This window comes from Candidatus Nitrosotenuis chungbukensis, assembly GCF_000685395.1.
GTDB lineage: Archaea > Thermoproteota > Nitrososphaeria > Nitrososphaerales > Nitrosopumilaceae > Nitrosotenuis > Nitrosotenuis chungbukensis.
This window is the reverse complement of record NZ_AVSQ01000017.1, coordinates 1-109,482: the sequence shown is the minus strand read 5'-3', so window position 1 is coordinate 109,482 and position 109,482 is coordinate 1. Positions and strand designations below refer to the sequence as shown.

Genomic DNA, 109,482 nt, shown 5'->3' with positions numbered 1-109,482 from the left:
AACATCAATACCGAAGGAAAGCAGCTGTTCTTGCGATTTGCGGCGTGTTTTGGGCAATTCCTCATGGCAAATGATTTCCAAATATCTTATCGCAACATGCCTCTAAAACTGTACGAGCTTACAAGATACAGCTTTAGGCGAGAGCAGTCAGGCGAGCTTGTTGGTCTGCGACGATTACGGGCATTTACGATGCCTGATTGCCATGCGTTTTGCACCGACATACCGCAGGCAGTAGAAGAGATGACAAAACGATTTGAACTGTCTCGAAATGTCCTCAAACAAGTCGGAATAAACGAATCTGACTATGAGATGGCAATTCGATTTACAGAGGAATTCTACAACGAACACAAGTCGGTAATTCACAATCTCGTCAAAAAGCTTGGCAAGCCAGTACTTGTCGAAATGTGGAAGGAGAGATTCTTTTATTTTGTATTGAAATGGGAATTCAATTATGTTGACAGTCTTGGAAAGGCGTCTGCACTGTCTACTGATCAAATCGATGTTGAAAACGGTATGCGATACGGAATCAAATATTTTGACGAAAACAACGTCCCACACCATCCGATAATCCTGCACAATTCGCCAAGCGGTGCCATTGAGCGAGTAATCTATGTCCTTCTTGAAAAGGCGGCATTAGATCAAAAAGAGGGCAGAAAGGCAAGTCTCCCACTGTGGCTTGCCCCGACACAGGTGCGAATCATTCCACTAAAGGAAGAATTTCTACAACACTGTGAGGCCCTTGCAGACAGGTTGACTAAGCAAGACATTCGAGTAGATATTGACGACCGAAACGAAACCATTGGAAAAAGAGTACGCGAATCAGAAACCGAATGGATAAGGTACAGCCTTGTGATTGGGGAAAAAGAAGTAAATCAGCCAAATCTTTCCGTCCGAGACAGGATTTCGGGTAACGTTACAGAGATACCGTTTGACGATTTTGTTGCAGATATCAGAGAACAAACAAAGGAAAAACCGTTTACAAGACTAAATCTGTCAAGATACATGACAAAACGACCACAGATAATGGTCTAGCCGTGTTTGTTTAAAACAAACAAGTCAAAACAGAATAACAAATCCCACATAAAACATTCGTATGATGATTTTGGTTGCAGAGGACAGTCAGGCATACGCCTTGCTATACCAGAAAATATTTGAATCCAGAGGCCACACGGTGGTAATAACAAATGACGGCCTTGAATGCCTCACTGCATATGCAAATGAGGCAAAGGCAAGAAAAAACAACACGACACACCCGTATGATGCAGTGATACTTGATTATGAGATGCCTAAAAAGAACGGCTTTGAAACTGCAAGAGAAATTCTAAACATCACGCCGAGTCAAAAGATTTTGTTCATTACCGCATTTGGCGACGAAATTCTGACAAAGATGGACTTTAAGGGGTCAAACGTCGGATTGATTCAAAAGCCGTTTAATTCGATAGACCTGATAAACAAAGTTGAGGGGCTCACACAATTAGACGGCGGCATAAAGTACCAACCATCTGCAAAACTATTCTCAGATTCCTGAATTCCTATTAATTTATTTTCTAGTGGTTTTGAGTATTTGTGAGAAGAATTGAGTTACCGTGATCTGTATCTGAGCAAATCCCCCCTGATAATTAGCCCAAGCGAAGACAGTGATCCCGCTGCAATCATCTACGGAATACCGTTTGATTCCACCCACTCGTACAAGCCCGGAACCAGATTCGGGCCTGATGCGATACGCGACGCGTTTAACAATATTGAGATTTTTCATCCCCAGTTTCAAATCGACTTGGCATCTGTAAACATTCAGGATCTTGGAAACATACATCATACTGTAAACGTTGAAGAGATGACTGAGATGGTCAACAAGCTAACTGGCGAGCTGATCAAAAAAGACAAGCTTTTGGTAATTCTGGGCGGCGAGCACTCCCTTACGTACGGCACATACACTGCATTCCCAAAAGACACAGGCTACATTGTATTTGATGCCCATTTTGACCTTAGGTCCGAATATGCAGGAGTGCGACTCAGCCATGCCGCATATCTGAGACGAGTTGTGGAAAAAAATGGTGCGGAGAACATCATTCATGTCGGGGCCCGCTCTTTTGTAGGTGAAGAACTCGCATTTCTAAAAGAACACAAAATCAAAACAATCACAGAAAGAGACATTCGAGATGGAAAAGGCCCAAAACTGGTAAACGATATGCTGTCCACGTTCAAAAAAACATACGTGAGTGTCGACCTTGATGTGCTTGATCCTGCATTTGCGCCAGGAGTTGGAAATCCTGAGGCCGTGGGAATCACATCGCGTGAGCTGTTTGACATGATATATGCCATGGAAGGACACAAAATAGCATGCCTAGACGTGGTAGAGTTAAACCCCACGTATGATACAGGTGCGACTGCATCCCTTGCGGCAAAACTAATCTCGACAATGATTGCTATGAATATTAAATAGAATCATTTGGTATGATCAGGAAACATAAATGCTAAACAATTTCCGAGAGTCGTTAAAACCCCATCTTGAAAAAATCGGCAAAGGCTTTGCCTCTACTGGACTTTCGCCTAATTTTTGGACATCCATCGGGCTTGGGTTTGCATTCTTGGCATCAATCGCATATGGACTGAATTTGCAGTATCCTCACTATGCCGCAATAGCCGGAGGTGTTCTCTTGCTTGTTTCGGGATTTTTTGATGTGGTAGATGGCCAAGTTGCCAGATTCACTAAAAAGACTTCAAAGCGGGGGGGCTTTCTTGATTCGGTATTTGACAAAATAGCTGAGGTTTCAATATTTTTGGGAATTTTAGTTGGAAATTTTACGGAGCCGTATTTGGTATTTTTGGCAATCACTTTGTCCCTTCTTGTAAGCTATTCTCGTTCCAGAGCAGAGTCGTTAGGAGTAAAACTCCAAGGAATAGGAATAGGCGAACGGGCAGAAAGGCTGCTTGTAATTGCGTTAATTGGAATGATTGGCCTTATGCCTTATGCTGTGGTGATAGTGATAATTATTGCGGCAATAACGTTTATTCAAAGAATAATTGTTACTTCAAAAAACATTCAGGATTAACGGAGTCTTCCCGTCTGTCTTCTTGATGATGCTGATCTGATTTTCAATATGCCAAAGTGAATTGCGCATGATATGCAGTACCATTTTAGAACTGATGGTGATGCAATGTATGCCCCCTGGGCTCTTAGCTCTTTTGCAAGCGAGTGTTCAACTAGGCTCAGTCTTGATGTGACTTTCTTTGCTTTGTCTTTTGGCACTGTTGCGCCACAGTTTGTGCACTGGATTCGGTCTGACGAACCTTTTCCGCCCTTTCGTCTTCCTCTACTTGCACGCTTTAGTGGCATGGAAATCCTGTAAACTGCCTCTTTATAATCTTGGTGCGTTTTTGCCACACTCAAATCAGATAAAGTGATTGTTTTGTAAGATCAATCTGTCTTTTGTTTTACCAAATAGACACCGAGCTTGTTTTCCAAGTCGATGTCGTACTCGGTGATTTTTTCAAAACTGTATCCCTTTACGTCCTTTATCTTGTTGTACAACGACTCCCCCATGATCAACGTGTTTGGGCTTGCAAGTGTGTTTATTTTTGCGCACGTGTTAACTGTTGCACCAAATATGTCATCAATTGTAGATGTGGCAACTATGGCTACTCTGACTGGACCAAATGTCGCGCTTATCCTGTAACTTACCTCTGGAAGCCTTTCAAGCGTCATTCTTTCATTTATTTTGACTCTTGATTCTAGCATATCCATGGAGCATTTTAGCATGTTTTCAAACGGTTCCATGTCATCAGTGTCTGTTTTTGGGAAATAATACAATAATGCGTCCCCGATGTTCTTTACTACCACCCCACCGTACTGAGTGACTATTGTTGCCATGGAATTGAGAAATATGGAGTAAAACTTGCTTGTCTCAAGGTCTGACAGCTTGGCAGTAAGTTTGGTGGAGCTTACAATATCGACAAAACACACGCAGTAGTTGGAACTGTATTCTGAGAATTGGAGAAGTATGTTTTTTTGCTGCTTGATTATGTCTTCACGCTCTGTGATTTTAATTAACGAGTCCTGAATCTTTTCAGCCATCTGATCAAATGATTGTGATAGCTCCCCGATTTCGTCCCTAGTTGAAATGTTTGTCCTCACGTCAAAATCCCCACCTGCGATTTTATTTGCCGCGTTTCTAAGCTTGATTATTGGCCTTGAAATCAATTTTGACAAAAAGAACGCAGCTGCGCCTACGACAATGGTCATGACAATTCCAAGAACTATGATCTTTTCTTGCAAGCTTTTGACTGGCTGAAAGACTTCGTTATCGTCGATTTCTACAAGAAGTACAAGGCCCAAATCATACATGCAGTTTGAGCTTCCAAGGATGACTTCCTGCCGGTAATCCAGATACTGTCCGTGAAAGTTTTTCTTGTTGTCAAAACACTCGCTTACTGACGGTGTATCAACGATTTGATGAAATGGTGCACCTTCTATGAATCTCGACTCTGTGATCATCATTTTGTTTTTGTTTACCAAGTATGCTTCACCAGTATTCCCAAGCCCGAACCTGTTTAGCAAAATCTGATCAATTGATTGCGTGTTTGCAGTAACAATGGCAATTCCGATTGGCTCTGTATCTTTTGGCTTGTCAAAAATTGGAGTGACTGTCACCAACTTCCGCTTGCCGTCTTTTCCAAGTATTATCTCTGCATATGGCTCCATTACTCCTTTTACGAATTTTTCATCGGTCAGAAAGTTCTTTTTGTTTTTGACGTTGATCAGTAAGAACAAGTCCTTGCCGTTTTTGCCGATGATTTCCACGTTTTCAAGCTCGTTTAAGCCGCCGATGGTAGTCTCAAATGCTTGAATCTGAATAAGAAAGTCTATTCTTTTCTCAGATATTTTCGCACTCAGCACAGAGTCATCATCAATGGCGTTAAGTTCGTTGATGAGGTTTCTTATCATCGGGTCGGTTCCAATCACCTGTATTTGCTGCAGTCTTGAGTTGAACAGGCTTCTGACCGAGTCTCCCCGGATTGTGGATTCGCTGAGCAGTTGGTCCATTATCCTTTCCTCGAGTATGATGTTTGAATAATGAAATGACAGTACTATCGTTACCCCGATTCCTATAACAGATACAAATATGGCCAAAGTGACCAGTTTTTTATCAAGCGTAAGAGAATTTGAAAACCGCATGACTTTTTCCAAGCGTGTCAGAATATCTCCTTTTCTCAAATTTTCAATCGGGATTTATGCTAGTGGGTGCTACATGATGCTATGCGAGGACTGTGTCATGTCTGCCTTACCTCAAACGTGGAATTGGTAATCGAAAAAGGGAAGATCCTCTGCAAATCCTGTTTAAAAATGCAAAAAACTAAATCCGCAGGATAAAGACTCTATAAAATGAAGCTCGGAATATTTTCTCACTGCACAATAGATCAAATAAAAATCGGCACGGACTCATACGAGCGACCCGGTGGGCCTGCATGCTATTGCGGTCTTGCCGCAAGAAGGCTGGGTTTTGATGTTGAACTGTTTACGAAATTTGGCCCTGATTTTACATTTACAACGGAATTGCAGAAAAATAAAATAAAGTTTGATAATGCCCTATCTAGTAAGCCAACAACAAAATTTACCTTGGAAGTAAAAGACTCTGAAAGAAACCTCTGGCTGGAAAATGTCTGCGAGAAGATTCCTTATTCTGACTCTGATGCAGATGGCGTGCTTGTAAGTCCTGTATTTGATGAGATATCAAAAGAAACTTTGGATAAAATCAAAAAAAATTCCGAGATGACGTTTTTAGATCCGCAGGGATTTCTGAGGCGAGTTGATTCTCAAAAAAAAATATCGCTTGACAGAACAGAACTGGACTTGTCAAAAATCACCGCGATAAAGTCTGACCCAAGCGAAGTCCAGAGCTTGACTGGCATGACAGGGGTAGAGGGAGCACTCGATTTGCAAAAACGCGGCGTCGAGCACGTGCTGTACACGAACAAGCGAGACGTCTCCCTTCTGTCAAAAAACAGGCTTTATTCTATCCAACTGCCAAACATGGAAATTGCTGACACATCTGGAGTCGGTGACATTTTTACTGCCGCATTTTGCTGTACCTTGCTAAAGGAACGAGACATTCTCTGGGCGTTTAGCTTTGCAGGCGGGGCCGCACAGGCGGCGTTAGAATCAAAACAGATTGGCCTTGACAAGGTCCCTACAAAGGGCGAAGTCCAAACAAATGCCTCGTATTACTATAATATAATGAAGTTTACAGATGTCTAAGCTTTTATTGTAATTGGTAGTTGTGTCTTTGTGCATATTGGAATTTCAGGCTCCACTCCGTCTGACCTTGCGGTAAAAACCATCAAAACAGTCCTCGATGATTATGGGATGGATTCAGTGTATGTCGGCAACAAGTCAAGAAAAGACGTCGATTGCATTATTGTCACCGGCGGGGACAAGGGAGTTAGAAATTATTTTCATAAAACGCAGGACCCTCAAATCCCAATTCTAGGTGTGAGTGAATCTGAGACAAGTGGATTTTTGGCACAAGTTGATCTAAAAGAGTTCTCATCTTACGTCAATCGCATAAAAAAACAAGATTATGAGACAAGTGAATTTACAAGACTTGGGGTCAAAATAGATGGAAAGCCCGTATCTTCGGTGCTAAACGATGTAGCTGTATTTCCATCAAAAAGCGCAATGCTGATGGAGCACATACTTCGGGTAAACCGAGAGGAAGTGTGGCATGACAGCAGTGACGGAATAATCATATCTACACCTATTGGCTCCTCGGCATACTCGATGTCAGCTGGAGGGCCAATGATATTTCAGGACTCGCCAGTGTTTGGAATTGTTTCGGTAAACTCGCTTGACATCACAAGAAGACCGCTCATAGTGCCAGACACAAGCGTGGTGGAAATAGACGACATCTCTGCAAGACTGTACTGTGAAGTAATTCTTGACGGCATTGACAGATTCAAAATAGTAAATACCTTAGAATGCACAAAATCTGACCCGCCTGCAAGAATCATAAAAATGAAAAAAGATTCATCGGCAGTATCTGCCCTCACAAAGAAAGTAAGGCTTGCAGAGGATCTGCTCAACATGCCTCCAAGCTCAAAGCTATTGCTAAAGACCCTGGAATACGAAGGAATACTGACACAGAGGGAGCTTGCGGCTAAAACCTTGCTTCCGGACAGAACGGTGCGCCTTGCCCTGAGGCACCTTTTAGACAAGGGTTATGTCAAAAAGAAGATCTCAATTAGGGACGCAAGGCAGAAAATATACGAGATTTCCAATTAGTCATGACGCATATCAAGCTCATTTCTATTGCAACTGTCTTACTTTTACTGTGTGTGACCTTTAGTTCTACTGCGTTTGCAGAGACAAGGGTCCCGTACTGGATAATCCAGAATCTTAGGTGGTGGGCCAACGACAAGATACCTACCGCCCAGATCGAATCATCATTGTTGTGGATTGGCGTAAGAGAAAAAATCAAGATGACCCTAGTTGATGGCCCATCCCAAATCCCAGATGTCATAAAAAGAGATACAAAAAAATGGAATCTTGGGGAACTTTCCGACGCAGAGTTTTTTAACAAAATAAAGTCGGGGCTCAAAGACGGCTCAATTAAGATTTCCTCAAAATCAAAATTCAACATAAATGACTACAAGGAGCATGAATTCTCAGGACATTCGCCGCTTTTTAGGACGTTTGCATACAAAAAAGACTTCATAACTGTGAACGGCGAGAAGACCCCAAGAGACATACAATTTGAACTGCGCTCAAACCAAACCGAGATGTACAAAAGACTAATGGTAAATGAGAAAGACGCAATTGTCATAGTTCCGATTTTTACTAAATCCGCATATGACGAGCCTGGGTTTTACACATACTATCGTGGTGAATGTGACACAAAATGCCTAACAAAACAAATCAAATACACTGCGCCCCATGGCTATTCCAGCTCTTCTAATGCGATAAAGGTCTTGAACTTGCTTGGGTATCACACCAACACCGATGTTGCGGTAGATTCAAACCCAAAAATTCTCTCCAAATACAAAAAAGTAATTGTCTTGCACAACGAATACGTGACGCAGGCCGAGTTTGACGCAATAACCAGCCATCCCCGCGTGTTGTATCTTTATCCAAATGCGCTGTATGCTAAAGTGTCTGCCAACTACCAAACTGATACAATAACACTGGTTCGAGGCCATCACTACCCCACAAGTACGGTTGGAAATGGATTTGACTGGAAATTTGACAACAGCAAGCTGGAATATGACACAACATGCAAAAACTGGAGCTTTACCAAAGTCAAAAACGGAAAAATGCTAAACTGCTATCCTGAGCACATCATATTTTCTGATGCCGAACTGCTAAAAGCAATAAAAGACTACTAGGGATTGCAAAAGATCATTCATCTTAACTGATTCTTTATTGCGAGATAACTTGGTAGAAGTTTGGCGATGGTGCTTTTTTGAGAAAACCAGTCAGCTGCCTGCGGATCTCATCGTGTTCTTTTGTCTGGTGTATCTTTGCGTGTGATTCCTTGTCTGCAAATTCTACTATTAACCCGTGTTTTCCATCGTCTGATTTTATCAGCCTTCGGTTAACGAATCCAGGCAATTTCAATAGCACCTTGTTTGTTTCAGCAATCCATGCCTTGAATTCATCTTCGGCGTTTTCTTTTAGCTCGATATCTATTAGTGCTACATACATGGCTAATCACTTTGACGCGGCACTGATAAATGCTTCAAATGCCTCTTCAGGGTAGCCCGGCCTACTGTTAAATTCAGGATGGAACTGCACTCCAAAATAGAACTTGTGAGACGGAATCTCCAGCATCTCCATTCTTTTGGCGTTGTCGCTTTCCGCTGAGAAAACCATTCCGTTCTTTTCAAAAATGTCTATGTATTTTTTGTTGATTTCATATCTGTGCCTGTGTCGTCGTATCACCTTGTCGGAATTGTATGTCTTGTGTGCAAGTGTGTTGCCTTTTACTAGAATTTCATGTGCCCCCAGCCTCAATGATCCCCCCATGTTTGAGACAGTTTTTTGTTCTGGGAGCAAATCAACTATTGGGTTTGTGGTGTTTTGGTCAAGCTCAGTCGAGTTTGCGTCTTTGAAGTCGCATACGTGTCTTCCAAAGGCAACTGCCGCAAGCTGAAAACCAAAGCAAATGCCAAAGTATGGTATGTTTTTCTCTCTAGTGTAATTTGCAGTTTTGATTATTCCCTCTGCCCCCCTTGAGCCAAATCCCCCTGGCACTATCACCCCGTCATATTTTGATAGATCATCGACATTTCCGTTGATTGTTTCAGAGTCAATCCAGTCGATTGAAACCACCTTGCCAATTTTTGCTCCAGCATGTTTTAGAGCATGGTTTACACTAACATAGCTGTCTGTAAGCGTGACATATTTTCCAACCATTGCGATTTTGACATTGCCTTGTGCTGTCTGGAGCGAGTTCACTATGGAGTTCCATTTGTCCCAATTTGCAGAGGTGTTGACTAGTCCAAATTTGCCAAACTTGGTAAATATTGTATCAACTATTCCCTGATCATACAGAATTTGTGGAACCATGAAAATTGATTCTACATCATGACATGAAAACACATCACGAGTTGTAACGTTTGTAAACATGGATATTTTCTTTTTTGTAGACTCGTGTAAGGGGCTGGAACATCTTGCAGCGATGATGTCTGGCTGGATACCAATTCTCCTTAATTCTTGTACACTGTGCTGTGTCGGTTTTGTCTTTTGTTCCCCTACGACATCAAGTGAGGGCGTAAGTGTCACGTGGACAAATATCACGTTTTGTGAGCCTTCCTCAAGTCTTAGCTGCCTTAGTGCTTCTAAAAATGGAAGACTTTCAATGTCACCTACAGTTCCGCCGCATTCCACAACTAGGATGTCAAGTTTTTCATCTTCTGCGATTTTTCTAATCCTTCGCTTGATTTCGTCTGTGACGTGTGGAATTATTTGGACGCAGGCGCCAAGATACTCCCCGCGTCTTTCTGCCTCGATTACCGTTGAGTAAATCTGGGCAGTTGTGATGTTGTGCGTCTTTGGTATGTTTTGGTTCAAAAATCGTTCATAATTGCCAATGTCCATGTCGCATTCGCCCCCATCCTCTGTGACAAAGACCTCGCCGTGAGCAATTGGGTTCATTGTCCCTGCATCGTAGTTCAGGTAAGGGTCTATTTTTACGCAGGAAACCTTTTGATTTGATAACTGTAATAGTTTGGCAATAGATGACGTCATCACGCCTTTGCCAAGCCCAGACATAACACCGCCAGTAACGAAAATGAACTTTGTCTGCACATTTACAAGTGGAAATCGGTGTTTTTAATTCTTTATACTGGGACAAAATTCTAATACCAATTATTTGGTCTGAAAGAAGTGTTTTTTGAAGGAATCTGGATAATCATCCTTGGAACTATCGCGTCAGTAATGGTTACTGTCGGATGGATTCCTCAAATTATTCGCGGCTATAAAACAAAAAGCCTCTCTGATGTCTCGTACTATCTCATGATTTTGATTTCCACAGGATCTGTTTTGTGGATTTTTTATGGAGTCGAGATCAATGATAAAATAATAGTCGGGGTCAACATAGCAATCTTGATTTTTAATTTGACACTGCTTGGCATGAAGATAAAATATTCAAGAAAGTAAAACTCAGATAATCTTTGTCGTGCTTTTTAGTTTTTTTGTAAACTCAGTGACCGTTTTTTCAAGTTTTGAAGTTGGAGTTTTTTCCACCAGTTTTATTAGTGCACTGCCAATTATGACTGCGTCTGCTCCCTGTTTTATGAAATGCCCGACATCTTCTGGAGTTGAAATGCCAAATCCGATTCCAACTGGAATTTTTCTGTCAACTATTTTTTTTGTGTTCCTGAGAGCGTCAATCGTGTATTGCTGAATTTTGTTTTGAACTCCTGTAGTTCCGTACACTGCCACCAGGTATAGAAAACCCGTTGTCTGCCTGATTATTCTTCCCAGTCTTTTTTTGTCAGTGTTTGGTGAGACTAGAAATATTGTATCAATTGCATTACTTCTGGCTGCTTTTAGGTACTCTTTTGACTCTTCAATCGTCATGTCTGGGGTGATGACCCCGTCAATTCCTGCGTTTTTTATCTCCTTGAAGAACTTTTCATAGTTTTGATGGTACAGGATGTTTGTGTATGTCATCAATACGAGCGGGATGTTGCTTTCCTGCCTAATTTTTCTCACAAGTCTAAAAAATTGCCCAAGATTGGTTCCCTTGTCAAGTGACAGCATACTTGCATTTTGTATTACCAGGCCGTCTGCCAGAGGATCAGAAAACGGAAAACCTAACTCAATTATATCTGCACCTCCCTTTATCAGCCCACGGATTACTGCAAGTGTGTCTTTTTCATTTGGATACCCAACTACGGCATACATTATTAGGGCTTTTTCATTTTTAGAATCAAGTTCTAAAAATTTATCTTGAATTCTTGATGTTCCTGACATATTCCTCAACTACTTCGACGTCTTTGTCACCCCTGCCTGACAGTGTGACAACTATTGACTCTGACTTTGGTTTTGACTTTGCAATTTTGACTGCCTCTGCAATCGCATGTGATGATTCAAGCGCTGGAATTATCCCCTCAGTTCGCGTCAGCAGCAAAAACGCTTCGATTACTTCTTTATCCGTGGCACTGCGGTATTTTACGCGATTTACGTCCTTTAGAAAAGCGTGCTCCGGGCCAACACCTGGATAATCAAGTCCTGCAGATATGCTGTGGGTTTCTTTTATCTGCCCCTCCTTGTCCTGCAACAGGTAGGTCATCATCCCATGCAAGACCCCCTTTGATCCCGCACTCAGTGTGGCAGAATGAAATTCTGTTTTCAGCCCCTTTCCTGCTGCTTCGACTCCAACGATTTCAGTATCGCTGTCAATTAACGGATAAAATGTTCCAATTGCATTTGACCCTCCTCCGACACATGCAACTACAGTGTCGGGGGCTTTCTTGTTTATTTTTTTCATCTGCTGTATTATTTCCGTGCCAATTACTGACTGAAAGTCACGGACCATTACGGGATATGGGTGTGGGCCGACTGCAGAGCCAAGCAGATAGTATGTGTCTTTTACGTTTGTAATCCAGTCTCTTATCGCCTCGTTGATTGCATCCTTTAGTGTCTGTGAACCTGATTTTACGGGATGGACCTTACTTCCCAGGAGATTCATTCTGTATACGTTCAGCTTTTGCCTTATGGTGTCCTTGTATCCCATGTATACCTCAGACGTCAGTCCTAGGCATGCGCATGCCATCGCGGTTGCGACTCCGTGCTGTCCTGCACCAGTTTCTGCAATGATTCGTTTTTTCTTCATTCTTTTGGCAAGCAGCGCCTGGCCTAACGTATTGTTGATCTTGTGTGCCCCGCCATGGAGAAGATCCTCCCTTTTGAGATAAATTTTCGCCCCTCCTATTTTCTCAGTGAGGTTTTTTGCAAAGTAAAGCGGGGTCGGGCGCCCGGCATATTCTGTAAGGTAATAGTTTAGCTCTTTTTTGAAACTTTTATCGTTTTTAATTTTTAGATAATTCTCTTCAAGCTCCTCAATTGCAGGAACAAGCGTTTCTGGAATGTATTTTCCTCCAAATTCCCCAAATCTGCCGTCTTTTGGAAACCTTGATTTCATATTGCGTTTACCAGTCCTCTGACATTTTCTTCAATGTTGTCGCTTTTCATTATGCTTGAGCCAATCAAAAACGCGTCGGCGCCGCACTTTTTTAGGAATTTGATATCGTCGGGAGAATTAATTCCGCTTTCAGACAATGTTATTTTTGATTTTTTCTGGTTCTCTAATAGTTTTTTTGTGGTGTTTATGTCGATTTCAAGCGTGTCTAGATTTCTGTTGTTTATGCCGACGACGTCTGCATCTGTTTTCATCGAATTTACAAATTCTGATTCTGTGTGCGCCTCGACTAGTACCTTCAAGCCGTTTTTATGGCCATAGGATATGAACTCGTCAATTTCTCTTAGGTGGCCCATGTCAAATAGTGATTGTATTAGCAACATATAGTCTGCACCGATTTTTTTTGCAGCGTCAATTTGGATTTTGTCAATAATGATATCTTTCATCAGCATCGGAACTTTGACTTGACGTCTGACCTCCATAAAATACTTTGGCGAGCCGCTAAACAGATAGGGCTGGGTAAGGACAGATAGTCCCACTGCACCTCCTCGTACCATTGCCTTGGCAATCGATACTGGGTCTGAGACTTTTCTGATTTCTCCCAGTGATGGAGATGCGAATTTTATCTCAGTTATGAGAGACGCATGCTGGTTATTTCGGATAGAATCTGCAAGATCCACGCCTGAATTTGGCAGTCGTTCTGAAATTTCATAAATTCCATCGCTTATGGCAGTTTGGGAATTCTTTACGAGTTTTTTTAAAACATCACTCATGATTCTGCCTCTCTTAGTTTTTCAACTTGCCCGCACGATCTCACAAAATCTGTCAGAAGAGAGTATGCCTTTTCATTTTTTATTGTCTGTCTGGCAATTTCTATTGCATCTGTAAAGTTTTCTGCAATATTAGACACCATCAACCCGCCGGCTGCATTGAGAACTGTAATTTCTAGCATTGAACGATTTGCTGTGCCATTTAGCACCGATAAAAACGCTTGAATTGCATGGGCCTTTGACGAAATCTGAATGTCATTAATTGAGGCCTTGTGCAAGCCAAATTTTTCTGGATCAATTATCATTGTTTCAGTCTTGCCATTTTTTAGAAAGCAGACCTTGTTTTTTCCAGTAGTGGATAGCTCGTCTAGTCCGTCGTTTGAGCGAACAGTCATGATGTTTTGCGCTCCTCTTTTTTTCAAAATTCTGATTATTCTTTCAAGGTAGTCTTCTGCAAATACACCAATTAGCTGATTTTTCACCTGCGCTGGATTGCATAATGGCCCAAGCAAGTTAAACGCGGTTCTTGCCCCTATCATTTTTCTTGCATTTGCAACGTTTTTCATTGATGGGTGAAATTTCTGTGCAAACATAAACCCGATTCCAAACTTTTCAATTATTTTTGTAATTTTTTCAGGCGGTGCGTTAAGATCATACCCAAAGTATTCAAAAATATCTGCACTACCCGAGATGCCAGAGACTGATCTGTTGCCGTGCTTTGCGACTATTCCACCAGACGCAGCAATAACAAACGCCGCGGTAGTCGAAATGTTGAAAGTTTGTAATTTATCGCCGCCTGTTCCGCAGACGTCTATTATCGTGCCATTGCATGCTGGATTGATGTGAATTCCGTGCCTATCAATCTCATTTAGCATTGCATAAAGCTCCTCGTCAGTCTCTCCTTTTTTTGACAAGTTTTTTAGAAAATCTGCCTTTTCAGAATCCGAAATTTTGTCGTTTAGAAGATCATCCATCGCAGTTGACATTTCGTCTAACGTCAAGTCTTGGCCCCTCTGGAGAATTTCGGTGTATTTTGTGATCATTTCTTTATCATGTTGATGAAGTTTTGGAATATTTTTTTCCCCTCGGTAGTCAAAATGGATTCTGGGTGGAACTGCACTCCCTCGATTAGGTATTCTTTGTGGCTTACGCCCATCACCTCACCGTCATCCTCCGCCACTGCAGTTATCTTGAGAACATCCGGAATGATTGTCTTGTCGCCCACAAGGGAATGATATCTTGTCGCCCTAAACGGGTTCTTCACCCCATGAAAAATCGACTCGTCTGAATGTTTGATCTGGCTTGTTTTTCCATGCCTTACGTTTCCTGCGTTTACTACCTTGCCGCCAAACTCGTGAATTATTCCCTGGTGCCCAAGACACACGCCGAGAATCGGGGTCGTAGGTCCGAGTTTTCTAATTACGTCGGAGCAAACTCCGAAATACTTTTTGTCTTCCGGGGTACCGGGCCCTGGAGATATGATTATTGCGTCGTAATTGTTTTTTTGTATTTGCTCTATTGTTATTTTGTCATTTCTAATTACGTCTGACTCCACCCCAAGCTCTCCTAAAACCTGAGCTATGTTGTACACAAAAGAATCGTAATTGTCTAGAATTAGGAATTTCATTTTGTTGCCTCCTTTAATGCGGCAAGCATCGCCCCAACTTTGTGCTCTGTTTCCTTGAATTCGTTTTCTGGCGTGGAGTCGGCCACAATTCCGGCGCCACTCTGGGCAAAACCAGATTCGCCATCAATGAATATGCTACGTATGGCTATTGCAAAATCGCAGCAGCCGTTGTTTGAAAAATAGCCTACTGCTCCGGCATACTGGCCCCTGACGTCTTCCTCCAGTTCGTTGATTATTTCCATTGCCCTGACCTTTGGCGCGCCAGTTACTGTTCCAGCTGGAAAAACCGCCTCAAATGCCGTAAACATGTTGTGTTTTGAATCAAGCGTGCCTACAACATGAGATACTATGTGCTGGACGTGTGAGAATCGTTTTACCTGCATCAGTTCAGTTACGCGTACGCTTCCGTATTTGCAGACCCTGCCTATGTCGTTTCTTCCAAGATCAACTAGCATCGTGTGCTCGGCGATCTCTTTTTCGTCGTTTAAGAGTTCTTGTTTTAGCATCTCGTTTTTCCCCTCATCTTCGGTGATTTTTCTTGTACCTGCAATTGGGAATGTTTCCACCTCACTTCCAGTGACTCGGACCAGCATTTCAGGGCTTGAGCCAATGAATGTTTTTTGTCCAAACTTCATGTGATACAGATATGGAGACGGGTTTAGTGAGCGGAGTTCCTTGTAAATTCTCAGATGGTTTCCCTTGATGCCGAAATTGAATCTTCTGGATAGCACTACCTGAAAAATATCTCCGTCATGGATGTATTTTTTTGCCTTGTTGACAATTTCTGAGAATTTTTTCTCATCCATGTTTACAGAAATATCGGAAATTTCCAATTTGCCAAAGTTTGGCTCTGATAATTTTATGTCGTTGATTCTATTCTCATCATAATAAAAGTAGAGCAGTTTTCTTGTTTTGTTGTCATATAGGATTCCGTCTTGGTAAATCCCAAACTCCATCAGTGGAGCACGATTACTTTTAATTGGAATTTTTTCGTATAATTTTACTGCATCATAATTAATTATCCCGACTGCCCCGCCAAGATACCTAAACGAGGTGTCATCTGTATGTCCAATTAGATTTTTTATCTCTGCTATTGGGTCAGTGGTGGTTATTGTCTTAGTTGAACCGTCGCGGTACTGCAAAACTATTCTGTCCTCATATCCTTGCAAAACGACGTCTGGATCAAATCCGATTAGCGATGTTTCTGCAAGCTCCTCAGGACCTGTAAGCGATTCAAACAGAAACGTATGCGAATAATTTTTTTCTATTTTAGAATAAATTTCAAACTGTGAGCCCGATATCTCTAGAGGTATTATTGTAGGACTGGAATTTCCAAAGAAGGCCACCCATGTCAATCAAGGCAGCCGTGGGATATTTATAACTTTTAAACAAGTTTTAGTCTTTGGTTGAAATTAACGCGATATTCTCAAAATGCCTCTTATTTTGAGCATGGTTTGGGCACGGGATTATATGAATTACGGTATGGTACGGTACCTTTATATGCGATCTGGGCGTATTGTACCCATGAGTCAGATCCTTGCAACAAAGCCAAAAACTCAAACTCTGTACTATGACCTACATTTTACAAAACCCGAAATCCACCTGCACAGCACAGTAAGTGAAGCAACATGTCATGTTTGCAAAAAGGAGCTAGGTGAAGGGCTAGGTCTTACGGCAAAAAGAATTGCTGACAAGACAATTCTTGTATGCAGTTTGCACAACTAGTGTTTTTCTAATTATTGCCAGATTGGGCTTGTAATTGCGCCCTGTGCGGCAGATCCTACGAGGGATGCATATTTTGCAAGCGCGCCGGTCTCATAGTTTGGCTTTCTTGGCTTCCATTCTTTTCTTCTTTGGTCTAGTTCTTCTTTTGGAACGTCAAGATCAATTATGTTCGTCTCCGTATTGATTATGATTCGGTCTCCGTTTTTTACAAGTGCAATATTTCCTCCAACGTATGCCTCTGGTGCGACATGCCCAATCATGAATCCACGTGTTGCGCCTGAGAATCTGCCGTCTGTAACAAGTGCGACTTTTTCGCCCAATCCCTGTCCGACTATTGCTGCAGTTACTGCAAGCATCTCTCGCATTCCAGGGCCACCCTTTGGACCCTCATATCTGATTACAACCACGTCGCCTTCTTTGACTTCGTTTTTTGATACTGCGTCAAATGCATCCTCTTCTCTGTCAAATACCTTGGCCTTTCCAGTGAATTTGTCAATCTTGACCCCTGCGATTTTTACAACTGCACCGTCTGGCGCAAGTGAGCCTTTGAGTACAACTGCGGTTCCAACCTTGTGGAGTGGAGTGCCAAGAGGTCTGACAATATCTGCATTTGCTGGAGGCGGAATTGTTATTGCGTCAAGGTTTTGTTTCATCGTCTTTCCGGTAACCGTTATGACGTCTTCATGAAGCAGTTTTCTATCCAATAGTTTTTTGAGCATCAGTGGAACTCCGCCTATCTTGTCTAAATCATTCATGACATACATTCCGCCTGGCTTGAGGTCTGCAATGTGTGGAACCTTTTTCCTAACTCGCTCAAAATCGTCGTACGTAAGCTTTACTCTGGACTCGTTTGAAATTGCCAATAGGTGCAATATTGCGTTTGTAGAGCCGCCAATTGCGTTTAGTATTGTTATGGCGTTCTCAAATGCCTCAAACGTCAAAATATCCCTTGGTTTGATGTTTAGTTCTAAAAGTTTTGTAGCTGCAACTCCTGTATCGTATACCATTTTCTCCCTCCTCTCATCCTCTGCGGGAGGGCTTGCGCTACCAGGTAATGATATTCCCAATGCTTCGGAAATTGATGCCATTGTATTTGCAGTAAACATTCCTCCGCAGGAGCCTGCAGTTGGACAGGCATAGTTTTCAATGTTCTTTAATGCCTCAAGTGATAATTGGCCTGCATCAAATGCCCCTACTGCCTCATACACATCTTGAACAGTTAGCTGTTTGCCGTTATAGTAGCCCGGCATTATTGTCCCGCCATATACGAAAACAGATGGAAGGTTTAGTCTTGCCATTGCCATCATTGTACCAGGTAAGCTTTTGTCGCACCCTGCAATTCCAACAAGACCGTCGTACTGATGAGCCCTGACCATTAATTCAATTGAATCTGCGATAACTTCCCTGCTGACAAGGGATGATTTCATTCCCTCATGCCCCATTGCAATTCCGTCGCTTACTGCAATGGTGCTGAATTCTCTTGGTGTCGCACCTGCATCATAAACTCCTTCCTTTGCTTTTTGTGCCAGCCTTCCAAGGTGAATGTTACACGGCGTGGCCTCATTTCCAGTATGGGACACTCCGATGAATTTGCGACTGAGATCCTCGTCTGTTAGCCCCATTGCCTTGTACATCGCTCTGTGGGGGGATCTTGACGTTCCTTCGACTACATTCCTGCTGGAAATATCGGTGTTATTCATGATATGACGACATGATTGGTTTTGCTATATTAGTATATTTTGGATTCTCAAACTGCGGAGTTATTTTTTGATTAGCTGGCCGTCAAGTTCCAGTAGTTGTGCATCTATTCCGGTTTGGTTTTCATTGCCGTATGAAATCAGTATCCTATCGTCCTCGTTTATGACATAGTCTCTGATGCTGTCTACTTTTTGATGGTTGACAAAGAACTTGAGCGAGTAATCTTCGTTTGTACAGAACGTGTGCTCTGGCTTTTTGTCTGGGAATGTAAAGCACTCATCTGTAACATCGACTTTTATCGTGTCAAACAGATAGCCCAGTTTGATATTTGACGCATGTCTGTGAATAGTGTTGCCATCCTCGCCTTCAAAGTGAATGAACGGGCTTTTTACCTGGTATAGCTGCTGCGAGAAATCGAACTTGTCGCCAAAGATTCTAACTAGTAGTGATGCATGTTCATGCTCATCTCCAAGTTTCCCTGCCCCTTCTGGAGCATTCATCGGGCTTGACTGTGTTTTTGTTATAAAGTGATAACTTGCAAATGCTATAATTCCTACAATTATTGCCAAAACTCCTATTCCGATTAGCATGTTTTTTCGTTTTTGCCTTGACTGTCTATCTACAAAACTTTCACGACGTTCTTCTTTTACTTCTCTGTCTTTTTTGCCCATGAAACACTCACACTCTAAAATTAGGACTAATTAATCAATCGATGCTAGTCCCAGTTTTGTGGGAATGATAAGTTGGTTGGGGCAATTTGCGGAAACGATCGATAATATAATAAATTGTTTGACCGCGTTGTAATCATTGCACTGCATATTTTGTGACATCATATCTGGAAATAGAGAGGGGCACTTTATCTACGAAGATGCAGATCATGTGGCATTTTTGGACAAGTATCCAATCGATAAAGGCCACACCTTGGTTGTGCCAAAAAAACACTATGAAAAAATCACAGATATGGAATCAGGTGACGTTGGGAATCTTTTTTCTAAAATACCTCACATTGCAAGCAAAATACTTGCCGCGACAAAGGCAGACGCATTTAGCATTGCCCAGAACAACGGCAGGGCTGCAAAACAGATCATACCTCACGTCCACGTCCACATCATTCCAAGATACAACGATGCAGGTGCCATATGGACAAAAAGAGTGATTCTTTCACAGGACGAGCTCAAAGTCTTGGCAAAACAAATTCGTGATCATACTTAATTGGAATTCTATACGGCGTCTTTTGATGATGTTTGTTTGAAACAAAAAAACTAGTCTTAAAACACGTATTTTCGTTAGAGATTTTCATGCCACTTGACATACTTATTGCAGAAGATAACGAGTTTACCGCAAAGCAATACAAAATCGCACTTGAGAAGAGAAACCACAAAGTCACAATGGCAAAAGACGGAGTGGAGTGTATCGATTATTACATAAATGAGGCAAAATATGACGAGCTGTTTAGGAAAAGCAGGGCGCCACCGTTTGACTTGGTTCTACTGGACCACGACATGCCAAGAAAAACTGGGGCAGACGCTGCAAGAGAAATACTAGAATACCGACCTAGCCAAAGGCTGATCTTTCTTTCAGCATACGGGCAGGGAATAATGCAAAAACTCCAGGACCTAAAAGACGAAACAATTCAGATAATTCAAAAACCATTCTCGCTGACCTTTTTGATTAAAAAAATTGAGGGGTCAAGCATCAAAAATAGAATAATCAATGCACAAGACGGCAATGTAATGACAGCTACGCAAGACAGTGCGGCAATAAGGTAGTCTATTGATTTGGGTTGTATCTGAGTACGGCTCCAACCTTACCTAGGCTAGACAGCATTGCGCCATACTCTGTGACACCTGAAATAACCTCGACTTTTGTTCCTACCTGAGCTGCAATAAGCGACAGGTAATCAACTAAATCTTGTGATATTGCCTCTTGGTCTGTACTTTTGCAGCTAGGGCACGGCTTGTTTAGAAGTTCGGTTTTTCGAGGAATCAGCTTTAATCTGTCGACGATTTCTTCCTGTAGGTTTTGGCACCTGTTGCACTTTATTTCCAATCGGTACAGGTTTGTGTCATCCGTGATTAGCAGCGTCTCGACAACATTATTTTTCAAATACTGTATTACATCTTTGAGGCCGTACATGCCCTTACCGGAATGGGAATTGACTTCACGAAACAGTTTCTCAACGAGTATTTTTTCTTCAGACAGTCTAAAGTCTGACAATACATCACTTGCCTTTACGAACGCTTCGCGAATTCCCTCTGAACCGGAATACGATGTGTCCAAAACAGCAATCACCATGTTCTGCAGTCGATATTCAAGATAGTTTGATTTTAGAAAGTCTTCCTTTGTTGGACCAGGTCCAGATACAATTAGCCCCTTTATTGGGTAAATGTCGATAAAAAATTCCTTTGTTACCTCTGCAATCCTATTGTAATAATACGTAAGTTCCATTTCTCGAAGCCTTTCAAATCTCCTTGCGGACTGGCCACCCTGTCGGTGTTTTCCGGCAACACCTGAGCTTGTTTCCCTTAGTACCTCGATTTTGTTTCCATAAAGAAGCCCCCATCCGGCATCCTTTGTGTCAATTGCCAAAAATCCAATCAGGTTGTCGTCCTTTAACATGTCCTTTAAAATGTCAACGTGAAAATGATCATCACAGCGGTACAGAAACGTGGTAAGATCCTTTGGCGGCTCTATCTCCCAGACCTTGATTACTTCGCTGCCAATAGGCCCGCCGCCCTCAGGTGGGACTGCGCCACAAAATATCACAAGGCCGTGGTCTGGGGTGTTTTTGTACAGCTTTAGTCTCTGCTGTACCCGTGATAGCGAGTCAACTACGTGAGTTCTTGTGAGATCGGACTTTATGTTGTCTGCAGTTCCCTGCTCCTCTCTTAGCGTGTTTATGACCATGTGGAGCTGCTTACCTTTTGGAACGTATACTGAAATCAGTTCGGTTCCCCTGCCAGATATGCGTGAAAGCTCGTCAAGTGTTTTTTTTATTTTGTAAAGTTTGACAGAATCCTGCTTCTCAATCGTAATTTTGCCCATTATTTGACCTCTATGGATTCAGTATTAAGAAGTTTGGGCAAACATTCCAAAATGGAATCTATTTTTGTCGCAAAGTGCCGAACTGATAATTAATCAAGCCGTGGTTTGCGGTACGTGGAAAAAAATATGCTGCCATATTGCATCGAATTGGAAGACTATCCAAAACTATTCCGGTACCGAGTAACTCCTCAGGGGTTCTGCCACATGGAAGAGATCATATCACAGATTTACCTGGAGGGAAAAGAGATTTCGATGTACAAACTAGTTCAACTCGGCATGTTGTTGCGCGTCAACATGTGTCAAACGATGAAAATGGACAACGAGACATTGTTCCAGGACGTATCAAAAAAGGCAGCAAAATACGGAGGCGTCGAGCCAGAATACGTTGCACACTGCATCAAGAGCATGGTGTTAAGAGGACTGCTCGACTCTAATCCAAAATATGACAATCAAATTGCAAACGACTTGCACAAATTGGAAAAATAATTACATGTCGTCAAGTGTTTTTCTAAACACATCGATTGGCTGATTTCCAGTAATCTTGACAATCTTGTCGCCCTTTATGATAAGAAATGATGGTGTTGCATCGATTCCGATTTTTTGCCCAAAATCATATGTGTCAAGGACCGCTTGTTTGTATTTTGACGAATCAAGGCATGACTTGAACTGATCAGCATCCAACCCTATGTTTTGAGCAAATCTGTTTAGCGAGTCCTTGCTCACCCAGCCGGTGTTTTCGCCATCCCAGTTATCGTACACCTCATCGTGATACTCCCAGAATTTTCCTTGGTCTTTTGCACAATGAGATGCCTCTGCTGCAAGAACTGAGTTCGGGCCGTTTAATGCAAAGTCCCTAAAAACAAAGTTTGCCTTGCCTGACTGGACGTATTCTTCCTTGATTGTTCCAAGGCTTGAGTCATGAAACAAATGGCAAAAAGTACACTGATAATCGCCCCACTCGACAATTGTGATTGGTGCTGACGGGTTTCCTTCGTATGGGGAACCGTTTTCAATTAATTGTTGCACTGTAAAAGTATCGTCGTCTTGTGAACCATCCTGGTTTCCAAAATACGTGACTGCAAATAACCCTCCGATTATTCCAATGACTGCTGGAATTGCAAGAAGGTAATATTTTGCCACAGACTCACACATTATGCACGCTTCAAATAGTTTACTGTCTGCCGTGCGTGGCAAGTGTCCACAGCGCAGAGTTTTTTGCCGCAATCTCTGCAACAAACGGGTCACTTGCAGATGCAATTATTATCATATCTCCGTTTTTTGGATGCAGTTCACCTGTCAACAAGTTCCTGGTTTTTTGATCATTTAGAAGGCAGTCAATATTCTCGTTTGGAAAAACGAACCTGTCCTCCTTGTAAAGAAGAGTTGTTGCCCCAGATGCGCCATACAGTATGGTGTAATCTCGTTGCTCAACCCCCGTCTTTGTCGCAAATGAATAATTTTTCAAAATGACTGCGTGATTGAATCTTCCCTGTGCAATTTGGCATTTTTTAATATCGCACTCTGCAAAGATTATCTCCAGGAGATTTTTTATGAATGCCTTCCCCTTTGCAGTAAGAAAGGTTCCGGATTTTGTCGAATCTACCATGGATTCTTTCTTTAGGTGCATGATCATTGTCTTGACGGCCCCCTCCCCCATGTGTAAGTTCTGGCAAAAACTTGATCTGCTCACGTATTCATTTTCATGCAACAATTGCAATGCCTTGAACACGTGCGGCACTGAGAATGTCAGGACCTTGCTTGATCCTTTTCGCGATACAATGTTTTGCAGTGTTTGCACTTGTTGGGTGGTGTTCATTTAGTTAAATATTGGACGATTCATCCAAGAATTTAAATACATTCATTCAGGCTTAGATTCCATGTCTTTCTCAAAAGAGATTACAATCTCAAAATCAAGTGTTCCAAAGGTTGCACTACTTGTATTAGCTACAATTTTTGCATTTGGAATATTTGAGGTAGGGTTTGATCAGGGACAATTATTCAGCATCGTCTTTGGCGAACAAGCATATGCAGACATGTACATACATGAACTGACCCATGACATGAGACATGCAGCAGGATTTCCCTGCCACTAGTGACAAGTCATGAGGACGTCTCTTTTTATTGCAATCATCTTGCTATCTGGATGCTCAGCTGGAGTCATCCACGGTCTGGTAAATTTGGCACTTGTAGAACCGTATTTGGACAGGGCAATTGGGATTGAAAATCAGCACATGTTTACGTCTGGCGAGGCAAAAGACACTCCGCAGTTTTGGGCAGAGTATTACTCGTATAGGGCGTGGCAGAAGGGAGGACAGTTGCTGGCAGGCGCAATGCTTGGCACTGCGATTGGGGCATTGTTTGGAATCGTTTTCGGGTATGCGAGAAACATTCTTCCTGGAAACAGTTTTGCCAAAAAAGCACTAGTTCTTGCAGCAATCATGTGGATTACATTGTATCTAATACCGTTTGCAAAATATCCTGCAAACCCACCAACAGTTGGAGACCCAGAAACGATTCTCCTAAGGCAGATGTTGTATGTTTCATTTATTGCGATTTCGGGGTTTGGCGCACTTGGGTTTTATCTGATTTTCAGGCGACTCAGGAGCAAGAGATTCGTCGCAGTTTTAGGATATGCGGGGTTCATTGGAATGGTGTTTGCATTGATGCCTCAAAACCCAGATGCAGTAACTGCCCCAACTGACCTAGTAAATGGGTTTAGAGCAATGTCTTTGGTTGGAGTCACGGCATTTTGGCTATCTGTCGGTTTGATCCTCGGGGCACTGTGGCAGAAACTACAACCAGACAGAGTAAAACAGACAAAATTCCAGTAAGTTATTTGGTCATGTGTCATTGTTTTCGAATTCTTATTTTGAATTGTTCTCATTTTATAGAATGAGAAGGATAACATTTTATTTAAATAACAATACAAAGTAGAACAGTGTCTTGGGTCGCAAATTTACACTTCCACAATTAAAGAAATACGACGTAACGCAAAAAGTAATTGAGGCGCTGGCAGATGCAGAGTCCAGGACTATTCTGTTTTCACTAATCAAGCAAGGCAGAACTGCTGCAGAAATTTCAGACAAATACAAGATTCCATTAAGCTCAGTTTACAAAAAACTGTCGGATCTTGAAGACTTGACACTGATTCGCGTAGAGCGCTGGATGATATCTGACAAGGGCAGAAAATTCAAAGTCTATCGAAGCAGAATAAGTAAGGCAGACATAAGTATCAAAAAGCCAGAGCCAACTCTTGTTTTGGCGCCGAATTAAACAGAGGGTATGAATTATGAAAAAAAATACCGTTTTTCAGCTCAGCCAGTATGATGTAACGCAGCAAATCATAGAAACACTGACAAATGTTTACTCTAGATCCGTGCTGTTTTCAATCACGACAAAAGCAAAAGATGCACAAAAAATTGCAGACGAGCAAAAGATGTCGATCTCCACAGTCTACAAGATATTGTCAAATCTTGAGGTACTTGCACTTGTTTATGTGGACAAATTCGAGATCTCAAACGCCGGAAAAAAAATCAAGTATTACAAAAGCAGAATTAAGAAAGCAGAAATCATAGTCGGCGGAATAAATCCGACATTGAACTTGCAATCAAATTAGTTTTTCATATTCTCATTCTAGATTCTTAGAACGTATCTCTGTTTTAAATACCGTTAGCTAGCCCTAACCACACAGTGACCCCCAAACAAATTCTTCTTTCAATTGCAATGGTTTCCATTTTATCGGTCAGTCAGGCATCCTTTGCACAGGCCGAAACTGACCACTCAATCCAGTCTACAGGCGAAATAGTTCAGATTGGGATTGGCCTTGTAAAAACAAGCATAGCAGGCAACGATTACGGACAAGCTGCAAAGTATTCCAAGTTTACTACCGGTGTTTACGGTCACCAAATAAGCCAGCTCCGAGAGGCAAATGTGAAGCAGGCAGACGATCTGCACTTGGTGCTACTTGACATACATTCCAAAATAGAAAGCAATGCGCCATCAGGTGAAATACTGGCAGATGTCGCAGTGGCAGAGCAACTGGTAAGCGAGTTTCCAAAATCACAGCAAGTCCCATTTGTTGTGTCTGATTTGCTGACTGCAGCAGACGAGAGTTATCAAATCGCAATTTCAGAAAACGACATTGAGCACCATTTGATGTCGGTGTCACTTGTCGATAAAGCAGTTCAACTGTTTATGTCAGACTCGTCATTTGACGAAAGACAGACTGGCGAACTTGCGTCATTTTTTGACGAGCTAAAAATAAAGATTGCCCAAAAACAGGATTTTGTCTCCGTCGGAAAACTGATCACGACAATACAGCGCGACCTTACTGGGACTGACTCTGCATCATCAGATCATGAACATTTGTATGCCATGATAAGGCAGCATTATGACCGAACATTGGCTGAAATCAAAGACGGCAATTACGCAAAAGCAGAAGAACATGTCATTGCAGCATATCTTGACAACTTTGAGTATCTCGAAGCGGACATCGGTAAGGCAGATGAGGCACTCTTGCACAAAATGGAATTAAACATGAGGGAAAATTTGCGAGCGATGGTACAAGAAAAAAAATCATATGATGAGATACAGTCCTTTATCAATGATCCAATACTTGTAGACCTTGACAATACGGAAAATCTGATTTCAGAATCATCACTTGCCAGTCAGACAGTGTCCGGAATTGAACTGGAAAAAGTAACAAATGAAATGGGCTCAGCCACAGAAGACCAAAAGTCAGTCGTACGAAGCCAGATTGACTTTATTCGAATGACCCTCCAGACAATGCTAAGCCAGTACAAGGAAGGCAATACCCAGGCTGCATTTGTCTCTGCAAGAACCGCGTATTTGGACAGCTATGAACACGTAGAAATCCCACTGCGAACAATTGATCCTGACTTTACATTACAAGTGGAACTTCAGTTTGCAGAGCTTCGAAGTTTGATAAACCAGAAGGCAGATTATGACAAAATTGAGCAGGCTACAATTTCAGTAAGGCGAAGCCTCGATGAATCAGAAAGGCTAGTCACGGGAACCGGCCAGCTTGCTCCAACAATTGCGTTTACATCATCGTTTGCGGTTATTTTCCGAGAGGGACTAGAGTCAGTTCTGATTCTTGGCGCCATCCTTACTTATCTTGAAGCGTCAAGGAATGTAAAGTTCAAGCGATTCGTATACTATGGAATAGTCTTGGCAATTGGAGCAACTGCCGTAACGTGGTTTATTGCATCATATATCATCAGAATATCTGGTGCAAACAGGGAGCTAATCGAGGCAATTGCGGCACTTTCCGCAACCGCAGTATTGTTTTATGTGAGTTTTTGGATTCTAAATAAAATAGAGCATAAAAAATGGATGGAGTTTGTAAAAGCCAAGGTCTGGCAGGCATCAACCACGGGTGGAACAGCTGTGTTTGTGATGCTTTCATTTTTCACAGTATACCGGGAAGGATTTGAGACAGTGTTGTTCTATGAAGCGATGTTTGGATTTGCAAAATACATGGAAACGTATGTCGGGTTGGGATTTGTCGCAGGAATTGCAACCCTGCTCGGAGTATACTTTGTAACAAGAAAACTGGGGAAAAGACTGCCGCTCAAGATGCTTTTTGGCCTTACGATGGGAGTCGGCGCATATCTTTCAATTGCATTTTTGGGCAATGCCGTAAGGGAGTTACAAACACTTGACATTTTGCCGTTTACCAGCCTTCTTGGAATTGTTCCAAGACTCGATATCAACATGGCAAAGATGACTGGAATTTATCCGACACTTGAGACAATAATTGCACAGGCAATCATGCTTGGAATATATCTGGTAGCGGCATCATATGTGCTTGTTTTGAAGCCAAGAAGGGAAGAGAAAATAGCCACAATGCGCAAATCAAGAAGGGAAATCGATGAGTCAACGACGCATTAGAGTAGGAATTGATGTAGGCGGCACGTTCACAAAGGCAATAGCAATAGACATCAAAACTGGGCAGCTTATCGGCAAGTCAACTACCCCCACCACACACAAGGCGCAAAAAGGCGTCTCGGAAGGAATCGTGCTTGCACTATCCCAGCTAGTTAATGAATCAAAAATAGAGTTATCCGAAATCGAATTAATTGCACACAGTACCACTCAGGCAATTAACGCGCTGCTTGAATCCGACACTGCAAAGGTCGGCATAATTGCAATGGGTGTGACGCCAGAAAAAGGCGACGTCATAAAAAGAACAAATCTACAGGATGCCACATTTAACTCTGATCAAAGCCTAAAGACAGAACATGTCTTTCTTGATACATCTCACCTGATTTCAGAAAAAGAGGTACACCATGCAATCAATTCCCTAAAGGACAGAGGAGTCAAGGTAATTGTCGCAACAGAAGCGTTTGGAGTGGATGATCCGTCAAATGAAATGTTTGTAATGAAAAATGCGATGCAGGGAAACATTCCAGCCACTGCGTCGCATGAAATTTCTGGAATTTACGGCCTTGAAATTAGGACGCTGACTGCGGCAATCAACGCAAGCGTCCTTCCAAAAACAGTCGAGGTCGCAAACTTTGTAGAGGAGGCCATTAGAAACGCAGGAGTCAACGCACCGTTAATGATCATGAAAGGAGACGGCGGAGTTACAAACATGGACACGTTTAGGACAAAGCCAATTCTAACCATTCTTTCAGGACCGGCTGCCAGTGTTGCAGGTGCCTTGCTGTATCTCAAGGTAACAAATGGAATATTTGTCGAAGTTGGCGGAACGAGCACCAACATCTGCATAATAAAAAATGGCAAGCCTGAGATTCGTTATGTTACGATAAAAGACCATCCAACGTGCATCCGTTCAATGGATGTTCGCATTTTAGGCGTGGCTGGAGGCAGTATGATAAAGATAAAGGACGGGCGGGTTTGGAAGGTGGGTCCGCGAAGCGCCCACATTGCAGGTTTAAAGTATGCCTGTTTTGCAGACCCGGACGTTTTGAAAAAAGGAAAAATCATCACAATAAAACCCAAGGAAAACGACGTTGAGCCGTACGTTGCAATAAAATGCGACACTGAAACATTTGCAATCACAAACACGTGTGCCGCAAACGCACTTGGTATGATAGAAAAGGACGATTATTCATTTGCAAACCAAACCTCTGCAAAAATTGCAATGGAGATGCTCGGACGCGAGCTCAAGGTAACTGGTCCTGAGGCGGCAATGTCTGTAATCCAGACAGCATCGTTTGAGATAACAAAGGCAATTTCGAAAATCATAAAAGAGTTCAAGATGGAAAAGGCAAAGACCCAGATAATAGGCGGTGGCGGAGGGGCATCAGTGCTGGTTCCTTTTGTCGCAAAACAGCTCGGAGTGCCGTACAAAAAAGCAGAGCATGCCGAGGTCATATCGTCAATAGGAGTCGCATCCTCGATGATTCAGGAGGAAATAGAGCACACAATATCCAACCCGACACCTGAGCAAATATCTGAGATGCACAAAAAAATTCACGCAATCATGATTGACAAGGGGGCAGTGCCAGAATCAATTCTGATAAACAGCGAGTATATTTCAGAAAAAGCGCTACTCAGAGTGTCTGCAACAGGAAATGTGGAACTTGACAGCGCGGAGAACGCAAAGAACATCTTTACACTTGATGAGGCGCTCATCAGGGCAAGCGAGATGATGGAAGTCGGCAAGGATCTTGTAGAGTTGAGCTTTGAAACTGATCATTACTTTGTATTCACAGGACACGTTTCAGAAAAAAAGCTGTTTTCAAAGAAAAACAGACACCATGTCTTGGTATTAGACAGATTCGGCCGAATGAAATTATCGCACAAAAATGCAAAAATATTCCAGGGTGGAAAGATATCGATTCTAGAAGAATTAGACGACTTTTTAGAGTCCAGAAACAACGACATTGCGCCGCAGGTGTACCTTTTGAACAACCTAAAACTAGTTGACTTTTCAAGCCTGACGTCAGTATCGCACATCCTAAACGCGGTACAACAAGAGCTTGACAACTCTGAAAAAGCAGCAATAATAGTCGAAACAAACTAAAAATACGGAAAAATCTATATTGTTATAGGTTAACAAAAGGTGTTGAAAAATTATCTTTTTGCTATCAGCACGATTGTGATTTTGTCGATGGTTCCGCTCTCCTTTTCAGAGTCTGGAAGTTATGATCTTGAGATAGATGAAGGAACGTTCAATCTGGCTTACAGTTTTGATGGGGAGGTAATTTCTATGGATATCGATAAGGAACTGCCCTCTCTTTTGATTGGAACCGCAAATGTGGACGAATCAACGTTTGAACTATCGTTTCCATCAGAATTAATCGGTGCAGAAAACGACGAATTCATCATACTGCTCGACGGCGCTGAAACTGTTTATTCCATTGCACATACTGAAGACACGACAGAGATATCATTTGTAATTCCTATCGCAACTGAAGAAATTGAAATCATCGGAACGAGTGTAATTCCAGAATTCCCGCTCGGAGTGTTGGCAATAATGGGAATTGTTTCTACCATGGCAATAATGTTCTCTAGAACAAAACTGATGCGCTTTAGGTAGTAATTTTATCCAGTTTCTTTTGTTTTGTTGCTGTTTTTACTTCCCTAGCTATTCTTCTGCCCATGCTCATTGGGACGTCATACAGTAATGTGGAATATGGCGAGCCATCCATGTAGATGTTCGTTCCAGCAACGATACGTGCTGAAAACTCAAATGTCCAAAATTTGCCATCCTGATCATACACGCCCTCTATGCAAAACGGGCCGTTCATCCCAGGTTTGACTAGTCTCTTTGATGCTTTGACGAATCTCTCACCCATACCATATACTGCGTCAAGCAATGATTCTCGCAGCACCATCGGGCTGTTCCCTATGACATTAAACGAGGAAATGTAATCCATTCCCATTTGTTGCTGGGATGGAATTCTTGCCAGCCCTTCAATATCAGATTCGTGCCTTTTGTCAACTCCGAAGAACTCTAGCTCGTCTTTTAGTGGAGAGTAGAAGAATTGTAGATATGCCAAAACCCCCATCACATATTCCTGCAGGTACAGGTCCTTATCGCCTTTGATCAGTCCCGTCTTGATCAGGTAGTTTCTTTTTTTGATATAGTCTTTTTCGCTAGACGTAAGAAAGTAGCCTTTGCCGCCAGCCGCACCATGTCTTTTGGCGATTGTCAGTCGTTTGATGTTTTTTGGATTTGGGATTGATTTTGGGACGTCAAGATTTGCCTCAAGCATCAGTTTTTCTTTTAGATTTCTGTCAGACTCCCACCTTAGAATCCATTTGTTGCCAAATATCGGAGCCTTGATTGACTCAATCTGTTCTGTGCTCATCTGGGCAATCAGCGTGCCATGTGGAATCAAAACAGTATCGTTTTTTTCCAGAATTTTCGAGTATTTTGAATCAAGAATGTCTAAAAACGAGTCCACCAGAACTAACTTGTCGATAAACCCAAATCTTCGGTACAGGCTCTCGCGCTTTTTTTCACAGACAAGAAGCGTTTTGAGGCCCTCGTCTTTTGCCCCCTTTAGAACCTGTAGTGCACAATGGGAGCCAAGCGTTGCAATAGTAGTCATCTTTTAATTTTTGTTAAATTGCTGGCTTTATGAAAGTTCAGTTTTCGTATTGGAGACATATGCAAAAATTTCGTCAATTAGATCCATCGAGATCTCTTTTTTGAGAGGTTCCGGGGTGGATTTTAGAATAAAGTCAATCATTGACATGTTTTTTGGCAGCATGTCGGGATTTTTCGTGTATACCGAATACACTGAAATTGCGTTTGATACTGCAACTATTGCCTTTTCCCTGTTTGTGAGAGCCATGATTTCATGAGGTATCAGTGTAGTTTTTAGTGTTATTTTTTGCGTGCACGAATTATTCGCTCTATGATGAGCCCTACGACAACCACGCTCAGGGTCACAATTATGGACAGGTAGATGTCAGTGGTTGGCTCGCCAGTTGTAGCTTGGTACATTTGAATTCCTGTTTCTTGTGCAGCTTGCGATGCTTCAGGCGCCTGTAATGTTTTCTGTGCCATTTCCGGGGCAGCCTTCATCATCGAGTCAGCACTTGGTGATGATTCGTATACTGCCGTCTGTTGGTGTTGTATGAACTGGGATGAAAACCACGTTGCAAGTGCGGCCCCACCAATTGTCGCAAATCTGTAAATTCGATTAAAAGAATTATGCAGCGACTTGCTTGATTTTGCCTTTTCTGACAGTCCGGATGGTAAAATTACGATTGCAAACTTGTCAACGGTGTAATACTTCATGTTGTGTGATTTCGTATTTTTTCCAGTGGATGATACAGAAACAACACCTGCATCTTGCATTTTCTTTAGATGATACATCACCAATGGCAACGATGTTTCAGTTTTTTGCGCAATTTGGTTTGCAGTCATGTGTTCATTGAACAATAACTGCAGAATTGTTCTGCTAGAATCGGAGCTGAGAAGCTCGCCTACTGCCTTTATTCTTTGATCATCAGTTGAGAGAATTTCGATTTTATCATTAATTCCAACCGGATCTTCTGAATCACCCATAAAACAAGGCTATTTGGATGCTTCTTTAATAGATTTTCTATTAAATTCTATTTTAATCAAAGGTTATAGCACAAAATGCCGATACCATACCATGAACAAAACATTGACAATCGCAGCGGCGACAGGAATCGTTCTTGTTATGGCCTTTGCTCTTGGTGCAATCCCATCGGGAAGCCTAGCAGAAGCACAGACAGAGCCGACCCCATACCCATCACGAGAAAAGACAATCTCAGTGAGCGGAACCGCAACTGCAACGATAAAACCGGATTTGGTGAATGTTCAGTTCGGAGTAGAAGTTCAAAAACCGACTGCCAAAGAAGCACTCGATGCAAACTCTGAAATGATGAATGGAGTAGTAGCAGCAATCAAGGGAGTAGGTATAACCGAATCTGAGATAAGCACTGCCCAGTTTAGCATCTACCCAGTGTATGAGTCATACCAAGAAAAAGAGACGGGGATTTGGAAGCAAAAGCTTACCGGATACAGCGTCTCTAACATAATCAAGGTAAAAACAGCAAAACTTGATTTGGTATCGAGCATCATAGACGCAGCAGTAGATCAAGGCGTCAACAGAGTAGACACAGTGTACTTTTCATTGTCTCCTGACAAACAAAAGAAACTAAGTGATGACTTGTTGTCAAAGGCAATCGAAAACGCAAGAGAGCGAGCAGACAAGGCATTAGTTCCACTAGACTACCAAATAATTGGCGTAAAATCAGTTATTTTGGATAGTTTTTCAACTCCACCACCAATGCCGTACTATTACGCAAAGGCAGAAAGTGCCATGGATTCCAGGGCACCAACACCAGTGTTTTCATCCGACCAGGACGTCAGCACATCAGCAAGCGTAATCTTTTTGATTGGAAGCAAATAACCTTCCAATCTTTTCTTTATTTTTTGGCAATATCTTAGATGAATCCATACGGCACAAAATGAACACCTGCAGTGTTTGTACACCCAATCCACAATATAAGTAAGAAAGTGCATAAAGGAACTATGCAAAAAGACAGAACGTCAGAATGGTTTGTCCCAAAGTTTGGCTCAAAGAGTTTTAGAATAAGCGTTGGAATCTTGTTTTTGCCATACACTGGAATGGTGGTGTCCTTTGCCGCATGGGGCTCGTTTACCACTGATTTTTCCACAGACAGGCTTGTGGCAATCTGCGTCTTGTATTTTCTTGCACTTGGAGTAACAGCACACTGCCTTGATTCCATAGGGAGTAAGACCAAGCCGTGGGGATTTTTATCTAAAAGAAAACTGGTGGCGATATCGCTGCTCTCATTGGGAGGAGCATTTGCAATAGGACTGCATTACGCATTTTTGGATTCGCCGCTATTGATCCCAATTGGAATTTTAGAGTCATTTTTTCTTTTTGCGTATAACTTGGAATTATTCAAAGGACGATTCCACAATAACTTGACGTTTGTTGTATCCTGGGGCATACTGCCAGTGTTTGCAGGCTCGGCAATTCAATCAAATTCAATATCATTTGAAACAGTCATGATGGCAGGAATAGCTGGCGCGCTGAGCTACTTGCTGATAATTACTTCAAGAAGATACAAGGAGCTAAAGCGTAAGTCTTCAGATCATTCAAAGGTACGTAGAAAAGAAATCACATTGCAACTCACAAGCATCGGCGTTATTGTTATTACGGTATGCTATCTAATAGTAAGACATCTTTAATTGATTGATCAGAGTATAATATCATACGAACACTCTAGAGATCTTAGCAGAAACAATTTTGAATACTCCTATTGGTCACATGGAGCAAACAGTAGCAGACATTCTAAAAAGAAATGTCGGTTTTAACGTAATTGAGCAAACTCCAATAGGTAAAACCGAGTACCTAAGAAAAATAATCATTTCAGCAGATCAATTTCCCATAGTTTCTGCCACGGTGCGATTTGACTCAAAGGCAATCCCGCGACACATACTAGCAGAACTCTTGAGGAAAAAAGAAGGAATCGGCACCATATTGCAAAAACACCACGTCGTGGCACATCGGCGCGCTATCGTAATTACAATAAGCACTGATGGGAAAAAAATCACAAGAGATTATGAAATAGTACAAGATAGTTCGGTCTGGTTTCAAGTTTCAGAGGAAATACGGCTAGATCTTCTTTATGCCTGTCAGAATGGCTGAACTGTTCCAAGTCAATGACTGCAAGTGGGTTTCCAAACCGTGTTCTTTCATGACCTGTTCATAATCATCTAGCCATTTTGTAGTCCGTATCAGTTTTGGAAGATCTGCAAACACTTTCTTCCATGATGGAAGAAAATAACCAACCACACTCAATATGACAAAATAAGTATTCCACAAGGACTTGACGATGCTGCTTTTTGGATATGTAAAATCATGCAAAATTATCTTTCCATTAGGTTTTAGGTGATTCAGGCACACTGGAATGAGACTTTTAGGGTCACAATATTTTGGAATGTACGATGATACAATGCAGTCAAACTTTTGTGAAAGATCTAGTTTTTCTGCATCTTGTTTTAGAAAAGAAACACTCTGATACGGATTTTTCTTTTTTGCCACGTTCAGATAACTTTCTGTAATGTCTATGCCAGTTATTTTGGAATTCGGAAACTGTTTTGCCATCTGAAATGTAAGTATGCCTGTCCCGCAAGCAAGGTCAAGTATTGTTTCGCAGTTAGGAATTTGTTTGAGAATCTCCCTTTTCCAGTATCTGTCTTTTCCAAAGGTTGTCCAATTTACCACAGAATCATAGGTTTGTGCAGTATTGTCAAAAAATGCTGGAACCAAATCCTTTGGCGAATCTGCTTTCAATACAGAGTTTGGTATTTTGGTTTAGATAAATACGATCGTGGCGTGTTCCAGAGTGATTAAAAATAAGATTAGAATCCACACGTTTCGTCAAAAGACAACTCGCACATATTCAGATGAGAAGCAATACGTATTCATAATAATGCTGAGATTTCTACGGTAGGGGAGTAGTACTTTCAGATGTCGAAAAAACCAGTTAACGCCTCAAGAAAAATCAGCATAATCATTGCAATTCAAATTGTAATAATACTGTCAAGTTTCCTTTCTTTGCAGACATTAGAATCTGAAAAAATATTTCTAGGAAACGCCGTGAACGTAGCTGGGAAGGACAGGTTTCTTACAGTAAATGTTCTTGTCAAGCTACAAAACTATAACATCGATGGAGAATCACAGGAGAACCTGATTTTGGCTCTCAAAGACTATGAAAACAACTTGATGTTTCTCAAAAACGGAGGGAGCGAATCGGGATTAAAAATAGATCCGCTAGACGCAAAGTTTTATCCTCAATGGGAGGCAATTTACGATTCATTTGCAAAATACGATGAGAAGATAATGGAGTTCATCGGATCAGAGTTTGATATAGATACAACAAAGTCCAAGCTGCTTGAAATTAATCAAATTGCAGAAAAACTGGTAGAGCAAAACGATGCTCTGACTTTGGAGCTAGGGCTGGAAGCAGAGAAAATGTCCACAAATCTGATTCTTCTCCAAATCACACTTGCCATCGTAAACATCGGAATTCATCTTTTCATGATGTGGTTGGTCCTTAGAATTTTGAAAGAAGACACGGAGCGATTAACGAAAATGGAGAGAATGTACACGATTGGCGAAATGACCGCACGTCTTGCACATGATCTGAGGAATCCATTAGGGGTGATTAAGATGGCGTCAGAGATACTCGTGTCAAGATCAGGCAACGTTGATGAAAAAACAAAAGAGCGCTACAAAATGATCGAGATGTCTGCGCAAAGAATGAATCGCCAGATAGAGGACATGATGGATTTTGTTAGAACAAAAGAGCCACAGCTCAGAGAAAACTCGGTAAGAGAAATAATCACATCAGCTGCCAAAACGACAGAAATTCCAGCAAATATTCAACTCACCATACCGGAAAATGACGTAACCTTGAGATGTGATCAAAAACAATTAGTGGTGTTGTTGAGCAATCTCATTTCAAACGCAGTTCAGGCGATTGGGGAAAAAAACGGTGCAATATTCATCAGATGGGATAGTGATTTACATGATGTCATAATCGAAGTTGAGGACTCTGGTCCTGGAATCAAAGACGACATAATGCCCAAAATATTTGATCCGTTATTTACAACAAAGCCTCATGGAACCGGGCTTGGACTGGTGAGCTGTAAAAACATTGTAGATGCACACAAAGGAAAAATCACAATACAGAACAACCCGACAAAATTCATCATTAGAATCCCCAAAATCATAGATCAAGCCTAATCTGTCAAACACGCTCATATGATGAATTTTAAGAAGATTGTAAAGTTCAGGAGGCAAACAAGTTCACATGATGCTGCGATTTTACTCTCAGCAAGAGATCGTCCTGCTTGCCTGAGCACATATTACGTTTTTCCGATTAAAAAGGAATACGCATAATTTTTTACTAAATTGATAAAAGATTTTTTCAGTCCAAGCCGCGCTTTGACAGCTTTTTTTGGCGCTCTTCTTTTGCGTGATGCAGTCGGTCTTTTTCGTGGATGAATTCCTTGCCACATTCGGCACATTTTGGGATGACCTGATGGTGGTCGTGTCGCGCATGACGAATCAGTTCTTCATGAGTCTTGAATTTTTGCTTACACTTATCACACGTGTTGTCGTTACGGCCAAAGAACTTCAACTCGCTATTAATGGCAGTATTGCTTAAAAAGGATTTTTTGGTTCCCAATGGCCATGGTCGGCAGCGCCGTACAAAAACTGCCCGTATCGGTCCAGTTCTTCGATTGTGCGAACCTTGCCTTTTGTGATTTGAGCCAGTTTTTTCTTGTAGGACAGATCAATTCTTGTTCTATGCTCCAATTGCTCAATTACCCTTCTTGTCAGGTACTTGCCTTTTCTGTCAGAATCAAAGAGTAGGATCAGATTCTTATGATCCGATACCGAGTCTGCAAATTTTGTCAATCCCCCAAATCTGTGAAATTCCAAGACTTTTTCAGTGAACCCTAGTTTTTTGAGCGCTGCAGAGTCGCGCTTTCCTTCGACAATTACAGCGCTTTCTTTTTCAGAATTCAACGAATCTATGAACTCCCTAATTCCATAGATTTCGCTTTCTATAACCTGCATTGCTTACGTGCTAGTATGATCACAGTTGCTATTTAAAATTGAACATTGTACTAATGTTCACAAATTCAGAAATATTTTGTTCATAACATGCAGACTAGTCTTCTTATCCACAATAACAGTGATCCAGTACAAAATGACAAAAACGCAACGATTTTTTGATTGTTGTCTTGATATCGACAGGCTTACAACGAGGATCACCACATATTTGCAAGAGCATAGCTTTGAGGTGGCCATATCAAAGGACAAGGGAAACCCCCCATCATGGTGCTTTATTCAGGCAAGAAAGAACGGGATCTTGAGAACCACTACTGGAACCAGGAGAAGCATAAACATTTCAATAAACGGAACTCCCGATAATATCGAAATAGAAATAGGGACGGGTGAATGGGGAAAGAACCTCCTATCTTCAGCACCATTGTTTGTCATCCCGGTGATAGGAATAGCTGCAACACTAACGAAATTTTATACTGCAAAAAGATTCGAGAGCAACCTATGGAGATACATAAAAGAGCAGATAATCCACCTAAAGGACTCGTGCGCAATCAATTCTAAGGAATACTTTACAAAATCAGATTTCAGGAAATACCAATGTGACTATGTCGAAGGGTATCCCGGGTGGGATCTGCCAAACATTGGAGGAATGCTCGTACTTGAGCACAAGAAGAACGAAAAGCATCGAGTTGTTTTCACGTCTAGCGATTCAAGAGAGATCGTATTTTCTGCAGAAGGCATCATCAAGGCAAGCATCATATCGAGGCAAAAGGGCCTAAATGAGCACGATCTCATGATCGAGATTATCTACAAGGACAAGGACGGAAAAACAATTCAGCCAGTCTTTAACCTAAATGACGCAATAATTACGGGAGTCCTAGCCGGAATAAACGAACTTGTGGCAGAAGACGCATATCTAAAGAACCTCTACAAGTCTCACTGAAACTTTCTTCTAACCAGTTCGGATTCTGCCTTTTTGATCCTGGCAAAATGGGTGATATCGTCAGTTGCCTCACGTACCTCTTGCATATTGGCAATTGGGGTTAGTTCGTCTTCTTTTGATTGAACAAAATCGCAGTCCAGGTCGGACAAAATTTCAAGGCTGTCTGCAATAACTTTTTTGAATTCCTTTACAAATTCGCCCAAATCCGAATCTTCATCCATTAATTCAACTAACCAAGCAGTGCTAATTAATTTTTCAAGCGCGCAATAAAGAGAACCACGCATAAATTGCTGAATTCGTCCGTTTTTCCCAAACAGACTAGGCCTTTTGCCACGCCAAAACCCCCAATAATCACAATGCATTATGTAAGACATACCCCAAGCGGGCTTTTTTCATACTGGGTAATCCAAGTTAGAAACGTCCTTAGGATTTTTGGCGTATTGATCACAGAAAAAAGCAGGGTACTGTTTTATCACCAAAGAAAAAATCAAGAGTTTCGCAGCTACTTTGTAATTCAAAAAAGAGGGAGTGCGCTTGGAACCAGATAGCCAAAAAAGGATCCTGATTTTGGGCGGAGGGTTTGCAGGAATTTCAGTGCTGCAGCAGCTGCAAAAAATCTTCAAAAACAACAAAAGTGTGAAAATTCGTCTTGTAAACGAGGATAATTTTTTCCTGTTCACGCCAATGCTGCCTGAAATCGCATCTGGAATAATACACCCAAGCGACATTTCGATTCCGTTGCGAACGTTTTGTAAAAATGAAAAATTCTACCAGGCCAAGGTATCTGCAATCGACATGAAAAACAAGCTTGTCGCAATAACCCGCGCATTTGACGGCAAGGTAAAGGTTCTCGATTATGATTATCTGGTAATCGCACTTGGAAGCACGACAAACTATTTTGGAAACAAGAGAATTGAAAAGAACTCTTTTACGATGAAGACAATCCAAGACGCAATTGCCATAAAGAGCCACATGATCCACATGATGGAGATAGCAGACCAGGAAGACGACATGGCAGTTCAAGAAAGACTCATGACCCTAGTGGTAGTTGGCGGCGGATTTGCGGGGGTGGAGACAATTGGCGAGCTAAACGACTTTGTAAAAGAGTCTGCACGGCATTTTTACCGAAACATTCCTCAATGCAACATCAAGATGGTCCTAGTGTCTGCTGCAAAAGACGGAATATTGCCTGAGCTTGATCCAGACATTGCAAAAAAGGCCACAGAATCCCTGCAGAAAGCAGGAATTAGAATAATTTCAAACACAAAGGCAGTTGATGCCGGAGACAATTTTGTGTTCTTGGGTAACGGCGAGACAATCCCGTGCAGCACGATAATTTGGACTGCAGGCGTTACAATTGATTCTGTCGTGTCAGGCCTTGACTGTGAGCACACTGCAGGCAAGGTAGTAGTTGACAGCCACCTAAGAATTCCAAAATATGAAAATGTGTTTGTACTTGGAGACTGCGCTGCAATAACGGATACAAAAACAGGCAACCTCTATCCCCCAACAGCGCAACATGCGTTGCGAGAAAGCAAGATTGTGTCTCACAATCTAAAGTCGGCAATCACCGGAAAGAATCAGGATAAAGAATTCAACTACGAGAGCAAGGGGATGATGGCAGTGATTGGGAAAAGAAGCGGCATTGCATCTGTTTTTGGATGCAAGATATCTGGCACGGTGGCATGGGTGATTTGGAAGACATACTATCTTACAATGCTTCCAACGTTTGAGAAAAAATGCAGAGTCGCCCTGGACTGGACAGTCAACCTGTTCTTTAAGCGAGACATCACACTTGTCGGCAAAATAAAGAAAAAATCGCTAAACGAATTCAATATCACAACGCTTGACGACGTATTGTTCAAAGACGAAAGACAGGTATCAGAACAAAAGTCGTAATTTGTGAACCGTTCGTAAGCAGTCAAAAAATGCAGAGCGGATTGTGATGAGTCAGATCAATCAACTCAGATTTGACGAGCCAAATAAATACCTCAAAACTGAGCAAAATACATCACATGATAGGAACAGATCTTGAAAAATGGCGCAGGACTCATTATTCTAATCAGTTATCACCGGCATTGGCAGATACAGACGTCACCATAATGGGATGGGTTCTAAGTGTCAGGGGGCACGGCAACATTTCGTTTATGATGCTAAAGGACAAGGAGGGAGAGATCCAGGTTCTTGCAAAGGCTGGAAGCTGCCCTGATGAAATTCGCGAAAAAATATCGCACCTCAAGGCACACTCGTCAATTGGCATAATCGGTACGGTAAAGCCGTCAGAAAAGGCACCACGTGGAATAGAGATAATCCCAAAAGAGCTCAAGGTGTTCTCAGAGGTAGAAAAAATAGCGCCGTTTGAGCCATATGCAAAGACTGTCAAAAACATAGACACCAGGTTAGAGGTCAGGCCAATCGACCTTAAGCGAAAATCACTCCAGCACGTATTCAAGGCAAGAAGCCTTGTCCTAAAATCAATCAGGGATTATTTTTACGATAACGGATTTTTGGAAATCAATACGCCAAAAATGATTGCAACTGCAACGGAGGGAGGAGCTGCACTGTTTCCGATATTTTACTACAACAAGGAGGCGTTCTTGGCCCAGTCACCCCAGTTGTACAAAGAACAGCTGACAATGAGCTTTGAAAAGGTATTTGAAATTGCGCCGATATTTCGAGCAGAACCATCAAGGACAAACAGACACCTCTCTGAGGCAATCTCAATAGACATGGAAGAGGCATACATTGACTATACTGATGTGATGAAAAGAATCGAGCAGATGATAAAAATCGCAATCAAGACAGTTCAAGATTATGCAAAAGAAAATCCCGAGTCAGAGTTTGTGGTTCCGGAGATGCCAAGCGCCATCCCGCAGTACACATATTCAGAACTTGTTGAAAAAATGCAAAAGGCAGGAGCTAAAACAGAGTGGGGTGATGACCTGTACCCCTCAAACCTGAAAAAAATCGGACTGGGCGGATTTTACTTTATCAAGGATTGGCCGACAGGACCAAAACCATTCTATGTAAAAATCAGCAAGCAGGATCCAAAGGTTTCAGAGTCATTTGATCTGATGTTTGGCGACTTGGAGCTATCATCTGGTAGCACAAGGGTTGAAAAACGCTCAGAGCTAGAGGAGAGAATGAAAAACAAGGGACTAAAAACAGACGCCTTTGAGTACCATTTGAGAGCATTTGATTACGGGGTTCCCCCACACGCAGGATGCGGAATCGGCCTTGAGAGGCTGATAATGTCACTCACAGGCACTGAAAACATAAGAGACACTACATTTTATCCAAGAGACGTAGACAGGCTTACACCCTAGGTGATACATTTGGTAACCAAAGAAGACATAGAACACGTTGCAAAATTAATGAGAATAGAAATCGATAGTCCTGATGAATATTTTGAGCGAATCCAAAAGATAATGAATTATTTTGACATCCTAGACAAGGCAGACATCGAGTCGGAGGAAATCCCGGTTCAAGAGGTGACAATAAGCGAACTCCGAGAGGACAAGTTCATTCCGTTTGAATCAAAACTAATTACCAATCTCAAAAACTACAAGGGAACTTTTGTCAGAGCACCAAAGATGAACTAACTTGAGTCTTGCAATTTCCGCCCTAGAGTACATCAGCAGCGTAAAAAACGGAAGCATCACTGCAGAGGAGTTTGTCGCAAAAACACTTGACCAAATATCAAAACACGAGGATAGGGTACACGCGTTTATCTCAATTAACGAAAGAGCGCTTGATCAGGCAAGGGAGATAGATAAGAAAATAAAATCAAAGGAAAAAGTCGGCGCATTCTACGGTATGCCGATATCAATCAAGGACAACATATCAATCAAAGGCGGAAAGACAACATGCGCATCAAAGATGCTATCAGACTATGTTTCACCGTACGATGCAACCGTCGTATCAAAGCTAAAATCGCAAGACGCGATACTGATTGGAAAGGCAAACCTTGACGAGTTTGCAATGGGAGTCGCAACAGAATTTTCCGCATTCGGCCCAAGCAAAAACCCGTGGAACACAGACTATGTCCCGGGGGGATCGTCCGGAGGGAGCGCGGCATCAGTTTCAGCACTTGAATGTATGGCATCTCTTGGCTCAGACACCGGAGGCTCGGTTAGAAATCCGGCAAGTTTTTGCTCAGTTGTCGGGCTCAAGCCGACATACGGCCTAGTTTCCAGATATGGGCTGGTATCATATGCAAACAGCATAGAGCAGATAGGCCCGATTGCAAGAAAGGTCGAAGACGTGGCGTTTTTGCTAAATCACATCGCAGGAAAGGACCAAAACGACAACACCACAGTTGACAACCAAAGCCAGGACTATCTTGCAGGAATAGATTCAGGCATAGAGGGGAAAAAGATAGGCATCATAAAGGAAATGAGTCGTGGCGCAGGGCTTGACAAAAACGTAGAGTCGGCATTCTGGCGCGCAGTGGACTCGTTTGAAAAACTGGGGGCAAAAGTCGAGGAGATGTCACTAGACATGGTAGAGTACACGGTTGCGACATATTACGTTCTGACCACTGCAGAGGCAGGAAGCAACCTCTCAAGATATGACAACATACGATACGGATACCCGATGGATTTGGAGGGATACGAGTTCAAATCATACATATCAAAGGCAAGAAGAAACTTCGGGCCGGAGGTAACAAGAAGAATGATCATAGGAGGGTTTGTACCGTCAGCTGGGTTTGCAGGAAAGTATCTGCTAAAGGCACTCAAGGTAAAGAGCAAACTGAAAAGACAGGTCCTAGAGGCATTCAAAAAATTTGATTTTCTGATTTCCCCGACGGTTCCAATTTTGCCATTTAGGTTTGGAGAAAAAATTGACGACCCGCTGGCAATGTACATGGCAGACATCAACACCGTCACTGCAAACCTGACTGGAATTCCGGCAATATCAGTCCCGTTTGAGATCCACAACGGCCTGCCAATAGGAGTGCAGATTCACGCAAACTCGTTGCAGGAAAAACAGCTCTTGCAGGCAGCACATGCATTGCAGGGAACGACGAGTATTCCGGGAGCGCCGCTATGATAGGACTAGAGATTCACTGCCAGCTGACAAATCTTCAAAGCAAGCTGTTTTGCTCGTGCAAGGCAAACTATAGGGAGTTTGAGCCAAACACAAACATTTGCCCAGTCTGCATGGGGCTGCCAGGCTCCCTGCCAAGACTAAACCAAAAGGCAGTAGAAAAGGCAAGCATGATTGCAATGGCACTAAACTGCAAGACGCCGCAGAGGCTTGGGTTTTTTAGGAAAAATTACTTTTACCCGGACTTGCCGAAAAACTTTCAGATTACCCAGCTTAACATGTATGGTCCAACAAGCATCGGCGAGCAGGGCAAGGTGTCAATCGAGGGAAAAGAAATCAGAATACGAAGAATCCAGCTGGAAGAAGATCCCGGAAGGCTGATTTACGAGGGGGCGTCTGAGCGAACCCAGATCACGCTTGTCGATTACAATCGGGCAGGCACGCCGCTAGTCGAAATCGTGACAGAGCCTGACTTTGACAACCCAAGGCAGGTCAGAATATTTCTAAACATATTGTCGGATTTGCTTGAAAACCTCGGCGTTTCCGACCCGTCACTTGAGGGCGCAATGCGTGCAGATGCAAACGTATCCATCGAGGGGGGATTGCGAGTAGAGGTCAAAAACATCGGCTCGTTCCACGATTTGGAAAAATCAATCCACTTTGAGCTGACAAGGCAGCAGAGCCTTGCAGAAAGAGGGATAGCGATTGCACAAGAGACAAGGCATTGGGACGACAAGCGAAAAATCACCATCTCGTCAAGATCAAAAGAGGAGGACGAGGACTACAGGTACATCCTTGAGGGAGACATCCCATGGGTGATTATGGATTCAGAGTCGATTGAAAAATGGAAAAAGAACATGCCAGAAAGCATCAGCTCAAAAAAAGAGCGCTACATTACAAAGCATGCCATACCGGCACAGGTAGCAGACGTACTGTCATCAGACAAGTATTATTCTGACTTGTTTGAGCAGGCCCACACGGAATCAAACGCAAAAGAGGTTGCAAACATGATAACGACAGACCTGATGGGTTTGGTAGACACCCGGGAGAAAAGAGAGCAAAGCAGGCTTACGCCAAAGCACCTTGCGGATTTAATTGAGATAATAAACAGCGGCAAAATAACTCGCAGCTCTGCAAAAAACGCGCTGCAGGAAATAGTAAAGACAGGCAAGTCAGTATCGGAGATTGTTTCGCAGACAGGCCTTGCTAAAATATCAGACGAGAGAGAGCTTGTAAAAATAATATCTGACGTGATGGCCCAAGAGCCGACTGCAGTGCAGCAGGCAAGGGAAAACCCCCAGACAATCAACTATTTGGTAGGGAAGGTGATGCAAAAGACAAAGGGAACGGCAGATCCAACCCTGACACTAAAAATCCTCAAAGAAAGAATTTCATCATAAATGGACTCCAGACTAGAGCCAGACGAGGCAGAAATTGTCAAGATAATGTCAAACTTGCCTGAATTTTCATGGCTAAACGGGGCAGATCCTGCCAAAATCAGGCACGAAATCAACAATACGATATCTGATGTCCTAAGAGAGTATTATTTTGAAAACACCCGCATGACAGACACCGTGTGGACTGCCAAGTTCAGAGAGGCAAACATAACTGAGGACGACGGAAAAGCCGCGATCTCGTGTGCGAGGAGACTTGGAATTAACATATCATAATCAATTTATGCCAAACAAATTTTGAGAAGAGTTACGTGAGTGATTTTATTTTCAAGCCAACCAAGGATCAGATTGAAAAATCAAACATTATCCGATTCATGAAAAAGCACGGTGTCGCGTCATTTGCAGACCTTGCCAAAAAATCAAAGGCAGATTCTGACTGGTTCTGGAATGCGGTAAACGACGACATCGGGATAGTGTGGGACAAGAAATACACAGTAGTTTCCGACTTTTCAAAAGGCAAGCCGTGGCCCAAATGGTTTGCCGACGGAAAGATAAACATCGTAAACTCGACTGTGGAAAAATTTGCAGAAAAAACGCCAAACAAAATCGCATACTGCTTTGTGTCTGAGGACGGCACGGAAAAAGTGGTCACATATTCGCAGCTTGAAATTCAGGTAAGCAAGCTAGCAAACGCCCTAAAATCACTAGACGTGGAAAAAGGAGACGTTGTCGCAATATACATGCCGATGATTTTTGAAGCAATAGTTGCCATTTTGGCGTGTGCAAAAATTGGCGCAGTCCAGACGGTGATTTTTTCTGGATACAGCACAGAGTCCCTAAAAATCAGGCTGCAGGACTGCAACGCCAAAGTCCTTTTTGTCTCAGACGGGTTTGCAAGAAAGGGAAACCCGGTGTCGCAAAAAAAGACGCTGCCAGAATCCATACAGGACACAAAAATTGAAAAACTGATCGTGGTGCCATACAAGAGGGTAGACAGATACGATTTTTCAGACTCGGTTTTAGATTATGCAAAACTGGTAGAAGACCAGCCGGACTCGTACAAGCCAGAGTCAATGGATTCTGAGGATCCGCTGTTTATTTTGTATACTTCGGGCACGACAGGCAGGCCAAAAGGGGTAATTCACACGCACGGAGGCTTTTCAGTGTTTGCCGGCCATCAGGCATCATATTTGATAGATATGAAGCCAGACGACATTTTGTTTTGGCCTGCAGACATGGGCTGGATAACGGGCCAGACATGGAATGTTTACGGCCTTTTGGAAATTGGGGCAACTGCGATAATATATGACGGGGCAATCGACTGGCCGACTCCTGACAAACTGTGGAAAATGCTTGAAAAGTACGAGGTAACAATTTTTGGGATATCGCCAACGGCGGTTCGAATATTTAGAAAACTTGGACTAGAACCAAGAAAGCAGTTCAACCTAGACCACATCAGGATAATTCCAACAACTGGTGAGCCAATTGACGAAGAATCGTGGTGGTGGCTCTATGAGAAAATAGGGAACAAAAAAGCTCCAATCATGAACTTGGCAGGCGGGACAGAAATTGGCGGCGCGATGCTGTCGGTGTTTCCAGGTATGAAGCTAAAGCCGACCACGGTCGGCATACCGTGTCCTGGGTTTGATCTTGATGTGATTGATGAAACGAAAAAATCAGTCAAGAACAAAAAAGGATTCCTCATCATAAAGTCCCCCTGGCCCACCATGACAAGGGGCTTGCTCAATGATCCTGAAAGATACATCCAGAGCTACTGGAGCCAGTACAAAGACGTGTGGTTTCACGGGGATTACGTCATGGTTGATGACGACGGACTATGGTACATGTACGGGAGAGTGGATGATGTCATCAATGTCTCAGGGCACAGACTGAGCACGGTTGAAATCGAGCAGGCGGTGATAACACATAAGAAAATTGCAGATGCCGCGGCAATCTCAATTCCAGACGAGATAACGGGAAATGCGATTGCACTCTTTGTAGTGCTAAAGGACAAGGCTGATCAAAAGACCATTCAGCCTGAAATGGAAGAGTTCATCTCTGAAAAAATAGGCAAGATTGCCAAGCCAAAGACAGTCCTTGTCATATCAGACATGCCAAAGACCAGAACAGGCAAGGTGATGCGGCGCCTGCTTAGGGCAAAGCTGCTTGGCGAAGATATAGGCGATACGTCTGCGCTTGAAAACCCGCATGTTCTAGACGAGATAAAGCGGATTTAGCGCTTGAGGTGCTTTAATTCCTGCGCAACTAGCGGCAAAAACGCACCAACATCGGATACAATTCCAAGTGCCTGCCACGTGCCCCTGTCCATCAGTTTGGTTACAGTCGGCTGGTTGATGTCAACTACAACTACTTTGACATTTGCCGGAAGCATGTTTCCTGTAGCTATTGAGTGAAGCATTGTCGATATCATGATGACCATTTTTGCCCCCTTTAGCACCTCTTTGTATTTTTTCTGCGCAACTGCCATGTCAGTTATGACATCTGGGAGTGGGCCGTCATCTCGGATGGAGCCTGCCAAGACAAATGGAATTTTTCGCTTTACACACTCGTACATTATTCCTCTTGTGAGTTTTTTTGTTTTCACCATATTTGCAATGGAGCCGGACTTGAAGACAGAGTTGATTGCCTCCATGTGGTTTCGGTGCCCCTTGACTGCAAGCGAGCCATCATGGACGTTCATGCCAAGAGACGTTCCAAGTGTTGCATATTCCACATCGTGAACCGCAAGTGCGTTTCCTGCCAAAAGCCCATCAATGTATCCCATCCGGATTAATTCTGCAACAGAGTCAGCTGCTCCGGTGTGGACTATTGCCGGTCCTCCGACAATGATTATTTTTCCTCCTGCCTTTTTTGTCTTGAAAATATCCTGAGCCACCTTTTTTGCAATGTGCTGCGTCGGCCTCTCACTTGAGCTGCTGCTACCCATGAATTCAAAGACGTTGGCTCCGTCGCGCGGACGCTCAGGAGGCGTTACCTTTACTCCCGTTTCTCCGACAACGATCTTGTCGCCTTTTTTTACATCCCTAATTGGAATGCACATTGCCTTTCCTCCTTTTACTAGGATGCACTTGTCCATCATTGTGTTTTCCACGTCTATCCATTTTCCGCCAAGGAAGATCTGAGTCGCATTGTTTGTCGTGCTATAGAAATTGTCTGGCATCACCCTGTCCTTTGGTGCTGCCTTAAGTGCAACTGCCTTTCCTATGGTGGATATGGCGCCTGCCCTGTAAACCTGCTCGAGTAGTTTTTCAAGGTGGTCTTTGGTCTTTCCCTGGATTTGCAGCTTGGCGTAGCTTGGATCCTTTTTCTTCTTTCCGACCTGCATTTCAAGGACCTCGAATTCTCCGCCCATGTCCATTATAACATCAAATATTTTGGTAAGTATCATAGAGTCAATCAGGTGTCCCTTTACCTCAACTTCGGCTGAAAACTTCATTCTGTGGATATCCACCCATCAGAATTTAAAATCTCTGGTATTGCCAAATATATGATAGATCGGTAATTACGCAATAACCCAGTCATTATACAGTTATTTTATAATACAAATACACGGAATCAACAATATCTGTTATTCAACATCATAACAGTCCTGAACTAGTATTGCTAATGGAAGAATTCAGGTGGATGATCAACGAAGCAATTAGAATCGGAATAGAAAGAAACATTACCTCGCAGCAAGCTTTCAATTCAAATGTATATCATTACTTGTCAGACAATACAGAATTTCTCAAACTGTATGTTGCAAGAGCAATGCAGATAGCGAGGTCAAAAATCAATCATTTAAGAAAAACGAGAAGAAAGAATCCAAATGCCAAAATTCCACATTACAAAAAACCACATGTTATTGTTGATAAGCAGTCATACAGAATCATTGGAAACACGCTTCTAATCGGAGTCCGTCCCGGACAATCATATGTTGGAATTCCATTAAATAATTATACGGTGTCACAAATCTCTGATCCATGTACTAAAATTGGAGCAATTACAATTACCCAAGATACAATATCAATTTCAATATTAAAAGAAACGCCAAGTATCAAATTTGTGGAATTTATTGGAATAGATACAAATCTGAATAACATATCAGCCGTTCACTCTGATGGAACGACTAATGTTTACTCAGATATAGTCAAGATAACAAAAATCAAAGAGAGATACAGAAAAGTGACATCACATTTTAAGCGAAACGACACACGAATTAGGAGAAAGATTTTTCAAAAATACGGCACAAAGCAAAAATGCAAAACCCAACAAATTATTCACAACATTACAAAAAAACTTGTAGAGCAGAAAAAACAGATAATTCTTGAGGATCTAACTGGAATTAGAAAACTATATCAAAAAGGAAACGGTCAAGGAACAAAATATCGTTCAAGGCTCAACGGCTGGCCATTTTATGAATTCCGAAAGCAACTAGAATACAAATCAAAATGGTATAATGGAATCGATGTCATCAAGATAAAACCAAACCATACATCATCAAAGTGTTCGATATGTGGGGCAAAAGTGATCCCCGAAGAGAACAGACAGATAAGATGTCATTGTGGTCACAGAGAAGACCGCGATATCAATGCTGCACGAAATATTCTATACAAAGGAATACCAGCAGTGCAGTTACGAGGCATGGGGTTCAGGCCAAACGCATCACAAGATGAAGCAATGAAGCAGTCAAAAGATGTGAAGCAGATTGTGATGAGTCAGATCAATCAATTGTAGATTTGACAGAACCAAATCTCTCGCATGCATAATAGTTAACATTACCTCCAGTTTTCTTGTTTTTTATACAGGAAGAATTACCTTGCCTTTGAATTGCGGCACGTTGTCCTTTTCAAACTCCTTTACAATCTGTTCCTTTTGCTCCAGTGTCACGCCTTGAACTAACGTCTTTGAAAACCCGTCCTTGTCGCATAGAGCTATGATGTACCCGCTGGTGTCAGTCAGGACAAATCCACTTGACTCGTCAACTACAGCATAATAGTTTTCTTCGCCAACTGGCTCCCACACGTCTGACTTTGTGTCCCGCAGTGCAAGTGCAGGCATTGCCCTGTTGTTTGTAAGCTTGTTCAGATAGTCCCTTGAGGCCTGAACTCTTTTTTGCCCCATCTTTAATGCCTGAAAGTACTGCATGACTCGTTATGCAAAATTAATTATTAAAACCTAGTTGCGCAATATTGTTATAACATATCGCAAGGCATGGAAATTATGCCGCTGTCAAACAACACCATAATTCGTCTAAACGAGATCACGACCCAAGTCTACGACAAGAAAAACCTGACTGACAAAGACGAGAAGTTGATCAAAGAGGTGTTCCTCAGAATACTTGAGAGTGGGGAATACTATGATGTCGATGAGATAGAGTCGTGGTTTGAAAATGAGGGCAGCTGGAAGCACAAGCCGACAATTGTTCGAATAACAAACATCTCGCATTATGTGCAGGCAAGATTTGAGCAGGGTGGAAAGAAGCTGCGCGTTCTGTCAGACCATGACGGCGACGACTGCAGTTGTCACTGATTGGGCTGTAGTTTTTCTAAAAGTTTTGCAACTATTTTGCCGTTTTCTGTTCTCTGTGCCAGGATTTCGTCTAGCCGTTTTTGGTCAGCATCCCTTACGGTGTCATTTGCTATTATCCCAAAGTATTCCTCGTCCAAAGTGTTGTTTGCCTGGAGTCGTTTTATTATCTCAAACAAGACTCCGATGAGCTCGTTTTGGGCGCGAATCAGTTCGTCTTTTTCTTGCTCAGACACATCAGAAATCACACAGACGGTATTTCTAAATCTTACAAAATTTTTTTAAACGCCTTTTTGAGATCAGGGTCGGAGATTTCCCTTTTTGCCGAATCAAAAAACGGCTTTAGTTGTTTTTTTGTGAATTTTTTTTCGTAGGATTTTGCCTGTAGTGCCATTTCCAGCTTGTCGATTTGGTGCAAGAGTCTGGCCTCGTTTGTGCTGTTTTGCTGATACTCCATCCAGAGTTTTGCATATTTGGCTCTGAGCGGTTTTGGAAGGTGTGCGAGAATTTTTTTCATCGCACGTGTTTCCAGTTTCTCTTTTTTTGATTTTGTGACATCTTCCGGCGTGAGATCCCCGGTTACAGATTCTGCCAAATCGTGCAAAAGGGTCATTTTGATTATTTTTTCAGTGTCAAGCCTTTTCAAATCTGAAAATATCATTGCCAGTACTGCCATCGAATAGCAATGGTCTGCAACGGATTCCGGATTCTTTAGGCCGAGCTTGTTTATCCAGCCTTGCCTTGGGACGGCCTTTAGTTCCATGGCGTTTTTTAGAAAATCTTCAAGCAATCACATCATTCCATTTCAAATATTCTATTAATCTATCTAAAACATTATGGATTTAATAAAATAATTTGGGTTTTGAGGTAAGTTGGAATTTAGAATTTTTTTCTAGAGCCTTCTAACAAACCAGAATCGCCATGTATTCTGTCAATGTGTTTTGAAAGATCTTCGTTGCTGTCAAACTCCGATTCGCAGTACGGGCACGTGGCTTTTTTTACCATGTTAAACGTACTGTTCCGGCCTATAAATAAATTGCAGAACTGCAGAACAAATCTGCAAAATTATTTTATTTGAAATGCGATTCGAACAAGATAATAACTGCGAACCCAAAAATCTTCTTACTTGAAAATATACACCAAAACAGGAGATGACGGAACCACCGGGCTCCAGGGTGGAAAGCGCGTTTTAAAATCAGATTTACGAATAATAGCATACGGGGCAGTGGATGAAGCAAACTCCTCGCTTGGCGTCGCACTGTCACATGATATGGATGCAGACATCAGAGAACTGCTTACAAGAATACAAAACGAACTGTTTGTCGCAGGCTCTGATCTGTCCAATCCAGACTTGGGGAAAAAAGACAACAGAATCACAGAGCAGATGGTCGAGAACCTAGAAAAAAACATTGACAGATTCGAGGCAGAACTGAGCCCCCTTACAAATTTCATACTTCCGGGAGGCCACCAGAGTGCTGCGCACTTGCACATGGCAAGAACCGTATCCAGACGAGCTGAAACAGATGTCGTGGCACTGGCAAAAGACGAGCAGATCAACTCGTACTGTCAGAAATACCTTAACCGATTATCGGACCTTTTGTTTGTGCTTGCACGCGTTGTCAATAAGCGAAACGGAACAAGCGACGTGGTCTGGAAACCGTAGATTTTGGATTTTTTCAAAGCAAAAGACACTTTAATTCCCCCCAGTTTACAGAAAAATTGACGCCAAGGTAGCTCAGCCTGGGAGAGCACTCGGCTGAAGACCGAGCTGTCGTGGATTCAAGTCCCACCCTTGGCATAATTTTCTTTTTTCTAATAATTTGAGCCCGATTTTTTAAAACCTAAAAAAATAGAGTCCAAAGTCAGTCAGTTTTGAATTGGATAGTTTTAGAATATCAGCAATATACTAATGATCTTAAATCACAATACAACCTAAAGATTGAATCCTACAACAATTCTAATATTTTCCAACAGTCTTTTTTGGAATAGTGCCATCGGGAATAATGCTTCAAAACACCAAACAGTTACGTAATCCTTTTTAGTCAATTAACACCATATCAGTCATCACACATGGAAACTAGGATGACATCACGGCAGGAGATCAATAAGATTATGAGGGATGTCAAAAAATACAAGCAAACTACTGACCGGGAAATAAAGCTGCTTAACATGAAGATTGTCAAATTACAAAAAATGATAGAAAAGAACATGATACGAGAAGACAGTCCAGACGAATATGAAAGCAAGGCAATAAAGAATTTTGAATCAAAAAAGAAAGCAGAGTACTTGCCGTTAGATTCGTTGAACTAGTCTCAGGTTTGACAATCAAGGTTTTAGTTAAAAAAGAAGTTTCTAACAAACTTGATGAACTTCCTAATGACCTAAAGAAGAGAATCAGAACTGCGTTAAATGAGCTTGAATCCATGTGGCCAACATGCAGACTTGATATAAAGAAACTAAAGGGGTATGACAACCATTACAGGATTCGGGTTGGAGATTACAGAATCCTATTTTTCCGTGAAGAGGGTACTGCAAAGATATACGACATATCACATAGAAGTGACGTATACAAATGACGATTGACTAAAGATTTTCAAAATTTTTAAACAAACTCTGTAAACCCGTAATTGAAACTTGAATGAAAGTAAATTTGTACGCAAAGTTAATGTGTTCAGGCATGAATGCGTTAACATGTACATAAAACACTTTTTTCCATTTTTATTTCTAATTTTAACAAAATAACATGTACATCTTCCAGAAAAAATTCATTGGCATCATAATTGCAGTGGTTATCGTTGCTGTGTTGAGTCCGACTCTTTATGATTATGTGGTTTGGAGGGCGCCCTTAGAAAGTTTAGAGGTTTTCCCAATACTGGATCCCTGTGACGTTAACTGTAAGACAGAATTGGAAAAAGCTGGAAATACATGCATGCAAACAAAAGAAGGTTTTGTATGTGTTGAGCCACGTATCATTAGACATCCAGAGTCAGATGTGCATGGGAGATTCATTACGCCAATCGATTATGGCGGATATTTTTTTATAAAAAATACTGAAAATGTACGGCTGCAAGGAATAAAGGATTTAGAAATAATAGATCAGGATACCGTGAGAATAACGTTTAGCGATGTTGACAGTGATGGTGACATGAATCCTGATAGTGATTTTGAGTATACTGCCAATATACAGAAAGGTAAGAGCTTTGTAGGTGAATGTTTTATGAATAGAAATTTGCACGTCTATACGTTTACTGATGTTTTTGAGTTGGACGGAATCCAGTACGCCGAATTCATCAAAAGATTGGCATTTATTCCAGACGGGATGGAATGCAATACTCCACAAATCATAAAGCACAGTATTGGAACTTCTGTTGATAATTTTCCAGTACCGCCTTAAACAAGTCATTACATCTTTTGATGGACTACTCATAAGGGCAATCCTGTGATTTAGTCATACTCTGAAACATTTAGCTCGTGTTTCTTTACCCTTGTCCAGATCTATTCTAGGGCTGAAAAAAGGGCAAAATCTAACCTCCGACCATATCCTCTTACTCTAGCAATCAAATTTTGGTGAGGGTACATAATAATTCGCTAAAATCCCACCCTTGGCACATTTTTTTATATTTCAATTAAAACATGTTGTAAACTAGGCTGACACTGACAAACCTTCTAAATACATAATCAGAAATCCAGACTTGTGGCCTTTGAGTTCATCGTATTCTTTACTGCCTTCAAGTATGTTTTTGTCGAGGGTGGGGAGCAAGCCCTTGTCGGAATTGGAACACTTGTTAGAATAGGATACCGGGAAACACTCAAAATCACATTAATCGGCTTGGCCGTTGGAATCGCGCTTTATTTTCTGTTCCTAAATGCAGTAGAATTTTTCCCAACAAATCTGGTAGAAATTGCACTTGGCGTAGGTCTTTTGTATTTCAGCTACACAATGTTCAAGGAGTTTTTAGAGCGTGAAGAAAAAGACGTTACCAAATACAAGATAGGCTACTTTTACATCGCAATACTTGAAGCGATAGAAAACTCAGTTGCGCTAGCAACATTTAGCCTAATAGACATGGCAAGCGCAATATCTGGTGCAGTGCTGGCAATAGGGTTAATCGTAGGATTGCTATACCTTGGAATAATCAAGAGAATTCCATTAAAACTGACGAGACTGGTTTCTGGAATCTTGCTTGCGGCAACAGGAATCCCTTTAATCATCTATGGATTAGACATCCCATATCCAGAAATAATGCAGTGGCTCATTCCGCCACTATCATAGGTTAAAATAAAAAATTATTGGAATAGCGATTTTGCATCATCAAGATTCTCTTTTATGGAATTTATCTTTGCGTCAATGTCTTCTATTGGATCTTCATTTTGAATCATGGAGCGCAGCTCAACTCTTAGCATGAACTCGATTTTTTCCATCAAGTTCAGGTCTTTTGCCGCAATTGCACTTTCGACATACTCGTAATTTTCAAGGTATGCCTCTGTTGCAAGGCCAAATGCTCCAGATACATCGCCATCATTGTATCTTACTGAGACCTGATCTAGCAATTTCTTGACATTGTTTATTGTAGACATCACTTCACTGTTTTTTGTGATTGGTGTTCCCATCATCGTCCCTGATCCCATCATGTTGTTTCCCATCATTCCCGGATTCATCCAACCGGATCCCATCATTCCTTGCCAGTTAGTACTGTTGCTCATCCAAGGTCCCATCCAGTTTTGCTGAAACTGTGGACTCATCATCATTCCTTGCATGAACTGTTGATTTTGCATCATCATGCCCATCATCTGTTGACTCATCTGTGGGTTGCTCATCATACTATTCATCATACTTGGGCCCATCGTATTCATCATTGTCTGCATGTGTTGAGGATTGTTAATCATCAAATCGTGCATTTGTTGCATTGCTTGTGGGTTGCCCATCATTGTGTTCATCCAGCTGTTCATTGCTTGTGGATCATTTATCATGGTTTGATGCCACTGGGTCATCATTTGCGGGTTGCCCATCATTTGTTGCATTTGCTGTGGTGTCATGTGCATAAAGATAGAAGATTGGTTTGCTGAAAAAATCGCATAACCAATTCCAAGCCCTGCAAAAAAAACACCTATGGATATGCCAATTATGACATACGGACTTGCCATTATGGAGGATGGCTGTCTAAAGGTATTAACACTAGACACCGATTTTCACCTCTGATTCTCAACTATGAACATAGGTTATGAAGAAAAAATGTAAAGTAGCATCCTACCATTATTATTTCACAGATATCTATCAGCAATCAAATTTGAACCGAGTTTTGGTGATATGCATAATAATTCACTAAAATCTTATCTTGGCACATTTTTTATTTAATACGATCTCATTTGAGCAAAATCAGATCCGGGACCAACCCAAAGACACATCCCATATGATCACAAAAAACAATGCGAGAACAGCACCAGAAGTAATGTTTTAATACATCAAAATAGCCTCATGAGAAAGTCAACTTGGCAAAAACAAAAGAACCAAAGGCAAAAAAGGAAAAACCAGCTAAAGCGGCACCCAAAAAGGAAAAACCGGCTAAAGAAAAACCAGCCAAGGATGCCAAGAAAAAATCAAAGAAACCAAAAGAAGATTTCATAGCAGACGACGGCTTGGTCATCATAGACGAAAAGTTAGAAGAGGACAAGGAAGCCGAGCTTGAGGCAAGGAAGGCATACTTGGAGGAAGCTAGATCCCAAGAGGTCGAAGACTAAACCTTTATCCGCAAAAACTCACTATACCATACATGCGCGCAGTCTGTCTCATTACAATAAAACCAGGCAAGACAGACCGGATCTTAGAGGCGCTACGGAAAAAACGCAAACTGCTCAAGGAAATCATGCCAGTAACAGGAAGGGCAGACATTTGCGTCCTATTGTCTGGGACGATAGACGAGATAAACAACATGGTAATCGACTTTAAGAAAATAAAGGAAATTGTCAGCACCGAGACTCTCATCGAAGTGGAGGTAAACTTGGGATGGTAAAGGCAGTAATCCTAGTCAAATCGCCAAAGAAGCTCATTGCAGCAAAGCTTGGCAAGATGGACTTTGTGTACAACTCGTTTCCAGTGTCTGGCCAGTTTGACGCAGTTGCATTTGTCGATGTCAAGGACTTGTCGGAAATCAGGGAAATTACAACAAAAATCCAAATGATTCCCGGCGTTGAGCGAACCGAAACCATGATAGAAATACAGTAAAAATACCATGCGCTAAAAGGCATTTGTTTTCTTTCTCGCTATTTCATAAAGCATTTAACAATGTAGTGTATAACAGAGTCGTGAACATAAAGCGAGTCGGAAATGTCATCCTTGCAGTTAAGGATTTGGACAAGTCTGTAGAGTTTTACCACAACATCATGGGGCTTCCAATAAAAAACCAGAGAAGGTCATGGGTTGACTTGGGGCAATCGGGCGCACTTTTGAGTCTGCACCCAGCATCACTAACTGCAAAGCACCTTGGAACATCGCTTGAAAACGGAATCGTAATTGGGTTTTTGGTAGGCGATGTAAAGTCAGCAGTTGAGGAGCTAAAGGCAAAAGGCGTTACCATATACAGAGACATCATAGACAGAGAGTCTGGAAAAAATGCAATAGTTTTGGATCCTGACGAATACATGGTATCATTGTTCGAGCCCATATTTGCCGATAAAGAACAACAGACCTCAGGCTACCACGGATTCACGCCAGTCTAAACTACACTCTTAATCTTTTTGATTATGCCTTCAAGCGACGTCGTGCCCGGATTGAGTGACACATAGTACACGATGTTTCCGTCCGGAACGCAAACAATTGTCGCTTTTTTGTGCTGCAGTACAATATGATCAAGGGAGCCAAACGCCTTTGATTGGACATGCCGCAGGGTAATCAGATTTGAAACAATGAAGAACTCGTTTTTCGCATCCTCCGGTTTTAGAATTGGTTTAATCCCCGGCTGTATTATTCCGGTAAGTGTTCTCCCATACTCGTTAATCACTCCGGCATATCTAATGGATTTTGAAATTGCGATAATGTTCTGACAGTTTTTCCTGTATGATATGATGGATTCTTTCCATTTTTCTTCAGGGGTTTTGCTCATGCCATTACTACACCAGTCAAAAGTTAAAAGAGTTTGTTATTCTTGTAAGACCAAATGAGCGAAGATTTGGATCCAATCAGAATGATTCGGCTGCTACTTGATTCAGACGTCATCAATTACCTTGAAAGCAGCGAAAGACTGTATCTTAGCACATACCTTCAAAAGACACAATCAAACAACTTGCCAAATAGTAAAGAATCAGAAACAGTGCAAAGGATTTTCAGAAAATACAGGAAATATCTTTAGCTAATCGTGCTTTTTTGATTTTGTGAACTGCTCAAAGCGATTTTTCAATTCCGAGTTTTCTTTGCGCAGTTTTTCGTTTTCTCCCTCAACTACTTCTGGGCTCACTTGGGAATACATCGGGTGTCCCGGTGGAACCATCTTTGAGGTCATCTCAAGCAAACTAGAGGCCTGTTGAAGATACATCTTGTTAAAGTCATGCAGTTTCACAGTGAACGTTTCGTTTTCTCGGATTATCTTTTCTTTTAGTTTTGCAGGGTTTATTGAAAACGGCGCATTTGTCCCAGGAGGATATCTAGTAATGGCAAACGGGCTTAGACTAAACCCTGCTGGATAACCATACATCTCCATGAACATCTTCATTTCTACTGGATTCATGACGCTATTGCTAATTTAACGAGGTATTTTTGCTTTGGCATTAGGCGTTAGATATACTCAGTTGTAAATTCGGGGGCAGTTTTAATCAAATTGAGCTGATCGCAGATCCTTATAGCGATCAGAGATCGCACCCAGCTTGTAATGAAAGTGGATTTGAAGAACTGCATAAAGTGCAAAAAAAACATCGTAGATAGTGAATTGCACAAAATTGTAATTTACGTGGTGAGCGAAAGATTCACTGATCACCATTACGAGCACGTCGAGTGTCCAGAAAGATTCACAGTTTAATCGACATACGCAAAGACGGGATACAGCTCGCCAGTAGACCTACGATATTTCCACTCGTTGTTCTTCCAGACAACTTTTTCAAATGAAGGTTGAATCGAAGGATGAATCCTCGCATAGACGTCATCGCCTACAAGGATTTGGTTTGGTTTTGCCATGTTTTGGATTTTCGCCGCAATGTTCATTGACGGTCCCAAGATGTCAACGTGTGATTTTTTTGCGTCTGCACCATACCTGACTATCATGTTTTCGCCATAATCGATTCCTATTTTGATTGCCAAGTCAGGATAATCATACTGGTTCAGAATTGGGTTGATTCCTTTTTGGATTACGGACACCATTGATTTTGCGCACAGTACAGCGTCGTCTGCAGGCTGGAGCTGGTTTTCCTCTGCAACAAAGTATCCAATCACCGCATCACCTACAAACTTGAGCACGTACCCGTTGTGGTGTCGTATGGTAGATGCCATTTCCTGTGCAAAGCAGGTGATTATGATTGCAACTTTGTCTTCTGGAAGCTCAAGTGCAATGTTTGTAGAGCCGACCAAATCCACATACATTACAACCATCTTCATTCTAGACGAGACGTGTTTTCGTAAAAACGCATCAGACTGATCTTCTACTGGAGAATACTCATATCCGCTCTTTAGCGCATGCCATACCCGATTCTGAGTTTCCTTGATCAGTGTTTCTGAGTCAATGACCCTTAATTCACCGTGACTTAGCATCATGTCGATTATGCCATAATCAGGTTTTGTTTTGTTTGAGATTGATGGATTTTCAGCCGGGTCGCTTTTTATCTTGTTACTTTCAGTACCGCTCATATTGCAATAATCACCTATTCTAATGGAAAGCTAATCTCACAGACGGGGCATTTTGCCCTTTTTCCCTTATAGCCGTCATCGTAATACTGGACCACTTCTACGCTACATATGGAGCAAAGTATCCTGTGAACGGACATTCCTAGGGTAATTAGGCGTATTTTGTATATAAGAGATTGGTAGATAAAATAGAAAACGGCAGCTCAACAGGATTCACTTCGAGTCATGAAATACGCCGTCTGTCCAAAAGGCAGATGCAGACATAGGATTTTTAGTCTCAAAGGACAGGCTCACTTGTGCGTCTAGGAAGCAATACTACGGACGAATTTATGAAAGATTTGGGCGAAAAATCTCAAAAAATAAGCGAAATATTTCAAAAAAACATAGAACGGATTACCAAACCTACAAGCGTCAAGGTCATGCTTGGAGACACGACGGTAACTGAGCAAACCACTTTTGATCCGGAGGGTATAAAGACATTTTACAGTAAAATAATGAACAGTCTGCCAGACTGGAAAACAAGCGGAATTGCCATGACAAGTGACGAGGACTTGAGAAGAATATTTGTCAAGCTTGAAAAGCCGGCCGGCAACTATGTCTTGCTTTGGCACATGTCACTACAATATCACGCGTTGTTGTACTACAAGGTAAGCATCGAGGTACAAAAAATCCAAAAAGAACTAGCAGATCTTTTAGACAGCACGATGGACAAGGAGAAGGAGCTTGCAGAAATGACAGACAGCATGATAAAGGAAAAACTAGAGTCCCTTGGGTTTAAGGACGTTGATGAGCAAAAGCTGTTTGAGGTGCTCTTTGAAAACGACCAGATGAGAGAAAAGATAGTCGAAGATGTGAGCGGAAAGACGGACTTTGACTTTAAGGCAAAGGCGGAAAGAAAGAAAGAACTATTCAAAGAACTAGACAATTTGCTTGTAGAGACATACCAGACAACGTCGGTATTGCTTGATGAGAGCAAGCTGATTGGCGGTGAGGAAGGGTGCCTCTGCACATTTGATCTTGACTACATCAAAAAGAAATCAAAGGAATCAATTTTCGATCCAAGACGAATGTCTGCAGAGACAAAAGAACATGTCACAAAATCCCTAGACGAAATAATTAACGCCTTATCAAAATAGGAAATTTTTATATTTGTCACGATGTAATGTTTGTAATAATAATGTCAAAGGATCAGGAACTAATTTGACTTAGTTCTTAGGGGAGAACTGACCCTTTGACAGAATATGTACGATCACAGTTATTCTATTTAAGGATATCCGGAAATATTAGGCTCAGATAGAACATAGTAAATTTTCTAACATCATATGACACCACACGAGAAATTAAATATAGTTGAGGGACTGCGATCAAATCTAATGAATCCAACTTATGACGAGATTGTCAATATTAGGCAGTCATACGGAAACATGATTCGAAAAACTCCCTTGTTGTACACGGATACGTTTAGCAAAATGTCAGGCTCAAAGGTGTATCTCAAGGCAGAGTTTCAGCAAAGGACGGGTTCGTTTAAGCTCAGAGGAGCATATGCAAAAATAAAAGCCCTTACAAAAGAGGAAAAGAAAAACGGAGTGATTGCAGCGTCAGCGGGAAACCACGCGCAGGGCGTGGCGTTTGCATCAAAGCTTGAAAAAATACCATGTACCATAGTAATGCCAGTTACTGCATCACCAGCAAAGGTTGCCGCAACTCGAGGATACGGTGCAAAGGTCATACTCGAGGGAATAAACTATGACGAATCGTGGGCAAAAGCACAAGAGATTTCAAAGAAAACTGGTGCAAAAATAATCCATGCATTTGATGATCCAAAAATAATTGAGGCAAACGGTGCAATCGGACTAGAAATTTTAGAAGACCTCCCAGACGTAGATGAAATCTACGTCCCAATCGGTGGTGGCGGATTAGCTGCGGGAGTTTTGCTTGCAGTCAAGGCAAAAAACCCAAAGGTCAAAGTAATCGGGGTTGAGTCAAAAGCATTTCCTGCAATGAAAAATTCCATAAAGGTCGGAAGGCTGCAGACAGTAAAAGGCGAGAGAACAATTGCAGACGGAATATCCGTAAAGATGCCAGGAAAACTGACATTTAAAATAATTAATGAGTTAATTGACGACATCGTTCTTGTTGATGACACTCAGATAGTCAAGACAATGTTTTTGCTAATGGAGCGCGCAAAGATGGTGGTAGAACCGGCAGGCGCAGTCACACTTGCATATCTGCTCAATTCAAAACCAGCACCAGGCAAAAAAGTAGTTCCAATCTTAGGCGGAGGGAATGTAGACATGTATCTTTTGGGTCAGATAGTAGCAAAGGGCCTTACCGCAATGAGCAGACTGGTCAAAATTTTCATTTTGCTAAAAGACAAGCCGGGTGCGCTAAAAGAAGTAGTAGATGAGATAGCCTCGCTGAGCGTAAACATTGTAGAGGTAGTTCATGACAGGCTGAGCTCAAACATTGATGCTGGAACCGCAGGCGTAACACTCAGTCTTGAAATGGAAGGAAAGGAACATGCACAAAAGCTAGTCTCGCACCTAAAATCAAAGAACATACAATTCAAGATACTGACTTAGATTCACTTGAATTTCTTTTGTACAAATTTGACAAGGCCTGTTTTTTTCATCTCGTCTGATTCATCAAGCACTGACTGATGCTGCTTTTGTTTGAATGTCTTTAGTTTCTTTTGCAATTCCGTAAATTCGTTTGCGAGAATTTTTACTGCGTACAGTCCGGCATTTGTAGCCTTGTTTATGCCAACTGTTGCAACGGGGGATCCATTTGGCATTTCAACTATCGACAGGAGAGAATCCATTCCGCCAAATGCCGAAAACTTGAATCGCTCTTGTTTTTTCTCCGACTTGTCATTATACACCATTATCGGAACTGCGACTACGGGGATTATTGTGTGAGACGCAACCATTCCGGGCAGGTGCGCAGATCCTCCGGCGCCTGCAATTATTATTTTAAATCCGCTTTTCTCCGCATGCTTTGCATACTCTTCTAGCCTTGTCGGGGTTCTATGAGCAGATATGATTTGGTCTTCATGTGCAATCCCAAAGTCATCTAGTATTTTTGCTGCACTGTGCATTACCTTGCTGTCAGAGCTTGATCCCATGATTATTCCGACTAGTGGCTTTTTTGGAATCATGATATCTCAAAAGAGAGTGATGTTTTTAACAATATCTGAGAAATCAGTTTGCTTCAAATTAAAATAACTATTTTTAATCCAAGACTCGTTTGATGTAATGTTGAGGCAAATTTTAGGCATAATTGGAGGCGGCCAGCTTGGAATGATGCTTACTGAGGCTGCAAAGAAAATGCCAGAGCACATATCTGACGTAATAGTGCTAGATCCGACACCAAACTGCTCTGCAGCACAGGCCGGTGCAAAGCAGATTGTGGGTGACTTTAAGGACAAAGACGCAATCTTGGAGCTTGCCTCAAAGGCAGACATCATAACATACGAAATAGAATCAGGAGACAGCTCGGTCCTAAAAATCGCAGAATCCAAAACGACGATCAACCCATCCCCTGAAACTCTCAGAATAATCCAAGACAAGTTTTTACAGAAAACATTTCTAAAAGACAACAAAATACCAGTTACAGACTTTGTCGAGATAACATCGCTTGATGATCTTAGGAAAAAAATATCGAACTTTGGATATCCGGCATTACTCAAGGCAAGAAGAGACGCGTACGACGGTCGCGGAAATTTTAAAATAAAATCCGAAGCCGACTTGGAGCAGGCGCTAAACTATTTTTCTGGAAAACCACTCATGCTTGAAAGATTCGTTGACTTTAAAATGGAAGTATCGGTAATCGCTGCAAGAAACACCAAGGGGCAAATCGCAACATATCCAGTTGTCGAAAACATTCACGAAAACAATATTTTGAAAATGACAGTTGCTCCTGCAAGGGTAACAAAAAACGTCACATCTGAAGCAGAAAAAATTGCAAAAGAAACAATGCGTGTGCTCCACGGTGCAGGAGTGTTTGGAATAGAGATGTTTGTGACAAGGCAAGACCAAATTTTGATAAACGAGATTGCACCACGAGTTCACAATTCAGGGCATCACACTCTGCAGTCAAGCAAGACGTCGCAATTTGAGCAACATCTGCGCGCGATACTTGGACTTGATCTTGGAGACACCGCACTGATTCGCCCAACAATAATGTACAATATTTTAGGCCCAGACAACTTTCAGGGAAAATACAAAATTCCCGAAGTAAAACAAGACAACCTTTATCTCAAAATGTACGGCAAAGAAGAATCAAAACCTCAAAGAAAACTCGGCCACTTTAATCTAGTCGACAGAAAAAACATCGGAATAGACGGACTGCTAGAATCAATCAATTTGATAAAAGACAAGTTCAGGCCAATTCCGGCATAGATTCATAGTCGTTAACACAGCACAATAAAACTTTTCACACCCTCAAGCTAATATACTTGATTTGCGATTCAGTTTTGTAATTTGCAGGACAAAGACGAGCTAATCACAATGCTAAAACATTTTGACCTAGAAGAAACCGATTCTAAAATATACATAGGATTACTACAGGTAGGACCGCTTTCAGTTGGAAACATTGCAGCAAAATTGGAAATTGAAAGAGGCAAAGCATACAGATCACTTGAAAAATTAAGAAGTATTGGATTGATCACAACGACCCTTACAAATCCGATAATTTGCAAACCGATTGAGCCAAAGGAGGCGCTGACAAACATCATCAGCCACAAAGAAAATGAATTTATCACAATGCAAAAACTTGCCAGCAAGCTTGCAGTGGATCTAAAAGACATTACAAGAAAGCAGACAATGAGTGATACCCCAACAGTTTCAATAATTCAGGGAAGGCACAACATTTACTCCAGAATTGGAAAAATGCTGCAAGAGTCTACAGGAATAATATACATGGTTACCACGGAAAAAGATCTTTTGCGAATGTATCATACGGCAATACCAGAAAAGATCAAAATTTGCAAGAACAAGGGCGGACAGATCAGAATAATCACAGACAGTGAGGACCCAAATACGCTTTCAATCATATCAAAACTTGGCGCCTCCGAAATAAGAATAGGCAAGCTCCCATCAAAGAGCAGAATGATAGTCGAGGATCAAAAACGCGTCGTGATGTCAGGGGGATTTAGTGAGACCATGGACATGAATGACGACAGTGATTCGGTTTTGGATAGCAATTCCATCGAGATGACAAATAACATGTACAGTCTTTGTGAGCACCTCTGGAAGCGATCAAAGGAAGTTGAGCCAGTTAAGAAAATTGCAAAACAGGTATCACACTAAACTACGTTTAAACAAAAAACTCAAGCTTGTCATTAAATAAACTCCAAATCAGGTATAACGTAAAAGGGCAATGTCAGAACTAGCACACCTAGATCAAATAAGGATCGTCTTATCGCTTGCGATGCTCGGAATTGCTACTGTGTCAGATATTAAAAAAAGGGAAATCAGCGACATTATCTGGGTGGTTTTTGGAGCGCTTGGAGTAGGCATAGTTTTGCTCGGAACAGACCTAAGCCAAGAACTGCCCAAAATTGGAATTTCGTTAATCATTGCACCGTTTGTCCTACTGATATGGCGAATAGGCCTGTTTGGCGGGGCAGACGCCTTTGCCCTGATTGTCCTTGCAGTTCTTGCGCCAAGCATCACACTTACTGGGAATACGGTAACGCCATTTACCACGCTTACAAATGCAGTCTTAATGTCAATAGCGCCGATGATCATCAACGTTACAAGAAATACCATACTGCTTGCGACAAAAAAGAACATTTTCGAAGGCTTTGACGAGTCTACAAAAAAGAAAATCGTCGCAATGTTCGTAGGATACAGGGCGGCAAACCCAAAATTCAGCTTTTCAATTGAGCGAAAAGTTGGGAACCAAAAGAAACTGAACCTTGCCTTACAGCATGCAGAAAACGCGGCGTTTTGCAATAAAAGCGACACGTGGGTAACTCCTGGCATCCCGTACATGATATTCATAACCGCAGGCTTTGTCATCCAGCTGGTGTACGGGGATTTTATAATGAGCGTCTTTGGGGCTTTTCGCTAGGTACTGAAAACTCGAGGTAAATTTTCTAAATTTGTTTGTTTGATCATTACAAACACAGGATAATACCAAATAAAAAAGTCATAAAAATCACAATGCCAGAGCAGTCATCCTATTTTGAAAAATTCTCGGGCCTTACGGGAAAGACAATAACGGAATTAAACCAGGCAAAGACCGAAGTTGAGGAAAGGGGAAACCAGCTGCAAGAGCTGGCAAACCAGTCCAACGCAAAATTCAACGAGGTGCTGAAAATGAATCTCGGGCTGAAGGAAAAAATTGAGTTTTTGCAAGGCCTTACAGAAAATTTGAGTGTAAGAAACGAAGAGTTGGAAAAACGAAACCAGGAATTGGAAAAACAGAGAATAGAGAACAACAATCTGTCATCGGATCTGAAAAAGAATTTAGAAAAAGTAGTCCTAAAAGAAAAGGAGTTAGAGCTTCAAAAAGACCAGCTTGAAAGGAGGATAAACGAAAAGACTGAGGAGCTGATCAAATCGCAAAAGCTTGCAATAATTGGCGAGCTTGCGTCAAGGATGGCGCACGACCTTAGAAACCCATTATCCACAATCAAAAACGTAGTGGAGATAATGGAAAATAAGCAAAAGCTCCGAATTGAAGAAAAAATTGTCTACTATGGCAAGCTGCACAGGGCAATAGAAAGAATATCACACCAGGTAGACGATGTCTTGGAGTACGGACGGTCTACTCAGCTCAACTTGCAAACATGCAAGATCACGCAGCTGATCACGCAGGCAGTGTTGGAGGGAAACTTTGGAAGCAATGTCAAAATCAACATAGAGGACAGCGAGATGAAGATAAACGTAGACATGAGAAAAATCGAGGCAGTCTTTACAAATCTTTTAGTTAATGCAGCTCAATCAATTGAGAACGTCGGGACGATCAACGTGAGAATCATGGACAATGGCGCAAACGCGATAATAGCGTTTGAGGACTCTGGCCCGGGAATTCCCCAGGACGTGATGCCAAAAATATTTGATCCATTGTTTACAACAAAGCAGACAGGAACCGGGCTAGGCCTGTCAATTTGCAAGAAAATCATCGAACAGCACGGCGGAAGCATTGCTGCAAAGAACAACCCGACTACATTTATCATCAGACTGCCAAAGAACTTTTAGAAAACGCCAACATCGGAATCAGGACAAAAAGATATTACTTTTGAAGAATAACTAGACTAGCACGGTTTATTAGTTAATTAAACTGACGGCGAAACATGGCAATAAAAGCGGCCCTGATCATAACCGGGATTTCAATAGCATTACTTGTGATTTATGGGGCAGACGTTGCAGCCGGCGGAGGAACCGGAACCGGATTTTTGCCATTTGATCATAAAATCAGGGGCATGGCATTAGGCGGACCTGCAATGATATTGCCAATAATAGGATTTTTCATATCAAGAAAAGAGTCATCAAAACCGCTTGCAATCATGCTTTTTGTGGCAGGAATTTTGATAATAGTTGGCGGCGCAGTTGTAATTTCAATGCCGCCTTCGGCAGAATCTGTCAATACCGGAAGAAATGCAGTTGCAGAGGCAGTACCCCTGATTGCAGTCGGCGCATTTATCATCGGACTTGGAGCAGTAAAAATCCGAAAGTGATATGACAGTCTGTGCCAAATGCAGTAAAGATACAAACAAAACATACGAATGCACGCATACCAACGATCAGGAATACTGCACAGAGTGCTATACCGAACTCCACTACTACCTAACTGAGAATCAAAGTTGCTAGAAATAGAGGCATTTGTTCAATGGGTAAGCTCACTGGTCGCACAGTATTTGTATGCAGGGGTATTTGTTGCGGCAATAATTGAGACTGTTTTTCCACCAGTGCCGACATTTGCCATATTTCCCCTGGCAGGATACTTTGCATCACAGAGCAAAATGAGCTTGCTTGAGGTCATAGGGCTCGGAGTGGCAGGCGGAGCTGGTGCAACGATAGGTTCCACGATAATCTACTTTGTGTGCATAAAGCTTGGACGGATTGCGTTACTGCGGTACCTCAGATACGCCAGGATCACAGACGAAAGACTTGCAAAGATAGAGAAATGGTTTGAGAAATACGGCGACAAGGCGGTGTTTTTTGGAAGGATGGTTCCGGTCCTAAGGGAAATGATTTCAATCCCTGCAGGGCTGCTTCGAATGAGGCCGGCCAAGTTTATCACATACACGTTTTTTGGCTCGTGCGTATGGAGCATTTCGCTCACTCTTGTCGGGTATTATTTTGGCGTCATAACCATCGAAATTTTCTAGCCCCAGGCATAGATTTCAGAAATAAAAGAGCATTTGAATGCAAAATAACGATGTATGCTTGATTTGAACAACATATTCCTATTATGCTATTTTGCAGATTTGCAAAAACATGGTTGTGACCACACGAATGTTTCACCAGATGAGCAAGTCAGAGCCCACAGTGTCAGATATTGACAAAATAGACTTGGAATTACGAGTCAAAAAAGACGCCGAGATTCAGATTCAAAAATAGGTAAATCAGATTATATGATTACGGGCCGCAACTAGGAAATTCTAATACATAGGATCGCTTTTCCAGATCGAGTCTAACTTTTTCTACCCAACGTGTTTGATTCAGACACCACACAAAATAATAGGAAAATAACACATACCATAACTAGGCATTTGCGGCTGTCGTCAATGTACTTTCAGTTATTGGCCTTAAGCCTTGAGTGCCGTTTTTTTGCAATTTAGATTCGCCTTTGTTCATCAAGATCTTTTTAGTAGCGAGTAGGACGGTGGTCGTTGGGGCACTGTTTGGTATCCCCAGTCCACTGATAGGGATTCAATATTTTGTGATATTAAAGACGAACGAAGAAATTATCAGCGTTCAGATATGGACTAGTTTAGTCTCATACTGACCTTACAGGTCTCGCATACGCCATACAGTCCGCCGTAGTCGCTTATCTCAGACACCAAAAAGTTTTTTGGGGTTTTGCAGTATTCGCAATATTTTGTCATCTTGTCTCCCAATTTTGCCATTTTTTCTAATTCCTATTTTCAAAAAACAGTAATTAAACTGAGATCTCCACCATGCCAGATTTCATGAAAATCAAGATCAATCTTAAATAATATTTTGACGTATAGTATACAACGAGAAACTGTCATATCTGCGTCGTAGACTGACAGAGAAAGGAAAACAATCATGTTATTACGAAACTATTTCGTTGTAGTTTTCCACTGTTTTCTCGTTGATGATTACAGATTTAGCCTATTTTTGGTAGCAATTGGCAGTTGTGGCACGCGTGTAGATTCTCAATTACACAATTACAGAGATTTTAAAGATGACACATTTTTAAAAACCTAAACCGGACTGAAAGTTGTGGACGCAATTATTCTTGCAGGCGGCAAAGGTACCAGACTAAAGCCACTCACAGACCACGTCCCAAAACCGCTAATTCCAATAAACAGCAAGCCGCTCATAGAATGGCAAATAAGATATCTAAAAAAATTTGGCATAAAGAACATAGTCATCTGCACGGGATACAAATCCAAGCAAATCGAAGGCTATCTTGAGAGAAAGGCAAACTTTGGCTCAAAAATAAAATTTTCAATTGAGAAAAAACCGCTTGGAACCGGAGGCGCAATCAAAAAAGCAGCAAAGATGATCCAGGGAAGCTCGTTTTTGGTCCTAAACGGAGACGTCATCACGAACATGGACATCAAACAGATGTACAAAAAGAAAAACGCAATTGCGCTAATCGAGCTAAAAACAAAATATGGCACCGTGTCAATACACGAGGACCGGATAACTGAATTCAGAGAGAAAAAATCAGTGCCAGACGTTTGGATGAATGCGGGGATTTACCACTTGGATAGAAGCATTGTTGAAAAACTGCCCACAAACGGCGCAATAGAAAAGACAGTGTTTCTCAAATACGCAAAAGAAGGAAAGTTGCACGGGGTAAAATTCAGAGACTCGTTTTGGTTTTCAATTGACTCTCACAAGGACTTGGAGGATTGCTCAGAAACCCTCCAGCTCAAAAAATATAGGGGCTTTGTCTAGAATCACGCCATGAAACTATCATACAGCCTGGGCTCGCTTTTATCAATTGAGGACCTTTTGAACTGCACGCAAAAACTATCAAAGAAAAACGTCGAGGCGCTGTGGGTTCCTGAGACGTGGGGCATGGAAAACTTTGCAATGCTCAGCGCGGTTTCCCAAAAAATAGATTCTGCCAAAATCGGCTCATCAATTATCAATATCTATTCCAGGAGCCCTGTGCTAATTGCGATGGGCGCGGCAACCGTAGACACGATATCAAACAAAAGGCTGATCTTGGGACTTGGGACAAGCAGCGTGCCAATTGTACAAGGACTGCACGGCGCAAAATTTGAAAAACCTCTAAGGCGGATGCAGGAATATGTGGAAATAATACGACTTGCGCTGTCTGGGAAAAAAATAGACTATTCAGGAGAGATATTTTCCCTTAAAGGGTTCACGCTTTTGATAAAACCGCCACGACATGACATTCCGATTTATCTGGCAGCGATAAACCAAAAGATGGTCGATCTTACATGGAGAATAGCAGACGGTGCAATATTTTACCTAAGGCCTATTTCAGAAATGAAAAAGACAATTTCAAAAATGCAATCAAAAAGAAAGATAGACGTAGCATGCCAGTTCATCACATGTATTTCAAATGACGAAAAAAAGGCAAAAGAGCGCGCAAGAAAAACAGTTGCATTTTACGTATCAGTTGGAGAGATTTATCGAAAGTTTCTTGCAGAAAACGGATTCAAAGACGATACTGCGCGCATCTATGACGAATACATAAAATCAGGATTCAGCTCAAACCACGAGCTTGTGACAGATGCCATGCTAGAGTCACTGACAGTGTGCGGAACGCCAAGCCAGGCAAGGGAGCAGGTTGCCAGAATTTACGATGCAGGTATAACACACCCGATAATTCAGTTCAACCCAATTGGAAACGTCAACGAGTCGTTTGACCTGCTGATATCTACGCTAAGTGATGCAAATTGAACAAGGTCGCAATAACAGGGTATTCGGACACAAAATTCTCATCAGACGACATCCCAATAGAGTCATCAATGATATCGGCAGTAAGGCTACTTTTTGAGCAGACGTCAAATCTTGGCCAAAAAGACATCGATGTCGTTCTAACATCGACTAACGACAACAAAAAGTACCTTGCCCCGATAGTCTCAGAACTGTCAGGTATTGCGCCAAAGATTTCCCACAACGTTGAGAACCTATGCAGCTCAGGCACAAACGCGGCCGTCTCTGCATTTTCATATATCGCATCAGGCCTGGCAGACGTTGCACTGGTGGTTGGCGCCGAGCGATTTGACAGCCCGGGTCAAGTGCTACAGTGGGACGACTCGCGAGGAGAGTTCAAGCACCCGATATTTTGGGCAACAATGTTTACCAAGGCACACAAGCGAAAATTCGGCACCACCAATGAGCAGCTTGCATACGTGTCTGCAAAAAACCACAGAAACGCATTGGATAACCCAAACGCATACAACCCAAAAAAATACACAGTTGAGGAAATAATGAACTCTAAAAAACTAACAGACGACCTCAGGCTGCTTGACTGCTCAAGGCCGTGCACGGGGAGCTCTGCAATCTTGCTTGCGTCTGAAAAAATTGCCAAAAAATTCACAGACATGCCAGTCTGGATTTCAGGAATTGGACAGAAAACAACGTCTGCGAGCTTTACAAAAAACGATCTGACCAGCATCGAGTCAACAAAGATTGCGGCTCATGAGGCATTTACAATGTCAAAAACAAGCCCAGAAAAAATAGACGTCGCGGAAATACACGATGCGTTTACTGTCTGCGAGCTGATGGTACTAGAGGACACTGGAATTGCACAAAAAGGAAAGGCAGGCCAGCTTGTCTCTGATCTATACAATACAAATAATAAAAAAATCAATCCGCGCGGCGGACTGATTGGTGCAGGCCATCCACTTGGGGCAACGGGAATCTCACAGATTGCCGAAATCACAAGGCAGTTGCAGGGAAAATCCGGAAAAAGGCAGACTGAAAACCCAAAGACGGGCCTCGTACAAAACATGTCTGCTGCGGCAACATCTTCGACGGTTTTGATATTGGAATCATGAGCGTTTTTGAGGCAGAACTAAAAAACGGAAGATTCGTAATCTCCGAGTGCCCAAGGTGCCAGAAAATAATTTGGCCGCCAAGCGAGTTCTGCACGCATTGTTTTGGAAATACAATATGGCGCACAGTAAGCGAGCCTGGCACGCTTGTAGAATATTCCTCAAAGGACGGCAAGACGTTTTGTATCGCAGAGTTTGAGGATTCAATCAGAGTCATGGGCTCACTTGACACCAAGACGCCGTCAGTCGGCCAAAAAGTCAAGATCTCAAGCTGTGGGTTTGACAAATCCCCCCAGTTCACATTCAGCCCAGAAGAATTCTGACGATACGCACAAAGTTGTCAAATCAATCAAATGTGTGACAAATGAAGTTAATCATTAAAAACAATCTTTTGAAAATAGAACTAACCCAAACGGTTCCCAAGACTGGCTCTAGGAGTCAAGGACAGCTTGTTTTTGAAAAATCAGATCTTACAGTACAAGCCATAGTATTTCAGATAAAATAGCGATTTTGCAAGCAAACAGATCTTCACAAACTTGTAAGATAATACAATAACCTAGTCACTATAACGAAACGAGTCCACGATTAGTCATTGAAAGCAGCAAAGCCAGTTCTTTTGTTAAAGTCATCTAAAATAACAAAGCCGGATCCCCCAGTCAAGGATAACAAAAAAATCGCAAGAACGAGGCGCCAGCGAGGCTACAACTGGGAAGACACACTGGTAAAGAGATTCAACGCAATGTCAGACTGGAAGGCGTTTAGGCTTGGCTCCCCAAGCGTCGGGCTGCCTGACATTTTGGTTGTAAGCACAAAACACAGCACCATATTTACAATAGAGGCAAAGTCAGGAACGACAAACTCGCTGACTGTCCCGTATGACCAGGTCCAAAGATGCCTAAAATGGACAGACACCTTTGAGATCTACGGTACGCGCAGGGTCATATTTGCATTCAAGTTTCTCTCAAAAAAGAGAATAGGCCTTGGGCAATACGAAAAAAGAGAGCTAAGGGAGTTCTACAAGGTCTGGGACAAGGCGCACCAGGTTACCGATTTTGTCTGCAGCTACGAGGGCGAGACTTATGCCCTAGTTGACGGAAAGCGCCAAACGCTTGACCTGAAGGACCACGCAATGCCCTTTAAGATGAGGCACTCAAAGACTAGTGCCTAAAACGGCGCCAGCAAATTGAGATTTATGACAATTCTTTAATTATCCTTTCACCATACCATACCCATGAGCTTTGAACAGTTTGTTGACGAAAGGATGCTGGTAAGCCACAACGTCTTTGGAAACAAGGAAATGAAGATCAAGATACTCGAAGTCTCCGACGAACACCCTCCATCACAGTGGAAATTTGGAAACAGGGTAAAGGTGAACAAAATTTTGGTCACAATAAAACATCTGGCCACACAGCAAATCGAGGAAGGCGAGTTTGATATCGACGTAATCGAAAAAGAACTCAAAGAAAGAAGCAACTACACCTCTACAAACAGGTGGGTGTCTGTAAACGACATAAAAAACGGATACGTTGTAAACACAAAGCATTTCTCCCTTATCAGCGATGCAGTGGCGCTAGAATACATCACGTTCTGATACCACAACTACAAGTCATTTTTTGACTCATTTCGAGGGAAAACTATAAGACAGTATACGAAAAAGACAGAATCATGCTTACAAAGGAGATTTCGATTAGCGGCACCGACTACCACATAACGTTGACTGATCAGCTTCTCAACCAAGTAAACAATCTCAAATCATTATACAGTGCGGCATACGAGGATCCAGAGAGCTTTGAGCAGGTAAGCTCTGAAATCTCAAATGCCATAACAGAAATAGCGGCCCAGGCAGAGCCTCCCGTTTCAGACGACGATCTTGACAAATTCATTCAGGAGATAATCAAGGTTGTCGACAAGAAAGCAGCGGAGATTGAAGAGTTGGAAAACAAGGCGGCAAAGGCAAAAAAAGAAGCCAAGCCAGAAAAACACTCAAAGGTAAAAAAATAACATCATTTTAGCTCCAAATCAGCAAAAGATACGCAGTTTTAGTTATATTCAGGAATGAGTAATGATGCTTATGCAAACACATTGTGAGTGCGGCATTTGCGGCCATTACACCGAGTCAGAGTGTATCGACAAAGAGTGCAAGTGTTGTATAAACTTCCATGTTCGTTCGGGCGCGAAGAAGTCCAGTTAAAATACCGAGTTTGCATCATTTTACAGTTGTCAAAAATCGAAAACCTAGAACAGTTCAAACTAGTCAAGGGATCAAATTTCGGTTTTATCGTGTACTCTGATGATGCGTCAAAGACCATACACCAAAGCAAGTGCGATTCCATAACGGAGGGCAAATTTGCAAACAATGGCGACGGCTTTCACTGGTTCTCCACAATTGACATGGCCAGAAAATCTTTCAGTGTCATAGTGTGCGACACTTGCAAGCCAGGTGACTAATTGTGGCAGCTGCAGCTTTTTGACCAGTGCCTTGAGCAGCCAAATATCTTGTGATCACGGCATCCGCAAATCACGCACTTTTTTTCAGCCAATCACAGCCCCCTAAGAAACGCGCTGATGTGTCCAATTAAGTTTTTTTCATCAAGTGCATCAAGTATGGTAAGCCTGATGCCCTTTAGTCGCATCGGGTCATCAGAATACAAAAGTGACACAGTGTCGATTTCCCTAAAAAAATCATAGTTCTCCAGGTAAAACTTTGACGGCGACAGAAAGTAGCGATAGTCGGACGCCTCTTCAGGGTTTGCCTCAATCTTGTTTGCCAAGACCTGCAAAAGGCCGGTTATCTTGGCAAGTTCTTTTTTTATCACATCCAGGTCCCCAGGCTTGTCCTTTAGATTTTTCAAAACGGTATGCGAGTCAGATATTTGCTGCAGGATTCCCTCGATGTACTTGGAAAACGCAGTCATTTTCTTGTATTCGTACGCGACTATTCAAAAATGTTAGGCCTAATTGAAACGGGGCAATCATCGGTTCAAATTTAAACCAGTATTTTATTTGCAAGTCATTGAACGATAACGCATATCTAAAATGCATTGATCCTTCCTGCGGACTGGAGTACCCAATCACGTCAAGAAACATAGAGTGCGACAAAGGCCACCTACTTGACGTAAAATACAAAAAATCACCATCATCAGAACTAAAGGAATTATTCTATACAAGGCGCAATTCCCAGGGCAACATTTTCAACGAAAGCGGAGTGTGGAGATTCAGAGACCTGCTCAATTTCTGCCAGATAGACACCAGAAACGAGGAGGAGTGCTCCAAGTACCTGGTCTCACTTGACGGGGCGGAGGGAAGGCAGTCAAAGCCCTACCAGATGTCAAAGGTCGCAGAATACATCGGTGTAAATCACGATAACTTGTGGCTCCAGCCAGAAGGGTACAACCCAAGTGGCTCCTTCAAAGACAACGGCATGGCAACTGCGATTACCCACGCAAAGCTAATCGGGGCAAGAAAGATAATTTGCGCCTCAACTGGCAACACGTCTGCTGCAGCTGCAATGTTTGCCGCAAACGAAAACATGGACTGCCACGTGTACATCCCGGCAGGACAGATAGCGCCTGGAAAGCTGAGCCAGGCATACCAGTTTGGTGCGCAGATAATCCAGGTGCAGGGAAATTTTGACGACGCACTTGCCAAGTCACTTGACGATGCAAAAAATCAGGACGGATACACGGTAAACTCTGTAAACCCGTTTAGAATTGAGGGGCAAAAGACAATCCCATACCGGGCAATAGAATACCTGAACTGGCAGGCGCCAGACTGGATTGTGTATCCAGGAGGCGCACTTGGAAACATCTCAAGTTGCGGCAAGGCACTCATGGAGCTGTACGAGTGGGGCTGGATTAAAAAAGTCCCAAGAATCGCTGCAATAAACTCAGACGGCGCAAGCACGTTATACGATTTGTACAACGGTAAGTTTGAAGGGGCAGAGCTGCGATGGAACAAAGGAAAGCCGGATACTGATTTGATAAAAAGATACTACAAGAACATGGACGAGAAAGGAATACGCCCAAAGACAAAGGCAACTGCAATCCAAATTGGCAGGCCTGCAAACATCCTAAAGGGACTGAGGGCACTAGAGTTTACAAACGGAGTTGTCGAGCAGGTATCTGATTCTGAGATGCTTGACGGCATGTCAATAGTAGGGCTAAACGGATTTGACTGCGAGATGGCATCAGGTGCGACACCAGCTGGAATAAAGAAACTCGTAGAAAAGGGGACAATCAAAAAAGACGACGTAGTAGTAGGAATACTGACGGGCAGACAAAAGGATTCCAGCCTGCCAGTTGACTACCACAACAACCCTGCAAACAGGTTTGCCATCCCACCAAGAGGATAAGATCAGGCTTTAATTTATTATAGCCAAATCAGTTGAGGTAACCTATAGTTGGCAGTAGGTTCTAAAAAAGCAGTATATGCAGCATTATTTGGAAACTTGGGTGTTGCAATTAGCAAGTTTGTTGCGGCATTATTTACAGGAAGTGCCGCAATGTGGGCAGAGGCATACCACTCTGCATCAGACACGTTCAACCAGGTCCTGCTCTTGTTTGGAATGAAGACCAGTGTAAAAGCTGCAAGCTATCAGCACCAGTTCGGCTACGGGAGGGATCTTTTCTTTTGGTCATTTATTGTTGCAACCATGCTGTTTGGAATATCAGGCATTTTGTCATTGGAAAACGGCGCCTCATCTTTACTTCATGGAAACTACAAGATTGAAAACGTCCAGATAAGCTACATCATACTTGTAATAGCGTTCGGGTTTGAGGCAAACGCGCTAAGGATTGCATTAAAACAGTTTACAAAGGGAATCAGAGGGCGCGGAGAAAAGATCACGCCGTCATCAATGATCAATGAGTTCAAGGAAAGCAAGGACACGGTAATCCTGACAGTCATTGTTGAGGATTCTGCAGCACTGCTTGGAATAGCAATAGCTGCAATAGGAATTTTCCTATCGGACATGACTGGAAACTCTGTTTACGACGGGATTGCGTCTCTTCTAATCGGATCCATCCTGATGTTCTTTGCGTTCTTTTTGGCAAAAGAGAACAGGGGTTTGATCATAGGCGAATCCATAACGGCAAGAGAGTACAGACGAATAGTAAAATCAATCAATGACATCCCAGAGGTAAACAGAGTCATAACGATGAGAACCATGCACTTGGGACTGGACGACATTCTAATCGGAGTTCAGGTGAACCTGATAGACAATCTGGATACTGACAAGATAGAAGTGGTGACAGATATTGTGGAGCAAAAGATAATGGAGATAATTCCAAAGGCAAACAGAGAGCACATCTTTGTCGAGATAGAGCGAGAGAGAATAAAATAATATTTGCAGTTATTTTTTAGAAAAAAACTCTTCTAGTGCCTTCTTTTTCTCATCCATGTGAAACAGGCTTTCGGTGTGCCTAGATGCCTCCTCGTACGTTTTTTGGAACAGCATTGCCTGCATCAGGATGTGGTTTTCAGGAATCACGATTCCCGTTTGGTCATCAGAGTACGCCATCTTGATTGTGTCGCCAACTGACTCTAGCATCTCAGCGTGGATGTGAATCATGTTAGTGTCCTTGAAGCTAAACTTCATGGACTCTGCGGCATCGCGTATTTGCTTTGTTCCCTTGGCAGTCCACAGCGTTGCAACGCCGTATTCATTTTTGAAAAGATCCAAAATCTCAGAAGGCTTTGGCGCGGCATCTTTGAATCTGACAGCCATGAGATGAAGGTGCATCTGCCTTGTCGGAACTTTGATCACTTGCAAAAACAGCGGCGTGTCTTTTCCCATGTAGTGCTTTACGTCGTCCCCGTGGTGCGGGTTTGGGGTCCACTCTACGGTATCTGGGACTGTTTTGCTTGTCTGCTCAAGGTCTGCCCATCGTCGTACCAAGACGGCGTCAAACCTGACTAGTCTTGAACCAAACTTTTCTCGCAGAGGCTGCAGTATCCTTCCCATTCCAGTTACGTTGCAGCTTCCCTGCATGACGTGTTTTTGGCCAAATGCCTCCTTGTATGTCACGCGGGAATTGAACAGCAAGTCAGAGACGCGCTCGTCCCCAGATACTGACTCTCCCCCCTGGTATATTGCCATCACGCCCTTTGGCTCATAGAGACGTTTTTTGTTGGCATAGCCTGTGCCCCCAGGTGTTGCATCTATCACCAGGTCGCAGTCATCCAGTGCGCTCTCGATCGTCCCTTTGATTTTGTAATTCTTGAAAAGTGCAATGTTTTTTTCCGGAACGTAAACGTCAAATCCGCGCGATATTGCATCGTTTACCTTATCGTCAGGCGAGTTCTTGCCAATCCCGATTACCTTGATTTGGGGATCGTCTTTGATGAACTGTACTATACGGGTTCCAATCGAGCCATACCCGTTTACAAAAACCCGTTTCATGTTTTTTCCAAAGGCTCGGGATTTATTTACATTACACTTTGGGTTTTTACGGATTTAATCCAGAATCAGTCGACATAGGCACTTGTTTTGATTCATCGCGCAGCGTCTCAACTCTGTTTATTGCCTTGTCCAGCCCCATTTTTGTCTGCTCAACTGTGCCATCTTTTGCAGTGATTGGATACAGTACAAAATACGCAAGAATCAAAAGCGATGACAGTGCTACAGTGACAGTTATGGTCCACATGTTATCTCCGGACAACAGTCATGATCGCAGTTTTGCTTTAGATTAATGTGAATGTGTTCGGTTCGTCCAGACAGGATAAAGAACTAAATGCGCCCAGATTTGACCAGTCTTAGTTGAACATACACGCGCCATCACTAGGAATCGGGGCAGGAATCGCGGCAATTTCCATAATCGCAGTATTTTATGCAATGTCCGCAAATGTCGGAACGCCGTTTAGCGTCGAAGACATAGAGCAGTCAAAGCATGAAAACGTAAAACCTGCAGAGGAGGAAGGCCCCAAGCAAATCAGCATGTCGGTACTGACTGAAAACGCATCGCCGCTACTGGGCGATCCTAGCGCGCCAATTACGATAATAGAGTTTGGAGACTATCAGTGCTTTTTCTGCAACAAGTTCTTCCATGAGACAGAGAACCAAATTCTTGAAAACTATATAAAAACAGGAAAAGTGAAAATGATATTCAAGGACTTTACCATAATAGGCCAAGACTCTGTCACTGCCGCACACGCGGCACACTGTGCAGGAGAGCAGGACAAGTTCTGGGAGTACCACGATACCCTGTACAACAACTGGACTGGTGAGAACAACGGCTGGGCGTCTCCTGAGAATCAGATCAAATTTGCAAATGATCTTGGACTTGACATGGAGGCATTTGCAGAATGCACGTCAAGCGGAAGATACATGAAAATGATCCAGGCAAGCGCGGAGGATGCAAAAACAGTTGGCTTTACTGGAACGCCGGGATTCATCATCGTTGGGGCAAACAACAAGATGGCAAAGATACCGGGGGCTCAGCCATACGACGTCTTTGCCAAGGTCCTAGATTCAGAAGAGCTGCAAAACAACTAGAGTTTTATTGTTTTACGCCGTTTGCATTGCGTGGATTTTAACTGTGTTCAGGACTGTTCCCAGTGCTGCATAGAACGCGAGTACTACCCTTCAAAAAAGTTCGGCAAGATAGGCGTGCTCATAATGCCTGAAGAAAGGGAAAGAATCCACGCCCTTGCCAAGACGCATGATCTTGACGTGACGATTCTGCCGCGAATCGGCATTTCATACGAATCTGACGGGCCAACAGAGGTCATGGCGTACCAGATGATGGGAATTGAGGAAAACGGAAACACCTGCCCATTTTTGGATACAAAGTCTGGCAAAAAATCGCCTCATGGTGGGTTTCCATGTATGATTTACGAGCAAAGGCCGCTTGCATGCAAGGCATATCCAGTATCTGACACGGATCCAATCAGACTTGATCCAAAATGCAAGTTCTGCCAAAACCACGGAAACACAAGCAGTAATCTTGCAAACGAGACCGAGGCCCTGATAAAAATAAAGGTCAGAATGTCAACTGACGCGCCAGTCATTTGGAGATACGCCACAGGTGTCGGGGAGGCAGTCGACAGATCAGCCATACAAAAAGGCTGGATCATGGAGTCCTGACGTTTTTCAGATTTGGGCAAAATAACTAATAATTACACTACACCGAACAATAATTGTAAAAAAATTGCCAAACAAATCAAGATAGCAGAAAATATCGCAGATTTTCACGTGATTATACGTTATTAGAATATGCTTAGTTGACAAACCTTATATTCAAATTTGAGAAGGGAAGCTCATGGCGGCAGGCATAGATGACATGGCCATCTATATTCCAAGGCTTTTTGTTGATTCGGCAGACTTTGCAGTAGCAAGGGGAGTTGATCCTGCAAAGCTAAAGCAGGGTTTGGGAATATCCAAGATGGCAATAGTAGATACAAACCAAGACCCAGCGTGCCTGGCTGCAAATGCATGCCTCAAACTAATGCAAAAAAACAATGTTTCCCCAAGCGAGATAGGCAGGCTTTATGTCGCAACCGAATCGGCACTAGACGAGTCAAAGGCGCTAAACTCCTACGTGATTGGAATGCTCGAGCAGGTATACGGCCCGGACTCTTTTGAGCACTGTGGTGGAATAGAGTGCAAGTTTGCATGTGTAAGCGGTTCTTATGCGCTGTATGATAATTCTAATTGGATCAGAGCTGGAGAGGCTGAAGGAAAATCAGCCATAGTTGTGGTATCAGACATTGCCAAGTACGACATGGGTTCGACTGGTGAGTATACGCAGGGGGCAGGGGCAGTCGCAATGCTTCTCAACGACAAGCCAAGGCTGCTCCAGTTTGACGCAAAGGTAACATCAACTTCGATTAAAAACGAGTATGATTTCTACAGGCCGTTTGGAAAGGAAACCCCAATTGTTCACGGCCAGTATTCTAATTTACTATACCTGATTCAGGTCAAAAAGGCCTTTGAGGCATACAAGAAAAAGGCACTGGGCACAGGAATAATCAAAATAAACGAGGGCGAGACAATTTTGGACCATATCGATTATCTCTGCATGCACCTGCCGTACTCAAACATGGGCAAAAAGGCGCTGTCATACCTGCTTAGAAGGGAGTGGAGAGGCCTGCCAAGATGGAAGAGGACCATCGAGCAGACAGGAATGGAGGAGCCAGTTCCAAAAGATCCGCGGGGCACAATAGAATCGATTTTGGCAGATGAGGAATACATGACAAAAGACCATGAATTTACCAAGCTTTTCACAAAGACAAAAGAATACAGGCAGTTCTACGAAGACAAGCTTGCAAGCTCCCTTATTGCATCCACGATGATTGGAAACTTGTATACGGCGTCTTTGTACTTGGGATTTAGAAGCTGCCTAGAGTTTGAATTCCAAAAGGGAATCGACCTGGCTGGAAAACGCATCGGATTTGGCTCGTACGGCAGCGGAAGCAGTGCAATGGTGTTTAGCGGAACTGTTCAGCCAGACTACAAAGAAATCGTAAGCAACATGAATCTCGAGGTGGAGATAGGCGAGCGCAAAAAGCTTTCACTTGAGGAATACGAGGAAATCCACGAAAACAAACGCTCTCCAGATCAAAGTCTTTTGGATGCCAAAAAAGAATTCGTCCTAGTCAGCATCGAAGACACTCCTGAAAGCAGAGGCGAGCGCAAGTACGTGTTCTGTGACTAGGCTATCGCCTAGCGTAAATTCCGCCAGCAGCATAAGATATTGCAATTAAAATCCTAGACAGCAAAACTGCAACGTCTTGCAATATGACTAGTTGCGTGTCTATGAAAACTGCAACTGGTATTGAGATCAACGCAATGCATCCAACTATCATCTGTTCTCTGTTGTCCTGATTGCTAAACTTCCTCATCATAAGATAAGTCGCAAGATTACCAAGTCCAATGCCAAGAAGTATCAGATATTGTAGCAATGACGGAAACACCGCGATTGCGGCAAACGGCCCCGCCCAGCAGAGCCCGTTTATGGCACTTATGTACGGAGGCCACTTTACGCTGTTTTTCATTCTTTGGCGGATCAATGGAATGGTCTTGGAGAATTTTCTAAAACTAGATCCTACGGTTATGCCAAAACTTCCAACCCAGACTATCCCGTAGTAATAAAATGGCAAATTGTTCTGATAAACAATTTCGCTCAAGACCGCGCCTGCCACAACTGCGATTGAAACGCATATGAATAGAAATCCAAACGCTCGTCGTATCTCAATTGATGGCGATTCCAACAAGACTGCTGAAGGACTTCTAGTTATAAGCCATGGATGGATCCAGAACGCAGACGCCGTACGGAATTAATTCAGTTATTTTACGATGCCACTTGCAAGCGTTTTAAAATCAGACTCGTACCAAGTGGTCTTGTATTCCTTGTTCTTTGCAGGTATGATGTTAATTGCAATATGAGAGAAAACATTTCTTTTGTCCGCAGAGCCATGAGTGTGAAGCGTTCCCTTTTTGATGTATGCCACGTCACCTACATTGAGGCTGATTTTTTGGGTTCTTGCAATGCCGAAATGATCCCTTCCGCTTCCCTTTTTTGAAAACGTTTCCAAGACTCCCCTTCCTTTTGTGGCAATCAGTATTTGGTTTCCGTTATGTATGTGCACTTTGGTTTTTGCGCCATTCTTAAAGTAAACATGATAGATGTGCTGTTCTTTTGATTTTATGACGTCTGAGATATCAGTCATGTGGACCTTGCCAGTAAACCAGTTTGGATTTATTTTCCTTATTTTTGAACTAGAAAACAAGTTTTCCTTTTTTACGCTCATTCCACCGAAGTTAAAGACATGACAGATTTGAGTATTTTGGGGCCTCATCCAAATCAAGAGACAAAAATATCCCACAGCCACTACAAATTAAGATATTTTTTGAACGCGGCCTACTTTGCCCCCCTCTAATTCAACTTTGATCCCATGAGGGTGGAAATTACTCGATGTGAGAATTCTTTTGACCGTGCCTTCAGTCAGAGCGCCCGTACGCTGATCCTGTTTTTGCACTATCAGCACGTTTGACCCAATTCTTATTTTGTCCCTCGAAGGCACTTTGTCCAATGATCATACACAGAGTATCAAATTTTAAAACTATGCCAAGCGGGAGACAGACATGGCATACGAGATAGACGGAAAAGAAAAGGCCAGCCTAACCCCCGAGTCAGGATTTAATCTAGTTGGCATAGACCCGTTTGGATCTCACGGAAGCCAGCTGTACCTGATTGAGCACTTTGAGCGCTACCAAGACGCATTGATTGCAAAAAAGTCACGAAAGAATCCCGAGGAATATCTGATATTATATCCAGGAGAGTAGCGGATTTTCTTTTCAGATTCGAGTTATCCTAAATTTAGTGCGAACTAGGATTATTTGTTAGGCATTGCGATTTGCGACGGAACTGCGCTATGTGATACGCTCTTATCAGATACGACGGCGCTGGATTTTGGAATTCGTATTGTAAAGGTCGTTCCCTTTCCAACGCTGCTAGTGACAGTGATTATGCCTTTGTGTTGCTCAACTATTGCCTTACAGCTTGCCAGCCCAAGGCCGGTGCCTATCTGCTTTGTCGTAAACAACGGCTCAAATATTCTAGGCATTACGTCTTTGGGTATGCCGCAGCCACTGTCGATTACCTGCAATGTCGCATATTTTCCGTCATCAAAAAGTCTGACATCGACCTGGCCGGAGTTGTTCATTGCCTGAATTGCGTTCATTATGAGATTCGTAATCATCACTTCAAATTTTATAAAATCACATGGCACATAGACAAAATTATTTGGAAGATTGATTTTTACGTTATCTGGTTTTGCTATTTTTTCTATTGCAGAAATAACAATTTCATTTAAAAGATTATTTGTCACGGTAAGCTTACTTGGCCTGACAAAGTCAAGTACTTCGTCTATTTGATGGGATATTCTGTTTATCGCCCGGTGCAGCCTCCCATAACAGATGATTTTTTCTTCGATCTTAAGCTTCGGCTTGCTTTCCATTATTTCCACAACGTTTTTGATTACTGACAACGGGTTTCGCAGATCGTGTGCAAGCCTCGCCGCCAGTTCGCCTATGACTTGAAGTTTGTCCGTGTCACCCTGATCCCCAAGTGTAACTTGCTGTATTTGAGTGATGGAATCGCACTTAATTCCAAATTTAACATGATGATCTCGTATAGACTTTTCATCTGGGGAATCCAAAATGCAGCATAGTTTTTGTTGCTGAGGATTGAAAAACATCTCTTTGGTGTAGATGTGAGATTCAAATTCGCTGGTTATGATGTTTTTGAATAGGTTCAGAGAATCAGCATCAATGGTGTGTTCATCCATGAAAATAGGCACAGTGAATTTTCTTTGATATTTTATAATTAGATTTATGTTTTCGATTTGTTCAAACAATACCCAACAAAATACAGCCAGACAATAAACTGACTGGCGTTACATTTTCTAAAATTACAGTATGAGGTTCTCACGCTCATGCCCTATGCCAAAAAACAACAGAGTTGTTTGTTCATTTTAAATATCATGATAAACATTAGGTAGAATTTCTGAAGTTTGTCATTGGTAAAACACATTAATCGAATCTCAAAAGACGGGCAGCCAATTCAGGGTCAGGGTGATTCAGCGGAGGACGAATGGTCGCACATTACAGGAGTAGGATCTAAGATTGAGATTCAGGACGCGGCAGAGGTAACAGATAGGTCAATTTTCTTCTCAAACAAGCCGCAAATTTTATCAAAACATGAGGAGGTTTTACAAAAATCAAAAGACATCCATGATCAAATTCTTGATACAAACCAATATCAAAAATTTGTAAATGCTACACTTACTCAGAAAATGGCCAACATGAAAACGCTGCTTGAAAAAGAAAAAAAGTTTGCCGATGAATTAAATTGTTTTCGTGAATCGCCAAAAAACAAAGTCGAATTAGAGAAAATAAACCCAAAGCACATAACTGAAAGTGACATAAGGACCATAATATCAAATCTTGAAGCTAATTACAATAGATTAAACGAAAAGCTGGAACATGAGCAGATGGTAGTTGAAAAGACAAAAAATGAGATGGTCTCAACAAAAAGGCAAATAATATCACTAAAAGAGGAAATGGAGTTTGTGATAAAAAAACAGAAAAACCCAGAAATCACGGATCCCACGCTACTGATAAAACAGGAACTAAAGCGACTTGGGATTAATGACGAGCATTCAGAAAGAATATGCAAATTAATAAAATCACAGGAAAGCTAAACCGTAATTTCAAAAAAAGACTAGAAAAAAATTAAAAATTATTTCTTTGCAAGCAAATTAGGCAGGCGGATTGTAAATGTAGTTGGGGTGTTTTTTACAGACATGTTTCCACCGTGTTGCTCGATTATGTTTTTACAACTTGACAGTCCAAGACCCGTTCCCCTTTGTTTTGTCGTAAACAGCGGATCAAAAACCCTGTCCAAAATCTCAGGAGGAATCCCAGGACCGGAATCTGCCACTTCGATTATCACATAATCTGACGTTTCCACATAACGAACATAGATCTTGCCAGGGTTATCGCCAATTGCTTGAACGGAATTCAGTATGATATTTCCAAAAACGACTTCCATTTTTATCGAGTCGCACTTCAAAGTTATGTCAGTGTTTGGCAAGTTAATTTGAACATTTTTTGGAATTGTCAGAGGCATGATTGATACTTTTATGATGTTAATCAAAGACGATGGCTCCATCTGCAGGGGGGTTTTCTTGATATAATCAAGCACGCCGTCAACTTGATGACTTATTCGGAAAATAGATTCATCCATCATGTCAAATCTTTTCATGACATACTCGTCTATTGGCTTGCCTTGGAATGTTTTTAGCAGTTTAACTGTGCTTTTGATTGTGGTAAGCGGATTTTTTATATCGTGCGCAAGCCTTGCCGAAAGCTCTCCTATCGCAGATAGTTTCTCAGAATCAAGGATTCTCTTTGTTTTCTCTTCCACCTCGATTTCGAGCTGATTTTTTCGCTCTTCTAGTTCCTCATCTAGTTTAGAAATGGTAAGAAGGTTTGTTTGCAACGTATCATTTAGATGCTTTGTCAGCTGTTGCTCTTCTTCCAGATGTTTGTACATTAGTTTTATTTTGTTTTCCTGGAACTCTTTTACGACTCCGAGCGACTGATCAAATAACTTTTTTATCTCTTGAGACTGACCAGCAGCATTATTTGGCTTATCGACATTATCTGCGTCTTTGTCTTCGTTGCTAGACTTGGTCTTTAATTCCAAGGTGCTTTTAGTCAGACTAGGTCCTGAAGAGTCACTTTGCTTAAAATCCTCTTTGCCCAGATCCTCTTTGTCCAGATCATCTATCGTGGGTTGGTTTTTTGCATTTGGGTCTTTTTTGAAAAAGACAGTTCTCTCCGTAAAACTCATCGGATCCAATTCTTTAGACTGTGTTGAAGACTCAGCATCCTCCTTTCTAATGATGAATCTACGCATGCAGTGGATACAAATCATCATTTAAAAAAAATGTGTTTTTTTAATCAAACAAACAGGTTTTATGAGTTATAAATAACAAAAAGAAAACATGTGAATTTTTTGTACAAACACATGGTTATTTGGATTTTAATCAGTTATAGAATAAATGAGCAAAAAGGACACCATCATAATAATAGAAGACGACAAGGACATGGCAGAGATATTTGAAGAATGGGCAAAATCAGCAAACATCTCTGTTGTAGGCGTAGGCTATGACGGAAGAGAGGCAGTCGGATTATTTGAAAAACACAGGCCAGAAATAATCGTACTTGATCTAATGATGCCGTATTTTGACGGATTTTATGCAATTGACAAGATACGAAAAATCGACCCAAGCGCAAAGTTCCTAGTTCTAACTGCAGACATCACAGACGCAACAAAGAAGAAACTCGAGCAAATGAAGGAGATTTCGCTGATGTACAAGCCTTACGATTTAGACGACGTGATAAACGAGATTAAAAAACTGGCCAACATACAGCCAGCAGTATGATCTCTGGAAACTTGGGTCAAAACACAGTTTTCTAGTTTTTACAGGATTTTAGCCACGCATCGTTTGATATCTGGGCATAGTGACGAATACAGGTCTCGCAAAACGAGTCCCATTCGCCAATCTTTAAGACATCAAAGAATTCTCTTGTCCACTCGTAAGACGGGGACTTTCTATATTGAAACTGCTGAATCGTGTAAATGTCCTTCGGATTAAACTTGTTCAGGCACCTTTTGCATTCGGCGTTTTTCACTAGTTCTCAGAATTATGCCCATGATTTAGGAATTTCTACGCGACTTTAGGAAATCCGTGCCAGACACCAGGTTAGGATTGCAGAGTTCATTTTACGCAAATCCAAAACAAGAAATGGTGCAAACGGTTGACAAATCCATGAGCGAGGCATCCCCAGTCAAAGAAATTCTGTACGAGCAGATAGATTCAATCTCAGAGCAGAAAATTCAGACAGAGATTTCAAAAAACAATACAGTCGACATGATCCAGCACATTGTAAACAACTGCTACCCAAAAATTATCAAATTGCACGGAGACCAGCACGAAAACTTTGAAGTGCTTGCAGAGTCGCTGATGCATTATTTGCTCACAAATGCGCTGATCCCAAGCCAAAGAAAGGTGACGCTAAAATCCGTAGAAATAGACATTGTGATTCCAGACGTTCGAACGCTTGTCTCATCTCCAAAAGACGCACTAGTCATATTTTTCCCAAAAACAAAGAACGTAGACGCAATTCTCGAATCGCTAAAGAGGATTGAAACCGTACAGCCGACAAAAGAAAACATCTGGCTTGTGCAAAAAACTGGCCTTGGCCTTCAATACAAGACGTACGAAATCGACAACGGGTGCTCTTTTTCCAGCATCATAAATGACATCAGTGCTTTTTGCGCCTCAAGGACACAGTCAAAATTTAAAATCTTCAAAGTGTGAATCAGAGCGCAGACAGCATACTGCTTTCGGCCAAGATTCTGGAAATTTTCTCTGTGTTGCACCCATCAACATGTGGGATCGAGCACAGCACGTCAAGCCCGCTAAGATTTTTCAAGTCAGATGCAAGATCGTCTGCAGCATACCCAGATGCATCAGAATTGTTTATGACTATCCCTTTTGCCTTGATCCCGTACTTTGCGCAGGCGTCACACGTCAAAAGGGTGTGATTTACGGTTCCAATTCTTGAGCTTGCCACTATCATGGCCTCAAGGTTCATGTCCTTTATCAAATCAGCAACATGGTAATCTTTGAGAATCGGCGTCATTATTCCGCCAATCCCCTCAACTAGCACGGAATCGTGAAGGGATTGCAGTTTTTCAAATCGGTCTAGCACCAAACTCACGTCGATTGCAGTTTTCAGCTTGTTCGCTGCCATGTACGGCGAGGCGGGAATTGGGAAAAAGTACGGATTTACCAGACTTTCACCGTCTTTTGCACCAGATGCCTCAACTAGAATTTCCACATCCTCGGATTGGTACCCGGTCTTTTGCGGAATGCCGGTGGCAAAAGGTTTCATCACGCCCACGTCAGTTCCGGAATTTCTCATTACAAGTGCAAGGCCTGCAGTAAAGCATGTTTTCCCAACTCCGGTGTCAGTTCCCGTAATAAAGTAGGATTTCAACAGGAAAAAATCCACCTAGTTGATTGATTAACCTTTTTACCGCTTGATTATTAAAATGAAAACCAGTCATACAGACGATGAAGCCTCAGAGCTCTGTCTGGCACCCATACACGCAGATGTCCGAATGGGACTCGTTTACAAGGATTGTAAGAGGCCAGGGGATGTGGCTGATTGACTCAAACGGCAACAGGCTTCTTGACGGCGTGGCAAGCATGTGGTGCAACGTATGGGGGCACTCGAAAAAAGAGCTGATTTTTGCAATAAAAAAACAGTCAGAAAAAATAGTGCATTCGTCGCTGTTTAACCTCACAAATGATCAGGCAGAATCCCTTGCCAAAAGACTAGTTGGCATTTCCCCACACATGCACAAGGTGTTTTATTCAGACGACGGCTCTACTGCGATGGAAATCTCATTCAAAATGGCCCTGCAGTACTGGCAAAACGAGGGCGAGAAAAACAAATCCCAGTTTGCAACACTCCAAAATGGATACCATGGTGACACGTTTGGCGCAATGTCTGTAGGATACGTGCCGGGGTTTTTTTCCAAATTCAAGAACCAACTGTACAAAACAATTCAGATTCCCTTTGCAAACAGCTACAGGCTGCCCAGCAACACAACGCCAAAAGAATACCAGGATCAGCGTCTAGAAAAAATCGAAAGACTGTTTTCAAATAACGACAAAATTGCGGCATTTGTAATGGAAAGCGGGGCACAGATTGCAGGGGGAGTAAACATTTACCAGAACGGATTCCAAGAAAAAATAAGCAGGCTGTGCAAAAAGCACGGAGTCTTACTCATACTAGATGAAATTGCAACTGGCTTTGGAAGACTGGGATCACTTGTAGAATACGTGTCTCAAAACAGCAAGCCAGACATTGTTTCCTACGGGAAAATGCTAACTGGTGGATACATCACGATGGCTGCAACGCTGGTGACAAAAAACATCTACGACTCGTTTTTGGGCAAGTATTCTGACATGAGGCACATCTACCACGGCCACACGTTTACTGGAAACCCGCTATCATGCGCTGTCGCAAACGAGAACTTGGACCTATATGAAAAAGCAAGCCTCATTAAAAAAATACAAAAAACATCAACGGTCTTTGAAAAAAGAACCCAGGAAATCCTCGACCTAAAAACAGTGGGCGACGTGCGACACAAGGGCATGCTCATGGGAATAGAACTGGTACGTGACAAGAGCAAAAAGACGCCTATTTCCTTTAAAAAATCCACAAACAAAGTGGTTTTTGAAGAAGCAAGGAAAAATGGCATCTACCTTAGAACCCTTGGAAACATAGTCATGCTGGTTCCGCCGCTTGCGATTTCTGAATCCGAACTAAACTATCTGATAGACAGGACGATACTCACCATCAAAAACATTTCAAGGTAATTGTAAACCAGCACACAGTGCGACCAGTTAACATTGAAATCTTAATTAACCGTGAAAAGTCGCTACTGTTTGATGATTCCTGATCATCAATTCATTTTAGAGTGTCAACAAAAGGTCCTAGACGGCATCAGCCTTTCGGATTCTGACCTGGAAGGACTAATCAGCATACCAAAATCAGAACTAGTAACACTATCAGATGCGGCAAACAAAATAACGCGCAGATTCAGCGGAGACAAAGTAGATGTAGAGCAGCTTGCAAACATCAAGAAAAACTATTGCAGCGAAGATTGCGCATTTTGCGGCCAGTCGGCATTTTTCAACACTGGAATAGACAGCTACCAGCTGCTTCCGGCAGAAGAGATTGTAGAAAAGGCAAAAAAAGCACTAGACGAGGGAGCAGAGTCATACTGCCTAGTTGCAGCATGGAGAGAGCCATCAGAGTCAGACTTTCAGAAAGTGTGCAGGATAATCGAGCAGATCAACAGCCAGGTTGGAATCAGTTTAGAGTGCAGCTTGGGATTTCTCACCATGAGCCAGGCAAAACAGCTAAAGGCATTGGGGGTGCGGAGGTACAACCACAACTTAGAAACGTCAAGATCAAAGTTTCCCCAGATTTGCACGACTCACACGTATCAGGACAGAATAGACACCCTCCTAATAGCGCGCCAGGCAGGACTTGAGTTGTGCACCGGCGGAATAATAGGAATGGGCGAAACAAGGAGCCAGAGGCTGGAACTGATTTTGGATTTAGCAAAAATGAAGCCAGAGGAGGTTACGATAAACTTGCTTGTTGCAATGCCTGGAACCCCGCTTGAGCTGCAAACACCGTTGCCGTTTGAGGAGATATTGCGCATGTTTGCAGTCACAAGATTTGCACTACCGAAATCAATAATCAAAATTTCCGGAGGTCGCGAAGTGCACCTAAAAGACGGTGGTGAAGAACTGCTCCTAAGCGGTGCAAACGGAATAATCAGCTCCGGCTATCTGACCATGGGCGGAAACGAGATGAAAAAAGACTTGGAAATGATCAAAAAAATAAATCTTGAAGCCTAAACTCGAATTTGTAAATCATATTTTAAGAGAGATAAAGGAAAAAGACCTCCACAGGCAGCTACGCTACGGCCACGTCAGAGAGTCGCACATAACAATTGGAGCAAAAAAACTCATCAACCTTTGCTCAAATGACTACCTAGGACTGCAGGGAAGTAAAATCGAGGCAGGCCAGCTGCAGTCAAGCTCGCGCCTTGTTTCAGGAAACGACGTTTCGTTTAGGAGACTAGAAAAAAAACTTGCGGCGCACAAGTCGCAAAAGGCATCACTCGTATTTCCAACAGGATACATGGCAAATCTCGGAGTCATTTCCGCACTGGTTGGGAAAAAAGATCTCATACTAAGCGATGAGCTAAATCACGCAAGCATCATCGATGCGTGCAAGATGACAGGCGCGAAAGTGCAGGTGTACAAACACAACGACATGGAAGACCTGGCAAAAAAAATCAGCACGCATGACAGGATGCGAAAGTTCGTGATCACGGAAGGAATCTTCAGCATGGACGGAGACTATGCCAAGCTAAAACAGATGACAGAGATTACTGAGAAAAAAAATGCAATCTTGATCCTAGATGACGCGCACGGGGACTTTGCAGTAGGTGATGACGGCAGGGGCACTGCGAATCTTTTTGGAGTCGATAAAAAAATCGACGCATACGTGAGCAGCCTAAGCAAGGCACTTGGCTCTTTTGGCGGATACGTTGCGGCGCATGACTCCGTCATAGATCTGTGCATAAATCGCTCAAAATCATTCATCTACACGTCTGCGCTACCATCATTTCTTGTCAAGATGTCACTTGACAGGTTCGAGCAGGACAGAAAAACACGGCAAACGGCACTCAGTAAGAATACAGATCTGCTCTCATCGGGACTAAAAGAAATCGGTTACGACATAAGGTCCCCCACGCACATAATTCCCATCATAATTGGAAAGGAGAAAAAGACACTTGACTTTGGAAAATACCTCTTTGAGTGCGGAGTGTTTGCCCAACCAATCCGCTATCCGACGGTTCCAAAAAACAGCGCACGAATCAGGGTTTCGGTAACGGCGTGGATTTCAAAAAAGCAAATAGAGTACACACTGTCAGTCTTTGAAAAAGCAGGAAAAAAGTTTAAGATTTTCTAATGCTATCTGCGCATGTCCAGGCCCATGAACATTGGTGAGCCGACATAAACTGCAATTGCAATTATGATTGCAAACGCTATCCCGATTGCGATGAATCTTTTATTCATGGAGGTTCACATGGTACGGTTAGATAAAAAGCAATGTCAGGCAATTAGGACTGAATTTGGAAGAATGTTTAATTAAAAAAATCAAACCTAGTGTATCATGTCGGAGATAACCATCGCAATAGCCGCAGTGTCAGGACTTGGCTCGTTTCTCGCCCCGTGCATACTGCCTGTAATACCTGCGTTTTTGGCATACATTTCCGGAACGACGATCACGGATCTTCAAAAAAACAACGGCGTGATCACGGTGGCAAATCGGCTAAACGTTTTGTTAAACACGGTATTTTTTGTTCTCGGGTTCTCAGTTGTGTTTTCTATTTTTGGAGTTGTGCTAAACAGCGTACTTTCAAGTGTGGCATCTGGCCTAATATCTGGACTAAACCAAGTTGGAGGAATAATAATAATTGGGTTTGGCGTCTTTATGCTATTATCAACTAAGATCAACAAGCTTAACTTTGAAAAGAAATTTTTGCCAAGCAGGGGCAAGGCAAGTTACCCGCTATCATTTGTCTTCGGGCTTGCGTTTGCCACGTGCTGGACGCCGTGCATAGGCCCAATACTTGGAAGCGTCTTGACGCTGGCTGTCACCACGCCGGGGCAGGCATTTACGCTATTGCTTGCGTATTCCCTAGGACTAGGGATTCCGTTTGTCCTAATGGGCGTGTTCTTTTCAAGATTCACAGGATTGATTCGCGCGCTAAGCAGACACCTGAAATATTATTCCATAATCATGGGAAGCTTGATCATCATACTTGGCGTTTTGGTACTAACAAACCAGCTTGCCGCAATTGCAAGCTTTCCATTCCTAAATGATCTGTTGCTAGGGTAAGAAAATGAGAACGGAAATCAAGACGGCCATAATCATGGGAATAATAATTGCAGGAGCAATAGGCGGACTTAGTGCTTATTTTACATCGCTAGAAACCCCAGGCAATGCAGACACACAGGTACAATCAATGGATAAAAGCAGATTCAAAAAAGCGCCAGAACTGCAGGGAATAGCAGGATACATCAATACAGATGCAGATGATCTCAAAGACCAAATCGAAGGAAAAGTCGTGCTCTATGACATTTGGACATACAGCTGTATAAACTGCCAGAGGACCATCCCATACATCGTAGCTTGGAACGATAAATATTCAGACAAAGGGCTAGTCATAGTCGGAGTACATTCGCCGGAATTTGAGTTTGAAAAAGACATCAACAACGTAAGGATGGCAACTGAAAAGTTTGGAATCGAATATCCAGTAGTGCTTGACAACGACAAAGAAATCTGGAGTGCGTTTTCAAACAATTATTGGCCAAGAAAATACATTGCGGACGACGAAGGCTACATCAGATATGACCACATAGGGGAAGGAGCGTATGCCGAAACTGAAAAAATAATCCAAGACTTGCTAAATGAGCGATCATCAAGACTTGGGCTAAAAGTTGATGCAGGACAATCGCTTGTCGAGATCCAAGAATCAAGAAGCGGCGCTAGGACTCCGGAATTGTATTTTGGATACGACTTTGCGTATGGAAGGGACAGGTTAGGAAACGCAGAAGGGTTCAATCCAGACAGAGAGGTAAGGTATGTTATTCCAGGCAAACTGCAAGATGATTACTTTTACTTGGATGGAGTTTGGAAAAACGTTTCAGACCGCATGATCCTAGTGTCAGATTCTGGAATCATCAAGTTGCCATACTTTGCAAAAGAGGTAAACATTGTAGCGTCAGGAGAATCAGAACTTGCAATACTGCTTGACGGAAAGCAGGTATCTCAAGAAGACTCAGGGGGCGACACAGAAGATGGAAAGGTCCGCACGTCAGAGTCACGACTCTACAATCTGGTCAAAACAAAAGAGCCCGGAAGACACACACTAGAAATTCAGGTGAGCGGGCCTGGCTTTGAAATCTATACGTTTACCTTCGGATGAGTGCTGTAACCAGGTGATCTTGTAACTAGAGTGACAGGGGGCGGGGTTACAAACTTGTTTAAAATCAATTTTTTTATCAATAATGGAAAATGGGGTCGTTAAGTGACAGATGGAATGATATGGGACGCGGGGACAATCTCTCGCAAAAAATACTAGACAGAGTAAAGCCAGACGTACCACTCAAAAACAAGATAGATGTCGCACAAAAAAACCTCCAGCTCCAGATAGTAAAACTTGACGGGATTGCGTCAAAAATAAAGCAGAAAAATGATTATATTTTCAATAAAATAATTGCCGCTCAAAAAACAAACAACCAGCATTATGCCAGAGCGTACGCCACTGAATTACTTGAGATTAGGAAAATGCACAACATGGTAAACGGTGCAAAACTTGCTTTGGAACAGATTCAGCTAAGGCTAAACACAGTATCAGAACTCGGAGACATCGTGGTAACACTAAGCCCGTGCATGTCAGTAATCAAGGGATTGGGCGCATCGCTGAGCGGAATAATGCCAGAGGCAACATCATCAATGCAGAACCTATCCCAAGTGTTAGGAGATGTGCTGACTGGCTCTTCTATGAACGCATCAGACACTGCAGTGACAACGTACAGTTCAAGCTCAGATACGCTTGCAATTCTTGAAGAGGCTCAGGCAGTAATAGAGGGCCAGACAAGGGCAAGCATTCCAGAGCCTCCAAGCGACATTCCAGCTGGAATTTTGCAGAAAAAAGAATCGCTCATTTAGACTTTTTCTTGCTTTTTTCAACCAGGATTTTCTTTATTCTAGATATTGTCGGGTAACTGTAGCCTCGTCGCCGATAGTTGGAGATCATCATTTTCCAGTTCTTTAGCCTCCACTGCGCCTGCTCGTTTGTAACGGAATGGACCTCTTTTTGTATGATGCTTTTTCGCCCCACTTTTAGAACGCCGGCGTCTTTTGCAGACCACCTGTTTTTTGCAAACTTGAGTCCGGTTAGGATTTCCTCAATAGGCATCTCCCTAAAATAATCCTCCAGCATGCGTAATTGCGCATCCGTAAGCCTTTTTGGAACAGGCAACCTTACCTCTAGGCCATCCACATGGTATGCAGGCGTGCATTTCTTAATAGAGTCATGATGAATTAGATTTAACAAAATATGGAGTTTAGGAACAGTGATTTTATGAAAGGTGTTTGTTCAATTAAAACAGAACACAGGATATTACTAATAGGATTTTAGAGAAACCAATGGTAGAAAAGCACATAGCAAAAAGAGACGTAACTGAGAAAAACATCACAAATGACGATTTGGAGGACATTATAGAAAGCGGAGGAACAAGAAAATTGTTCTTTAAAGAAGAACTTGACACGCGGGATCGTTCCGAGCGAGTCAAGGACCAGTTCATCGAGGCAGGGCAGGATACGAGAAACGCAAATCAGTTTGTAAAACTAGTCAATGCCCAACTACAGAAAAAAGTATCCCAGATCGCGAAGATCAAGGAGGCTCAACGCAAATACGAAGAGGAGATGAACATGTTCAAAGTAGACGCAGTTGTCGAGCAGAGCGGATTTCAAGCAAAAAGTAACGAAGTGTCAAACGACGTCGAAGCGGCACTGATAACCCGAGAGCTATCTGCAATGATTAACAAGTATGGCTTTGAGAAACTAACAAAAGCGCTCGACGCCATAATGGCAGCAAAGTAATAAAAAATCACAAGATTTTAGAGATAGGTAAAACAAATTATTTAGTTTATTTGCACTTGAAAATTACTTTTGCTTGTTTAGCTTGAGTAATTCGTGGTGCTCATATGTGTCGTAGGGGGATGCGTGAGTTCTGTATTTCATGTGCCACTTGAAGTAAGATGGTCCAGGGCATAATTCGTCGCCACATACCTTGTTTCCTACCCAGTTGGAGTACTTGTGCCTAAGAGAATTCAAATCCTTAGTTGCCTTTACCGCTTCTGCAGAGTGACCTGGGCTAATTGCGCTGATCATGGCCACTGACAGCAATGCGCTTATCATTACAAGTGCAACTAATCGCAACATGGTTTGTGCATGTGCGTTGGATTAATTAAAGTAATCATTTTTCACTGTTTCTAAATTCGAATTTAGAAATATCAAATTTTGCCGCATTAGAGCATCGTGTAAAAAATCAGGTACAAAAAAGGAAAGCGAGTTTTTGTTTCTTATCGGTGTGGTGAGCCCTTTACTATCTTAAGTGGCACTTTTGAGTATGATGGTCCTTCACAGAGTTGGTCACCGCATACTTTGTTATGTTGCCATTTGCTGAACTTGTGTTTTGGTGACATTTTTGAAGGCTTTGCCTCTGCATATTGCTCAGATGACAGGGCCATTACCAATATCGTAGACAGGAGGACTGTTATTGCAACGAGTCCGAGTATTTTGCCGGTCATGCTCAATTTTTTAATTCCCAATTAATTAACTGATCTTTTCACAATATTTCTAAATTCGAATTTAGAAACATATGGTTTTTAGGCATGAGAATCATTGCGAGTGTGCTTTAGCGCGTCCTTTATGAGAGCGCGATGATGCGGAATGATCTTGCTTGGAAGTCTTGCAAAAAACCTAAGATCACTGCTTTGGTGGTCAGTCTTAATCTGGCCGCCGTTAATTGAAACGACAAATCCGTGTGACACGTCATGGCGAAAAGTATTCAGACTTTCATAGACTCCGACAAATTTCCTAATTTTCACATCAAGGCCAAGTTCTTCTTTTGCAGAGCGCCTTACGGTGTCAGTCATTTTCTCATCCTTGTGTATCATGCTGCCAGGCAGGTGCCAATACCCCTTGTATGGGTCCCTGGTGCGCTTTGTCAGCAAGACAGACTTGCCGTCAAATATCACCATGTCAATACATGAAAAAGCAAAATATTTTCTAAAGTTATCATATTCTTTTTTTGGTGCTATCCTTATTTTCTGATTTTTTGGCTGTTTTTTCATGTGCTACAAATCAGAATGTCCGTTAATTTGAAGTATTTTGACTTTTTGTCAAATATCTCGATTTGTTCGTAAAAGCTAAACCCCCACATACGCAACCCCCAATTACGAGGGCGGCGATTTTTTCAGGATCAGGCGTTTTTCAGGGGGGTTTAACACTTGTTCGTAACTAATGCAGGCAAGTGCCAAAACATCCCCATTACCCAGGTAAAGGTGCCAAAACTATTTGCTCCCCGAACAAAAGCTAAACCCCGGTAAAAATCAAATTTTGGCGGAAAAACCTAGCTTTGAATCAGGGATTTTTCGGGTTTTTTGATACAAGTCAGGCCAATGACGGTTCTCAATTTATGCGTAAACGCCAAATTCTTTTGCCCTAGTTTGTGGCAAAAGGGTGGGGGTTTTTCCTGTAAAACTTGGCAAAACTTTTCATAATGCAAGAGAAAAAGCGGCTAGAACGAGTTTTTTATTGAATTGAGGAGGGTTTCCTAAGATATGCCAAGGTGTACGCCAGGCCGCCGCACATCACACCTATTGCAAGAAAACCGATGAACAGTCCAATTGGAGGAATAAATGAATCCATAACTGCAAGATTTGGTTTGCCAATCTCCCCTGTTGTAAATATGTCCATCACCCCAGAACCGCTAAGTCCTGCAAATATCATAAGAAGCGTAGTGCCAGTTCCGCCCACGTTCATCCCTATCAGGTGAATCCAAGCTAAAAATTTGGATTTGCCAGAAAATCTTCGCTTTAGATTGATTTCCAAATGACTGTAAAAAACGGCAGTAACTGCTATTGCTACAATTAGTATCAGGTAGAACATCAGCCCAAGAAAGACCCATTTTGCCGGCCCCTCAAAAGACAGGGACAAAAACTGAATCATGTTAACTTTGGTAAAAACAGCCTGGGCGCCAACCATGCTTAGCGCCATGAGAGTTATGATGCCACCCTGCAGGATTGCAGCAATTATGAAGCGATTTCCCCAAGTACTCTTGACATCGTCCACGGAGAGTTCTTGGTACAGTTGGATAAAAAGTTCTACTAGTTCAGATATTGTAAAATTGATCTACGCTGCCGGGGTTTTTTCTAGGATTTTCCTAGCTTCGACTATTTCTATCTCCACAGTTTCCAGCGGATCGTCAACCTGGTTCCTCCTAATTGAGAAAAGCTTTGGTTTTTCAAAGTCTACCGTGCAGTCAGGGCAGCCGTACACCAAAACCCTGTGCTCGTTTGGTGCTTTTGGGTTTGAAAGACGTGGGTAATACACCAGTCTTGCCCCACAGTCAACACAATACCTGTTGGCCCTTTTAATTCTGGCCATCGTAAACCTCCTGCATTATTCATAATGTGCGATCAGATATTAGATCCAGACGGTCTAATAGAGTAAACCAAATGGTTGCATCGATCTATATTTCTAAATTCGAATTTAGAAAGATTTAAAATTAAACTCGCAAATCAACGCGTCTTGAACCGCAAGATGCAAAAACAAATGTTTCAGAACTCGAATTTAGAAAGATTATGCGCCGCCCGTCAGACTTGAACTGACGACCCCCTGATTAACAGTCAGGCGCTCTACCACGCTGAGCTAGGGCGGCAACAGGTTTTGTCTTAGGCGTATGCGATTTAATCCTTACTAAGTTTGAAAATTTGAAAAATTATTTTTCGATGCCTTTTTCCTTGTAGAATTGGTAGATTCCATCAAGGAAAACTCGGTGATCTTTGTTTTTGACTTTGGTGTTTGATTGGATTTCTGCTGCAGTCTGCGTTACGTGTTGCAGCACTGGTCCTGACACAACTACCTCGTCTCCTTTTGAGGTGACCTTGGTTGTTCCGTGGATTTTTGCAGTTCTTGGTGCACGTTCGCCTTGAAAGTTTTCAACTAGGACAAGTTTGTCTTTTGTTTTGACAGTAATTGGAAAGTGAGCGTAGACTATTTTCATTTTTATTGTATAGCCTGTGAGTACTCCTTCGCACAATGTTCGAATTATTGAAAGTGTAGTGTTTGCAATTGCGTGATACTTCTTCCTAGAGTTCACAGCTGTAATTGTCACTTTGTTGTCTTTGACTTCAAGGCCGACTGGAATTTTCTTGAAATTCTTGTATGTCTTGCCTAGCGGGCCTTCAATGTGTAGCATGTGTTTTTTGAGTGTAAGCTTTACTTTTGCCGGAACATCAAATGTAGCTTGGAATATTTCTTCTTGTTTAGTAGACATATCCAATCAAGAATCCTCCAATTCCCTTGTTTGCGGCCTCGTGGTGCGACATTACGCCTTGGTTTGTAGTTACAAGCATCATTCCTTTGTTGTATGACGGGAGATATTGCTGTTCCCAGTCAACGAATTCGCCTTTTTTTACCTTGAATCTGGGCGTGATTGCGCCGCATTTTGTTATGTGAGCCAATAGTTGAATCTTGAATTTTCCGCCTCTCTTGTCGTCAATGTGCTCAAATTCGCCAATGTAGTTGTGCTTTTGGAGAGTCTTTAGTACCTCAATTCCGAGCTTTGATGTGGGCAGGATTATGCATTCGCTCTTTCTTCTTGCCTCGTTGTTGTACAGAGTGTTAAACAGGTTTGCTACGATGTTAGTTGCTGGCATTTATCTCACCTGTATTTTGCAAATCCCAAAGAATTTGCAACCTCCCTAAAGCATCGTCTGCAGATGTTCAAATCATATTTTTGAATGACTGCTGTGTAATCGCCACATCGCTTGCACCAGCGTGAGCCTTTTCCGAATTTGTGCTCCTTTCTGCCAGTGTACTTGTATGATCTATCTTTCATTATACAAACGCAACTCCAAATTCACGTGATAAAAATTCTTTCGCTTCGTCACTGCTGATGCGGTGGTGCTTTCCAACGCTTGCCTTGTGTCTGCTTCTGAATCTAATGCCAAATCCTGGTCTTACAAGAGTCACTGCTGCCTCCAGTCCCAAGATTCCAATTTGTGGATCGTATTTTATTCCAGGAATGTCAATGTGCTCTCGAATGCCAAAAGAAACATTGCCAAAATCATCAAAGGATCTGCCGTTTAGCTTCTTGCCCTTTGCATCGATTAGTCTTTGCAGTAATTTGCCTGCATCCTCGCCTCTAACGGTAACTGCGACTCCTATTGGCTCACCTTTTCTTACTCCCCAGTCTCTTTGGGTTCCCTTTGCATCTCTTGCGCAGGATTTTTTGCCTGAAATCGAATCAAGTGCTTTTTTTGCAGTCTCGATTGCATCGCCAGACTTGCCGACGCCCATGTTTAAGACGACTTTTTCTAATCTAATTTTTTTCATTATGCTGTCTTTGTTTGCCATATAATCACGCTACTTGAACTACTGGCTCCTTTTTGCCTATGACCATTACTAGGTCTGCTGGAATTTCAATTTCTCTCTGGTCAAATGAAAGCAGTGCTCGTTTTGGAAGAACAAACGTGCCCTCCTTGATGTCTTTTACATCTGCTATCTGACCTGTGTTAACTCCTTTAGTGACAATTACTTTGGCTCCCTTTTCTAGCTTCAAAACTTCTTTAATTTTTTGTTCTGGGACTTGCATGACACATGTGTCTCCCACTGAAACTTTTTCGTCAGAGAGTAACGAGCGTCCGTCGTGGAATCCAATCTGGGTTTTTCCCTTTGGAACGTTTTGTTTGCTTGTAACCTTGACTAGTTTAACAGATTTTTCAGAACTCTTGATTTTTAGCGGTGTTAGTATGTGGCCCTTTCCAGGTACGAGTCGGTAGATGTCAGAGATTCCTTCGAGCTCGACTACATCCATGAGTCCGATTCCATGGTGGAGTGATTTTCGCTCAACACCGTCAACTTTGACCTTGCCTCCATAGATTGCATATTTTGCCTCTCGTAGGGTAGTCACTAGTTTTAGTGTGTCACGCAGGAATACTGCAGTTGGAATCGAAACTTGTTTTGAGTGAGGACCAGGCCTTACGGTAACTACGAATCGTGGCTCTTTTCTTGAGATTCCCCAGAACATTGGAGACATCTGACGCTTTAGTTTTTTACTTCCTGCTATTCGTGGCAATTATTTTTTCTCCTTTTTCTTTTCAGTTTTGGTTGGCTTTGATTCTTTGGTTTCTTTTGGCGTTGATTGCTTTGCCGGTGCCTTTGCTTCTTTTTTCGGAGCAGGTTTTGCGGCTTCTTTTGGTTTTGCTTCTTTGACTGGCTTTGTTTTCTTTCCTTCCAGTTTGTTTTGTCGCCACTTGTCTTCGGTGTTTAGTTCTGTAACTATGAGGTTTGACGGGTGAATAAAGACGTCAAGGTTTCCGCCCTTGAGTTTTTCCTTTTTGACTCCTTCTATAGAGACGCCATTTCTTGGAGTCGACACGTTGGTGATTTTGCCTGTGACGCCTCTGAATTCTCCTCGGAGTACGCGAATTGTATCGCCTTCAATTATTCTGATGCTGCGCTTGTTGTATTTTTTTTGCAGCTCTTTTGAAAGATGGCTGCTAAGCTGTTTGCTTTTGACAACGGCAGTTGCCTGGTAAATCATTCGGTTACGAATTGTTGTTGGCTTCATTTTCTTATACCACCATCGATGCCAGGTTTGCAACTCTTGGCCATTTTTCAGAGGCCTCTGCTGCAACCGGTCCTTTTATGTCAGTTCCTTTGATTTCCCCTTCCGGAGTAACTAGCACTGCTGCGTTGTCCTCAAATGAAACGCGAATTCCATTTAATCTTCGAATTGGGTACTTTTGTCTAATTATAACTGCGCCAAAGATTTGTTTTCTTAGTTCTGCTGGGCCTTTCTTAACTACAACGTTTACAAAGTCCCCAACTGCGGCTGCAGGATATTGTGAGTGTCTAGTCTTTGCTCGTTTTACCATGATAATTTCTAGGATCTTAGCACCGGTGTTGTCTGCACATGTGACTCTTGCGCCAAGTGGGAGTACTCTGGTAACATATGGCCTGAACTCCTGCACACCCTTTGCAGATACTGCACGACTTTTTCCGCCAGACATTTTAGGACTTGACCTCCACTACAACAAATGAAACAGATTTTGCGATTGGTCTGCATTCTGCTGCAACAACCATATCGCCTTCTTTGATCGCCAATTTTGCTGGCTTGTATGCATGAATTGTGCTCTTGCTTCTTGCGTATCGTTTTGTCTTTGACATGTACAATGGAGCTTCTCTTTGAATAACTACAGTATTTTTGTTCTTCGCACTGACCACTTTGCCCTCAAAGAGCTTTCCTCTAACGCTTAGTGCATCGCCATTGTCCATGACGATTCCGTGATAGATGTGTTTTGACTCGGTTTGTCCCTTAGCCATTTTTCTTCACCTTTAATCGTTCTTCTGGTCGCTTTGAGATTTCCAAGCCGTCAATTACGCAGCTTTGGGTTCCGTTAATTGTAAATTTCCATTTAGAGTGTTCTTTTGGAATCATTTTCAAACCTGTTTGTGTCTGAATTGTAAATGTTGATCTTGTTTCGTCCACCACTTTGCCGCTAAAGCCGACAATTTGATTATTTGTGGACTCTACAATCTGGGTGTCAAGTCCGATTAGCTCATGGTTTGCGATATTTTCTAGTGTAATCATTGTGTTTTTGCCTCGTTTATTTTTGTGAGCATTCTTGCGATTTCTTTTCTATATGCTCGAATTTTTCCGCTTTCCTTTCTCAGGGTTCCTTTTGCTGCCTCGGTTCGTATTTTTGAAAGCTCTACTCTTGACTGTGCTAGCTTTTCTTTGAGGTCTTGCGCGTTTAGCTCTCGAATGGATTTCATCTTGAGTCGGGCCATTTTATTTGAGCTTCTCCTCTACGTCTTCCATAAGATCAAGATTTTCAATTTTTTCTGCAATGATTTTTACTGCTTCGCTTTCAGTTTTTGCCAGGAGTAGTGCTGCTGCATCTGCCTCTTCCTTTTGTCTTTGTGCCAGAGTTTTTTCGTCTTTTACTCCCTTGAGTTCAAATTCTGGAATGAATCTGTCTTTTTTAGCAATTCTGATTCTTACTCCGATGTATCCCATTGCTGTCGGGATGTGAGTGATATCTTCGTCAACTATAATCTGTGCTTGGTGCCCTGCGCGCGGCAGTATTCCGGCAGAATGTTTTTCAAAGCTTGAGCGGTCGCCTCTTAGTTTTCCAGACAGTGTGATTTGCACGCCCATTGCGCCGGCATTCATGATTTGCTGCAGTGTCCACATTGTTGCACGTCTAAATGCAGTTCCTCGCTGAATCAGCGATGCGACCCTATTGCACATCACGCTTGATGTGAGTTCAGGTTGGGAAATTTCGTTTACTGCAATTTGTGGGCTCTTTAATCCAAAGTCTTTTTCTAGTTTTTCAGTCAGGTCTCTGATTCCAGATCCTTTTCTTCCGATTACAATTCCAGGTCTGGTTACATGCAAGACTACTCTAGTGCCAGTTGGCGTCTTTGAGATCTCAACATGCGAGAATCCTGCCTCTTTGATTGCTTCCCTTAGGTAGTCCTTTAGGAGCATCATGTTGTAGTTGTCTTTTATGACGTTTTTTACTGCGGTCAATTCTATGCTTCCTGAGCCACTAGCTCAATATGTGTTAGGACGTTGTTTTTGGGAGTTGCTCTGCCCTGTGCACGCGGTGTGAATCTTTTTACTATTACTCCTTTGTGGGTGTTTGCGCCGACAATTTTGAGTCTGTCAAGATCCATTCCCTTGTATTCGGCATTTGCTTCCAAATTATCTAATAGTTTGATGAATTCCCTTGCGGTTTTTTCAGGATAACGTCCAGACATTACGCCAGGATCAGATCTGTGGCCAACTTCGTTGTTGAATCTTCTAAATGGAATCGCGCGCTTTGCTGCAACAACATCTTGCAAGTAGTCGCGTGCCTTCTCAATTGTAAGGCCCTTTATCGCCTTGGCAACTTCGCGTGCGTGTTTGTGTGAAACGTCTTTTTCGCGTATTGATGCACGGACATGTTTTGTCGCATCAAAGTTTTGAAAAGCGTAATCAAAGTTTCCCATGTCAATCACTTTAATGGCACGTACAAGCTGGATCTTGATGCTCCGACTCCTGGTGCTCCATGTACGACTCGCTTGTTTGTTCTAACGTATTCTCCAATGTGGTGTCCTATCATTGGTGTGGTAATTGTAACTGGAACGAATTCCTTGCCTGAAAAGACGCTAATTGTAACTCCTACCATGTAAGGCAGCACTATCAAATCTCGAATGTGGGTCTTGATTGGATTCTTTAGTTTTCCAGCCTTGTCAAGTTTGATTTCCTCGATAAGCTTTCTCTTGCCGTCGGTGATGCCTCTGGTAAGTGATCTTCTTGATCTTGCCGGGAATATCTCAAATAATTTTTCTAGCGACATGTTCTGTAGTTCTGCCAGCGGGATTCCCCTATAATCAAATTCTTTAACCATGTATTGACACCTTTATGATTGAAGTTTTTCGGTCCATATTATAGCATTCCTATCTTTGTTGCAAGGTCTCTTGCTTTTTCGACTGACTCAAATTTGACAAACGCCTTTTTGCCAGAAATTGTCTTTGCAGTGTTGACATCAAGTGCATTTTCCTCATACAGGATCTTGATTGCCTCCTTGATTGTCTTTTTGTCTGCATCGGCATCCACAATAAAGCAGATTCTGTTGTCTTTTTCAATTAGCGCAAAAGTCTTTTCAGTGATGTGTGGTCTTATGATGATTTTTGTTGCTTGAATTGTATTCATTGCAATATCTCCATTAGTCCAAGATGTGTCGATTTTATCTTTGCAATTTCCGCAATTGCAGATTTTGTGTATACTGTGAGTCTGATTGGTTGAGAGCCGGGTGCCAAGTCAAGAATTGACAAGTCATTTGCATTTACCACGTCCACTCCCAAGAATCCGCCGCATGCCTTGGAAAGATTTTTTGCGTCTTTTGTTACAAAGAGAATGCTTTTTCCAGTCTTTGTCTTTCTTCCTCGAATGACTGCTCTGCCGGAACGAGCCTTGCGGCTTTCAAGTCTCTTGATGTCAGGCGTCAGGTGTAATGCGTCAAATACTTTGAGTATGTCTTTTGCCTTTGAGATGTTTTCAATATCGTCAGATACTACCAGTGGGAATGACTCGACTTTTTCGACCACGTGTCCTCTTGATTCTACGATATCCTTTGAGGCAGTAGCCGCAATTGCAGAGCATAGCGCAAATCGGTTTTCTTTTTTGTTTAGTTTCTTGTAGATTATCTTTTCAGACGTTGGTGGATGTGCCTGTCTTCCGCCCCTTGTTTGTGAGACGCCTGCGCCTTCGCCTTGTCTTGGTCCGCCGCCTCGGATTCTTGCAATTCTTGCCTTGCCGTGTCCTGTCGGCGGATCGTTTGACATTGCGACTACATCCATACCTGCAGTTGGGTGTCGTCCCTGGGATTGGTAGTGATGGGAATCTAAATTGACAAATGCTCTGTGAATTACGTCTTTTCTAAACGGAGTCAGGAACACTGGTGGCAGTTCGATTTCCTCCTGCTTTGTTCCGGTTAACGAAAATGTCTTGGCCTTCATATCACAATCTCCAGTATGTTCGGCTTTAGAACCTTTGTCGGAATGTCTCTCATTTGTGCTCTGAGCTTGACAAGACGTCGGTATGTTCCAGGAACTGAGCCTTTCAAAACAACAAAGTCGCCATTTACGACGCCATAGTGTTTGAATCCGCCAGATGGATTTATCTTGAATTCGTTTTTGTCCGTGTTGCTCATTATCATAATTCGTTTATTGTACTCGACTCTTTGATGGAAACCCCGTTGTCCTGCACGTGGTACAGTGTACATGATGCTTGCTGGGGAAATTGGTCCAAGTGATCCGAGTGCCCTTACGCTTTTTCTTGATTTGTGTTGCTTTTTCTTGACACCCCATCTTGTGATCGGGCCTTCAATTCCCTTTCCTTTTGTTATGGATGCAACGTCAACGGTTGTGCCAAGCTCGAATACTTCTTCTACCTTGACTTGTTTTCCGAAAAGATTTTTCAAAAATTCAAATTGTTTTTTGGTGTCTCCGCCTTTTACTGCAACTTCAAACACATATGGTTTCTTTTGTTCGAGTCCTGCAGTGTTTGGGAATACTGCAACTACTGCAAATAATTCGCTTACTTTGCTGAGCATTTTTTCTGCCTGCTCCAGTCCGCCTTCCTTTGGTTTTACTGTGAATAATCGTGATACTTCTTTTGGCATGTCGCTGCTGTACACATCAAAGAGCGCATGCGCGCCGTCATTGTCGTCACGGTAACCTCGAATTCCAATTATTGAGATTGGTGGGGTCGCAACGACAGTTCCAAGGCTTACAAGTTGTTTTCCATGGTTTGGTGTTTTTTCCCTATCATCAATGCTGACAATTTGGATGCACCCTACTTTGAATCCTGCATAGCCTAAGAGTTTTGGTTGTTCTGAATTTACTTCAGGCCAGTTTCGAATTCTTGCCTCCATGCTTTTGGCACGTCCTCTCGGCGAGTACGCAAGACTTCCACGACGTGGCTGACTGTATTTCTTATGGCCCATGGATAATCGAAAACCTCGTTAACCCCATTATATATCTAGGGGTAACGAATGTTATGGTTTTACTAGACTTGCAAGCGAAAGATAAAACGTGATTCCGCCAATTACGATTCCCACAATCCCCACCAGAATTACCAGCTTGAGAAAACTTTTTGATTTTGCCATCCAGTACACGGGGAAATGATCATTAATGTGAGTTTGCAAAATTAAGAATCGACAGTATGCCCATGAGTGCTTCCTCCATTCTGACAGTTTCAGTTGCCTGATTTGGGAAAAAGTTGAGCACCTTTGCATTTGAGATGTCGTTTATTCTCTGGCCAAGCATTTCGTATACTCCCCGATCCGGACCTCCAAAAACCAAAAGCATCGGCTTTTCAGACTGAACATAGTAATCCAGGTGTTTTTGTGTGGCGTTTTTTCCCTTGCGCGATGTCATGAGAATGTCGCCTTTCCATTCGGTTAGCAGTTTTAGCAGATTTGATCGCTCCTTTACTTTGTATCCCCAGTACTGCTTTACTTCACTTTCAGAAATTTCTTTTACGGTGACTGTCGGCACCACGGTTTTGATTTGAACGGTGAGTCGTTTCTTTTCGTGTTCCTTTCCATAGTATACGACGGGATCAAATGTTCCAATGTCAAGGAATTTTTTTCCCTTGTGGTGCAGTACAACTCCTTCCCTGATGTCTCCGACCTTGAGGTACTTTGGATTTGCCAAAAGAGAGTGATGCGGGATCTGTAATGGGTGCAGTATGCCGGCATACTTGAGTTCATCTATTTTTGGAAAGAGCGCCTTTCGCAAATATTGCGGAGTTTCAAGATAGCGCAGAATCAATGAAAGGAGGAATCTGTCTGCCTCGCTTCCGCCGCTTTCCTCGTACAGGTATATTGTGTCGATTCTAAAAATTGCGCATGCCCGTGCAATTAAGGAGGCCTTACGGGACTTGTCAAGCTGTGTCGATTCATCCTTGAGAGCAGAGTCTGGAATAGCGATTGAGATTTTCAATATTGAGAAACTTATGAAGACGGAACTGGGAATTTTTGCTTTGCAATTGCTGCATAGTGTGCAATTTGTTCTTGGGTTACCTTGTCAAACTGTCTTGTAGATGATTTTACATTTGACATCTTGATGTGATCTGTTCCTTCCTTTTGATCACTTGCAAGGTATATGCATGACACTGCTAGTGCAGACGCGTCTTCAAGTGACATGTCTGGCTTGTAATTTTTTTCAAGAAAATCATTTGCTTGATCAGAATTTGCGCCGATTGCAACTGCATCATATGCGATGTATGTTCCGCTAGGATCAGTCAAGAACAAAGAGTTACCGTTAGAGTCAACGCCACCAATTATCAGTGCAACGCCAAACGGCCTTGCTCCACCAAACTGGGTGTATTGCTGGCATTGGTCTGCAAGATGTTTTGCTACTGTCTCCACGTCAACGGGTTCGTCATAGATCATCCTGTTGCTTTGTGAAAAGAATCGCGCTGCATCTGCCTGACTTCTCGCATCAGGAATGTATCCTGCTGCCGCAAACCCAATGTGCTCATCAATTTGAAATATTTTATGTGCTGATTCTGAAATTTGTAATTTTCGTGGCTTTTCTTCTACTGCAATTACGACGCCTTCTTTGCTTTTGATTCCAACTGCAATTGCTCCGCGCCTTACTGTTTCAATTGCATATTCTACTTGGTAAAGTCTTCCATCTGGGGAAAATATCGTAATAGCTCTGTCATAACCTTGTTGAGAAGGAAGCAATTGTTTTCAATGCTTTGAAAGTTTAATTTAAGTCTAGTCATGGAATGTAGCGTGCGATTTGAGATTCCATTTTACGGCCACGAAAATGTCAGAGCGTTTCATCCAAGAACAATTGAGATCACAACCGAGCCTGATCTTACAGTGCAGGGAGATTGCATTATCGGCGTCTCTGCAGAGTGCGGCTGTAAAGACATTCCAAAGAAACTAAAAGAAAGGCTAAGAGACGAGCGATCTACAGTCACATTTTCAATCCAGGTAAACGACGAAATTTTTCAAGTCGCTGGGAGCGGAAACCCGGATCTGATACTTGAACACCCACACGACATAGTGATTAGGAAAAGCAAGTTTTTGTGCCCAAGGACATTGGCAATAGATTGCGACAAGGCATCAAACGACATCCCGCGCAAAATGATAAAGATGTTACAGAGCCCTCAAACAAAAGGCGTCTTTGTGATCGAAGTCACTTGAGCCTTTTTTGTGACGTGTAGTCTTTTGTTTCCAGAGCCTTTGCGGTTGCGCGGTTGACAATTTCCATCAGAAGAAATTCGCCATAACCTTGCTTGTCTGTCTTTTTTTGCAGTGCCGGTTTTTTTGCAATGCCTTCAAGAATTTTCTCAATCTTTGCAGACGTGTTTTCTATAATTGAAGAATATTTGGTGTCAAAATCTTTTGAAGAATGATTTCCAAGAAACTTGGTTGACGTGCCATAAAACTTTGCAACTGCTCCTCGCACCTCTTCGATTTTTACTATCTCAATTAGGCCTGCTTCTTTTAGAATATCGATGTGGTGTCGAATCGTGGTGATTGCCTTGTTGTGTCCTGTTTTTTGCAGCTCCTTTGTAATTTGTTCTGCGGTGAGCCTTTTGTGATACAGAATTTCCACAATTTTTGCTCGTGCTGGGTCTTCTAGTGCACGGGCGTGTTCGACTGAAATTGTCATTATGCGACTAATTTTGATTGGTTTTTCTAGTAATGTAGACATGATAGCGTTCTGTATTTGGGTTAGCTAAAAGATCAACGTATCACATTTTTTTGTCTAATCGCACTATTTTTTTTACATTACCAAAAATATCGTATTAAAATCACTAAAGTTTCTTTTGCTACTACTAATCTCGTATCGGTGTCATAAATATGATATCGTGTTGACAAATTTGATAACCCTACAACTAATATTAGAAACTGTCAAATTTTTGAAAATCCCAAAACCACCACCGCCAAACAGGTGCAAAACACCCCAAGACGGGGTTTTGAAAAAAGATTTGACTTGGGGGAGAATTTGAAATTCGAGTTAAAGAGCCTTGCCAGTAAGCTTTTCGTATGAAACTACGTATCGTTGTGACATTTTACGGATAATGTCGGCAGGTATCAAGGGGGCTACTGGTTCCTTGCCTTCCTTTCTGAAATCCTCAAACTGTTTCTGGTAGCCGTTTGCAGTTAGCCAGTCGCGAAGAATTTGCTTGTCGTAGGATTCTTGGATTTTGCCGACAGCATAAGCGTCCTTTGGCCACAGTCGGTATTCGTCAGGACCGATAGAATCCCCAAGCAAAATCTCATCGTTTATCTTGCCAAACTCTAGCTTCAAGTCTGCAAGGATGAATCCTGCAGAATCTGCGATTTTTGACATCAGGTTATAGATTTCAATCGATTTTGACTCTAGCCACTCAAATTCCTGTTTTGTTACCAGTCCGCGAGTTACTGCAGATTCCTTTGTCACAGGCTCGTCGTGCTCTGCCTTTGTTGTGGGATCAAATATCGGGTGTGGCAATTTGGCTGCAACTTCAGTTATGGCTCCAGACGGTAATTTTATTTCTCCACTTTTCCATCTAGAAACAAGACTGCCATAGAAATAGCCGCGAACTACGCATTCCATTGGAATCATTTTCATTTTCTTGACAATGATTTCGTTTTTTGATACGGTTCTGACATAGTGGTTTTTTGCAGGAAGTTTGTTGAACCAAAATTCCGCAAACTTGCACAAGACCTCGCCTTTAAGAGGAATAGGATCATGAAACTTTACATCATATGCAGAGACTCGATCGCTAAACTTGAACTGCAGTTCCCCATTTTCCAAATCATAAACATCTTTTACTTTGCCAGATCCTACAAACTTCAAGTATTTTCCAGATTTTGATAATAAATCTGTCATTATAACAATTTTGGATGAGTTTTTAATTT

147 protein-coding genes and 2 tRNA genes (1 of these 149 only partly in view) are annotated in these 109,482 nt (G+C 42.3%); 79 read left to right on the top strand and 70 right to left on the bottom strand.

What is annotated here, in order from left to right; translation table 11 throughout:
- The 4 genes from NKMY2_RS07335 to NKMY2_RS07320 all read left to right on the top strand — a co-directional run.
- A protein-coding gene (locus tag NKMY2_RS07335) for a threonine--tRNA ligase (protein WP_042686728.1) crosses the window boundary here: on the top strand, positions 1-1,032 show its 3' portion. 855 nt of this gene lie to the left of the window's left edge; 1,032 of the gene's 1,887 nt are visible here — the last part of the coding sequence; the start codon falls outside the window, past its left edge; its stop codon occupies positions 1,030-1,032.
- 61 nt (positions 1,033-1,093) lie between these two features.
- The gene (locus NKMY2_RS07330) at positions 1,094-1,528 is read left to right on the top strand and encodes a response regulator (RefSeq protein WP_052347595.1); all 435 of its coding nucleotides are present in this window, start codon (positions 1,094-1,096) and stop codon (positions 1,526-1,528) included.
- A 48-nt stretch (positions 1,529-1,576) separates the two neighbouring features.
- The gene (speB, locus tag NKMY2_RS07325) at positions 1,577-2,443 is read left to right on the top strand and encodes an agmatinase (protein WP_042686575.1); all 867 of its coding nucleotides are present in this window, start codon (positions 1,577-1,579) and stop codon (positions 2,441-2,443) included.
- A gap of 28 nt (positions 2,444-2,471) precedes the next feature.
- The gene (locus NKMY2_RS07320; protein WP_042686573.1) at positions 2,472-3,053 is read left to right on the top strand and encodes a CDP-alcohol phosphatidyltransferase family protein; all 582 of its coding nucleotides are present in this window, start codon (positions 2,472-2,474) and stop codon (positions 3,051-3,053) included.
- On the opposite strand, the gene NKMY2_RS07315 is transcribed toward NKMY2_RS07320, so the two are convergent.
- Together NKMY2_RS07315 and NKMY2_RS07310 are read right to left on the bottom strand one after the other, a co-directional pair.
- Positions 3,050-3,337 (bottom strand): 30S ribosomal protein S26e, encoded by a 288-nt coding sequence (locus NKMY2_RS07315; RefSeq protein ID WP_042686723.1) that lies wholly within the window; start codon positions 3,335-3,337, stop codon positions 3,050-3,052. The two genes, NKMY2_RS07320 and NKMY2_RS07315, sit on opposite strands and share 4 nt — an antisense overlap.
- Positions 3,338-3,418: 81 nt before the next feature.
- On the bottom strand, positions 3,419-5,176 hold the full coding sequence (locus tag NKMY2_RS07310) for a HAMP domain-containing protein (RefSeq protein ID WP_042686721.1): 1,758 nt from the start codon (positions 5,174-5,176) through the stop codon (positions 3,419-3,421).
- Between the two features lie 207 nt (positions 5,177-5,383).
- Between NKMY2_RS07310 and NKMY2_RS07305 the strand changes: the two genes are divergently transcribed.
- From NKMY2_RS07305 to NKMY2_RS07295, 3 genes are read left to right on the top strand one after another with little or no spacing between them, the layout of a single operon-like run.
- Positions 5,384-6,256, top strand: a complete 873-nt coding sequence (locus tag NKMY2_RS07305) for a PfkB family carbohydrate kinase (RefSeq protein ID WP_042686571.1) — start codon at positions 5,384-5,386, stop codon at positions 6,254-6,256.
- Positions 6,257-6,286: 30 nt separating this feature from the next.
- The gene (locus tag NKMY2_RS07300; RefSeq protein ID WP_042686569.1) at positions 6,287-7,279 is read left to right on the top strand and encodes an NAD(+)/NADH kinase; all 993 of its coding nucleotides are present in this window, start codon (positions 6,287-6,289) and stop codon (positions 7,277-7,279) included.
- A gap of 2 nt (positions 7,280-7,281) precedes the next feature.
- Positions 7,282-8,379 carry a hypothetical protein gene (locus NKMY2_RS07295; RefSeq protein WP_052347592.1) on the top strand — a complete coding sequence of 366 codons (1,098 nt, stop codon included), beginning with the start codon at positions 7,282-7,284 and terminating at the stop codon, positions 8,377-8,379.
- Between the two features lie 34 nt (positions 8,380-8,413).
- Here NKMY2_RS07295 and NKMY2_RS07290 read toward each other — a convergent pair whose 3' ends face one another.
- Positions 8,414-8,698, bottom strand: a complete 285-nt coding sequence (locus NKMY2_RS07290) for an antibiotic biosynthesis monooxygenase family protein (protein WP_042686568.1) — start codon at positions 8,696-8,698, stop codon at positions 8,414-8,416.
- Positions 8,699-8,704: 6 nt separating this feature from the next.
- Entirely contained in the window at positions 8,705-10,303 is a 1,599-nt protein-coding gene (locus NKMY2_RS07285; protein ID WP_042686566.1) for a CTP synthase, read from the bottom strand.
- A gap of 78 nt (positions 10,304-10,381) precedes the next feature.
- Here NKMY2_RS07285 and NKMY2_RS07280 point away from each other — a divergent pair, with 78 nt between their 5' ends.
- Positions 10,382-10,654 (top strand): SemiSWEET family sugar transporter, encoded by a 273-nt coding sequence (locus NKMY2_RS07280; protein WP_042686564.1) that lies wholly within the window; start codon positions 10,382-10,384, stop codon positions 10,652-10,654.
- A 3-nt stretch (positions 10,655-10,657) separates the two neighbouring features.
- Here the strand turns inward: NKMY2_RS07280 and trpA are convergent, their stop codons facing one another.
- The 6 genes from trpA to NKMY2_RS07250 are packed head-to-tail and all read right to left on the bottom strand — an operon-like array spanning position 10,658 to position 16,384.
- Entirely contained in the window at positions 10,658-11,473 is an 816-nt protein-coding gene (gene trpA, locus NKMY2_RS07275; protein ID WP_042686563.1) for a tryptophan synthase subunit alpha, read from the bottom strand.
- The gene (gene trpB / locus NKMY2_RS07270; protein ID WP_042686561.1) at positions 11,445-12,644 is read right to left on the bottom strand and encodes a tryptophan synthase subunit beta; all 1,200 of its coding nucleotides are present in this window, start codon (positions 12,642-12,644) and stop codon (positions 11,445-11,447) included. Before trpB ends, trpA begins: the two co-directional genes overlap by 29 nt.
- Complete coding sequence (locus NKMY2_RS10540) at positions 12,641-13,414, bottom strand: indole-3-glycerol phosphate synthase TrpC (protein WP_076613407.1); 774 nt, start codon at positions 13,412-13,414, stop codon at positions 12,641-12,643. Before NKMY2_RS10540 ends, trpB begins: the two co-directional genes overlap by 4 nt.
- The gene (gene trpD / locus NKMY2_RS07260; RefSeq protein ID WP_042686559.1) at positions 13,411-14,454 is read right to left on the bottom strand and encodes an anthranilate phosphoribosyltransferase; all 1,044 of its coding nucleotides are present in this window, start codon (positions 14,452-14,454) and stop codon (positions 13,411-13,413) included. The genes NKMY2_RS10540 and trpD overlap by 4 nt, the downstream gene beginning before the upstream one ends.
- Positions 14,451-15,038, bottom strand: coding sequence for an anthranilate synthase component II (locus NKMY2_RS07255; RefSeq protein ID WP_042686557.1), 588 nt, complete (start codon positions 15,036-15,038; stop codon positions 14,451-14,453). The genes trpD and NKMY2_RS07255 overlap by 4 nt, the downstream gene beginning before the upstream one ends.
- Entirely contained in the window at positions 15,035-16,384 is a 1,350-nt protein-coding gene (locus tag NKMY2_RS07250; RefSeq protein WP_042686556.1) for an anthranilate synthase component I family protein, read from the bottom strand. The genes NKMY2_RS07255 and NKMY2_RS07250 overlap by 4 nt, the downstream gene beginning before the upstream one ends.
- A gap of 178 nt (positions 16,385-16,562) precedes the next feature.
- On the opposite strand from NKMY2_RS07250, the gene NKMY2_RS07245 reads away from it, so the two are divergent.
- On the top strand, positions 16,563-16,763 hold the full coding sequence (locus NKMY2_RS07245; protein ID WP_042686553.1) for a hypothetical protein: 201 nt from the start codon (positions 16,563-16,565) through the stop codon (positions 16,761-16,763).
- 11 nt (positions 16,764-16,774) lie between these two features.
- On the opposite strand, the gene ilvD is transcribed toward NKMY2_RS07245, so the two are convergent.
- Both ilvD and NKMY2_RS07235 read right to left on the bottom strand, forming a co-directional pair.
- Entirely contained in the window at positions 16,775-18,463 is a 1,689-nt protein-coding gene (gene ilvD / locus NKMY2_RS07240) for a dihydroxy-acid dehydratase (protein WP_042686550.1), read from the bottom strand.
- Between the two features lie 60 nt (positions 18,464-18,523).
- The gene (locus NKMY2_RS07235; protein ID WP_042686548.1) at positions 18,524-19,132 is read right to left on the bottom strand and encodes a protein disulfide-isomerase; all 609 of its coding nucleotides are present in this window, start codon (positions 19,130-19,132) and stop codon (positions 18,524-18,526) included.
- Between the two features lie 136 nt (positions 19,133-19,268).
- Between NKMY2_RS07235 and NKMY2_RS07230 the strand changes: the two genes are divergently transcribed.
- Complete coding sequence (locus NKMY2_RS07230; RefSeq protein ID WP_042686547.1) at positions 19,269-19,673, top strand: HIT family protein; 405 nt, start codon at positions 19,269-19,271, stop codon at positions 19,671-19,673.
- 86 nt (positions 19,674-19,759) lie between these two features.
- Positions 19,760-20,230 (top strand): response regulator, encoded by a 471-nt coding sequence (locus NKMY2_RS07225; RefSeq protein ID WP_042686715.1) that lies wholly within the window; start codon positions 19,760-19,762, stop codon positions 20,228-20,230.
- A 1-nt stretch (position 20,231) separates the two neighbouring features.
- Here NKMY2_RS07225 and prf1 read toward each other — a convergent pair whose 3' ends face one another.
- The gene (gene prf1, locus NKMY2_RS07220; RefSeq protein WP_042686545.1) at positions 20,232-21,506 is read right to left on the bottom strand and encodes a peptide chain release factor aRF-1; all 1,275 of its coding nucleotides are present in this window, start codon (positions 21,504-21,506) and stop codon (positions 20,232-20,234) included.
- A 114-nt stretch (positions 21,507-21,620) separates the two neighbouring features.
- Between prf1 and NKMY2_RS07215 the strand changes: the two genes are divergently transcribed.
- Positions 21,621-21,992 (top strand): hypothetical protein, encoded by a 372-nt coding sequence (locus NKMY2_RS07215; protein WP_157832488.1) that lies wholly within the window; start codon positions 21,621-21,623, stop codon positions 21,990-21,992.
- Here the strand turns inward: NKMY2_RS07215 and NKMY2_RS07210 are convergent, their stop codons facing one another.
- Both NKMY2_RS07210 and NKMY2_RS07205 read right to left on the bottom strand, forming a co-directional pair.
- Positions 21,993-22,646 carry a DsbA family protein gene (locus tag NKMY2_RS07210; RefSeq protein ID WP_042686713.1) on the bottom strand — a complete coding sequence of 218 codons (654 nt, stop codon included), beginning with the start codon at positions 22,644-22,646 and terminating at the stop codon, positions 21,993-21,995.
- A gap of 31 nt (positions 22,647-22,677) precedes the next feature.
- Positions 22,678-23,322, bottom strand: coding sequence for a DUF4443 domain-containing protein (locus NKMY2_RS07205; protein ID WP_177316529.1), 645 nt, complete (start codon positions 23,320-23,322; stop codon positions 22,678-22,680).
- A 61-nt stretch (positions 23,323-23,383) separates the two neighbouring features.
- Here NKMY2_RS07205 and NKMY2_RS07200 point away from each other — a divergent pair, with 61 nt between their 5' ends.
- The 7 genes from NKMY2_RS07200 to NKMY2_RS07170 all read left to right on the top strand — a co-directional run bounded on the left by NKMY2_RS07200 (position 23,384) and on the right by NKMY2_RS07170 (position 30,036).
- A complete protein-coding gene (locus tag NKMY2_RS07200) occupies positions 23,384-23,599 on the top strand; it encodes a CbtB domain-containing protein (RefSeq protein ID WP_042686541.1) in 216 nt (71 codons plus the stop codon).
- 9 nt (positions 23,600-23,608) lie between these two features.
- Entirely contained in the window at positions 23,609-24,337 is a 729-nt protein-coding gene (locus tag NKMY2_RS07195; protein ID WP_042686539.1) for a CbtA family protein, read from the top strand.
- Positions 24,338-24,449: 112 nt separating this feature from the next.
- The gene (locus NKMY2_RS07190; protein WP_042686537.1) at positions 24,450-24,779 is read left to right on the top strand and encodes a winged helix-turn-helix domain-containing protein; all 330 of its coding nucleotides are present in this window, start codon (positions 24,450-24,452) and stop codon (positions 24,777-24,779) included.
- A 16-nt stretch (positions 24,780-24,795) separates the two neighbouring features.
- Positions 24,796-25,122 (top strand): hypothetical protein, encoded by a 327-nt coding sequence (locus NKMY2_RS07185; protein ID WP_042686535.1) that lies wholly within the window; start codon positions 24,796-24,798, stop codon positions 25,120-25,122.
- A gap of 74 nt (positions 25,123-25,196) precedes the next feature.
- Positions 25,197-27,419 carry an FTR1 family iron permease gene (locus NKMY2_RS07180; protein ID WP_238549800.1) on the top strand — a complete coding sequence of 741 codons (2,223 nt, stop codon included), beginning with the start codon at positions 25,197-25,199 and terminating at the stop codon, positions 27,417-27,419.
- The gene (locus NKMY2_RS07175; protein WP_042686532.1) at positions 27,400-29,520 is read left to right on the top strand and encodes a hydantoinase/oxoprolinase family protein; all 2,121 of its coding nucleotides are present in this window, start codon (positions 27,400-27,402) and stop codon (positions 29,518-29,520) included. The genes NKMY2_RS07180 and NKMY2_RS07175 overlap by 20 nt, the downstream gene beginning before the upstream one ends.
- A gap of 42 nt (positions 29,521-29,562) precedes the next feature.
- Positions 29,563-30,036, top strand: coding sequence for a hypothetical protein (locus tag NKMY2_RS07170; RefSeq protein WP_157832487.1), 474 nt, complete (start codon positions 29,563-29,565; stop codon positions 30,034-30,036).
- Here NKMY2_RS07170 and NKMY2_RS07165 read toward each other — a convergent pair.
- From NKMY2_RS07165 to NKMY2_RS07155, 3 genes are read right to left on the bottom strand one after another with little or no spacing between them, the layout of a single operon-like run.
- On the bottom strand, positions 30,029-31,054 hold the full coding sequence (locus NKMY2_RS07165) for a formate--phosphoribosylaminoimidazolecarboxamide ligase (RefSeq protein ID WP_042686528.1): 1,026 nt from the start codon (positions 31,052-31,054) through the stop codon (positions 30,029-30,031). The two genes, NKMY2_RS07170 and NKMY2_RS07165, sit on opposite strands and share 8 nt — an antisense overlap.
- A 27-nt stretch (positions 31,055-31,081) precedes the next feature.
- Positions 31,082-31,300 carry a hypothetical protein gene (locus tag NKMY2_RS07160; RefSeq protein ID WP_042686526.1) on the bottom strand — a complete coding sequence of 73 codons (219 nt, stop codon included), beginning with the start codon at positions 31,298-31,300 and terminating at the stop codon, positions 31,082-31,084.
- 32 nt (positions 31,301-31,332) lie between these two features.
- On the bottom strand, positions 31,333-32,019 hold the full coding sequence (locus NKMY2_RS07155; protein WP_042686523.1) for a winged helix-turn-helix domain-containing protein: 687 nt from the start codon (positions 32,017-32,019) through the stop codon (positions 31,333-31,335).
- A gap of 91 nt (positions 32,020-32,110) precedes the next feature.
- Between NKMY2_RS07155 and NKMY2_RS07150 the strand changes: the two genes are divergently transcribed.
- The 3 genes from NKMY2_RS07150 to NKMY2_RS07140 all read left to right on the top strand — a co-directional run bounded on the left by NKMY2_RS07150 (position 32,111) and on the right by NKMY2_RS07140 (position 34,162).
- Positions 32,111-32,893: an SIMPL domain-containing protein gene (locus NKMY2_RS07150; protein ID WP_042686520.1), complete on the top strand. Its 783-nt coding sequence runs from the start codon at positions 32,111-32,113 to the stop codon at positions 32,891-32,893.
- Positions 32,894-33,015: 122 nt separating this feature from the next.
- A complete protein-coding gene (locus NKMY2_RS07145; RefSeq protein WP_042686518.1) occupies positions 33,016-33,702 on the top strand; it encodes a UbiA family prenyltransferase in 687 nt (228 codons plus the stop codon).
- A gap of 79 nt (positions 33,703-33,781) precedes the next feature.
- On the top strand, positions 33,782-34,162 hold the full coding sequence (locus NKMY2_RS07140; RefSeq protein ID WP_052347590.1) for a hypothetical protein: 381 nt from the start codon (positions 33,782-33,784) through the stop codon (positions 34,160-34,162).
- On the opposite strand, the gene NKMY2_RS07135 is transcribed toward NKMY2_RS07140, so the two are convergent.
- Positions 34,130-34,810, bottom strand: coding sequence for a class I SAM-dependent methyltransferase (locus NKMY2_RS07135; RefSeq protein WP_042686514.1), 681 nt, complete (start codon positions 34,808-34,810; stop codon positions 34,130-34,132). The genes NKMY2_RS07140 and NKMY2_RS07135 overlap by 33 nt on opposite strands.
- Positions 34,811-34,987: 177 nt before the next feature.
- On the opposite strand from NKMY2_RS07135, the gene NKMY2_RS10315 reads away from it, so the two are divergent.
- Positions 34,988-36,265 (top strand): sensor histidine kinase, encoded by a 1,278-nt coding sequence (locus NKMY2_RS10315; RefSeq protein ID WP_052347589.1) that lies wholly within the window; start codon positions 34,988-34,990, stop codon positions 36,263-36,265.
- Positions 36,266-36,449: 184 nt separating this feature from the next.
- Here NKMY2_RS10315 and NKMY2_RS10535 read toward each other — a convergent pair whose 3' ends face one another.
- Positions 36,450-36,662, bottom strand: coding sequence for a C2H2-type zinc finger protein (locus NKMY2_RS10535; RefSeq protein ID WP_076613412.1), 213 nt, complete (start codon positions 36,660-36,662; stop codon positions 36,450-36,452).
- Between the two features lie 23 nt (positions 36,663-36,685).
- The gene (locus tag NKMY2_RS07120; RefSeq protein WP_052347588.1) at positions 36,686-37,105 is read right to left on the bottom strand and encodes a toprim domain-containing protein; all 420 of its coding nucleotides are present in this window, start codon (positions 37,103-37,105) and stop codon (positions 36,686-36,688) included.
- Positions 37,106-37,238: 133 nt separating this feature from the next.
- Between NKMY2_RS07120 and NKMY2_RS07115 the strand changes: the two genes are divergently transcribed.
- On the top strand, positions 37,239-38,039 hold the full coding sequence (locus NKMY2_RS07115; RefSeq protein ID WP_157832486.1) for a hypothetical protein: 801 nt from the start codon (positions 37,239-37,241) through the stop codon (positions 38,037-38,039).
- On the opposite strand, the gene NKMY2_RS07110 is transcribed toward NKMY2_RS07115, so the two are convergent.
- Positions 38,033-38,260, bottom strand: coding sequence for a hypothetical protein (locus NKMY2_RS07110; protein ID WP_042686508.1), 228 nt, complete (start codon positions 38,258-38,260; stop codon positions 38,033-38,035). The genes NKMY2_RS07115 and NKMY2_RS07110 overlap by 7 nt on opposite strands.
- Before the next feature lie 66 nt (positions 38,261-38,326).
- Here NKMY2_RS07110 and NKMY2_RS07105 point away from each other — a divergent pair, with 66 nt between their 5' ends.
- The 8 genes from NKMY2_RS07105 (at position 38,327) to NKMY2_RS07070 (ending at position 46,719) form a co-directional block, all read left to right on the top strand.
- Positions 38,327-38,587, top strand: a complete 261-nt coding sequence (locus NKMY2_RS07105) for a hypothetical protein (protein ID WP_042686505.1) — start codon at positions 38,327-38,329, stop codon at positions 38,585-38,587.
- Entirely contained in the window at positions 38,574-39,938 is a 1,365-nt protein-coding gene (locus NKMY2_RS07100; protein ID WP_076613406.1) for an NAD(P)/FAD-dependent oxidoreductase, read from the top strand. Before NKMY2_RS07105 ends, NKMY2_RS07100 begins: the two co-directional genes overlap by 14 nt.
- A 116-nt stretch (positions 39,939-40,054) precedes the next feature.
- Complete coding sequence (aspS, locus tag NKMY2_RS07095; protein WP_042686698.1) at positions 40,055-41,365, top strand: aspartate--tRNA(Asn) ligase; 1,311 nt, start codon at positions 40,055-40,057, stop codon at positions 41,363-41,365.
- A complete protein-coding gene (locus NKMY2_RS07090) occupies positions 41,366-41,641 on the top strand; it encodes an Asp-tRNA(Asn)/Glu-tRNA(Gln) amidotransferase subunit GatC (protein ID WP_238549799.1) in 276 nt (91 codons plus the stop codon). It begins immediately after the preceding gene.
- A gap of 1 nt (position 41,642) precedes the next feature.
- Positions 41,643-43,091, top strand: a complete 1,449-nt coding sequence (gene gatA, locus NKMY2_RS07085; protein ID WP_042686503.1) for an Asp-tRNA(Asn)/Glu-tRNA(Gln) amidotransferase subunit GatA — start codon at positions 41,643-41,645, stop codon at positions 43,089-43,091.
- On the top strand, positions 43,088-44,488 hold the full coding sequence (gene gatB, locus NKMY2_RS07080) for an Asp-tRNA(Asn)/Glu-tRNA(Gln) amidotransferase subunit GatB (protein ID WP_042686501.1): 1,401 nt from the start codon (positions 43,088-43,090) through the stop codon (positions 44,486-44,488). Before gatA ends, gatB begins: the two co-directional genes overlap by 4 nt.
- Positions 44,489-44,758, top strand: a complete 270-nt coding sequence (locus NKMY2_RS07075; protein WP_042686499.1) for a hypothetical protein — start codon at positions 44,489-44,491, stop codon at positions 44,756-44,758.
- 35 nt (positions 44,759-44,793) lie between these two features.
- A complete protein-coding gene (locus NKMY2_RS07070; RefSeq protein WP_042686496.1) occupies positions 44,794-46,719 on the top strand; it encodes an acetate--CoA ligase in 1,926 nt (641 codons plus the stop codon).
- Here NKMY2_RS07070 and NKMY2_RS07065 read toward each other — a convergent pair.
- Positions 46,716-47,939, bottom strand: a complete 1,224-nt coding sequence (locus tag NKMY2_RS07065) for an ornithine cyclodeaminase, nickel-pincer nucleotide-dependent (protein WP_042686493.1) — start codon at positions 47,937-47,939, stop codon at positions 46,716-46,718. The genes NKMY2_RS07070 and NKMY2_RS07065 overlap by 4 nt on opposite strands.
- A gap of 170 nt (positions 47,940-48,109) precedes the next feature.
- Here NKMY2_RS07065 and NKMY2_RS07060 point away from each other — a divergent pair, with 170 nt between their 5' ends.
- A complete protein-coding gene (locus NKMY2_RS07060; protein ID WP_042686490.1) occupies positions 48,110-49,219 on the top strand; it encodes an RNA-guided endonuclease InsQ/TnpB family protein in 1,110 nt (369 codons plus the stop codon).
- Between the two features lie 63 nt (positions 49,220-49,282).
- Here the strand turns inward: NKMY2_RS07060 and NKMY2_RS07055 are convergent, their stop codons facing one another.
- A complete protein-coding gene (locus NKMY2_RS07055; RefSeq protein ID WP_042686488.1) occupies positions 49,283-49,630 on the bottom strand; it encodes a hypothetical protein in 348 nt (115 codons plus the stop codon).
- 75 nt (positions 49,631-49,705) lie between these two features.
- Here NKMY2_RS07055 and NKMY2_RS07050 point away from each other — a divergent pair, with 75 nt between their 5' ends.
- Positions 49,706-50,014, top strand: coding sequence for a hypothetical protein (locus NKMY2_RS07050; protein WP_042686694.1), 309 nt, complete (start codon positions 49,706-49,708; stop codon positions 50,012-50,014).
- On the opposite strand, the gene NKMY2_RS07045 is transcribed toward NKMY2_RS07050, so the two are convergent.
- From NKMY2_RS07045 to NKMY2_RS11020, 3 genes are all read right to left on the bottom strand, one after another.
- Positions 50,008-50,247: a hypothetical protein gene (locus NKMY2_RS07045; protein ID WP_042686692.1), complete on the bottom strand. Its 240-nt coding sequence runs from the start codon at positions 50,245-50,247 to the stop codon at positions 50,008-50,010. The genes NKMY2_RS07050 and NKMY2_RS07045 overlap by 7 nt on opposite strands.
- 32 nt (positions 50,248-50,279) lie before the next feature.
- Positions 50,280-50,801 (bottom strand): HD domain-containing protein, encoded by a 522-nt coding sequence (locus NKMY2_RS07040; protein WP_042686486.1) that lies wholly within the window; start codon positions 50,799-50,801, stop codon positions 50,280-50,282.
- A gap of 89 nt (positions 50,802-50,890) precedes the next feature.
- Positions 50,891-51,016, bottom strand: coding sequence for a hypothetical protein (locus NKMY2_RS11020; RefSeq protein ID WP_255347570.1), 126 nt, complete (start codon positions 51,014-51,016; stop codon positions 50,891-50,893).
- A gap of 121 nt (positions 51,017-51,137) precedes the next feature.
- Here NKMY2_RS11020 and NKMY2_RS07035 point away from each other — a divergent pair, with 121 nt between their 5' ends.
- The 6 genes from NKMY2_RS07035 to NKMY2_RS07010 all read left to right on the top strand — a co-directional run bounded on the left by NKMY2_RS07035 (position 51,138) and on the right by NKMY2_RS07010 (position 54,284).
- A complete protein-coding gene (locus tag NKMY2_RS07035) occupies positions 51,138-51,674 on the top strand; it encodes a cob(I)yrinic acid a,c-diamide adenosyltransferase (protein ID WP_042686484.1) in 537 nt (178 codons plus the stop codon).
- Positions 51,675-51,735: 61 nt separating this feature from the next.
- A tRNA-Phe gene (locus NKMY2_RS07030) sits at positions 51,736-51,809 on the top strand.
- A 272-nt stretch (positions 51,810-52,081) separates the two neighbouring features.
- Positions 52,082-52,321, top strand: a complete 240-nt coding sequence (locus NKMY2_RS07025) for a hypothetical protein (RefSeq protein ID WP_042686481.1) — start codon at positions 52,082-52,084, stop codon at positions 52,319-52,321.
- An 8-nt stretch (positions 52,322-52,329) separates the two neighbouring features.
- Positions 52,330-52,587: a type II toxin-antitoxin system RelE family toxin gene (locus NKMY2_RS07020; RefSeq protein ID WP_042686478.1), complete on the top strand. Its 258-nt coding sequence runs from the start codon at positions 52,330-52,332 to the stop codon at positions 52,585-52,587.
- A 167-nt stretch (positions 52,588-52,754) separates the two neighbouring features.
- A complete protein-coding gene (locus NKMY2_RS07015; protein WP_042686476.1) occupies positions 52,755-53,405 on the top strand; it encodes a hypothetical protein in 651 nt (216 codons plus the stop codon).
- Positions 53,406-53,705: 300 nt separating this feature from the next.
- Positions 53,706-54,284, top strand: a complete 579-nt coding sequence (locus NKMY2_RS07010; RefSeq protein ID WP_042686473.1) for a hypothetical protein — start codon at positions 53,706-53,708, stop codon at positions 54,282-54,284.
- 14 nt (positions 54,285-54,298) lie between these two features.
- On the opposite strand, the gene NKMY2_RS07005 is transcribed toward NKMY2_RS07010, so the two are convergent.
- Positions 54,299-55,156 carry a hypothetical protein gene (locus NKMY2_RS07005; RefSeq protein WP_177316528.1) on the bottom strand — a complete coding sequence of 286 codons (858 nt, stop codon included), beginning with the start codon at positions 55,154-55,156 and terminating at the stop codon, positions 54,299-54,301.
- Positions 55,157-55,501: 345 nt separating this feature from the next.
- On the opposite strand from NKMY2_RS07005, the gene NKMY2_RS07000 reads away from it, so the two are divergent.
- The 4 genes from NKMY2_RS07000 (at position 55,502) to NKMY2_RS06985 (ending at position 56,728) form a co-directional block, all read left to right on the top strand.
- The gene (locus NKMY2_RS07000) at positions 55,502-55,750 is read left to right on the top strand and encodes a hypothetical protein (protein WP_042686469.1); all 249 of its coding nucleotides are present in this window, start codon (positions 55,502-55,504) and stop codon (positions 55,748-55,750) included.
- Between the two features lie 32 nt (positions 55,751-55,782).
- The gene (locus NKMY2_RS06995) at positions 55,783-56,022 is read left to right on the top strand and encodes a hypothetical protein (protein WP_042686467.1); all 240 of its coding nucleotides are present in this window, start codon (positions 55,783-55,785) and stop codon (positions 56,020-56,022) included.
- The gene (locus tag NKMY2_RS06990; RefSeq protein WP_042686463.1) at positions 56,016-56,234 is read left to right on the top strand and encodes an Lrp/AsnC ligand binding domain-containing protein; all 219 of its coding nucleotides are present in this window, start codon (positions 56,016-56,018) and stop codon (positions 56,232-56,234) included. Before NKMY2_RS06995 ends, NKMY2_RS06990 begins: the two co-directional genes overlap by 7 nt.
- Before the next feature lie 80 nt (positions 56,235-56,314).
- Positions 56,315-56,728 (top strand): VOC family protein, encoded by a 414-nt coding sequence (locus NKMY2_RS06985; protein WP_042686461.1) that lies wholly within the window; start codon positions 56,315-56,317, stop codon positions 56,726-56,728.
- Here NKMY2_RS06985 and NKMY2_RS06980 read toward each other — a convergent pair.
- Positions 56,725-57,111 (bottom strand): hypothetical protein, encoded by a 387-nt coding sequence (locus NKMY2_RS06980; protein WP_042686459.1) that lies wholly within the window; start codon positions 57,109-57,111, stop codon positions 56,725-56,727. The genes NKMY2_RS06985 and NKMY2_RS06980 overlap by 4 nt on opposite strands.
- A gap of 54 nt (positions 57,112-57,165) precedes the next feature.
- Here NKMY2_RS06980 and NKMY2_RS06975 point away from each other — a divergent pair, with 54 nt between their 5' ends.
- Positions 57,166-57,357 (top strand): hypothetical protein, encoded by a 192-nt coding sequence (locus tag NKMY2_RS06975; RefSeq protein WP_042686458.1) that lies wholly within the window; start codon positions 57,166-57,168, stop codon positions 57,355-57,357.
- On the opposite strand, the gene NKMY2_RS06970 is transcribed toward NKMY2_RS06975, so the two are convergent.
- Together NKMY2_RS06970 and NKMY2_RS06965 are read right to left on the bottom strand one after the other, a co-directional pair.
- On the bottom strand, positions 57,358-57,732 hold the full coding sequence (locus NKMY2_RS06970) for a hypothetical protein (RefSeq protein ID WP_052347587.1): 375 nt from the start codon (positions 57,730-57,732) through the stop codon (positions 57,358-57,360).
- Positions 57,733-58,016: 284 nt separating this feature from the next.
- Positions 58,017-58,841: an adenylate/guanylate cyclase domain-containing protein gene (locus NKMY2_RS06965; protein WP_042686455.1), complete on the bottom strand. Its 825-nt coding sequence runs from the start codon at positions 58,839-58,841 to the stop codon at positions 58,017-58,019.
- Between the two features lie 326 nt (positions 58,842-59,167).
- Between NKMY2_RS06965 and NKMY2_RS06960 the strand changes: the two genes are divergently transcribed.
- Together NKMY2_RS06960 and ilvA are read left to right on the top strand one after the other, a co-directional pair.
- The gene (locus NKMY2_RS06960) at positions 59,168-59,974 is read left to right on the top strand and encodes a hypothetical protein (protein WP_157832484.1); all 807 of its coding nucleotides are present in this window, start codon (positions 59,168-59,170) and stop codon (positions 59,972-59,974) included.
- Positions 59,975-60,211: 237 nt separating this feature from the next.
- The gene (gene ilvA / locus NKMY2_RS06955; RefSeq protein WP_042686685.1) at positions 60,212-61,420 is read left to right on the top strand and encodes a threonine ammonia-lyase; all 1,209 of its coding nucleotides are present in this window, start codon (positions 60,212-60,214) and stop codon (positions 61,418-61,420) included.
- Between the two features lie 2 nt (positions 61,421-61,422).
- On the opposite strand, the gene purE is transcribed toward ilvA, so the two are convergent.
- Positions 61,423-61,998 (bottom strand): 5-(carboxyamino)imidazole ribonucleotide mutase, encoded by a 576-nt coding sequence (purE, locus tag NKMY2_RS06950; protein ID WP_102007763.1) that lies wholly within the window; start codon positions 61,996-61,998, stop codon positions 61,423-61,425.
- Between the two features lie 97 nt (positions 61,999-62,095).
- On the opposite strand from purE, the gene NKMY2_RS06945 reads away from it, so the two are divergent.
- From NKMY2_RS06945 to NKMY2_RS06920, 6 genes are all read left to right on the top strand, one after another.
- Positions 62,096-63,238 carry a 5-(carboxyamino)imidazole ribonucleotide synthase gene (locus NKMY2_RS06945; protein ID WP_177316527.1) on the top strand — a complete coding sequence of 381 codons (1,143 nt, stop codon included), beginning with the start codon at positions 62,096-62,098 and terminating at the stop codon, positions 63,236-63,238.
- A gap of 81 nt (positions 63,239-63,319) precedes the next feature.
- Positions 63,320-64,147: a TrmB family transcriptional regulator gene (locus tag NKMY2_RS06940; protein ID WP_102007762.1), complete on the top strand. Its 828-nt coding sequence runs from the start codon at positions 63,320-63,322 to the stop codon at positions 64,145-64,147.
- Between the two features lie 70 nt (positions 64,148-64,217).
- Positions 64,218-64,913, top strand: coding sequence for an A24 family peptidase C-terminal domain-containing protein (locus NKMY2_RS06935; RefSeq protein ID WP_042686445.1), 696 nt, complete (start codon positions 64,218-64,220; stop codon positions 64,911-64,913).
- Between the two features lie 35 nt (positions 64,914-64,948).
- The gene (locus NKMY2_RS06930) at positions 64,949-66,046 is read left to right on the top strand and encodes a sensor histidine kinase (RefSeq protein ID WP_081781888.1); all 1,098 of its coding nucleotides are present in this window, start codon (positions 64,949-64,951) and stop codon (positions 66,044-66,046) included.
- 95 nt (positions 66,047-66,141) lie between these two features.
- Complete coding sequence (locus tag NKMY2_RS06925) at positions 66,142-66,525, top strand: hypothetical protein (RefSeq protein WP_042686442.1); 384 nt, start codon at positions 66,142-66,144, stop codon at positions 66,523-66,525.
- A gap of 126 nt (positions 66,526-66,651) precedes the next feature.
- Positions 66,652-67,179 carry a DedA family protein gene (locus NKMY2_RS06920; RefSeq protein ID WP_042686440.1) on the top strand — a complete coding sequence of 176 codons (528 nt, stop codon included), beginning with the start codon at positions 66,652-66,654 and terminating at the stop codon, positions 67,177-67,179.
- 600 nt (positions 67,180-67,779) lie between these two features.
- On the opposite strand, the gene NKMY2_RS10780 is transcribed toward NKMY2_RS06920, so the two are convergent.
- A complete protein-coding gene (locus NKMY2_RS10780; RefSeq protein WP_157832482.1) occupies positions 67,780-67,920 on the bottom strand; it encodes a hypothetical protein in 141 nt (46 codons plus the stop codon).
- Positions 67,921-68,260: 340 nt separating this feature from the next.
- On the opposite strand from NKMY2_RS10780, the gene NKMY2_RS06915 reads away from it, so the two are divergent.
- The 9 genes from NKMY2_RS06915 (at position 68,261) to NKMY2_RS06880 (ending at position 73,470) form a co-directional block, all read left to right on the top strand.
- Positions 68,261-68,944: a nucleotidyltransferase family protein gene (locus NKMY2_RS06915; RefSeq protein ID WP_042686438.1), complete on the top strand. Its 684-nt coding sequence runs from the start codon at positions 68,261-68,263 to the stop codon at positions 68,942-68,944.
- Between the two features lie 9 nt (positions 68,945-68,953).
- Complete coding sequence (locus tag NKMY2_RS06910) at positions 68,954-69,922, top strand: LLM class flavin-dependent oxidoreductase (RefSeq protein ID WP_042686434.1); 969 nt, start codon at positions 68,954-68,956, stop codon at positions 69,920-69,922.
- On the top strand, positions 69,919-71,025 hold the full coding sequence (locus NKMY2_RS06905; protein ID WP_042686432.1) for a thiolase family protein: 1,107 nt from the start codon (positions 69,919-69,921) through the stop codon (positions 71,023-71,025). The genes NKMY2_RS06910 and NKMY2_RS06905 overlap by 4 nt, the downstream gene beginning before the upstream one ends.
- On the top strand, positions 71,022-71,345 hold the full coding sequence (locus NKMY2_RS06900) for a Zn-ribbon domain-containing OB-fold protein (RefSeq protein ID WP_042686430.1): 324 nt from the start codon (positions 71,022-71,024) through the stop codon (positions 71,343-71,345). The genes NKMY2_RS06905 and NKMY2_RS06900 overlap by 4 nt, the downstream gene beginning before the upstream one ends.
- Before the next feature lie 41 nt (positions 71,346-71,386).
- Positions 71,387-71,527 (top strand): hypothetical protein, encoded by a 141-nt coding sequence (locus NKMY2_RS10775; protein WP_157832481.1) that lies wholly within the window; start codon positions 71,387-71,389, stop codon positions 71,525-71,527.
- An 87-nt stretch (positions 71,528-71,614) separates the two neighbouring features.
- The gene (locus tag NKMY2_RS06895) at positions 71,615-72,190 is read left to right on the top strand and encodes a resolvase (protein WP_042686427.1); all 576 of its coding nucleotides are present in this window, start codon (positions 71,615-71,617) and stop codon (positions 72,188-72,190) included.
- Positions 72,191-72,253: 63 nt separating this feature from the next.
- Positions 72,254-72,613 (top strand): hypothetical protein, encoded by a 360-nt coding sequence (locus NKMY2_RS06890; protein ID WP_042686425.1) that lies wholly within the window; start codon positions 72,254-72,256, stop codon positions 72,611-72,613.
- 74 nt (positions 72,614-72,687) lie between these two features.
- Positions 72,688-73,023 (top strand): hypothetical protein, encoded by a 336-nt coding sequence (locus tag NKMY2_RS06885; protein WP_042686423.1) that lies wholly within the window; start codon positions 72,688-72,690, stop codon positions 73,021-73,023.
- A gap of 216 nt (positions 73,024-73,239) precedes the next feature.
- Positions 73,240-73,470: a hypothetical protein gene (locus tag NKMY2_RS06880; RefSeq protein ID WP_042686421.1), complete on the top strand. Its 231-nt coding sequence runs from the start codon at positions 73,240-73,242 to the stop codon at positions 73,468-73,470.
- A 92-nt stretch (positions 73,471-73,562) separates the two neighbouring features.
- On the opposite strand, the gene NKMY2_RS06875 is transcribed toward NKMY2_RS06880, so the two are convergent.
- Entirely contained in the window at positions 73,563-73,937 is a 375-nt protein-coding gene (locus NKMY2_RS06875; protein WP_042686419.1) for a hypothetical protein, read from the bottom strand.
- Between the two features lie 98 nt (positions 73,938-74,035).
- On the opposite strand from NKMY2_RS06875, the gene thrC reads away from it, so the two are divergent.
- The gene (gene thrC / locus NKMY2_RS06870; RefSeq protein ID WP_042686417.1) at positions 74,036-75,373 is read left to right on the top strand and encodes a threonine synthase; all 1,338 of its coding nucleotides are present in this window, start codon (positions 74,036-74,038) and stop codon (positions 75,371-75,373) included.
- A gap of 48 nt (positions 75,374-75,421) precedes the next feature.
- Positions 75,422-76,363, top strand: coding sequence for a cation diffusion facilitator family transporter (locus NKMY2_RS06865; protein ID WP_042686416.1), 942 nt, complete (start codon positions 75,422-75,424; stop codon positions 76,361-76,363).
- A 9-nt stretch (positions 76,364-76,372) separates the two neighbouring features.
- Here the strand turns inward: NKMY2_RS06865 and NKMY2_RS06860 are convergent, their stop codons facing one another.
- Complete coding sequence (locus NKMY2_RS06860; RefSeq protein WP_042686415.1) at positions 76,373-77,422, bottom strand: type II glyceraldehyde-3-phosphate dehydrogenase; 1,050 nt, start codon at positions 77,420-77,422, stop codon at positions 76,373-76,375.
- A 46-nt stretch (positions 77,423-77,468) separates the two neighbouring features.
- Positions 77,469-77,666, bottom strand: coding sequence for a hypothetical protein (locus NKMY2_RS06855; protein WP_042686413.1), 198 nt, complete (start codon positions 77,664-77,666; stop codon positions 77,469-77,471).
- 113 nt (positions 77,667-77,779) lie between these two features.
- Between NKMY2_RS06855 and NKMY2_RS06850 the strand changes: the two genes are divergently transcribed.
- From NKMY2_RS06850 to NKMY2_RS06840, 3 genes are all read left to right on the top strand, one after another.
- Complete coding sequence (locus NKMY2_RS06850; RefSeq protein WP_238549798.1) at positions 77,780-78,514, top strand: DsbA family protein; 735 nt, start codon at positions 77,780-77,782, stop codon at positions 78,512-78,514.
- A 30-nt stretch (positions 78,515-78,544) separates the two neighbouring features.
- Positions 78,545-79,105, top strand: a complete 561-nt coding sequence (locus NKMY2_RS06845) for a YkgJ family cysteine cluster protein (RefSeq protein ID WP_042686412.1) — start codon at positions 78,545-78,547, stop codon at positions 79,103-79,105.
- Positions 79,106-79,280: 175 nt separating this feature from the next.
- A complete protein-coding gene (locus NKMY2_RS06840) occupies positions 79,281-80,675 on the top strand; it encodes a hydroxymethylglutaryl-CoA synthase family protein (protein WP_042686411.1) in 1,395 nt (464 codons plus the stop codon).
- Between the two features lies 1 nt (position 80,676).
- On the opposite strand, the gene NKMY2_RS06835 is transcribed toward NKMY2_RS06840, so the two are convergent.
- From NKMY2_RS06835 to NKMY2_RS06825, 3 genes are all read right to left on the bottom strand, one after another.
- Positions 80,677-81,231 (bottom strand): hypothetical protein, encoded by a 555-nt coding sequence (locus tag NKMY2_RS06835; RefSeq protein WP_042686409.1) that lies wholly within the window; start codon positions 81,229-81,231, stop codon positions 80,677-80,679.
- 75 nt (positions 81,232-81,306) lie between these two features.
- Positions 81,307-81,771 carry a cupin domain-containing protein gene (locus NKMY2_RS06830; protein ID WP_042686407.1) on the bottom strand — a complete coding sequence of 155 codons (465 nt, stop codon included), beginning with the start codon at positions 81,769-81,771 and terminating at the stop codon, positions 81,307-81,309.
- An 87-nt stretch (positions 81,772-81,858) separates the two neighbouring features.
- On the bottom strand, positions 81,859-82,053 hold the full coding sequence (locus NKMY2_RS06825; RefSeq protein WP_042686405.1) for a YwbE family protein: 195 nt from the start codon (positions 82,051-82,053) through the stop codon (positions 81,859-81,861).
- Between the two features lie 52 nt (positions 82,054-82,105).
- Between NKMY2_RS06825 and NKMY2_RS06820 the strand changes: the two genes are divergently transcribed.
- Positions 82,106-82,306 (top strand): hypothetical protein, encoded by a 201-nt coding sequence (locus NKMY2_RS06820; protein ID WP_042686403.1) that lies wholly within the window; start codon positions 82,106-82,108, stop codon positions 82,304-82,306.
- A gap of 50 nt (positions 82,307-82,356) precedes the next feature.
- Here the strand turns inward: NKMY2_RS06820 and NKMY2_RS06815 are convergent, their stop codons facing one another.
- Entirely contained in the window at positions 82,357-83,310 is a 954-nt protein-coding gene (locus tag NKMY2_RS06815) for an ATP-binding protein (protein ID WP_157832480.1), read from the bottom strand.
- 231 nt (positions 83,311-83,541) lie between these two features.
- On the opposite strand from NKMY2_RS06815, the gene NKMY2_RS06810 reads away from it, so the two are divergent.
- Positions 83,542-84,225, top strand: coding sequence for a hypothetical protein (locus tag NKMY2_RS06810; RefSeq protein WP_042686401.1), 684 nt, complete (start codon positions 83,542-83,544; stop codon positions 84,223-84,225).
- A 38-nt stretch (positions 84,226-84,263) separates the two neighbouring features.
- Here NKMY2_RS06810 and NKMY2_RS06805 read toward each other — a convergent pair whose 3' ends face one another.
- Positions 84,264-85,445 (bottom strand): sensor histidine kinase, encoded by a 1,182-nt coding sequence (locus NKMY2_RS06805; RefSeq protein ID WP_238549797.1) that lies wholly within the window; start codon positions 85,443-85,445, stop codon positions 84,264-84,266.
- Positions 85,446-85,590: 145 nt separating this feature from the next.
- On the opposite strand from NKMY2_RS06805, the gene NKMY2_RS06800 reads away from it, so the two are divergent.
- Positions 85,591-85,974, top strand: a complete 384-nt coding sequence (locus tag NKMY2_RS06800) for a response regulator (protein WP_042686398.1) — start codon at positions 85,591-85,593, stop codon at positions 85,972-85,974.
- Positions 85,975-86,005: 31 nt separating this feature from the next.
- Here NKMY2_RS06800 and NKMY2_RS10530 read toward each other — a convergent pair whose 3' ends face one another.
- A complete protein-coding gene (locus NKMY2_RS10530; protein ID WP_076613405.1) occupies positions 86,006-86,224 on the bottom strand; it encodes a hypothetical protein in 219 nt (72 codons plus the stop codon).
- 137 nt (positions 86,225-86,361) lie between these two features.
- Between NKMY2_RS10530 and NKMY2_RS06795 the strand changes: the two genes are divergently transcribed.
- Positions 86,362-86,913 carry a hypothetical protein gene (locus NKMY2_RS06795; protein ID WP_042686672.1) on the top strand — a complete coding sequence of 184 codons (552 nt, stop codon included), beginning with the start codon at positions 86,362-86,364 and terminating at the stop codon, positions 86,911-86,913.
- 1 nt (position 86,914) lies between these two features.
- Here the strand turns inward: NKMY2_RS06795 and bioD are convergent, their stop codons facing one another.
- Positions 86,915-87,595: a dethiobiotin synthase gene (gene bioD, locus NKMY2_RS06790; protein ID WP_052347584.1), complete on the bottom strand. Its 681-nt coding sequence runs from the start codon at positions 87,593-87,595 to the stop codon at positions 86,915-86,917.
- Between the two features lie 77 nt (positions 87,596-87,672).
- Between bioD and bioA the strand changes: the two genes are divergently transcribed.
- The 6 genes from bioA (at position 87,673) to NKMY2_RS06760 (ending at position 93,931) form a co-directional block, all read left to right on the top strand.
- On the top strand, positions 87,673-88,986 hold the full coding sequence (bioA, locus tag NKMY2_RS06785; protein WP_076613404.1) for an adenosylmethionine--8-amino-7-oxononanoate transaminase: 1,314 nt from the start codon (positions 87,673-87,675) through the stop codon (positions 88,984-88,986).
- 72 nt (positions 88,987-89,058) lie between these two features.
- On the top strand, positions 89,059-90,039 hold the full coding sequence (gene bioB / locus NKMY2_RS06780) for a biotin synthase BioB (protein WP_042686666.1): 981 nt from the start codon (positions 89,059-89,061) through the stop codon (positions 90,037-90,039).
- On the top strand, positions 90,029-91,162 hold the full coding sequence (locus tag NKMY2_RS06775; protein ID WP_042686395.1) for an aminotransferase class I/II-fold pyridoxal phosphate-dependent enzyme: 1,134 nt from the start codon (positions 90,029-90,031) through the stop codon (positions 91,160-91,162). The genes bioB and NKMY2_RS06775 overlap by 11 nt, the downstream gene beginning before the upstream one ends.
- A 204-nt stretch (positions 91,163-91,366) precedes the next feature.
- Complete coding sequence (locus tag NKMY2_RS06770) at positions 91,367-92,095, top strand: cytochrome c biogenesis CcdA family protein (protein WP_042686392.1); 729 nt, start codon at positions 91,367-91,369, stop codon at positions 92,093-92,095.
- A 4-nt stretch (positions 92,096-92,099) separates the two neighbouring features.
- Positions 92,100-93,185 carry a redoxin family protein gene (locus tag NKMY2_RS06765; RefSeq protein WP_042686389.1) on the top strand — a complete coding sequence of 362 codons (1,086 nt, stop codon included), beginning with the start codon at positions 92,100-92,102 and terminating at the stop codon, positions 93,183-93,185.
- Between the two features lie 89 nt (positions 93,186-93,274).
- On the top strand, positions 93,275-93,931 hold the full coding sequence (locus NKMY2_RS06760) for a Snf7 family protein (protein WP_042686387.1): 657 nt from the start codon (positions 93,275-93,277) through the stop codon (positions 93,929-93,931).
- Here the strand turns inward: NKMY2_RS06760 and NKMY2_RS06755 are convergent.
- Positions 93,924-94,205: a hypothetical protein gene (locus NKMY2_RS06755; protein WP_052347607.1), complete on the bottom strand. Its 282-nt coding sequence runs from the start codon at positions 94,203-94,205 to the stop codon at positions 93,924-93,926. The two genes, NKMY2_RS06760 and NKMY2_RS06755, sit on opposite strands and share 8 nt — an antisense overlap.
- Before the next feature lie 206 nt (positions 94,206-94,411).
- Here NKMY2_RS06755 and NKMY2_RS06750 point away from each other — a divergent pair, with 206 nt between their 5' ends.
- Positions 94,412-94,867: a hypothetical protein gene (locus NKMY2_RS06750; protein WP_042686382.1), complete on the top strand. Its 456-nt coding sequence runs from the start codon at positions 94,412-94,414 to the stop codon at positions 94,865-94,867.
- A 63-nt stretch (positions 94,868-94,930) separates the two neighbouring features.
- Here the strand turns inward: NKMY2_RS06750 and NKMY2_RS06745 are convergent, their stop codons facing one another.
- The 24 genes from NKMY2_RS06745 to psmA form a co-directional block, all read right to left on the bottom strand.
- A complete protein-coding gene (locus tag NKMY2_RS06745) occupies positions 94,931-95,209 on the bottom strand; it encodes a hypothetical protein (RefSeq protein WP_042686381.1) in 279 nt (92 codons plus the stop codon).
- A gap of 140 nt (positions 95,210-95,349) precedes the next feature.
- Complete coding sequence (locus tag NKMY2_RS06740; protein WP_157832478.1) at positions 95,350-95,577, bottom strand: hypothetical protein; 228 nt, start codon at positions 95,575-95,577, stop codon at positions 95,350-95,352.
- A 78-nt stretch (positions 95,578-95,655) separates the two neighbouring features.
- Complete coding sequence (locus tag NKMY2_RS06735; protein WP_052347583.1) at positions 95,656-96,123, bottom strand: NUDIX hydrolase; 468 nt, start codon at positions 96,121-96,123, stop codon at positions 95,656-95,658.
- A gap of 460 nt (positions 96,124-96,583) precedes the next feature.
- Positions 96,584-97,123, bottom strand: coding sequence for a hypothetical protein (locus tag NKMY2_RS06730; RefSeq protein ID WP_042686377.1), 540 nt, complete (start codon positions 97,121-97,123; stop codon positions 96,584-96,586).
- Positions 97,124-97,183: 60 nt separating this feature from the next.
- On the bottom strand, positions 97,184-97,438 hold the full coding sequence (locus NKMY2_RS06725; RefSeq protein WP_042686374.1) for a hypothetical protein: 255 nt from the start codon (positions 97,436-97,438) through the stop codon (positions 97,184-97,186).
- Between the two features lie 200 nt (positions 97,439-97,638).
- Positions 97,639-97,712: transfer RNA gene (locus tag NKMY2_RS06720), tRNA-Asn, on the bottom strand.
- Between the two features lie 60 nt (positions 97,713-97,772).
- Complete coding sequence (gene rplF, locus NKMY2_RS06715) at positions 97,773-98,330, bottom strand: 50S ribosomal protein L6 (protein ID WP_042686372.1); 558 nt, start codon at positions 98,328-98,330, stop codon at positions 97,773-97,775.
- Entirely contained in the window at positions 98,320-98,712 is a 393-nt protein-coding gene (locus tag NKMY2_RS06710; RefSeq protein WP_042686369.1) for a 30S ribosomal protein S8, read from the bottom strand. Before NKMY2_RS06710 ends, rplF begins: the two co-directional genes overlap by 11 nt.
- 5 nt (positions 98,713-98,717) lie before the next feature.
- Positions 98,718-98,897 carry a 30S ribosomal protein S14 gene (locus NKMY2_RS06705; protein WP_042686368.1) on the bottom strand — a complete coding sequence of 60 codons (180 nt, stop codon included), beginning with the start codon at positions 98,895-98,897 and terminating at the stop codon, positions 98,718-98,720.
- Positions 98,894-99,412 carry a 50S ribosomal protein L5 gene (locus NKMY2_RS06700; RefSeq protein ID WP_042686366.1) on the bottom strand — a complete coding sequence of 173 codons (519 nt, stop codon included), beginning with the start codon at positions 99,410-99,412 and terminating at the stop codon, positions 98,894-98,896. The genes NKMY2_RS06705 and NKMY2_RS06700 overlap by 4 nt, the downstream gene beginning before the upstream one ends.
- 4 nt (positions 99,413-99,416) lie before the next feature.
- Positions 99,417-100,133, bottom strand: coding sequence for a 30S ribosomal protein S4e (locus NKMY2_RS06695; protein WP_042686364.1), 717 nt, complete (start codon positions 100,131-100,133; stop codon positions 99,417-99,419).
- Positions 100,134-100,628 carry a 50S ribosomal protein L24 gene (gene rplX / locus NKMY2_RS06690; protein ID WP_042686361.1) on the bottom strand — a complete coding sequence of 165 codons (495 nt, stop codon included), beginning with the start codon at positions 100,626-100,628 and terminating at the stop codon, positions 100,134-100,136.
- A 4-nt stretch (positions 100,629-100,632) separates the two neighbouring features.
- Positions 100,633-101,070: a 50S ribosomal protein L14 gene (locus tag NKMY2_RS06685; RefSeq protein ID WP_052347581.1), complete on the bottom strand. Its 438-nt coding sequence runs from the start codon at positions 101,068-101,070 to the stop codon at positions 100,633-100,635.
- A gap of 1 nt (position 101,071) precedes the next feature.
- Complete coding sequence (rpsQ, locus tag NKMY2_RS06680; RefSeq protein ID WP_042686359.1) at positions 101,072-101,383, bottom strand: 30S ribosomal protein S17; 312 nt, start codon at positions 101,381-101,383, stop codon at positions 101,072-101,074.
- Positions 101,376-101,651, bottom strand: coding sequence for a ribonuclease P protein component 1 (locus NKMY2_RS06675; protein WP_042686357.1), 276 nt, complete (start codon positions 101,649-101,651; stop codon positions 101,376-101,378). The genes rpsQ and NKMY2_RS06675 overlap by 8 nt, the downstream gene beginning before the upstream one ends.
- Positions 101,648-101,851 (bottom strand): 50S ribosomal protein L29, encoded by a 204-nt coding sequence (gene rpmC, locus NKMY2_RS06670; RefSeq protein WP_042686354.1) that lies wholly within the window; start codon positions 101,849-101,851, stop codon positions 101,648-101,650. The genes NKMY2_RS06675 and rpmC overlap by 4 nt, the downstream gene beginning before the upstream one ends.
- 1 nt (position 101,852) lies before the next feature.
- The gene (locus NKMY2_RS06665) at positions 101,853-102,596 is read right to left on the bottom strand and encodes a 30S ribosomal protein S3 (protein WP_042686352.1); all 744 of its coding nucleotides are present in this window, start codon (positions 102,594-102,596) and stop codon (positions 101,853-101,855) included.
- Between the two features lie 2 nt (positions 102,597-102,598).
- Positions 102,599-103,057 (bottom strand): 50S ribosomal protein L22, encoded by a 459-nt coding sequence (locus NKMY2_RS06660; RefSeq protein ID WP_042686659.1) that lies wholly within the window; start codon positions 103,055-103,057, stop codon positions 102,599-102,601.
- A gap of 5 nt (positions 103,058-103,062) precedes the next feature.
- Positions 103,063-103,458 (bottom strand): 30S ribosomal protein S19, encoded by a 396-nt coding sequence (locus tag NKMY2_RS06655; RefSeq protein WP_042686349.1) that lies wholly within the window; start codon positions 103,456-103,458, stop codon positions 103,063-103,065.
- A 38-nt stretch (positions 103,459-103,496) separates the two neighbouring features.
- Complete coding sequence (locus NKMY2_RS06650; RefSeq protein ID WP_042686347.1) at positions 103,497-103,763, bottom strand: 50S ribosomal protein L23; 267 nt, start codon at positions 103,761-103,763, stop codon at positions 103,497-103,499.
- Complete coding sequence (gene rpl4p, locus NKMY2_RS06645) at positions 103,760-104,569, bottom strand: 50S ribosomal protein L4 (protein WP_042686345.1); 810 nt, start codon at positions 104,567-104,569, stop codon at positions 103,760-103,762. Before rpl4p ends, NKMY2_RS06650 begins: the two co-directional genes overlap by 4 nt.
- Positions 104,566-105,558, bottom strand: coding sequence for a 50S ribosomal protein L3 (locus tag NKMY2_RS06640; protein ID WP_042686343.1), 993 nt, complete (start codon positions 105,556-105,558; stop codon positions 104,566-104,568). The genes rpl4p and NKMY2_RS06640 overlap by 4 nt, the downstream gene beginning before the upstream one ends.
- Positions 105,559-105,742: 184 nt before the next feature.
- Positions 105,743-106,558: a putative RNA uridine N3 methyltransferase gene (locus NKMY2_RS06635; protein ID WP_042686339.1), complete on the bottom strand. Its 816-nt coding sequence runs from the start codon at positions 106,556-106,558 to the stop codon at positions 105,743-105,745.
- Between the two features lie 11 nt (positions 106,559-106,569).
- Positions 106,570-107,307: an archaeal proteasome endopeptidase complex subunit alpha gene (gene psmA / locus NKMY2_RS06630; protein WP_042686336.1), complete on the bottom strand. Its 738-nt coding sequence runs from the start codon at positions 107,305-107,307 to the stop codon at positions 106,570-106,572.
- A gap of 51 nt (positions 107,308-107,358) precedes the next feature.
- On the opposite strand from psmA, the gene NKMY2_RS06625 reads away from it, so the two are divergent.
- Positions 107,359-107,775, top strand: coding sequence for a DUF371 domain-containing protein (locus NKMY2_RS06625; RefSeq protein WP_042686657.1), 417 nt, complete (start codon positions 107,359-107,361; stop codon positions 107,773-107,775).
- Here NKMY2_RS06625 and NKMY2_RS06620 read toward each other — a convergent pair.
- Complete coding sequence (locus NKMY2_RS06620) at positions 107,768-108,289, bottom strand: ArsR/SmtB family transcription factor (RefSeq protein ID WP_042686333.1); 522 nt, start codon at positions 108,287-108,289, stop codon at positions 107,768-107,770. The genes NKMY2_RS06625 and NKMY2_RS06620 overlap by 8 nt on opposite strands.
- A gap of 306 nt (positions 108,290-108,595) precedes the next feature.
- Positions 108,596-109,420 carry a phosphoribosylaminoimidazolesuccinocarboxamide synthase gene (gene purC, locus NKMY2_RS06615; RefSeq protein WP_042686655.1) on the bottom strand — a complete coding sequence of 275 codons (825 nt, stop codon included), beginning with the start codon at positions 109,418-109,420 and terminating at the stop codon, positions 108,596-108,598.
- Positions 109,421-109,482 lie beyond the last annotated feature (62 nt).

What these genes read in the sequence shown, in the direction of transcription:
- NKMY2_RS07320 (WP_042686573.1), top strand. Translation starts at nt 2,472, where the DNA reads ATGCTAAACAATTTCCGAGAGTCGTTAAAACCCCATCTTGAAAAAATC.
- NKMY2_RS07140 (WP_052347590.1), top strand. Translation starts at nt 33,782, where the DNA reads ATGGAGCAAACAGTAGCAGACATTCTAAAAAGAAATGTCGGTTTTAAC.
- NKMY2_RS06675 (WP_042686357.1), bottom strand. Translation starts at nt 101,651, where the DNA reads ATGATTACACTAGAAAATATCGCAAACCATGAGCTAATCGGACTTGAC.
- NKMY2_RS06925 (WP_042686442.1), top strand. Translation starts at nt 66,142, where the DNA reads ATGGCAATAAAAGCGGCCCTGATCATAACCGGGATTTCAATAGCATTA.
- NKMY2_RS06650 (WP_042686347.1), bottom strand. Translation starts at nt 103,763, where the DNA reads ATGAATACAATTCAAGCAACAAAAATCATCATAAGACCACACATCACT.
- NKMY2_RS07185 (WP_042686535.1), top strand. Translation starts at nt 24,796, where the DNA reads ATGAAAAAAAATACCGTTTTTCAGCTCAGCCAGTATGATGTAACGCAG.
- bioA (WP_076613404.1), top strand. Translation starts at nt 87,673, where the DNA reads ATGAAGCCTCAGAGCTCTGTCTGGCACCCATACACGCAGATGTCCGAA.
- rplF (WP_042686372.1), bottom strand. Translation starts at nt 98,330, where the DNA reads ATGTCTACTAAACAAGAAGAAATATTCCAAGCTACATTTGATGTTCCG.
- NKMY2_RS07155 (WP_042686523.1), bottom strand. Translation starts at nt 32,019, where the DNA reads ATGGGTGATTCAGAAGATCCGGTTGGAATTAATGATAAAATCGAAATT.
- NKMY2_RS07165 (WP_042686528.1), bottom strand. Translation starts at nt 31,054, where the DNA reads ATGACTACTATTGCAACGCTTGGCTCCCATTGTGCACTACAGGTTCTA.
- NKMY2_RS06815 (WP_157832480.1), bottom strand. Translation starts at nt 83,310, where the DNA reads ATGGATGAACACACCATTGATGCTGATTCTCTGAACCTATTCAAAAAC.
- NKMY2_RS07295 (WP_052347592.1), top strand. Translation starts at nt 7,282, where the DNA reads ATGACGCATATCAAGCTCATTTCTATTGCAACTGTCTTACTTTTACTG.
- NKMY2_RS06875 (WP_042686419.1), bottom strand. Translation starts at nt 73,937, where the DNA reads ATGACTGCGTTTTCCAAGTACATCGAGGGAATCCTGCAGCAAATATCT.
- NKMY2_RS06885 (WP_042686423.1), top strand. Translation starts at nt 72,688, where the DNA reads ATGCTTACAAAGGAGATTTCGATTAGCGGCACCGACTACCACATAACG.
- NKMY2_RS07060 (WP_042686490.1), top strand. Translation starts at nt 48,110, where the DNA reads ATGGAAGAATTCAGGTGGATGATCAACGAAGCAATTAGAATCGGAATA.
- NKMY2_RS06840 (WP_042686411.1), top strand. Translation starts at nt 79,281, where the DNA reads ATGGCGGCAGGCATAGATGACATGGCCATCTATATTCCAAGGCTTTTT.
- NKMY2_RS07195 (WP_042686539.1), top strand. Translation starts at nt 23,609, where the DNA reads ATGAGGACGTCTCTTTTTATTGCAATCATCTTGCTATCTGGATGCTCA.
- rpsQ (WP_042686359.1), bottom strand. Translation starts at nt 101,383, where the DNA reads ATGGCTAAGGGACAAACCGAGTCAAAACACATCTATCACGGAATCGTC.
- NKMY2_RS06770 (WP_042686392.1), top strand. Translation starts at nt 91,367, where the DNA reads ATGTCGGAGATAACCATCGCAATAGCCGCAGTGTCAGGACTTGGCTCG.
- NKMY2_RS10775 (WP_157832481.1), top strand. Translation starts at nt 71,387, where the DNA reads ATGAAGTTAATCATTAAAAACAATCTTTTGAAAATAGAACTAACCCAA.
- NKMY2_RS06975 (WP_042686458.1), top strand. Translation starts at nt 57,166, where the DNA reads ATGAGCGAAGATTTGGATCCAATCAGAATGATTCGGCTGCTACTTGAT.
- NKMY2_RS07245 (WP_042686553.1), top strand. Translation starts at nt 16,563, where the DNA reads ATGAGTCAGATCCTTGCAACAAAGCCAAAAACTCAAACTCTGTACTAT.
- rpmC (WP_042686354.1), bottom strand. Translation starts at nt 101,851, where the DNA reads ATGGCCCGACTCAAGATGAAATCCATTCGAGAGCTAAACGCGCAAGAC.
- NKMY2_RS06805 (WP_238549797.1), bottom strand. Translation starts at nt 85,445, where the DNA reads ATGCGTAGATTCATCATTAGAAAGGAGGATGCTGAGTCTTCAACACAG.
- NKMY2_RS07200 (WP_042686541.1), top strand. Translation starts at nt 23,384, where the DNA reads ATGTCTTTCTCAAAAGAGATTACAATCTCAAAATCAAGTGTTCCAAAG.
- NKMY2_RS06745 (WP_042686381.1), bottom strand. Translation starts at nt 95,209, where the DNA reads ATGTTGCGATTAGTTGCACTTGTAATGATAAGCGCATTGCTGTCAGTG.
- NKMY2_RS06910 (WP_042686434.1), top strand. Translation starts at nt 68,954, where the DNA reads ATGAAACTATCATACAGCCTGGGCTCGCTTTTATCAATTGAGGACCTT.
- NKMY2_RS06700 (WP_042686366.1), bottom strand. Translation starts at nt 99,412, where the DNA reads ATGGCAAACAAAGACAGCATAATGAAAAAAATTAGATTAGAAAAAGTC.
- NKMY2_RS10780 (WP_157832482.1), bottom strand. Translation starts at nt 67,920, where the DNA reads ATGGCAAAATTGGGAGACAAGATGACAAAATATTGCGAATACTGCAAA.
- rpl4p (WP_042686345.1), bottom strand. Translation starts at nt 104,569, where the DNA reads ATGAAGGCCAAGACATTTTCGTTAACCGGAACAAAGCAGGAGGAAATC.
- NKMY2_RS07110 (WP_042686508.1), bottom strand. Translation starts at nt 38,260, where the DNA reads ATGGATGAAGATTCGGATTTGGGCGAATTTGTAAAGGAATTCAAAAAA.
- NKMY2_RS06640 (WP_042686343.1), bottom strand. Translation starts at nt 105,558, where the DNA reads ATGGGCCATAAGAAATACAGTCAGCCACGTCGTGGAAGTCTTGCGTAC.
- trpA (WP_042686563.1), bottom strand. Translation starts at nt 11,473, where the DNA reads ATGTCAGGAACATCAAGAATTCAAGATAAATTTTTAGAACTTGATTCT.
- NKMY2_RS07315 (WP_042686723.1), bottom strand. Translation starts at nt 3,337, where the DNA reads ATGCCACTAAAGCGTGCAAGTAGAGGAAGACGAAAGGGCGGAAAAGGT.
- ilvA (WP_042686685.1), top strand. Translation starts at nt 60,212, where the DNA reads ATGAATCCAACTTATGACGAGATTGTCAATATTAGGCAGTCATACGGA.
- bioB (WP_042686666.1), top strand. Translation starts at nt 89,059, where the DNA reads ATGATTCCTGATCATCAATTCATTTTAGAGTGTCAACAAAAGGTCCTA.
- NKMY2_RS06795 (WP_042686672.1), top strand. Translation starts at nt 86,362, where the DNA reads ATGAGCGAGGCATCCCCAGTCAAAGAAATTCTGTACGAGCAGATAGAT.
- NKMY2_RS06995 (WP_042686467.1), top strand. Translation starts at nt 55,783, where the DNA reads ATGCGCGCAGTCTGTCTCATTACAATAAAACCAGGCAAGACAGACCGG.
- NKMY2_RS07120 (WP_052347588.1), bottom strand. Translation starts at nt 37,105, where the DNA reads ATGCAGGTTATAGAAAGCGAAATCTATGGAATTAGGGAGTTCATAGAT.
- NKMY2_RS06710 (WP_042686369.1), bottom strand. Translation starts at nt 98,712, where the DNA reads ATGCCAGCAACTAACATCGTAGCAAACCTGTTTAACACTCTGTACAAC.
- NKMY2_RS06735 (WP_052347583.1), bottom strand. Translation starts at nt 96,123, where the DNA reads ATGAAAAAACAGCCAAAAAATCAGAAAATAAGGATAGCACCAAAAAAA.
- NKMY2_RS07075 (WP_042686499.1), top strand. Translation starts at nt 44,489, where the DNA reads ATGGACTCCAGACTAGAGCCAGACGAGGCAGAAATTGTCAAGATAATG.
- NKMY2_RS07310 (WP_042686721.1), bottom strand. Translation starts at nt 5,176, where the DNA reads ATGCGGTTTTCAAATTCTCTTACGCTTGATAAAAAACTGGTCACTTTG.
- NKMY2_RS07115 (WP_157832486.1), top strand. Translation starts at nt 37,239, where the DNA reads ATGACAAAAACGCAACGATTTTTTGATTGTTGTCTTGATATCGACAGG.
- NKMY2_RS11020 (WP_255347570.1), bottom strand. Translation starts at nt 51,016, where the DNA reads ATGGTAAAAAAAGCCACGTGCCCGTACTGCGAATCGGAGTTTGACAGC.
- rplX (WP_042686361.1), bottom strand. Translation starts at nt 100,628, where the DNA reads ATGAAGCCAACAACAATTCGTAACCGAATGATTTACCAGGCAACTGCC.
- NKMY2_RS07065 (WP_042686493.1), bottom strand. Translation starts at nt 47,939, where the DNA reads ATGAAGTTTTCAGCCGAAGTTGAGGTAAAGGGACACCTGATTGACTCT.
- NKMY2_RS06755 (WP_052347607.1), bottom strand. Translation starts at nt 94,205, where the DNA reads ATGCTGGAGGATTATTTTAGGGAGATGCCTATTGAGGAAATCCTAACC.
- NKMY2_RS06965 (WP_042686455.1), bottom strand. Translation starts at nt 58,841, where the DNA reads ATGAGCGGTACTGAAAGTAACAAGATAAAAAGCGACCCGGCTGAAAAT.
- NKMY2_RS06760 (WP_042686387.1), top strand. Translation starts at nt 93,275, where the DNA reads ATGGGGTCGTTAAGTGACAGATGGAATGATATGGGACGCGGGGACAAT.
- gatB (WP_042686501.1), top strand. Translation starts at nt 43,088, where the DNA reads ATGATAGGACTAGAGATTCACTGCCAGCTGACAAATCTTCAAAGCAAG.
- NKMY2_RS06890 (WP_042686425.1), top strand. Translation starts at nt 72,254, where the DNA reads ATGAGCTTTGAACAGTTTGTTGACGAAAGGATGCTGGTAAGCCACAAC.
- NKMY2_RS06900 (WP_042686430.1), top strand. Translation starts at nt 71,022, where the DNA reads ATGAGCGTTTTTGAGGCAGAACTAAAAAACGGAAGATTCGTAATCTCC.
- NKMY2_RS10540 (WP_076613407.1), bottom strand. Translation starts at nt 13,414, where the DNA reads ATGAGTGATGTTTTAAAAAAACTCGTAAAGAATTCCCAAACTGCCATA.
- NKMY2_RS07055 (WP_042686488.1), bottom strand. Translation starts at nt 49,630, where the DNA reads ATGCAGTACTTTCAGGCATTAAAGATGGGGCAAAAAAGAGTTCAGGCC.
- NKMY2_RS07050 (WP_042686694.1), top strand. Translation starts at nt 49,706, where the DNA reads ATGCCGCTGTCAAACAACACCATAATTCGTCTAAACGAGATCACGACC.
- NKMY2_RS07235 (WP_042686548.1), bottom strand. Translation starts at nt 19,132, where the DNA reads ATGGGCAAAAAAGACAGAGAAGTAAAAGAAGAACGTCGTGAAAGTTTT.
- NKMY2_RS06620 (WP_042686333.1), bottom strand. Translation starts at nt 108,289, where the DNA reads ATGTCTACATTACTAGAAAAACCAATCAAAATTAGTCGCATAATGACA.
- NKMY2_RS06740 (WP_157832478.1), bottom strand. Translation starts at nt 95,577, where the DNA reads ATGACCGGCAAAATACTCGGACTCGTTGCAATAACAGTCCTCCTGTCT.
- NKMY2_RS07305 (WP_042686571.1), top strand. Translation starts at nt 5,384, where the DNA reads ATGAAGCTCGGAATATTTTCTCACTGCACAATAGATCAAATAAAAATC.
- NKMY2_RS06855 (WP_042686413.1), bottom strand. Translation starts at nt 77,666, where the DNA reads ATGTGGACCATAACTGTCACTGTAGCACTGTCATCGCTTTTGATTCTT.
- NKMY2_RS06800 (WP_042686398.1), top strand. Translation starts at nt 85,591, where the DNA reads ATGAGCAAAAAGGACACCATCATAATAATAGAAGACGACAAGGACATG.
- NKMY2_RS07290 (WP_042686568.1), bottom strand. Translation starts at nt 8,698, where the DNA reads ATGTATGTAGCACTAATAGATATCGAGCTAAAAGAAAACGCCGAAGAT.
- NKMY2_RS06990 (WP_042686463.1), top strand. Translation starts at nt 56,016, where the DNA reads ATGGTAAAGGCAGTAATCCTAGTCAAATCGCCAAAGAAGCTCATTGCA.
- NKMY2_RS06970 (WP_052347587.1), bottom strand. Translation starts at nt 57,732, where the DNA reads ATGAATCCAGTAGAAATGAAGATGTTCATGGAGATGTATGGTTATCCA.
- NKMY2_RS07175 (WP_042686532.1), top strand. Translation starts at nt 27,400, where the DNA reads ATGAGTCAACGACGCATTAGAGTAGGAATTGATGTAGGCGGCACGTTC.
- NKMY2_RS06765 (WP_042686389.1), top strand. Translation starts at nt 92,100, where the DNA reads ATGAGAACGGAAATCAAGACGGCCATAATCATGGGAATAATAATTGCA.
- NKMY2_RS06830 (WP_042686407.1), bottom strand. Translation starts at nt 81,771, where the DNA reads ATGAGCGTAAAAAAGGAAAACTTGTTTTCTAGTTCAAAAATAAGGAAA.
- NKMY2_RS07025 (WP_042686481.1), top strand. Translation starts at nt 52,082, where the DNA reads ATGGAAACTAGGATGACATCACGGCAGGAGATCAATAAGATTATGAGG.
- NKMY2_RS06725 (WP_042686374.1), bottom strand. Translation starts at nt 97,438, where the DNA reads ATGGCCAGAATTAAAAGGGCCAACAGGTATTGTGTTGACTGTGGGGCA.
- NKMY2_RS06655 (WP_042686349.1), bottom strand. Translation starts at nt 103,458, where the DNA reads ATGGTTAAAGAATTTGATTATAGGGGAATCCCGCTGGCAGAACTACAG.
- ilvD (WP_042686550.1), bottom strand. Translation starts at nt 18,463, where the DNA reads ATGAATAACACCGATATTTCCAGCAGGAATGTAGTCGAAGGAACGTCA.
- NKMY2_RS06820 (WP_042686403.1), top strand. Translation starts at nt 82,106, where the DNA reads ATGGCATACGAGATAGACGGAAAAGAAAAGGCCAGCCTAACCCCCGAG.
- NKMY2_RS07160 (WP_042686526.1), bottom strand. Translation starts at nt 31,300, where the DNA reads ATGGCTCTCACAAACAGGGAAAAGGCAATAGTTGCAGTATCAAACGCA.
- aspS (WP_042686698.1), top strand. Translation starts at nt 40,055, where the DNA reads ATGATAGGAACAGATCTTGAAAAATGGCGCAGGACTCATTATTCTAAT.
- NKMY2_RS07255 (WP_042686557.1), bottom strand. Translation starts at nt 15,038, where the DNA reads ATGAAATTCCTAATTCTAGACAATTACGATTCTTTTGTGTACAACATA.
- NKMY2_RS06980 (WP_042686459.1), bottom strand. Translation starts at nt 57,111, where the DNA reads ATGAGCAAAACCCCTGAAGAAAAATGGAAAGAATCCATCATATCATAC.
- NKMY2_RS06660 (WP_042686659.1), bottom strand. Translation starts at nt 103,057, where the DNA reads ATGGGAAACTTTGATTACGCTTTTCAAAACTTTGATGCGACAAAACAT.
- NKMY2_RS07225 (WP_042686715.1), top strand. Translation starts at nt 19,760, where the DNA reads ATGCCACTTGACATACTTATTGCAGAAGATAACGAGTTTACCGCAAAG.
- NKMY2_RS10315 (WP_052347589.1), top strand. Translation starts at nt 34,988, where the DNA reads ATGTCGAAAAAACCAGTTAACGCCTCAAGAAAAATCAGCATAATCATT.
- NKMY2_RS06960 (WP_157832484.1), top strand. Translation starts at nt 59,168, where the DNA reads ATGAAAGATTTGGGCGAAAAATCTCAAAAAATAAGCGAAATATTTCAA.
- trpD (WP_042686559.1), bottom strand. Translation starts at nt 14,454, where the DNA reads ATGATCACAAAATACACCGAAATTCTCCAGAGGGGCCAAGACTTGACG.
- NKMY2_RS06685 (WP_052347581.1), bottom strand. Translation starts at nt 101,070, where the DNA reads ATGTCTGGCGGAAAAAGTCGTGCAGTATCTGCAAAGGGTGTGCAGGAG.
- trpB (WP_042686561.1), bottom strand. Translation starts at nt 12,644, where the DNA reads ATGAAATCAAGGTTTCCAAAAGACGGCAGATTTGGGGAATTTGGAGGA.
- NKMY2_RS07150 (WP_042686520.1), top strand. Translation starts at nt 32,111, where the DNA reads ATGAACAAAACATTGACAATCGCAGCGGCGACAGGAATCGTTCTTGTT.
- NKMY2_RS06860 (WP_042686415.1), bottom strand. Translation starts at nt 77,422, where the DNA reads ATGAAACGGGTTTTTGTAAACGGGTATGGCTCGATTGGAACCCGTATA.
- NKMY2_RS07005 (WP_177316528.1), bottom strand. Translation starts at nt 55,156, where the DNA reads ATGGCAAGTCCGTATGTCATAATTGGCATATCCATAGGTGTTTTTTTT.
- prf1 (WP_042686545.1), bottom strand. Translation starts at nt 21,506, where the DNA reads ATGGGCAAAATTACGATTGAGAAGCAGGATTCTGTCAAACTTTACAAA.
- NKMY2_RS07330 (WP_052347595.1), top strand. Translation starts at nt 1,094, where the DNA reads ATGATGATTTTGGTTGCAGAGGACAGTCAGGCATACGCCTTGCTATAC.
- NKMY2_RS07145 (WP_042686518.1), top strand. Translation starts at nt 33,016, where the DNA reads ATGCAAAAAGACAGAACGTCAGAATGGTTTGTCCCAAAGTTTGGCTCA.
- NKMY2_RS07015 (WP_042686476.1), top strand. Translation starts at nt 52,755, where the DNA reads ATGTACATCTTCCAGAAAAAATTCATTGGCATCATAATTGCAGTGGTT.
- NKMY2_RS06935 (WP_042686445.1), top strand. Translation starts at nt 64,218, where the DNA reads ATGTCAGAACTAGCACACCTAGATCAAATAAGGATCGTCTTATCGCTT.
- NKMY2_RS07205 (WP_177316529.1), bottom strand. Translation starts at nt 23,322, where the DNA reads ATGAACACCACCCAACAAGTGCAAACACTGCAAAACATTGTATCGCGA.
- NKMY2_RS06750 (WP_042686382.1), top strand. Translation starts at nt 94,412, where the DNA reads ATGGTAGAAAAGCACATAGCAAAAAGAGACGTAACTGAGAAAAACATC.